This window comes from Sphingomonas floccifaciens, assembly GCF_042681125.1.
GTDB lineage: Bacteria > Pseudomonadota > Alphaproteobacteria > Sphingomonadales > Sphingomonadaceae > Sphingomonas > Sphingomonas floccifaciens.
Genome location: NZ_JBHUFC010000006.1, coordinates 335,574 through 447,584, shown reverse-complemented (window position 1 = coordinate 447,584; position 112,011 = coordinate 335,574). Strand labels below are relative to the sequence as shown.

Below are 112,011 nucleotides of genomic sequence, written 5' to 3'. Positions count from 1 at the left end.
GTACACGCGCGAAGCGGGCGTGCGCACGCTGGAGCGCGAGATCGCGCGTCTGGCGCGCAAGGCGCTGCGGCGGATCCTGGAGGGCAAGGCGACGAGCGTGACGATCACGCCCGAAAACCTCCACGAATTCGCCGGCGTCCAGAAGTTCCGCCACGGCCTGGGCGAGGAGGAGCATCAGATCGGTGCGGTCACCGGCCTCGCCTGGACCGAGGTCGGCGGCGAGCTGCTGACGATCGAAAGCGTGACCGTGCCGGGCAAGGGCGCGATCAAGCTGACCGGCAAGCTAGGCGATGTGATGAAGGAATCGGCGGAAACGGCGATGAGCTTCGTCAAGGCCCGCGCGCCGAGCTACGGCATCAAGCCCAGCCTGTTCGCGCGCAAGGACATCCATGTCCACCTGCCCGAAGGCGCTGTGCCGAAGGACGGGCCGTCGGCCGGTATCGGCCTCGTCACCTCGATCGTCTCGACGCTGACCGGTGTCTCGGTGCGGCGTGAGGTGGCGATGACCGGGGAAGTCACGCTGCGCGGCCGCGTCCTGCCGATCGGTGGGTTGAAGGAGAAGCTGCTTGCGGCTCTGCGTGGCGGCATTACCACGGTCCTCATCCCGCATGAGAATGAAAAGGACCTCGCGGAAATCCCGAAGAATATCCGCGAGGGGCTGGAGATCATTCCGGTGAAGCATGTCGATGAGGTGCTGCGTCTGGCGCTGACCGACGAGTTGCACGCGATCGACTGGACCGACGCCGACGAACTCGCCGCCATGCCGCCTCCCGGCGTCGCGGCGGCCGGCGACACCGTCCACCATTGATTAGTAAGGCATGATTCCGCCGCCTGTCGGCGGGATCATGCCGAAACCCTTTGACTCTGTAACGACCGCGCGGCTTACTGCTCGTCCTTCCGCGGCGGGGGTATCCCGCTGCGAATCCTATCTATGCGTCATTCGAAACGGGGGTTTTCACGCATGAACAAGCAGGAGCTGATCGGTCAGGTCGCCGACGTATCGGGGCTGGCCAAGGGCGACGCCGTCAAGGCTGTGGAGGCCGTGTTCGATACCATTTCCGCCGCGCTGAAGAAGGGCGACGAAGTGCGCCTCGTCGGCTTCGGCACTTTCTCGGTCAGCAAGCGCAAGGCCTCGACCGGCCGCAACCCCCGGACCGGCGAGCCGATGACGATCAAGGCGTCGTCGCAGCCGAAGTTCAAGGCGGGCAAGGTCCTGAAGGACTCGGTCAACTGAACGCGACATGCGGGCTGGACAGGGCCGAAAGAGCCCCGTAAAGGCCCGCTTCCGCATCGGAATGGGCGCGTAGCTCAGCGGTAGAGCACACCCTTCACACGGGTGGGGTCACAGGTTCAATCCCTGTCGCGCCCACCATTCCGGCTCAAAAGCCCGCAGGTCGTGAGACCGGCGGGCTTTTTGCGTATTGGCGTTCCGAGCAGTTTCAAACGGCCTGACGACATCATCCGGTCGAAGGGCGCCATCTCGTGCTCCGGCGAAGGTCGGAGCGTTGGAGGGCGTTAGGGGTTCGATCGCCAAGGCTCCGGCCTGCCCCGCAGCATCGGACGGGTCGGCTTAGCTGGATCACGCTCTAGTTGTACCGTCGCACCAACGCCCGCCTGAGGATAGCGTCCTCCAGCGAGTAATAGAGCCACGCACAATCCGGCTGTCCCTCGACCTCCACGCATGATGCGGCGAAGGCGATGTCGGTGGCGGTGCGGTCCTTGGCGGGGGGCGGTATCAACAGGGGTTCGACACCGCGGCCAGTAACGCGCGAATAGTCGGGTGCGAAGGAAATCCAGCCGATCCGCCAACGCGCATCGGGTGTCGCGCCGTTGTAGAACATCACCGGGTCGCGGTCCGGCTGGGTGAGGATGGGGCCGGTCGACAGGTGCCAATTGTCCCATCCGTCCTCGCGGATGCCGAAGGGGTCGGCGATCACCGTCCATGGTCCAGCCTCGCTCGGCGCGACCGCGACTCCGATGCGCGATGCCTGGTCGCGGGCGTATTCGTAGAATAGCCGCCAGATGCCGTCGCTGCCGCGCACGACGGTCGCTTCCTTGATATTGCCTTCGCCCGGCGGTGCCTTCAGCGCGACCTCGCGCTTGGTGAGGTCGGTCAGGTCGGGGCCTTCGGCAAGCATCAGGCACCCCTGTGCCCGCGCGCTGTCGACGCCGGTGTAAAAGACGCGGTAGCCGCCGTCCTTGCCGACAACGATGGTCGGGTCCTCGCACCCGCCGGCATCGTCGAAATCGGGGCCGGGCGTGATCGCCGGGCGCGGCCGGATCGCGAAGTGTCGACCATCGGTCGAATCGCCGACCCAGATGATGCCGGTCGGATCGTTCGGGCCGAGCGGGTGCGGCAGCACGCGGACCATCAGCCGATAGGCGTCACCCTCCCGCCAGACATAGGGACTCATCAGGTCATAGTCGGCGAGACGCCCGCCGGGGCCGGCGACGTCGAGCGTCACCTCCTCCAGCGCTTCCACGACATAGGCTGTCATCTCAGGCCCCCTGCGCCACGGTCAGCGACAGGGCGCCATCGATCGTCACGGTGGTGCCCGTGATATAGTCGGCCGCGTCGGACAACAGGAACTGGACGAGCGTCGCGACTTCGTCCGCAGTGCCCGCGCGGCCCCACGGGATGGCAGCTTCCTTGCGAGCGAGTTCGGCCGCGTCGTCGATTGCGCTCTGGTTCATCGGCGTCAGGATCATGCCCGGTGCCACCCCGTTGACCGCGATCCGTTGCGGCGCGAGTTCCAGCGCCAACGTGGCGGTCAGTTGCGCGAGTCCACCCTTCGCCGAATCGTAATCGACGCCGCCTGCGCGCGGCGCGCGTTCGTGGATCGACGAGATGTTGACGATCCGCCCGGTCCCGCTCGCGCCCAGTCCGCGCACGAACCGGCGGCAGGTGAGGAAGGGGCCGTAGAGGTCGGATCGGACGACGCGGTCGAACTGGTCGAGCGTCATGTCGCCGATCATCGTGCCGGACATGTTGAGGCCAGCCGAATTCACCAGCCGGGTGACAGTGCCGAACGCGGCTTCGGTCTGCGCGAACAAGGCTTCGACCGCGTCCTCGCGCCCGACATCGGCCTGTACGGCGATCGCCCGCCCGCCGGTCGCCGCGATTTCGCCAACGACCGTTTCCGCCGCCTTGGCATCGCGAAAATAGGTCAGGGCGATCGCTGTGCCGGATTTGCCGAGCGCGATCGCGCAAGCACGTCCGATCCCCGATTCGCCACCGGTGACGATCGCCACCGGGTTCGTCTGTGCTGTGTCCATCATTGGGCAGGGCAACGCATGTTAGGCGGTTCCGTGCCGAAATAAGCGCTGGATTTCCGCTTTGTCACACAAGCGTAATGGTGGAGTCACCGAACCGTCCGCGAACTTGCACGCTGGCGTCACATCCCGGGCTTAGCGCGCCTCGTGCAGCCGGCAGGGGGGTCCTGAGCCGGCGACCGGGGGGCGCCGCTTCCCGACCATTCGCAACTCACGCGAACCACGACACGGGAGACGTCATGCGCAAGTTCAACCGCCTCGGGCTCATGTTCCTTGGCTCCACCGCCGCCCTCGCGCTCGCCGGCTGCGATGGCGCGTCCAGCGTCGCGTCGCCGGGTGAAGGCACGGTCGTAATCCCGGCGCCGACGCCGGCTCCGTCATCGGGCGGCAGCACGCCCACGCCGACCGCGGGCACGCCCGCCGCGTCCTGCCCGTCGGGCTTCAACGACGGCGGTGTCGTCGGCAATTATCGCGCCTGCCGCATTCCGTCGCTCGTCACCGGCACGCTCAGCCTGGCGAAGGTCGCGGGCGTCGCTTACGAAATCAACGGCCGCGTCGACGTGGGCGTGGACGCGGGCGGCGCCGGCACCGGCACCCAGACCGGCCTGCTGAACATCGCTGCCGGCGTGCTGATCTTCGCGAACACCACGAACTCGGACAACGACTTCCTTATCGTCAACCGCGGCAGCCGCATCAATGCGGAAGGCACCGAGACGCAGCCGATCATCTTCACCGCGCAGCAGAACCTGACCGGCGGCGTGACCGACGAATCGCAGGGCCTGTGGGGCGGCGTGATCCTGGCCGGTCGTGCGCCGATCTCGAACTGCAACACGCAGGTCGCCGGCGGCAGCGTCAATTGCGAGAACGTCGTCGAGGGCACCGGCAACGCGCTGTACGGCGGCGCCACCGCCAACGACACCAGCGGCACCTTCCGCTACGTCCAGATCCGCTATTCGGGTACGATCATCAGCCCGAACAACGAGCTGCAGGGCCTGACGCTGGGCGGCGTCGGTTCGGGCACGACGATCGACCACGTCCAGGTCCATAACTCGTCGGACGACGGCATCGAAGTGTTCGGCGGCCGCGTGAACATGCGCTATCTGGTGCTGACCGGCGCCGACGACGACGGCCTGGATACCGATGTGGGCTGGCAGGGCCTGGTCCAGTTCGTGATCGCGGCGCAGAAGCCGAACAACACGCAGACCGACAATTATTCGACCGAGATCGATTCGAACGGCAACGAAGACGCGCTGCCGCGTCAGGATTACCGTCTGGCCAATTTCACCTTCATCGACACCTCGACCGCGACCAACGCTGCGATGCGTATCCGCGGTGGCGCGGACGTGACGATGGTGAACGGTATCGTCGTGTCGAACACGCCGTGCCTCAACATCGTCGCCGGCGAGACGTCGTCGACCGACAAGTCGACTGTCCGCGCCGCCAATTCGGCGCTGTCGGATCGCGGCCCGCCGGTGTTCAACTCGATCTTCTTCGCCTGCACTGGCAACCTGTCGACCACGACGACCGTCAACGGCATCACCGTGACGACCGCGGAGCAGGACGCGCTGGTCGCGGCGGGCTCGAACAACACCGCCAACGGCACCGCCGCGAACGCGCTGCAGAACGGCTTCTACCCGACCACGACGACGCTGGCCGTCCCGGCGTTCAACGCCGCCACGCTCAACCCGTCGGGCAGCGCGTTCATGGTCCAGACCAGCTACATCGGTGCCGTCTCCGGCCCGAACGACACCTGGTTCCGCGGTTGGACCTGCAACTCGAACCGCGCGAACTTCGGCACGAGCAGCGGCGCCTGCACCGGCCTGCCGAGCTGATGACGCGACCGGAGGGCACCCCCGCGGGTGCCCTCCGGCCCTCATCCTCCGCGACATTTGCCGAAAGCTGAAGACTCATGAAGATCATCGCCCTCTGCCTCGCGAGTTCCGCGCTGGTGGCGCCCGCCGCCCTGGCGCAGACCACGCCCCCGGCCGCTCCGCCGGCCTCGACCCCGCCAGCCGCACAGGATGAGACGCCTGCCGAGCAGACGGTCGAGACCTCGACGCCCGGTGCGGAGGCGATGGAGGACATCGTCGTCGTCGGCCGCCACATCCCCGACACCGTCCGCGCGACGCCGCAGGTCGTGTCGGTGCTGTCGGCACAGGACATCGCCCGCACCGGCGAGGGTGATATTGCCGGCGCGCTCCAGCGCGTGACCGGCCTGTCGCTGGTCGGCAACGGCTTCGTCTTCGTGCGCGGCCTGGGCGATCGCTATTCGAGCAGCCTGCTCAACGGCTCGCCGCTACCGTCGCCCGAGCCGCTGCGCCGCGTCGTGCCGCTCGATATCTTCCCGACCAACGTCATCGCCTCCAGCCTCGTGCAGAAGAGCTATTCGGCCAATTATGCAGGCGAATTCGGCGGCGGCGTCATCAACCTGACGACGCGCGCGGTGCCGGAAAAATCCTTCCTCCAGATCGGCGGATCGGTCAGCGCCGACACGGTCACGACCAGCGAACTGGGCGTCGTCTATGACGGTGGCCGTTACGACTGGACCGGTTTCGATTCGGGCGAGCGCAGGGTTCCGGGCTTCATCACGCAGGCCGGTGCGACTGGCGCGTCGGTGACGAACGCCGCCGACCTCATCACCCTGTCGAATGCGCCGACCACGCTGCTGCTCCAGAACCCGCAGTTGCCCGCCAACTTGTCGGGCGAAACGAGCTTCGGCGGGTCGGTCGACGTCGGCAGCGTGCGGCTCGGCCTGATCGGTGCGGCTGGCATCAACAACGGCTGGCGCACGCGCGAGGCGACGCAGCAGGTGGCGAACGCGCCGAGCGGCAGCTTGCAGAGCGACCTGCGCACGGTGTTGACCGACAATCGCGTGATCGTGAATGGCCTGCTCGGCCTGGGCGCGGAATTCGGCGACCAGAAGATCCGCTTCACCAACCTGTATATCCACGACACGCTGAAGCAGGGGCGTCTGGCCCGCGGCTTCTCGGGCAATCTCACCGGGCTGGTCGATGGTCGCGACCCGATCATCCAGCAGAACACCAACTGGTTCGAACGCCAGCTGATCGACAGCCAGCTGGTCGGCGAGTTCAAGTTCGGCGACGTCTCGGTCGACCTGCGCGGCAGCTATGCTAACACGAAGCGCAATTCGCCCTACGAACGCGCGCTGCAATATGAATACAGCACGATCGCGCGCGATTATATCAACAACCTGGCAGGCAATTCGGGTGCGTCGGTCAACTTCAGCGAGCTGAACGAAGATCTGTGGTCGGGTCAGGCCGATGTGTCGTATCGCCTGCCGGTCGATCGCCCGGTCACGCTGTCGGCGGGTTATTATTTCCAGGACACGGCCCGTGATTCGGCGCGCTATTCGTTCGAATATCGCACCGCCGGCAATAGCGCGCTGAACTTCGTCGCCGCTCAGCAGCGCCCGGACTTCCTGCTGTCCGATTCGACCATCCAGCGCTTCGGTATCGTCCTGCGCAACACCTCGGCCAACCAGGGCGTCGCCGCCTATGACGCGGGCCTGCGCATCAACGCCGGCTACGTTCAGGTCGAGGCGGAGCCGGTCGACCGGCTGCGCGCGACCGTGGGTGTCCGCTACGAAAAGGCGATCGAGACGGTGAATGCCGGGGCGAACGTCAACCGCCGTCTCGACAATGCCTATTGGCTGCCGGCTGCAACGGTGACGTGGAACTTCGTCGAGGACATGCAGCTTCGCCTGCACGGTTCCAAGACGATCGCCCGCCCGCAGTTCCGCGAACTCGCGCCCCAGTTGTATCAGGATTTCGAGAGCGACCGCCTGTTCTACGGCAACCCGTTCCTGACCGATTCGGTGCTGTGGAACGCCGAGGCGCGCTACGAATGGTTCTTCGCTCGCGACCAGCGCGTGACGCTCGCCGGCTTCTACAAGCGGATCGACGATCCGATCGAGGCGGTGGGGTCGTTCCCGACGCCCGAATCGCCGCTCCAGACCGGCTTCGCCAACGCGCCCCGCGCGCAGCTGTTCGGCGGCGAAGTCGAGGTGCAGAAGTTTGTACCGTTGCACGGCATGGGCGATTTCTTCTCGACCAAGCGCCTGCTGCTGATCGCCAACTACACCTACACCCATTCGAAGATCAGTGCGGGCAGCGAGCAGGTCGCCGATCCGATCTCGCGGGTGGAAAACGGCGTGTTCGTGCCGCGGCTGACGGCGGCGAACCTGCTGTTCCGCGACGGCGCGGCGCTGGTCGGACAGTCCGACCATCTGGTCAACCTGCAGCTGGGGATCGAGGACACCGCATCGCTCTCGCAGGCGACGCTGCTGTTCAACTATGCGTCCGATCGCGTGACGAATCGCGGTGCGATCTCGTCGGGCGTCCGCCTGCCCGACGTGCTGGAAAAGCCCGGCATCCGCCTCGACTTCGTCGTCCGTCAGGGCTTCGCGCTGCGTGGCGTCGATTTCGAGCTGAAGGCCGAAGCGCGCAACCTGACCGGCACGCGCTATCAGGAGTTCCAAGACTTCACGAACGGCCGGGTGTTCCTGAACCGCTACAACCTCGGCCGCGTCTTCTCGCTGGGGCTGAGCGCGAAGCTGTAATTAAATCCTCCCCGCTTGCGGGGAGGGGGAGCGCCGGCGACGCCGGTGGTGGAGGGGGCTCTCCTCACAGCCATAGCTTGCGGCCCGCCCCCTCCGTCAGCGCTTCGCGCCGCCACCTCCCCGTCTCGGGGAGGATCTGGTTACCGCGGCCAGCGGCGTTCGCGGAACCACTTGGTGATGACGTATTTCACCCCCGTCCGCACCTTCATCCCGTGGTGCAGCGTCGACGGGTTCACCCGCCCGTCGGGGCGCAGGTTGTTCCAGGCAAGCAATTTGCCGCGTTCGGGCTGGACGATCTTGTCGATCGCCTTGAACCGCGTCGCGCCGCCCGCCGCCACGTCGTTCAGATAGATCATGACGGTCCACGTGCGCTGGCCCGACACGGTGCAATATTTGGCGAAGTCGACGCCTGAGGGCTCGAAATAATCGGTGTGCGCCTTGAATTCCTGGCCGACCGCATAGCGTTGGCCCTGCATCGGTTCGCCGAACATGCCGTCCAGCCCGGTCAGCGCGAGGATGCGCCGGTCGATCTCGACGACGTCCGGGTCGTCATAGGCCAGGTCGCAGGTCTCGCTGGTCCGGAACAGGTAGTCGCCATTATAATCGGACACCGTCGAGGGGCGGCGTTGCGCGTCGATCTTGGCGATCACCGCGTCGCACAGGGCGGGCTCCAGGAAATCCTTGCGGATGAACATGGCGAGCTTCGCGCTCGGCACGCGTTGCACGCGCGGGTCGGCCTGCAACCGTTCGATGATCGGTTCGCTCGGGTGGCCCGATCCGATAGCGGGCTGGACATGGGGATCGACGGTGACCTTCAGCATGGCGGTTCTTTGCCAAAGCGCGTGGCCCGATGCCAGAGGGCGCTTGATCACGGCGCGATGTGCCGCTAAGCGCGGCCCGGCACGGCGGTTGTAGCTCAGTTGGTTAGAGCATCGGTTTGTGGTACCGAGGGTCGCGGGTTCAAGTCCCGTCATCCGCCCCATTTTTCCGACGGATCCGACGGCTTGCCCGAAAGGGCTGGCGTTGCGTGCGCGGAAAGATTATTGCGCGCGTCTGATATTTCCTAACCGACGCGGAGCCGCCTGATGAGCGCTGTCTGGGACCTGCCCGATTTCGACGAGCACGAAGGCGTGCATCTGATCCGCGAGCCGAAGAGCGGCCTGACCGCGGTCATCGCGGTGCATTCGACCGCGCTGGGGCCGGCGGCTGGTGGCGTCCGCTTCTGGCATTATGCCGACAACAACACCGCGATCACCGATGCGCTGCGCCTGTCGCGTGGCATGAGCTACAAGAACGCGATGGCCGATCTGCCGCTGGGCGGGGGCAAGGGCGTCGTGCTCGCACCGGCACCGGGCGCGACGATCACCGAGGCGCAGTTGCTCGCGTTCGGTGACGCGGTCGAATCGCTCGGCGGCAAGTACGTTACCGCCGAAGACGTCGGCATGTCGGAAGAGCGGATGAAGGTCATCGCGACCCGCACCCGCCACGTCTCCGGCCTGCCGGTCGCCGAGGGCGGGGCCGGGGGCGACCCGGGGCCGTTCACCGCGATGGGCGTCTATCTGGGCGTGAAGGCGGCGGCGAAGCGCGCGCTGGGTGTCGATTCGATGCAGGGTGTCCGCGTCGCGATCCAGGGGATTGGTAGCGTTGGCGGCGGTCTCGCCCGGCTGCTGGCGGCCGATGGCGCCGTGCTGACCATCGCCGACGTCAATACCGACCGCGCGCAGGCGATGGGCGCGGACCTGGGCACCACGGTCGTGTCGACCGACACGGTGCTGGCGACCGATTGCGACATCGTCAGCCCGAACGCGCTGGGCGCGATCCTGGACGAAACCTCGATCGCCGCGCTCAAGTGCAAGGCTGTCGCGGGCGGCGCCAACAACCAGCTCCGCCAGGCCGCCCACGGCAAGCTGCTGGCGGATCGCGGCATCCTCTATGCGCCCGATTACGTCATCAACGCCGGCGGCATCATCAACGTCGGGTTGGAATATCTCGGCCAGGGCGACCGCGCCGAGGTCGAGGCGCGCATCGCTCGCATTCCCGACCGCCTGGTCCAGGTGTGGGACGAAGCCGACCGCACCGGCCAGCCATCGAGCGACGTCGCCGATTCGATCGCGCGCCGCCTGATAGGACGGGTGTGATCCTTACGGTCGGCCGGACCGCCCTGCCGTCGCCACAATAAACGTCATGCCGGACTTGATCCGGCATCCAGAGCCACGAGCCGTTTCGCCTGTGACCCTGGATCCCGGATCAAGTCCGGGATGACGAAGAATTTGGCAGTCCTTCCCGGCGCGCTACAGCCCGCGCTTCCGCCGGCCGACCCACTTGGCCTTCGGCAACAGCGCGCTGATCGCCGGCGCCATGCAAGGGCGGATGTCGCTCTCCTTCGCGATTTTCGGCGCGCAGGCGAGCATCGCGTCGCAGATGCCCTTGTCGAGTGCTGGATCGCCGCTCTGACGCTTGATGACGCACTGCGTCACGCCGGTTTTCTTGTCCTTGCGCATGATCGCGCGAAAGCGTTTGAGCCGCTGAGCGACGACGGTGACCTCCTCCGGCGTCGGTTCGGCGACGGACGGGGGCGGCGCGGCGGTTTGCGCCAGCAGAAGGGCAGTAAGCAGCGCGATCATTTGCGACCCAGCGTGCGGATCAAGCGAACGCCCAGATTGTCGATCCCGTCGTTCGTGGGGCCGAACATCCTCCCATGGCTGAGATGTTCCCACGTGGCTTCGACTGCCCAAGCCCGGTCGATCCGGATCCCGACCGATAGGTTGGGGTTGAACACTATCCTGGAGCCGAAGTCGGTGCGACTCGAATAAAGGTCGTATCGCCGCATGAAATCGGCCGAGCCTGGCGTAAAGTCGAAGGGATCGGGGATCGCCGTATAGCCGTCGTGGATGGCAAGCCCGATGCCGATTTGACCGTAGACCCGGTTCTTAAGCACATGCTGCCGCCATTCGGCACCGACCGCGGCAAAGCTGGTGAGCCCGGACAGATTGACTTCGGCCTTCGCTGTCAGACGCGGCTTCAGGGCGAAGGGCAGGGGGCGGCTGCGGTAGATCAGCTGGATGTCGGTCGTGCCGCCTTCCAGCGTCCGGCCATAGAATTGTCCGGGAGGCGCCTTGGGCTTGATCGGCACCTGCGCCCCATGCGCCAGCACGCCGACACCGATTTCCGCGCCGCTGTCAGCGTAGAAGACCCCCGGCGGCGGTGCGTCGACGATCAGTTGATCACCGAGCGGGTGGAGGTTCGCGCCGTGGCGGTACACGCCCAGCCCGACATCCGCGCCGCCGCTATCCTGCGCCATTGCCGGAATGGAGGCGAGCGCCGCCGTGGCGCAAAGTGCGCGTTTGAATACGATCACTATGAAATCTCCCGACCCGATGGCTATTGCCCCCGATGCTTTTGATGTAAGTTGGCAATGAATTTCTGTCAAACAGAAAGAATATGATGCTGAACGCGTATTCTCTGCCGCCGAAAAAGGCCCGTATCTGCCGCATTGCCGCAACCCTGTTTCTGGCCTTGGCGGCGATCCTCTCGCTCTATTCGCTCAGCGTCGCGGCCTTCCCCGGCCCGCGTTATGATTGCGAGGGTGGTGAGTGCAGTTGGAAAAGCGATGTGTCGCGGTTGCTGGAGGAGGATCGCAGGCCGGTGGTGGTCGCCGCGCCCACGGCCAGGGCGGCGCTGGACGCCTATGCCGCGAGGCCCGTTGTCCGGGCGTGGCTGTTCGTCGGCGCGATGGTCCAGGGGCTTCCTTTCGCCTTTCTGTTGCTTGTGCTGGCCAGAGCATTGCGAAGGCTGGCCGCGGCGGATGGATATCCGCTGGCGGACGCGTTGCCGTGGCTGCGACGCGCGTCGCAGGTGGCGATCCTGGCCGCCATCGCTGATCCGATCGGCAACAGCATCATCGAGACGACGCTATCGATCGGCACGCCCGGCGGTCTGGAGGTACCGCTCGACCTGACGACCGCCTTTACCAACCTGATGCTCGCACTTGTCGCGCGCATCACCGCCTGGGCGCTGGAGGCAGGCGTGAAGGCGCAGCATGATCTGGCCGAGATCGTCTGATGCCTCCGACGATCATATCGATAGCGTTGCAGGGATCGCCGGTGGCAAGGGGATGAGGATGACGTCGGCCACTTATTCGCTACCGGCGCGGAAAGCGCGCATCTGTCGGATCGCCGGCGCGATCTTCCTCGTGCTCGCCACATGCAGCGCGCTGGAAGCGGTGGTGCTGAGCCTGTGGCCGGCGCCGGCCTTCAGTTGCCATGATGGGTGCCGGGCGAACACGCGTCCCGTCGAGATGCTCGATGACGACGAAAAGGCGAAGGTCGTCGCGACGCCGGGGGCGGAGCAGAAGCTCGACGCCTATGTCGGCAGGCCGATCGTCCGTGCCGGTATCTTCGGTGTGACATTGATCGATTCGGTGCCCTTCGCGACGCTGCTGCTCGGCGTCGGCATCGCGCTCCGGCGGCTGGGTGGGCGGGGCGAGAATCCGGTGGCACAAGCGCTGCCGTGGCTGCGCCGGGCGTCGCTGGCCGCGATCGTTTGGGCCCTTGCTCAGCCGGTGTCGAACAGCCTTATGGCCTCTCTGTTGTCGATCGGCACACCGTCCGGGCCGCATTGGTACATCACCATCAATTTGGTGCCGATCGGGACCGGCCTGATGCTTGCCATCGCTGCCTATGCGACGATCTGGGCACTGGAGAGCGGGTTGCAGGCGCAGCGTGACCTGGACGCCTTCGTCTGATGCCGGTCATCGTCAACCTGGACGTCGTGCTGGCGCAGCGCAAGGTGCGCTCGAAGGAGTTGGCCGAGGCGATCGGGATTACCGAATCGAACCTGTCCTTGCTGAAATCGGGCAAGGTGAAGGGGGTGCGGTTCGGTACGCTCGCCGCGATCTGCCGCTATCTCGACTGCAAGCCCGGTGACATTCTGGATTATGTCGCGTCGGATGACGACCTGACCGACGACGATTGACGCGTCTTCCTAGGTGACGACGGCGCGTTCTTCGCATAGAGGCTCAGGCAATCGTGCCCAGCCTTCACGCCCTCGCCAATCCCGCCCGCTTCCTGAAGATCGCGCGTCCTTGCACGCCGGCGGTGTTCTGGCTCGGCGTGCTGCTGATTGCGGTCGGGGCCTGGGCCGGACTGACACAGACGCCGCCCGATTATCTGCAGGGCGAGAGTGTCCGCATCCTCTATATTCATGTGCCCACTGCGTGGCTCGGTATGGGGGGGTGGAGCGGGGTCGCGCTGTCGAGCATCGTCTATCTCGTCTGGCGTCACCCGCTGGCCCATGTCGCGGCGCGGGCTATCGCGGTGCCCGGCGCGATGTTCGCGGCGCTGTGCCTGGCGACGGGGTCGATCTGGGGTCGGCCGACCTGGGGGACGTGGTGGCAATGGGACGGGCGGCTGACGTCAATGCTGCTGCTGTTCTTCGTCTACCTCGCTTATATCGCGCTTGCCCGCGCCGATAGCGATCGGGGCGGCGACGGGCGGATTCCCGCGCTGTTCGGGATCGCGGGGACCGTGCTGCTGCCGGTCATCCGCTATTCGGTGATCTGGTGGAATACGCTGCACCAGGGGCCGAGCATCACGCTGTCGGGATCGACCATTTCCGGCGAATTGCTCTGGCCACTGGCGCTGACGGTGCCGGGGTTCACCCTGTTCTTCGGCGCGATCGTGCTGATGCGGATGCGGGCGATGCTCGCCAGGGGGCGCGTCGAGGCGCGGATGCGCCGGATGGCGGCGGCATGAACGCCTGGCCCTTCATCATCACCGCCTGGACCCTGACCGGCGTCGCGAGCGCAGGCGTCGCCGCCTGGTCCTATCTCGCGATGCGTCGGGCCGAGGCCGAGGCCGAAAAGCTGACGCGGCGATGAAGGCGAAGCATCAGCGGCTCACCCTCGTCTTGCTGGCGGTGGCGGCGGTCATCGGCGCGGTCCTGCTCGCCATGTCGGCGCTGAAGGACCAGGCCGCCTTCTTCTACGCGCCGACCGACCTGCGCGCGGCCAATGTCGCGGCGGGGACGCCGATCCGGCTGGGCGGGATGGTCGCGAAGGGCAGCGTGAAGAAGCTGGCGGACGGCGTCACCACCGCCTTCGTCGTCACCGACAATCGCGACACCGTGCCGGTCACCTACCGCGGCATCCTGCCCGACCTGTTCCGCGAAGGCTCGGGCGTCGTCGCCGAGGGGCGGGTGGCTGCAGGCGGGGCGTTCGTCGCCGATACGATCCTCGCCAAGCATGATGAGCGCTACATGCCGCCGCAGGTGGCGGGCGCGATGCACAAGACCGAGACGCTGGAAAAGTGATGGGTTCGCACCCAACCTCTCCGTCGTCATTCCGGCGAAAGCCGGAATCCAGGGTTGCTCATCCCGGACGTTTGGACGGCTTGGCTCTGGATCCCCGCTTTCGCGGGGATGACGGTGGGGCGGCATGACCGCCGAAGCCGGCCTCGCCGCCCTGTGGCTCGCCGCGGCGCTGGCGCTTTTGCAACTCGCGATGGCCGCGATCGGCCTGCGTTCGGGGCGCGAGGACATTGCGGCCGCCGTTCGTCCGGTCGCGATTGTCGGTGGTGCGCTCAGCGCCATCGCCTTCGTCCTGCTGATCGCGCTGTTCGTGCAATCCGACATGAGCGTGAAGCTGGTCGCCGAGAACAGCCATTCGGCCAAGCCGCTCATTTACAAGATCGCTGGTGCGTGGGGAAACCACGAGGGGTCGATGCTGCTCTGGGTCACCGTGCTCGGCCTCGCCGGGGCGGCCATTGCGATATTCGAGCGGCGACTGCCCGCGAACACGCTGACGGCGACATTGGGCGGACAGGCGGCGATCGCGCTGGGTTTCTTCGCCTTTCTTCTCTTCGCATCTAACCCGTTCGCGCGGCTCGACGTCGCGCCGCCGGACGGGATGGGGCTCAACCCGCTGTTGCAGGATCCCGGCCTCGCCTTTCACCCGCCGACGCTCTACTTCGGCTATGTCGGACTGTCGGTCGCCTTCAGTTTTGCGATCGGCGCCCTCGTCACGCGCGACGTCGGCCCGGTGTTCGCCCGCGCGATGCGACCGTGGGTGCTGGGCGCCTGGGTGTTTCTGACCCTCGGTATCACCGCGGGGTCATATTGGGCCTATTATGAGCTGGGCTGGGGCGGCTGGTGGTTCTGGGACCCAGTCGAGAACGCGTCGCTGATGCCATGGCTGGCGGCGACCGCGTTGCTTCATTCGGTGACCGTGCTGGCGACGCGCGACGGCTTGCGCGCCTGGACGGTCATGCTGGCGGTCGTCGCGTTCAGCATGTCGATGATCGGCACCTTCCTGGTCCGCTCGGGCATTCTGACCAGTGTCCACGCCTTCGCCGTCGATCCGACGCGGGGCAGTTTCATCCTAGCGCTCCTGGCGATCTACATCGGCGGCGCGCTGGGGCTGTTCGCGCTCAGGATCGGCACCGTCCGCGCGGGCACGACATTCGAGCCGCTGAGTCGCGAAGGCGCGCTGGTCGCCAATAACCTGCTGCTGACCGTCATCCTGGGCGTGGTGCTGATCGGCACGCTCTATCCGATCGTCGCGGCGTCGATGGGTACGCAGCTGTCGGTCGGCCCGCCCTTCTTCAACGCCGCCGCCGGGCCGATCGCGCTGCTGCTGGTCGTCGTGCTGGCGGCCGGGCCGCTGCTGCGCTGGCGGCGGGACGGTTGGGGCGCGCTGGTCGAGCGGCTGACCTGGCCGATCGGCGCTACGGCGTTCGCGACCGCGATGTTCGCCTTCTTCGCGCCGTGGAAGGGCGTGCTGACCCTGCTCGGCTTGGGGCTCGCGATCGGTCTAGCCGTCGCCAGCGTTGCGCCGCTGTGGAAGCGCGATCTGCGCCGCACCCCGTTGTTCACCTGGGGTATGGTCGTGTCGCATCTGGGCGTCGCGGTCGCCCTGTTCGGCATGGCCGCCGACAGCGCCTTCACGCAGGAGGCGCTGGTCGCTGCACGGCCCAGCCAGATCACGCGCGTCGGCCCGTTCGAGCTCCGCTTCGTCGGGGTAAAGCCGGCGCTCGGCCCGAACTGGTCTGCGGTCGAGGCGCGGCTGGAGGTGACGCGGGGCGAGGGGGCGATGTTCGTCCTGCGTCCGCAACAGCGGTTCTTCGCCAATCCGGCGACGACCACTAACGAAGCCGCGATCTCGACCCGGCTCGACGGGCAGCTTTATACCGTGCTCGGCCAGCCGGACGGGGCCGGCCGCTGGCAGTTGCGGCTGTGGTGGAAGCCGTTCGTGACCTTCATCTGGGCGGGCGGCGCACTGATCGCGCTGGGCGGTGCGCTGTCGCTGATCGGTCGCGTGCGCCGCGAGCGTCGGACGGTCGAACGGGAGGTGTGGGCATGAAGCGGTGGCTGATCTGGGTGCCGTTTATCGTCTTCGCTGGCCTGCTGTGGCTGGTCGCAAGCGAAATGCTGTCGCCCGCCGAGCGGGTCGTGCGGTCGCAACTGGTCGACAAGCCGGTGCCGGCCTTCGCGCTCGACGGGATCGTGCCGGACAAGCCCGGCGTGGCGTCGGCCGATTTCGGCAAGGGCGAGCCGCGGCTGCTGAACGTCTTCGCCAGCTGGTGCGTACCGTGTATCGCCGAAGCGCCGCAGTTGATGGCCCTGAAGCGCGCCGGCGTTCGGATCGACGCCATCGCCATCCGTGATCGCCCGGATGCCGTGCGTCGCTTCCTGGCGCGCAACGGCGACCCCTATGCGACCATCGGCGACGACCGCACCAGCCGCGTCCAGCTCGCGCTCGGCTCGTCTGGGGTGCCGGAAACCTTCCTGATCGACGGTCGCGGGCGCATAGTGCGCCAGCATATCGGCGACATCCGCGCGGACGAGGTCGCCGACCTGATCGCGGCGGTGAAGGCCGCGCGATGAGGCGTGTGTTGCTCTTCGCCGCACCGTTCGTCGTGGCGGCAGCGCCTCTGCCCGCGGAGCAGTGGGCGAACACGCAACTACCCGACGCGCGGCAGGAGGCGCAGGCGAAGGCGTTGATGGAGACGCTGCGCTGTCTCGTCTGCCAGGGCCAGTCGATCGCCGACAGCGATGCCGACATGGCCGCCGATATGCGCGCGCTGGTCCGCGAACGCATCGCGCGCGGCGAGGCGCCCGGCCAGATCCGCGCATGGCTGGTCGAGCGTTACGGCGATTACGTGACCTATGACCCGCCCTTTTCGGCGGTGACTGCGCCGCTGTGGCTTGCGCCGGTGCTGCTCTTGCTTGTCGGTGTCGTCGTGGCGCGGCTGACGTTTCGGCGCAAGGCGCGGTGATGGGCTGGCTTGCGCTCTTTGCCCTGATGCTGCTGGCGTTCGCCGCGATGCTGCGGCTGGGCGTGCCGCGGACGCTGGCGTCGTTCTTAGGCGCAGCGCTGATGCTGGGGGCGGCGGGCTATGCGCTCCAGGGGCGGCCGGGGCTGGCCGGCGCGCCGGTGCGAACCGCGACGAAAGCGGTCGATATCGACCCTTCGCCCAACGAATTGCGGCTCGACATGTTCGGCCGCTACACGACCTCGGCGACCTATTATACCGCAGGGACGGCGTTCCAGCGGATGGGTGACCAGCGTACCGCGGTGAACCTGTATCTTGGTGCGATCAACGCGCAGCCGAACGACGCCGGGTTGTGGACGGCGCTCGGCGACGCCTATGTCCTCCACGATCGCAACACGGTGTCGCCGCCGGCCCGGCTGGCGTTCGACCAGGCGATCCGGCTAGCTCCGACGCACCCGGGGCCTCCGTTCTTCCTCGGTCTGGCCTATGTCCGTGCAGGGCAATTCCGCGAGGGTGCGCGCTGGTGGCGGCGCGCCTATGCGCTGTCGCCCGAGCAGGCCCCGTATCGCGCCTTCATCGGGCAGCGGTTGGCGCTAGTCGACATGCTGCTGGCGAGCCCGGCGGGGCGTGACGCGCCGTAGGGGGCGGGGCCGTCCGGTTTTGTTCGACCGTTCGTGCTGAGCCTGTCGAAGCACCGGCCTTAGTGCGGCGGGTTCAGCCGGGATGTATCGAAGTACGGCCCTTCGACAGGCTCAGGGCGAACGGAATAGGGGTAAGGGGCGGAGGCTCTACTGCCCGAACCCGGCCTCGCCCGCCCGCGCCACCGCTTCGCGTGCCGCGGCGATGAGCGCGCCGGCCTTCGCCTCGCACTCGCGCTGCTCATATTCGGGCACGCTGTCGGCGACGATGCCGGCGCCCGCCTGGACGTGCATCATTCCGTCCTTCACCACTGCGGTGCGCAGCACGATGCAGCTGTCCATCGACCCGTCCGGCGAGAAATAGCCGACACCACCGGCATAGGCTGCGCGCGCCTCGGGCTCCAGCTCGGCGATGATCTGGCAGGCGCGGACCTTCGGCGCGCCGCTGACGGTTCCGGCGGGGAAGCCGGCGAACAGCGCCTCCAGCGCATCGGCATCGTCGCGCACGCGGCCGACGACGTTGGACACGATGTGCATGACATGGCTGTAGAATTCGATGCCGTAGCTGTCGGTGACCTTGACGGTCCCTGCCTGCGCGACGCGGCCGACGTCGTTGCGGCCGAGGTCGAGCAGCATCAGATGCTCGGCGCGTTCCTTCGGGTCGGCGAGCAGCGAGACGCGGTTGGCTTCGTCCTCCGCCGTGGTCTTGCCGCGGGGGCGGGTGCCGGCGATCGGGCGGATGGTGACCTCGCCGTCGCGCACGCGGACCAGGATTTCCGGACTCGACCCCGTCAGCGCGAAGCCGGGCAGATCGAGGTGATAGAGGAAGGGCGACGGGTTCACGCGGCGCAGCGAGCGATAGAGTTCGATCGGCGGCAGCGTGAAGGGCGTCGAGAAGCGCTGCGCCAGCACGACCTGAAAGATGTCGCCCGCGACGATATAGTCCTTCGCCGCCGCGACCATTTCGCCGTAGCGGCCGGGCGCGAGCGCCGGCGTCGGTTCGATCGCGACATGTTCGGCGCGGACGGGCGGGGGCAGGGGGGCGCTGGCAAGACGCGCGGCGGTGGCGTCGAGCCGCTCGTCCGCCGCCTCGATCGATCCACCCGGCCAAATGGGCGCGACAAGGAACAAAGTGTCGGCCAGCCGGTCGAACACCAGCAGGACGGTCGGCCGGACGAAGATCATGTCCGGCAGGTCGAGCGGGCTGGGTGCGGCGCGCGGCAGGCGTTCGACCAGGCCGATCGTCTCATAGCCGAAGTAGCCGACCAGGCACGGCATCGCCCGCGGCAGGTCGTCGGGCACGTCCATCCGGCACGCGGCGACCAGATCGCGCAGGGCGTCGAGCGTCGGCTTGCCGCGGGGCGTGAAGGCGTCGCGATCGCTCAGCCAGCGGTCGTTGACCTCGGCGTCGTTGCCGCGCGCTCGGAAGATCAGGTCCGGGGCGAGGCCGATCAGGCTGTACCGCCCGCGCACCGATCCGCCCTCGACCGATTCGAGCAGGAAGTCGCCACGGCCGGGTTGGATCAGCTTGAGTGCAGCGGCGACCGGCGTCTCGGTATCCGCCACCTGCCGCCGCCACAGCAGCGCAGGGCGCCCGGCCGCCAGCGCGACGCGGGCGGCGTCCAGCCCCTGCGTCTCCATCAGTTCGCGGGCGACGGCGCGACGTTGCCGGCGAGGTCGCCGCGCAGGCGCGACAGCACCGCATCGTTACGCTTGACGTCGACGACCTTGCGCACGGCGGTCGCGAACTGCTCGCTCAACTCGCGCCCGCTGACGCTGCCGAGCCCCTGCCGGGTCGAGGCGATCAGCTGCGCATTGCCCGTGGCGTTGCCCGGCTGGATCGCGTCGAGATAGACGATGAAATAGCCGCCGCGGTTCGGCGCCTCCAGCATCTTCGCGCGCTTCGCCGCCATCGAGAACATCAGCGCGACCGGCGGCGGCAGCTGCCCACCCTGACGCGCCAGTTCGGCGCGAGTGGCGTTCAGCGTCTGCGACGGAGGCAGCTTGACGCCCGTTCCGGCCAGCGCGGCCGACAGCGGGGTGCCGCCGTTGATCTTCGCGACCGCGGCACTGGCGAGCGCACGGGCGGCGCGCAGGTTGCGGTCGATCACCAGATCGCGCGCAACCTGGTCGCGAATCTGCGCGAGCGGGGGCGGGGCGGCCGCCTGTACCGCGCCGATGCCGACGATGCCGAAGCTGCCGTCCGCGTCCGTCTGGACCAGCTGCGGCGAATCGCCGGGTTCGGCCGCGAAGGCTGCCTGCGCGAGGCGTGCCATCACCGGATCGGGCTGAGCCGCCGGGGCGGTCGGATCGATGCCGGCGGCGGTCAGGGGCCGCGTTGCCTGTGCGGTCAGCTTGCCATCGGCTACGACCTCGTCGAACGTCCCGTTGCCGGAAATCGCGTCGTCGAGCTTGTCATGGACGGCGGCCAGCGCCTCCTGACCCTTCACCTTGCTGAGTTCCGCGGTCAGTTCCGGCGTCGCCTCCGCGAGCGACTTGCCCGCGATCGGCTGCACGGAATCGACGCGGACGACGTGCCAGCCGAGCGGCGAGCGCAACGGGCCGACGACGGCGCCCTGGGACGCAGCGAACACCGCGTTGGCGATCGCGGCGCTGGTCTGGCCGGTGATCGCGGCCTTGTCGCCGGCGGCGACCGTGTTGGGCTCCAGCCCGGCCGCGCGGGCGGCGGCTGCGATCGACTGGTCGCCCTTCACCTTGGCGGCGAGCGCATTGGCCGCGGCCTGATCGGCGACGATGACCTGCGTCAGCGCGCGCTTCTCGCTGGCGGCGAAGCGGGCGCGGTTCTGGTTATAAGCCTGAGCGATCTCGGCCGGGGTCGGCTTCGCATTCGCCATCACGTCGGCGGCCTTGACGATCGCATAGCGGACCACGCGACGCTCGGGGATGGTGTAACGGGCGCGCTGGCGGGTGTAATAGGCCTGCAGCTCCGCATCGGTCGGCGCGGCACCGGCGCCGAGCGCGGCAACCGGGATATAGGCGACCGTGCCCTGGCGGCGCTCCAGCAGCAGCGAGGCATAGGGCAGGGCGAGCTGCGACGGGATCTGGCTGGCGCCCGCGGTCGGCGCGAGCATCTGACGCGACAGCATCGAGCTGGCGATGTCCTCGCGCAGCCCCTTGTCGGTCAGGCCCTGCTGCTTGAGCAGATTGTCGTAGGCGGTCTGGCTGAACTTGCCGTCGAAGCCCTGGAACGCAGGGATGCTGGCGATCTCGCCGTCCACCGCACGCTTGCTCGCGGCCATGCCGATGGTGTCGGCGAACTGCTGGAGGGCCAGGGCGTTGATCGTGCGATCGACGATCGTCTCGAACCCGCCCTGCGCGATGAAACTGGCCATGTCGAGCTGCGGGTTCTGCTGGCGGATGTTGTCATAGGCCGTGCGAATGCGCTGGCGCAGATCCTGCTCGCCCACCGCCACCTTGCCCACCGTGATCGCCGCGCCCGCATTGCCGCCGCTGTTCCGCACGTTGTTGATGTCGCCGGCCGCAAACGCGAGCGCGATCACCGCGAGGATGCCGAGCGTGATCGGAATCCCCAGCTTGGACTTGATGATGCGGCGAAAGAAACTGAGCATGTGGGGCCGTTCGAAAAGATGTGACGGGCCGCTTTAGGGACAGCGTGCGCAGCCATCAAGCTTGTGCCGCGAGGATGGGGCGCTATCGCAGGCGGCAACGATAATGAGGGGAATGACATGACGCGGCGCAAGCTGGTGGCAGGCAATTGGAAGATGAACGGCGATCGCGCGGCGCTGGCCGAACTGGACGCGATCGCGGCAGCGGCGGCGGCGAACCCGGCGGTCGATGTGGCGATGGCGGTGCCCTTCACGCTGATCGAGCGGGCGGCGGAGCGCGTGCCCGGCCTGATGATCGGTGCGCAGGACGTGCACGAGCATGACAAGGGTGCGCACACCGGCTGCGTTTCGGCCGCCCAGGTCAAGGAGGCCGGCGCCCGCTTCGTCATCGTCGGGCACAGCGAACGGCGCGGCGACCAGGGTGAGACCAGCCACGACGCTTGGGCTAAGGCGGCGGCGGCGCATCGTCAGGGACTGAACGTCATTCTGTGCTGCGGCGAAACCGAGGCCGAACGCGACGCCGGCCGCGCCGAGCGCGTGGTCCAGGCGCAGGTCGAGAAGTCGTTGCCGGACGATGCGGATGGGTCTTGGCTGACGCTCGCCTACGAACCGCGCTGGGCGATCGGGACGGGGCGCACGCCGACTCTGGACGAAATCGCCGCGATCCACGCAATCGCACGGGCAAAGATGCGGCACATGATCGGCGACAAGGCGGACGGCGTACGGATTTTGTACGGCGGGTCGGTGACGGGGGACAATGCCGCGTCGATCCTAGCAGTGGAGAATGTCGATGGGGCACTGGTCGGCGGCGCGAGCCTGACGGCGGCTAAATTCGTGCCGATTATCGAGGGCGCCGCGTAAGAAATCAGCGAAAGCTGATCGCGAATACCCGAGCGGTGCTTACGGCCGGCGGCGCTTAACGGCGACTGATGGCATAGCTTGTTTCTGGACAGGGCGATATTTCACCTGTCGTCCCCGCGAAGGCGGGGACCCATCTCCCGTGTTTTCTCCTGGGCAGAACAGGGGAGATGGACCCCCGCCTGCGCGGGGGCGACGAAATGTGGGGCGGCCGAGAGGCAAGGCATTGCGTGACGATAGGGGCTCTCAGCCCCGATACACGCATCGTCATGCCGAACTTGATCCGGCATCCAGGGCCGCGAGCGGCGTCCGTTTTGGCTCTGGATGCCGGATCAAGTCCGGCATGACAAAGGAGGCGGGCGAGTTTCGCTTCGCTAGCCGCTCGTCACGCCCCCCGCCCGGTCTCCGCCTGTAAGGCATCGATCCGCTTCGACGCATCCGCCTTCGTCAGCGTGTCGTCGAATTCGGCGCCGGCTTCTTCCGACAGTGTCTTCAGATAGCTGGCCTGCGCGCCGGTCATCGGCTCGTCGCCGGTGGTCCAGTCGTCGGGGTTCTTCTCGGCGTTGCCGGTGGGGTGGTCTTTCGGGTTGTCGGTCATGGCAGGAAATTCCTTTCGCCATGACCAACGTCGCCGTTCCTTATCCGTTCCCCTCGCGCGGACGCGCGATTATCCGTTCCACGCCTCATAGGCGAGGTCGAGGTCGTCGGCGACCGCCTTGTACGCGATCTTGCCCTTGTAGACGTTCAGGCCGGCGGCAAGGTGGGGATCGGCCTTCATCGCCGCTTCCGCGCCCAGGTTGGCAAGCTTGAGCGCGAACGGCAGCGTCGCGTTGTTCAGCGCGAAGGCCGAGGTGCGGGCGACGGCGCCAGGCATGTTGGCGACGCAATAGTGGATCACGCCATCGACCTCGTACACCGGGTCCTGGTGCGTCGTCGCATGGCTCGTCTCGAAACAGCCGCCCTGGTCGATCGCGATGTCGACCAGCACCGCACCGCGCTTCATCGTCTTGACCATGTCGGCGGTGACGAGCTTCGGCGCGGCGGCGCCGGGCACGAGGACTGCGCCGATGACGAGATGCGCGTTCTTCACCGCCGCGGCGATCGCCGCCTTCGATGCATAAGCGGTCTTGATCTGCGAGCTGAAGAACATGTCCAGCTCGGCCAGACGATCGTTGTTGATGTCGTAGATGGTGACATCGGCGCGCATGCCGACCGCCATCTGCGCGGCATTCACGCCGGAAACGCCACCGCCGAGGATCGCGACCTTGGCCGGGGCCACGCCCGGTACGCCGCCGAGCAGCACGCCGCGGCCGCCCTGTTCCTTTTCGAGATAATGCGCGCCGACCTGGACCGACATGCGGCCGGCGACTTCCGACATCGGCTTGAGCAGCGGCAGGCCGCCGCGCGGGGAGGTCACCGTCTCATAGGCGATGCAGGTCGCGCCCGACTTCATCAGCCCTTCGGCCTGCGGCTTGTCGGCGGCGAGGTGGAGATAGGTGAAGAGCAGGTGGCGTGGCTCCAGCAGCGCGATCTCGCTCGGCTGCGGCTCCTTCACCTTCACGATCATGTCGCTCTGCGCGAACACGGCCGCCGGCGTACCGACGATGCGCGCCCCGACGTCGACATAGTCCTGATCGGCGAAGTCGATCCCGGCGCCGGCATTCGTCTCGACGATCACCTCGTGACCCGCCGCGACCAGTTCGGCGACCGACGGCGGCGTCAGGCCGACGCGATATTCGTGATTCTTAATTTCCTTGGGCACGCCGACGCGCATCGTCACTCTCCTTCGTATCTCTTGCGACTATAGCAAAATGGCGACCGTGAATCCGTGCAAATTTGGCGCATAAGCGCGCCGATCTTGCATGGATTAACGTCTGGTTCGCCTTTATGTGGCGCATCCATGCAGATTGATCGCATTGATGCCTCCATCCTCCGCTTGCTCGCCGGGGACGCGCGCCTGTCGGTCAGCCAGATCGCCACGCGCGTCGGCCTATCGCAATCCGCCTGTACGCGGCGGATGCAGGCGTTGGAGGCGTCCGGACGTATTCAGGGATATGGCGCGCGACTCGGGCGGCGTGAGCTTGGTTTCAAGGTCCGCGCGCTGGTCGACATCACGCTGTCGACCCAGGTCGAAGAGGATCTCGCACGGTTCGAGGCGGAGGTCGGCGTCATCCCCGGCGTGGTCGCCTGTGCGCTGGTGTCGGGGAATCAGGATTATCGCCTGACGATCGTCTGCCGCGACCTCGATGACTATGAACGTCTTCACCGCGAGCATCTGGGACGGTTGCCGGGGGTGCTGACGATCAGTAGCAGCTTCGTCCTGCGCGAAGTTCCGACGCGCGGCGAGGCGGATGCGATTTTCGGGAGTTGAGCGAAGATGAACGTACGTTCAGACCCGTTGCGAGCCCGTCGCGGTGGTGCTAGGCGCCGCCAGCTATGCCAATGGAAGGCACCCTGGTCGTGATGATGACCGATTGCGCCGGAACCCCGGCAGGAAAGTCCGCACGGTGAGCGACTCGCTCCCGTCAGAAACCACACCCACCGACAGCGAAGCCGATGGCCACTCCCATGCCAAGCAGGGATTGGCCAAGCTCGCGTTGGGGGCGATCGGCGTCGTCTATGGCGACATCGGCACCAGTCCGCTGTACGCGATGAAGGAAGTGTTCGTCGGCCACCATCCGCTGACCGTCGACCAGCTTCACATCTTCGGCGTCGTCAGCCTGATGTTCTGGTCGCTGATGCTGATCGTGACGCTGAAATACGTCCTGCTGATCCTGCGCGCCGACAACAATGGCGAGGGCGGATCGCTGGCGCTGCTCGCGCTGATCCAGCGGCAGAGCGGCCACGGCAAGCGTTGGGGGCCGAGCCTCGTCATTCTGGGCGTGCTGGCGACCGCATTGTTCTTCGGCGACTGCATGATCACGCCCGCCATCTCGGTGCTGTCGGCGGTCGAGGGGCTGTCGACCGTCCAGGCGGGGTTCGACAGCTGGGTGCTGCCGATCTCGATCGGGATCATCGTCGCGCTGTTCTACCTGCAATCGATCGGCACCGCGCGCGTCGGCAAGGTCTTCGGGCCAATCATGCTGATCTACTTCATCACGCTGGCCGGGCTCGGCGTGCTGAATATCGTCAACCGCCCCGACGTGCTGATGGCGCTGAACCCGATCTGGGCGCTGCGCTTCGCGATGAACGACGGAACACTCGCCTTCCTCGCGCTCGGATCGGTCGTCTTGTGCGTGACGGGGGCGGAGGCGCTCTATGCCGACATGGGCCATTTCGGCCGCCGTCCGATCCAGTTCGCCTGGGCTGTCCCGGTGCTGCCGGCACTGATGCTCAATTATCTGGGACAGGGCGCGCTGCTGCTCGACAACCCGGCGGCGGCGGACAACCCGTTCTTCTTCATGGCGAGCGAAGACTTCCGCCTGCCGCTGGTCATCCTGTCGACGATGGCGACCGTCATCGCCAGCCAGGCGGTCATCACCGGCGCCTATTCGGTTGTTCAGCAGGCGGTGCAGCTGGGGCTGATGCCGCGCATCCGCATCGATCACACCAGCGCGTCGGAAGCCGGACAGATCTACATCCCGGTCATCAACTGGGCGCTGCTGGCGATGGTGCTGCTGCTGATCCTGGGCTTCAAGGAATCGTCGAACCTGGCCGCCGCCTATGGCATCGCGGTAACGGGCACGATGTTCATCACCACCTGCATGATGGGCGTGCTGTTCCGCCGGGTGTGGAACTGGCCCCTGTGGGTGGTCGCGGCGTTCATCGGCGTATTCCTGATGATCGACGGGCTCTATTTCGCATCGAACCTGACGAAGGTGCCCGATGGCGGCTGGTTCCCGCTGCTGGTCGGCATCCTGATCTTCATCCTGCTGACGACCTGGGCGCGCGGCCGCCAGCTGATGATCGAGCGGCTGGCCGAGGCGGCGATGCCGGTGAAGATCTTCATCCAATCGGCCGCCAGCTCGGCGACGCGCGTGCCGGGGACGGCGGTCTTCATGACGTCCGCCGCGGACGGCGTGCCGCACGCATTGCTTCACAATCTGAAGCACAACAAGGTCATCCACCAGCGCGTCATCCTGTTGACGGTCAAGATCGCCGACGTCCCGTTCGTGCCCGAGCACAAAAGGGTGATGCAGGACGATCTGGGCCAGGGCTTCCACCGCGTGGTGCTGAAATTCGGCTTCATGCAGGAACCCGACGTGCCGGTCGCGCTGAAGCTGGTGACCAAGACCTGCGGCGGCGAATTCAAGATGATGGACACCAGCTTCTTCCTCGCCCGCCAGACGCTGCTGCCCTCCGAAAAGCCCGGCATGGCGCTGTGGCGCGAGCATCTGTTCGCGTGGATGCTGCGCAATGCGGAAAGCGCGATGGAGTTCTTCCGGCTTCCGACGAACCGGGTGGTGGAGCTGGGGAGCCAGGTGGAGATTTGACACGGACCGTTCGCACTGAGCCTGTCGAAGTGCTGCCCTTCCTCGCGCCGCGGACGCCGTTCGTGAAAAAGAAGGGCAGGGCTTCGACAAGCTCAGCCCGAACGGAGTAGGTGGCGGGAATGGTCCAGCCCCTCAACATCCTTCACCTCCACGACAGCTTCTCGCTTGGCGGAAAGACGGCGCGTGCCGTCCGGATGATGAACGCGTTCGGCGACCGTGCCCGGCACACTATCGTCTCCGCAGCTCCCGACCGGCTCGGCGCCGACGAGGCGATCGCGACGGGCATAAGATATGAGATCGCGCAGAATCCGCCGCCGCTGACCGGCAGCCCGTCCGTCGCCCGGTTCGAGGCGATCGCGAAATACATGGCACGCTTCGACCTCGTGCTGACCTATAACTGGGGCGCGATCGACGGAGTGATGGCGCGGCGCGCGTTCGCCAAGGGCATGCCGCCGTTGATCCACCACGAGGACGGGTTCGACGCGGACGAGGCGCTGCGCCTCAACCGGATGCGCAACTATTATCGCCGCTTCGCGCTCGGCGCGGCCAGCGGGTTGGTCGTGCCGAGTGCGCAGCTCGATCATATCGCGCTCGACATCTGGAAACAGCCGCGCGCGAAGGTCCACCGTATCTCCAACGGCATCGCCACCGCGCGCTTTGCCGGCAAGCCCGATCCCAAGGCGATCCCCGGCTTGACGAAGCGGTCGGGCGATTTCGTCGTCGGCACGATCGCGGATCTGCGCGACGTGAAGGATTTGCCGGCCCTGGTCCGCGCCTTCGGTGGCTTGCCGGGTAAGGCCAGACTGGTGATCGTCGGCGAGGGACCGGAGCGTCAGGCGATCCAGGATGCGGCCGACGCGATGTTCCTGGGCGACCAACTCGTCATGCCCGGCAGCCTGCCAGACCCGCACCGCTACATAGGCCTGTTCGACGTCTTCGCGCTCTCCTCCCGATCGGAGCAGCAGCCGACCGGTGTGATGGAGGCGATGGCCGCCGGGCTGCCCGTCGTCGCGCCGCCGGTGGGCGACGTCGCGGAGATGGTGGCCCCGGAGAACCACCATTACCTCGCCCCCGACCGGCGCGAGGTCGTGCTGCGCGATCGTATCCAGATGCTGCAGGGCCGAGCGGACGAACGCGCCCGAGTCGGCCAGGCCAACCGCGCACGCGCCCGGGCGATGTTCGACGAAAGCGCGATGATCGCGGCCTATGCCAAACTCTATGCCGATACCGCCGGCCGACCCGGTGCGCTCGGTTGATTATTCTCGCCATTTTCGTGCTTAGAGCGTAGGGGCGGGCCGAAATTGACGTGGAGGCGATGTGTTCAAGGGCTTGACGCCGATTAACTATGGCGGTCGCGAAGTGTGGCCACTGGTCGAAGGCGGAAAGGGCGTCGCTGCGACGAACCATATGTCGGCCGGCGCCTGGGCGGCGGCGGGCGGCATCGGCACCGTGTCGGCGGTCAATGCCGACAGCTACGATCCCGACGGCAAGATCATCCCGCAGGTCTATCACGCGCTGACCCGGCGCGAGCGGCACGAGGAACTGGTCGAATACGCCATCGAAGGCGCCGTCCAGCAGGTGAAGCGCGCCTGGGACATCGCCGGCGGCAAGGGCGCGATCAACATCAACGTGCTGTGGGAAATGGGCGGCGCCCAGCGCATCCTGCACGGCGTGCTGGAGCGCACCCGCGGACTGGTCGCGGGCGTCACCTGTGGCGCGGGTATGCCGTACAAGCTGAGCGAGATCGCCGCATCCTACGGCGTCACCTATCTGCCGATCGTCAGCTCCGGCCGCGCCTTCCGCGCGCTGTGGAAGCGCGCCTATTCCAAGGCGTCGGACTGGTTGGCCGCGGTGGTCTATGAAGACCCATGGCTCGCCGGTGGTCACAACGGCCTGTCGAACGCCGAAGACCCGCTGAAGCCGCAGGACCCCTATCCGCGCGTCAAGGAATTGCGCGACGTGATGCGCGAGGGCGGCATCAGTGACAGCGTGCCGATCGTGATGGCGGGCGGCGTCTGGTACCTGCGCGACTGGAACGACTGGATCGACAATCCCGAGCTCGGCACGATCGCATTCCAGTTCGGCACGCGGCCGCTGCTGACGCAGGAAAGCCCGATCCCGCAGGAGTGGAAGACCAAGCTGATGGAGATCGAGCCGGGTGACGTCCTGCTCCATCGCTTCTCCCCGACCGGCTTCTATTCGTCTGCGGTGCGCAACCCGTTCCTGCGCCACCTCGAGGCGCGCTCCGAACGCCAGATCGCCTTTTCGCAGCAGGAAGCGGGCGATCACACCCACCAGCTAGATGTGGGCGTGAAGGGCAAGAATTTCTGGGTGACGCTGGGCGACCTGATGCGCGCGCGCGAGTGGTATGGCCTGGGCTACACCGACGCGCTGAAGACGCCGGACAACACGCTCGTCTTCGTGACGCCAGAGGAAAAGAGCGTCATCCGCAAGGATCAGGCGGACTGCATGGGCTGCCTCAGCCAGTGTTCCTTCTCGTCCTGGGCCGATACCGAGACCAATTCGACCGGTCGCCTGGCCGATCCGCGGTCGTTCTGCATCCAGAAGACGCTACAGGACATCGCGCATGGCGGCCCGACCGACCAGAACCTGATGTTCGCCGGGCACGGGGCCTATAATTTCAAGAAAGACCCGTTCTATTCGAACGGGTTCGTGCCGACGGTGAAGCAGCTGGTCGACCGTATCCTGACCGGCGACTGATCGACCGGCGACTGATCGACTTGTTAGCGCGGGCCGCCCAGGGCGGTCCGCACGGCCGCGAAGGGGCTTTGCAGGGCGTCGCTGACGATCATGGCGACGGCGCCTGCCGCGGAGACGATGGCGAGGCCGAAGACGACCGACATGAACCGCTGCGTGCCGCGGCGGACGGTTTCGGTGCTTTCATCGATGCGGGGACGGCGGCGGCGCTCGTCATTCGCGGCGGCGATGACCGATTCGGCCTTGGCAGCGTTGGGATTGACCAGTGCGGGGATGTCGACGACGTCCTGCGTACGCAGCCCGCAGTCGTTACCCTGTACCCACATGGTGCGGGCGACGATGACCTGGCTGGCACGCCGCACCTCGATATAGGCGCCGCGCTTGGGCGGCATCGCCAGCGAAATGCGCATGCCGTGCGCCGACACGTTGCGGATGGCCACGTCCTGCCAGCCATCGGCCGTCTTGATCCGCGCGGTGACGGAAATCGTCTGTCTTGGTTCGCGCGCCTTCACGTGTGACTGGTCCCCGCCGACAATCTGGTTCGCGGCTAGGCAGCTTACTTAGCGGATGTCGGGTTACCATAACCTTGACCCGACCGCGTAGTTTTACGGTAGCTTTACAACCATCCTTCGAGCACCTGATCCGGCGGGCGATGGCCGTCCGACCAGGCCTGGATGTTGGCGACGACCCGCTCGCCCATCGCCAGGCGCCCCTCGTACGTGGCGGAGCCCATGTGCGGCAGCATGACGACGCCGGGCAGCGCGAGCAGGCGCGGGTCGATGGCCGGTTCGTGCTTCCAGACGTCCAGCCCTGCGCCGGCCAGTCGCCCGCCCTCCAGCGCGTCGACCAGCGCATCCTCGTCCAGGATGCCGCCGCGGCTGGTGTTGATGAGGAAGGCACTGTCCTTCATCAGCGCGATGCGGCGGGCGTCGATCAGGTTTTCGCTGTCGGCGTTTCGCGGCGTGTGCAGGGTGACGATGTCGGCCAGCGCCAACATCTCGTCGAGGTTCGGATGCCATTGCGCCTGTAGCTCCGCCTCTACGACCTTCGGCAGGCGGTGGCGGTTGTGATAGTGGATCGACAGGCCGAAGGCGCGAGCGCGGCGGGCGACGGCTTGGCCGATACGGCCCATGCCGACGATCGCCAGCGCCTTGCCGCCGATCCGGTGGCCCAGCATCCCGCCGGGCGACCAGCCGCTCCACGCGCCGGAGCGGACCAGCTTTTCGCCCTCCGCCAGACGCCGCGGCACCGACAGGATCAGTGCCATCGTCATGTCGGCGGTATCTTCGGTCAGGACGCCGGGCGTATTGGTGACGATGATGCGACGGGCGCGGGCCGCCTTCAGGTCGATATGGTTCACGCCGGCGCCATAATTGGCGATCAGCTTCAGCCGCGGGCCGGCGGCTGCGATCAGGTCGGCGTCGATCGTGTCGGTGACGGCCGGCACCAGCACGTCGCAATCGGCCATTGCCGCGGCAAGTGTCGCGCGGTCCATCGGCGCGTCGGTCGGGTTAAGTTCGGCATCGAACAGCGCGGTCAGACGGTCGAGCACCGCGTGCGGCAGATCGCGGGTGACGATCACGCGGGGGCGGGCGGGACGCGGGTCGGCCATGCATCTTCGATTGGCCTCGCGAACGGCGTCAGTCAACGGTTGAACGCGTGTCCCCGCGCGCGGTACAGCCGCGGCTGGAGGTTGATGATGCGCATGATTTCGGGACTGGCGGCACTGGCGACGGTCGCACTGGCGGTGCCGCACGCGCCGGTCGAGGCGCAGAAGCGCAAGACGCCCTATTACGCCGCCATCTCGGCCGGGCAGGCGCGAATGCGGACCGGGCCGGGCCGCAACTATCCGGTCAGCTGGCTGTACCAGCGGTCCGGCCTGCCGGTGAAGGTCGTCGACATCTTCAAGGAATGGCGCAAGGTCGAGGACCCCGGCGGGACGCAAGGGTGGATTCAGGGCAATCTGCTGACCGATGCGCGCCACGCCATCGTCACCGATACCATCGTCATGCTGCGCGACCGACCGAGCGCGTCGGGCCGGATGCAGTATCGCGCCCAGCCGGGCGTCATCGGCAAGATCAGCAAATGCGGGGCGGGCTGGTGCTTCTTCGACGTGAAGGGGCGGGGCGGCTTCGTCGAGGCGATCCACCTGTGGGGGGTCGATCCCGGCGAAGAGGTGGAGTGAGGTTCGCACGCGCCGACCTCGACCATCCCGCGGTCGTCGCGCTGCTGGAACACCATGTCCGAGAAGCACACCGCAATTCGCCGCCGGGCAGCGTCTTCGCGCTCGACCTGTCAGGCCTGCGCGTGCCCGAAATCCGTGTGTGGAGTGCCTGGGACGGCGACATGCTGCTTGGGATAGGCGCATGGAAGGCGCTGGGCGGGGGTGATGCGGAGCTGAAATCGATGCGCACCGCGCCGGGCTGCGAACGCCGCGGCGTCGGCAAGGCAATGCTGGCGCATCTGATCGCGGAGGCGCGCGCGGCGGGGATGACGCGGCTGTTGCTGGAGACGGGGACTAACGACGCCTTCGCGCCGGCGCGGGTGATGTACGAGGCGGCGGGGTTTGTGCCGACCGGAGCGTTTGGCGATTATGTGCTGACCGACTTCAACCGGTGCTACGCGCTGAGTTTGTCACGCGACGTCTCGGCTCGTGCTCTCGGGTGAGGTCCAAAGTTTACGGTAACGCTGTCAATTCGTCAGCCTTTGTCACTTTTGTCGCCTATGTCACCTTTGACATCAAACCAGACCGGTGCATCCTCACCACAACCGCGCTCGCTTCCGCTCGACAGCGGACATTCCAACCCGCACGGGCTAGCATTACACCATGACAGCTCTAGCTTTTGTAGGAGCCGCTCTAGCGGAGATTGCCGGGTGCTTCGCCTTTTGGGCTTGGCTCAGGCTGGATCGGTCGCCGTGGTGGATAGCGCCAGGCGTGGCCTCGCTTTGTCTTTTCGCCTACCTGCTCACGCTTCCGCAGTCGGATTACGCAGGCCGTTCTTATGCGGCTTATGGCGGCGTCTACATTGCGTCGGCAGTTATCTGGCTATGGGCCATCGAAGGCACGAAGCCTGATCGTTGGGACGTTCTTGGGGCTACGCTTTGTCTAGCGGGCGCGATGATCATCTACTTCGGACCTCGCGCCGCCAACGTCGGATAAAAAGAAGGCTTTGGTATTTCGCCGCTTCACAGATGACAGACGATTTCTCGAAACATCGACTGGAGCGCTACGGGTGTGAGGCGATCAGGATCGCCAAGGTCAAAGAGCCACGAACGTCGCGTCGACCCTGACAAGCAAATCTATTCCATCATTGCAACGGCACAGGTGACGAGCAGCGGATACGGAGTGATGCCTGCGTGCCGAGCCGGTCGAAACGCTTTGGTCCGTGACGCGACAGCATCTCGAACCGGTGCTTCGACAAGCTCGGCACGAACGATGTTTCGACTCAGTCCATCAATTCCACCGCCATCGCCGTCGCCTCGCCGCCGCCGATGCACAGCGATGCCAGCCCGCGCTTCTGCCCCGTCGTCTCCAGCGCCGACAGCAAGGTCGCCAGCACCCGCGCGCCGCTGGCGCCGATCGGGTGGCCGAGTGCGCAGGCGCCGCCGTGGATATTGAGCACGTCGTGGGCGATGCCAAGATCGTGCATCGCGATCATCGCGACGACGGCGAAGGCTTCGTTGACTTCGAACAGGTCGACGTCGCCGATCTCCCAGCCCGCGCGTTCCAGCGCCTTGTTCATCGCGAAGACGGGGGCGGTGGTGAACAGCGCGGGCTTGTGTGCGTGGCCGGCGTGGCCGGCGACACGGGCGAGGGGGGTGAGGCCGAGCCGCTCGGCGACGCTGGCGCGCGTCATCACCAGCGCGGCGGCGCCGTCGCTGATCGACGAGGCGTTGGCGGCGGTGATCGTGCCGTCCTTCGAAAAGGCGGGCTTGAGCGTCGGGATCTTGGCGACGTCGCCCTTGGCCGGCTGTTCGTCGAGCATGATCGTCGTCGGCCCCTTGCGACCGGAAATCTCGACGGGCACGATCTCGCGGTCGAACGCGCCCGACGTCTGGGCCTTTTGCGCACGGTGGAGCGACGCGATTGCGAAGTCGTCCATCGCCTGCCGCGTGAACTGATAGTCGCGCGCCGTTTCCTCTGCGAAACTGCCCATCAGCCGGCCGGGCTCATACGCATCCTCGAGGCCGTCGAGGTACATATGATCCTTCATCACATCGTGACCGATGCGCGCGCCGCTGCGGTGGCGCATCGACAGATAGGGCGCGTTGGTCATGCTTTCCATGCCGCCGGCGACGATGATGTCGGCGGAGCCAGCGGCGAGCGCATCGGCGGCCATGATCGCGGCCTGCATCCCGCTGCCGCACATCTTGTTGACGGTCGTCGCTTCGATCTGGTCGGGCAGGCCCGCCTTCAGCGCAGCCTGGCGCGCCGGTGCCTGGCCGAGCCCGGCGGGCAGGACGCAACCCATGTAGATGCGCTCGATCGCGTCGCCCTTCAGGCCGGCCCGCTCGACCGCCGCGCCGACCGCGGTCGCGCCGAGTTCGGTGGCGGTGGCACCGGTCAGGCAGCCCTGGAAGCTGCCCATCGGCGTGCGGGCATAGCTGGCGATGACGACGGGGTCGGTGGTCATGGGCATCCTCTCGATATGTACGGGCGATGGGCTTCGCGCCCTAACGTCTTACCGTTCATGCTGAGCGTGTCGAAGCACCGTAGTTCGGGCTGCAAGGACTTCACTTGCGGATCGAAGAACGGCCCTTCGGCAAGCTCAGGGCGAACGGATTTATGGAGCCTATAGTCTGCCGCTCAATGCAGGTCGACAGGCGCCGCCTTTTCACCCGGCACCGGTTTCGGCGGCTTCTTCAGGAAGATGATCAGCGGCACCGACAGGGCGGTGACGATCGCCATCGCGTAGAAATCGTCGAGATAGGCGATCATCGCGGCCTGGCGGTTCACTTCGGCATCGATCATCGACAGCGCGGCGTCGGCGGCCATGCCGAAGCGTTGCAGGCTCGACAGGTCGACGCTCGCCATCGTGTCGCCGGTGACATGGGACGCGATGTCGGCGTGTGCGGTCTGTATATTGCGCGCGAGCAGGGCGGTCACCGCCGAGATGCCGACCGAGGCGCCGATGTTGCGCATCAGGTTCATCAGTGACGACCCTTCGGTCCGATAGTGCGGCGGCAGCGTCGCGAAGGCCATCTGGTTGAGCGGCATGAAGACCATGCCGAGGCCGAGACCCTGGACCAACCCTGAGACGACGAAGGCCTGCGACCCCATCTCGATCGTCCATGTCGTCATCTCGTAGAGCGAGCCCGCCGCGACCGCGAAGCCCACGCCGACCAGGATGCGCGGATCGAAGCCGCGCTGGGTCAGCTGGGCGGCGACGAACATGCTGAATACGATGCCGAACCCGCGTGGCATCAGCAGCAGGCCGGTGTCGATCACCGGATAGCCGTAGATGCGCTGGAGCATCGGCGGCAGCAGCGCCATCGTCGCCATCATCACGACGCCCACGACCAGCATGAAGGCGAGGCCGGTGACGAGATTGCGGTTCTTGAACAGGTCGCGGTCGAACATCGGGCGCTTGCCGGTCGCCAGGTGGACGACGAACATCCACAGCGCGATGAACGCGACCAGCGCCTCGATCACGACTTCGCCGGACGAGAACCAGTCCTCGGTCTGGCCGCGGTCGAGCATCAGCTGGAGCGACGCGATGCCGATCGCGAGCAGGCTGAAGCCGAGCGTGTCGAACGGTCGCACCTTGATCGGGCGCGACGGCAGCAGCCACCACAGCACCGCGAAACAGAACACGCCGAGCGGCAGGTTGACGTAGAAAACCCAGCGCCAGTTGTAGCTTTCGGTCAGCCAGCCGCCGATGACCGGCCCCAGGATCGGCCCGACCATGATGCCCATGCCCCACACCGCCATCGCCTTGCCCTGGCGTTCGGGGGGATTGATGTCGAGCATGACCGTCTGGCTGAGCGGGTTCATGAACGCCGCGCTGATGCCCTGGAGGATGCGGAAGGCGACCATTTCCTCCAGATTCTGCGCCATGCCGCAAAGCGCCGAGGAGATGACGAAGCCGACGACCGACCAGAGGAACAGGTTGCGGCTGCCGACGCGGTCGGACAGCCAGCCGGTGATCGGGATCGCGATGGCCGAGGCGACGATATAGCTGGTCAGCACCCAGGTGACGGTATCCGCGGTCGCGCCGAGTGCGGGCTGCATGTGCGGCAGCGCGACGTTGGCGATCGTCGAATCGAGGATCTGCATGATCGTCGCCAGCATGACGCCCAGCGTCAGCAGGCCGCGATTGCTGGTATGGAGGGCTGCCGTGCCGGGGGCGGGCGGGGCCGGGCGTGTGGGCGAGGTGGGGGCGGTGGTGGCCATGCGTCTATTCCGCCGTCATGCCGGACTTGATCCGGCATCCAGAGCCACGGGCGACAGTTCCCGCGACTCTGGATCCCGGCTTTCGCCGGGATGACGGAAGGGGCTCACTTCCGTACGTCCACGCGCACGTCGGCGCTCAGCCCCGCAATCAGCTGACGCGGGCTCTTCTCGTCGATCGCGATCCGCACCGGCACGCGCTGCGTCACCTTCACCCAGTTGCCGTTGGCGTTCTGCGCGGGCAGCACCGAGAATTCGCTGCCCGTGCCTGCGCCGATCGAGGCGACATGGCCGCGCAGCTTGACGCCCGGATAGGCGTCGAAGGTGACCTCCGCCGGCTGGCCGACGCGCATATGGGCGAGGTCGGTTTCCTTGAAGTTCGCGTCGACCCACGACCGGGCATCCGCGACGATCGTGACCGCGGGCAGGCCGGTCACCATCATCTGGCCGATCTGCAAGCGGTCGGCCTGGCTGACCTGTCCCGCGACCGGCGCGCGGACGGCGGTGCGCGACAGGTCGAGCAGCGCCTTTTCCCGCGCGACGCGGGCCGACGCGACCTGCGGGTTCTGACCCGGTACGGCGGCACCCGAGGCGAGCTTCGCGCGTGCTTCGTTCGCGTCGGCGACGGCCGACTGGTAGGATGCTCGCGCCTGTTCGAGCGCGTGCTGCGCCTGTTCGAACCGCGCCCGGGTGGTGAAGCCGCGCTGCATCAGCGAATCCTGTCGGGTATAATCCTCCTGCGCAGCGGCGATCCGGTCCTTCGCCGCCTGAATGTCGGCGCCGGTCCCGACATAGCTTGCCTGCAACGTCTGGACGTTGACCTGTGCGCCGGCGATCTGCGCATCCGCCTGCTCGACCGCGATGCGGTAGGGCTGAGGGTCGATGCGGAAGAGGAGGTCGCCCGCCTTCACATGCTGGTTCTCGCGCGCGTCGACCGACACGATGCGCCCGGCGACGTCCGAAGCGACCGAAACCTTGTCCTGGCCGACATAGGCGTTGTCGGTCGAGACGTAGCGGCCCGAAGTCGCGTAGAAATAGCCTGCGACCGCGATCACGATCAGCGGCACGCCGAACATCAGGATCGTGCGCAGCCACCGGCGCCTGGGCTTGTCGGGCGCGTCGACCGCGATGGCCGTGTCGGTCGGGATCTTGGGATCTGCGTCAGCCATGCGCGGCGTCCTTCGGCATATCGGTTAGGTTGGTGCGGACGCGCTCCAGCGCCGCGGTCAATCGGGTGCGATCGGTGTCGTCGAGGCCGTCGAAGGCCGCATCGAACATGTCGTCGGCGTGCGATCGCAACTGTTCGAGTACGGGTTTGGCGGCATCGGTCAGAAAGATCTGCCACGCCCGGCGGTCGGCCGGGTCACGTCGACGCTCGACCAGGCCGGACTCCTCCAGGCGGTCGACCATGCGGCACAGGGTGATCGGTTCGACCTCCAGCAGGTCGGCAAGGCCGCCCTGATTGATGCCTTCGTTGCGCGAGAGGGTGACGAGCGTTTTCCACTGTGCGCGGGTCGCACCGACGAGGCGCGCGCGCTCATCGAAGCGGCGGCGCATCAGGCGCGAGACATCGCTGATGAGGAAGCCTAAACTGTCGGACATAGCGCGCATATAATAAGCATGCTTATATAAAGCCAGTGATGATTGTGTGCGCCGGTCGCAATCGTGAGTGCGGGAGATGGACGATGGCGGAGCAGGTGACCGGCGGCTGTATGTGCGGCGCCAAACGCTATGTGGCGACGATCGCGGATGACGATGCGTATCTGTGTCACTGCCGCATGTGTCAGCGCTGGTCGGGCAACGTGTCGATCGCGCTCAAGGACATGGCAAAGGCGGACGTCGTGTGGGAGACGCCGCCCGACTATTTCGCGTCCTCGCCGATCGCGCGGCGCGGCTTTTGCGCGGCCTGCGGTACGGCGCTGACGTTCGAATTTCCCGACAGCGATCATCTCGACCTGACTGTTGGCAGCTTCGACGATCCGTCGCGGTTCCGCCCGGTGCGCAACTATGCCGTCGAAAGCTGGCACACGGCGTGGCTGGACGTTCGCGGACTGGAGGCTATGCGCAGTGACGAAAACTCGAACGTCGTCGACAGATGGATGAAGGCCTGTGGCAAGCTCCCCGACTGAAACCCGCTTTTTCGCCAGCTTCGATGGTGAGCGCATCGCGTATCACGAAATGGGAGAGGGGCGCGCGGTCGTTCTGATCCACGGCTATTTCAGCGATGCGCAGACCAACTGGATCAAGTTCGGCCATGCCGCAAAGATCGCCGCGCGCGGCTTTCGCGTCATCATGCCGGACCTGCGCGGTCACGGCGAAAGCGCGACACCGCACGATCTGTCGGCCTATCCGCACGATGCGTTGACGAAGGACGCGCATGCGCTCGTCGCGCATCTCGGGCTGACCGACTATGATCTCGGCGGCTATTCGCTCGGCGCGCGGACCACGGGGCGGATGCTGGCGACGGGCGCGACGCCGCGCCGCGTGATGTTCACGGGCATGGGGCTGGAGGGGCTGACCAACGCCGCCGGACGGTCCGATCATTTCCGCAACGTGCTGACCAACCTGGGCAAGCATCCGCGCGGTTCGCCGGCGTTCATGGCCGAGGCGTTCCTGAAGACGACCGGCGGCGATGCGCAGGCGTTGTTAGGGGTGCTGGAGACCTTTGCGGATACGCCGCGCGAGGTGCTGGAGGCGGTGACGCAGCCGGCGCTGGTGGTGATGGGGCGCGAGGACGACGAAGTCGGATCGGGCGCGGCGTTGGCGGATGTCCTGCCGAATGCGCGGTACGTTGAGGTCGCCGGCGGTCACATGGGGGCGGTCACCAAGCCCGAGCTTGGTCAGGCGATGGCGGATTTCCTGGCGGGTTGAATTAAATCACCGGTGCTCCCGCGTAGGCGGGAGCCCAGAGCCGCAAGCATTGTCCGATGTTACCCTGGGCTCCCGCCTGCGCGGGAGCACCGGAGGACGTTACGCGTCCGCCTTGTCCGCTCCATCCTTCTTCTTGGCCACCGGCTTGCCCTCGCGCACCGCGTAGAGGATGCCGCCGACCGTCGCTGCGACCGCCGCCGCACCGCCGATGATGGCCGCGAAAAAATTGCGGTTGCCCATCTTTTCGCGCGTGTCCTCGACGACCTTGACCGGCTTCGACTGCGCGACCGAGCGACGCGCGCTTGTCGCGGCGTCGGAGACGGTTTCGGCAGCTTTGCTCGCGCGATCGGACACCTTGGCAGCCGCCGACTTGGCGGCATTCGCGGCGCGGGTCGTGGTCGCGGGCTTGGCCGTGGCGGCAGTCGAGCGCCGCGACGTGCCGGTCGACGCGCGTTTCGCCGGCGCCTTGCGGGCAGGCTTGGGGGCCGCGGCCGCCGTCGTCGCTTCGCCGTCGTCCTTCGCGGCCGCCGGAGTCTTGGTCGCGCGCGGGGTCGTGGCGCGGGTCGTCTTGCGCGTACCCGTGGCGGCCTTGCGGCGCGGCGGCGGGGCGGGGGTGTTGGGCGTGTCGGCCATGGCAGTCGCTCCGATCGATATCGTTTCGCCGCCAACGCCTAACTCAGCCCGCGTATCCCCGCAACATCGTTACATTAACGGAACGGTGGTTCGCTGAATGCGCGCAGCTTGCGGCTGTGGAGCTTCGGACCCTCGCGGCGCAACTCTTCGCAGGTCTCGATCCCGATCCGCATATGCTCGTTGATCGCGCGTTCGTAGAAGCGGTTGGCCTGGCCCGGCAGCTTCAATTCACCGTGCAGCGGCTTGTCCGAGACGCAAAGCAACGTGCCGTAGGGGACGCGGAAGCGGTACCCCTGGGCGGCGATCGTCGCCGATTCCATGTCGATCCCGACCGCGCGGCTGAGCGAGAAGCGCAGTGCCGACTGCGAATAGCGGAGTTCCCAATTGCGGTCGTCGGTGGTGACGATGGTGCCGGTGCGCAGGCGGCGCTTCAGTTCCTCGCCCGACTGGCCGGACACCGTTGCCGCGGCGCGGGCGAGCGCCTGCTGCACCTCGGCGATGGCGGGGACCGGGATTTCGGGCGGCAGCACGTCGTCGAGGACATGGTCGTCGCGCAAATAGGCGTGCGCGAGCACGTAATCGCCGATCCGCTGCGATGGGCGCAGGCCGCCGCAGTGGCCGATCATCAGCCACGCCTCGGGCCGCATCACGGCCAGATGGTCGCAGATCGTCTTCGCGTTCGACGGCCCGACGCCGATGTTGACGAGAGTGATGCCCGTGCCGTCCGGCGCCATCAGGTGATAGGCCGGCATCTGGTGCCGTCGCCACGCACTGCTGTCGCCGGCGATCCGGTCGACTTCGTCCGGCGAGGTGATGACGATTCCGCCGGCGCCCGACAGGCCCGTGAAGCGCGAGCCTTCACCCAGTTGCGATGCGCCCCAGCGGACGAATTCGTCGACATAGCGGTGGTAGTTGGTGAACAGCACATAGCGCTGAACATGCTCGGGCGGCGTGCCGGTATAGTGGCGCAGCCGCGCGAGGCTGAAGTCGGTGCGCAGACCGTCGAACAGTGCGAGCGGGCGGACGCCATCGACCGATTCCCAGATGCCGTCGGCAATCTCGTCGCCGATATGGGCCAGTTCGGTCGCCGGGAAATGCCGGGCGAGTTCGAGCGCCGACACCTCGTCCAGCGCCAGCGCATGGCCCGGATCGAGCACATAGGGGAACGGAATTTCCTGACGCCCTTCGGCTGCCGACACTTCGACGTCGTAATCCTCGATCAGCAGGGTCAGCTGTTCGATCAGATAATCGGCGAAGATCGCGGGTTTGGTGACGCTGATCGCATATTCACCCGGCGTGACCAATCGTCCGAACGAGCGCAGCGGCGCCGGACGATCTGCGCCGGGGCGGAAGGTGAGGCGAATTTCGGGATAAGCGAAGGAGCCGTCCAGCCGCGCTTCGGGCGGGGGCGGCGTGCCATCGGTGAGGTAGCGGGTCAGCGCCGATTTCAGGCGCTCGACCGAGGCGGCATAGAGGCGGTCGAGGTCGGCGATAATATCGGATGCGTGAGTCATCGAGAAGCGTTACGCCGCACGCGTTACGCTGGCAAGACACGCGGAAACGGTTCGCGGCCCGCATCCGCCCATGCGGATACGGGCCGGTTTGACATCAGTTCTTGGCAGGCGTGCGCTTGGCCGGGGTCGACTTCTTCGGGGCCGCGGGCTTCGATGTCGACAGCTTGGTCGCACCATAGGCCGCGCCGGCAACCGCGGCGGTCGCGCCGGCGGCAATGGCCGCTGCCGTCTTCGGGTTCGCCTTTACCGCGTCGACAGCGGTCTGGACCGCTTCGGTCACCGCGTCCTTCGCGTTGGCGAACAGCGCCTGGCGGCCTTCGGCGGTAGTGACCGAGGTCTTTTCGGCCGGTTCGGTGGTGGTCGTAGCCATGAGATACTCCGTTTCGTTACGCGGAGGCATCAACCGACATGGCTTCGGGTCGGTTCCCGCCAATCACCACCGGGCAGCGACGTCGGACGGAGCGGGCTGCGCCACCCCGCCCGACGCGGCGAAACCGCCGATCGCTCGCGCAATCGGCGGGTGTTGGTCACATATTCTCGATCAGATGTTCGGCCGAGCTGACCTTGAACTCGCCCGGTGCTTCGACGTGCAGTTGCTCGACGACGCCGTCGTTGACGAGCATCGAGAAGCGCTGGCCGCGCGTACCCATGCCGAACTTCGACCCGTCCATCTCCAGACCGGTCGCCTTGACGAACTCGGCGTTGCCGTCGGCCAGCATCGTGACCGTGTCGGCGGCGTTGTTCGACCCGCTCCACGCGCCCAGCACGAACGCGTCGTTGACCGCGGTGCAGGCGATCTCATCGACGCCCTTGGCTTTCAGATCCTCCGCCTTGTCGATGAAGCCGGGCAGGTGCTTGGCCGAGCAGGTCGGCGTGAAGGCGCCGGGGACCGAGAACAGCGCGACCTTGCGGCCCTTGAAGAATTCGTCGGACGTCACGCTTTCGGGACCGTTCTCGGTCGCCTTGACGAAGCTGACGTTGGGAATGCGGTCGCCTACCTTGATCGTCATGGTCGTGATGCTCCTGTTGCCGCCCCCGCGGGTCGGGTGTCGCGGGTCCATCTGGACGAGACGGTGAAATTTTCAAGCGCTGGCGGCACCGGCGGCCACTATCTATGTTGTCGATGAGATGCAGACCGCTTCCTTCCTGACCGGCCAGTTCCTGCTTGCGATGCCCGGAATCGGCGATCCGCGGTTCGACCGCGCGGTGATCGCGATGTGCACGCATGACGAGGACGGTGCGCTGGGCATCGGCATCGGGACGGTTATCGACGGCCTCAGCTTCCACGACATGCTCACGCAGCTGGATATCGCGCCCGGCGATACGCCTGACGTGCCGGTCCATCTGGGCGGGCCGTGCGAGCCGCGGCGCGGGTTCGTGCTGCATTCGCTCGACTGGGGCGGAGCGGATACGATCGAGGTCGCCGGGCGCTGGGCGATGTCGGGCACGGTCGACGTGCTGCGGGCGATCGCATCGGGCAGCGGGCCGTCGCGCTGGCTGCCGGCGTTGGGATACGCCGGCTGGGGCGAGGGGCAACTGGACGGCGAGATGCGGCGGCACGGCTGGTTCAATGTCGAGGGGGACGATGCACTGCTGTTCTCGACGCCGGCGGACGAGCGGTGGGCGAAGGGGTTCGCCGGGGCGGGGATCGATCCGCGGATGCTGGCGGTGGGGGCTGGCACGGCTTGATCGGGGTTCGATCGTGAGCGGGCGGGCACGGGAGTGAATCCCGTGCCGTGACGTCGGTCGGCGCATGTGCGCCGCCGGCCGGCCGCCGCGGGGGCGCATCGCTTCGCTTGCGTCCTTGCGGCGGCATATAAAGAAACCTTTATATTTGATTCCGGTCGCCGTTCGGAGTAGGGGCGCGATCATACGACATTCTTCGGAGAATACCCAAGTGGCCACCGCCCCCGCGACCCGCGCGAACGACTACGTCATCGCCGATATCAGCCTTGCCGAATTCGGTCGTCGCGAGATCGAGATCGCCGAAACCGAAATGCCCGGCCTGATGGCGCTGCGCGAAGAGTTCGGCGCGTCGCAGCCGCTGAAGGGCGCGCGTATCACCGGTTCGCTGCACATGACGATTCAGACCGCGGTGCTGATCGAGACGCTGACCGCGCTCGGCGCGCAGGTCCGCTGGGCGACCTGCAACATCTATTCGACGCAGGACCACGCCGCCGCCGCCATCGCTGCGACGGGCGTGCCGGTGTTCGCGGTGAAGGGTGAGAGCCTGGCCGACTATTGGGATTATGTCGGCGACATCTTCAACTGGGGTGCGGACACCGATGGCACCACCGCCAACATCATCCTGGACGACGGCGGCGACGCGACGATGTTCGCGCTGTGGGGTGCCAAGCTCGAAGCCGGCCAGACGATGGGCGAGCCGGAGAACGACGAGGAAGTCGAATTCCAGCGCGCGCTGAAGGCGTTCATCGCCAAGTACCCGGGCTACCTGACCGAAACCGTCAAGAACCTGAAGGGCGTGTCGGAAGAAACGACCACCGGCGTGCACCGCCTGTACGAGATCGCGAAGAAGGGTGAGCTGCCGTTCCCGGCGATCAACGTCAACGACTCGGTCACCAAGTCGAAGTTCGACAATCTGTACGGCTGCAAGGAATCGCTGGTCGACGCGATCCGTCGCGCCACCGACGTGATGCTGGCCGGCAAGGTCGCCTGCGTCGCCGGCTTCGGTGACGTCGGCAAGGGTTCGGCCCAGTCGCTGCGCAACGGCGGCGCCCGCGTGCTCGTGACCGAAATCGACCCGATCTGCGCGCTGCAGGCGGCGATGGAGGGCTTCGAGGTCGTCACGATGGACGAAGCCGTCGAGCGCGCCGACATCTTCTGCACCGCGACCGGCAACGCCGACGTCATCACCGCCGAGCACATGGCGAAGATGAAGCCGATGTCGATCGTCTGCAACATCGGCCACTTTGACAGCGAGATCCAGATCGCCGCGCTGTCGAACTATCAGTGGACCGAAGTGAAGCCGGGCACCGACCTGGTGAAGTTCCCGGACGGCAAGCAGATCATCGTGCTCGCCAAGGGTCGCCTGGTGAACCTGGGCTGCGCGACCGGCCACCCGTCGTTCGTCATGTCCTCGTCGTTCACCAACCAGACGCTCGCCCAGATCGAGCTGTGGACGGCCGGCGAGAAGTACGAGAACAAGGTCTACGTCCTGCCGAAGCACCTCGACGAAAAGGTGGCGGCGCTGCACCTGGAAAAGCTGGGCGTGAAGCTCAGCAAGCTGACCCCGAAGCAGGCCGGCTACATCGGCGTGCCGGTCGAAGGCCCGTTCAAGCCGGATCATTATCGCTACTGAGTCAGCGATCCTGACCGAATGCGGCGGGGCGGGGAGGCGATGGCTTCCTCGCCCTGTTTGCGTTTGGAAGTTGCTACGAACCTACTCCCCGTTCGTGCTGCGCTTGTCGAAGCACCGTGCTTCGTGCCGCAAGCGACGCGCGGGCGTATCAGAGAACGGTGCTTCGACTTCGCTCAGCACGAACGGTGTAGGGTGCGTGCGACGGTCTAATCACACCGTTCGCCCTGAGTTTAACGAAGGGCTGCCCTTCTTCGTGCTTGGGACGATCCGGCACGAAGAAAAGGCAGTGCTTCGACAAGCTCGGCACGAACGGGCGGGTTTAGGGCACCGCCACCCGATGCGCCGCCCCATCGCTGACCACGATCGTCCGCACGACCTTGCCGCGGCGCACCTCGACCTGGTTGGTCTGGCGCGGATAGACGTCGCGCAGCACTGACGAGCGGACCGTCAGTATTTTCGTGCCCGGCCGGACCCTGCCCGAAAACGCGACCCGAACCTCCTGTGCATCGATGTCGACCTTGCCCGGCGTCAACACGACCGCGCCTTTCGCGTCGCTCAGCACGAACCGCCGCCCGAGATAGGCGACGAGCGCGCGAACGGCATCCGGATCGTCCAGGCTGGCCTGCGCGTCCGGGGCGATCGAGGACAGCGCCGGTTCGATATCGTGAGCCTCGAACCGGTGGGACACGGTGACGGTATTGCCGGCGCCCAGCGTCACCACGGTCAGCGCGTCATGACCGCGATGCGCACCCGCAGGGGCAGTGACCAACGCGAGCGCGAGCAGCCAGCGCTGCATGTCAGTTCCCCGCATTCGGCAGCGTGCGCAGCGACCCCGGCAGCACCTTCACGTCCGAATCCTTCATCCGGTTCGGGACGCTGCTCGGCGCGTCGATGCCCAGCGTCTTCGTCTCGATCCGCCCGTCGAAGATATTGTTCGAGCGGTCGGCATCGGCGGTCTCCCACAGCGGGTCGAGCTCAGCGCGCGCGATCGTCTTCGGCGTCACCAGCTGCCACGTCACGCGGCGGCTGTCGTGGCGCCAGATCTCGGCCGGGATGCGCTTCGTCTCGGTCGTCCCGTCCGAATAGTCGACCTTCAGGATGACCGGCATGACCAGTCCGCCGCGGTTGGAGAAGGTGAAGCGGTAGAAATTGTCCGTCGTCGCGCGCGCGGCGCGTTCCTCCGGGGTCAGGTCGGCATTGGCCTCGGCTGCCTTCCGACGCTGCTTGGCAGTGACCGTGAACTCGTCGGTTTCGTTGTAGAAGTCCCGCGTCGCCGGATCGCGTTCGACGACGGTCTTCTCCGTATTGCGCGACGCGGTCAGCGACTGGGGCTCGGTCTGGCGGATGCGGCGGCGCTCGGCGCTCTCGGCGACCGGGTCACCCCCGTCGATCCGCGCCCGCACCACCGAATCGAGCGAGATGTCGACGTGATCGGTCGTGTAGAACCACCCGCGCCAGAACCAGTCGAGATCGACGCCCGAACTTTCCTCCATCGTCCGGAAGAAGTCGAATGGCGTCGGGTGCTTGAATCGCCAGCGGTTGGCATATTCGCGGAAGGCGCGGTCGAACAGCTCGCGACCCAGGATCGTCTCGCGCAGGACGACCAGCGCGACCGCGGGCTTCCAATAGCCGTTGGCGCCGAATTGCAGCACCGAATCCGACTGGGTCATCAGCGGCACCTGGTTCTGCGACAGCATGTACTCGGCGATCGCGCGCGGTTCGCCGCGGCGCGACGGGAAGTCCTTGTCCCACAGCTTTTCGGCCTGGAACTGGAGGAAGCTGTTCAGCCCCTCGTCCATCCAAGTCCACTGCCGCTCGTCCGAATTGACGATCATCGGGAAGTAATTGTGCCCGACTTCGTGGATGACCACGCCGATCAGGCCGTATTTTGCCCGTTCGGTATAGGTCAGCGCGCCGGTCTTCTTGTCCTTCACCGGCCGGGGGCCGTTGAAGGAGATCATCGGATATTCCATGCCGCCGACAGGGCCGTTGACCGATTGCGCGACCGGATAGGGATAGGGGAAGGAGAAGCGCGAATAGACGTCGATCGTGTGGGCGATCGACTTGGTCGAATAGGCGTCCCACAGCGGGCGCGCTTCCTTCGGGAAGAAGGACATCGCCATGACCAGCGGCTGTTCGGCGCTGGTCTGTTTCACGCCCATCGCGTCCCAGGCGAACTTGCGGCTGGACGCCCAGCCGAAGTCGCGGACGTTCTGCGCGGCGAAGCGCCAGGTCTTCTCGCCCGCCGCCTTGCCACGCTCGGCCGCCTCGGCCTCCTCGGGCGTGACGACATAGACCGGCGCGGTCGCGGTCTTCGCCTGTTCGAGCCGCTGACGCTGCGCCGCGCTCAGGATCGTATCCGGGTTTTGCAGCACGCCGGTCGCCGAGACGACATGGTCGGCGGGCACGGTCAGGTCGACGCGATAGTCGCCGAATTCCAGGGTGAATTCGCCGCTGCCCAGGAACGCCTTGTTGTGCCAGCCCTCGTAATCCGAATAGACCGCAAGCCGCGGGAACCACTGCGCGCCTTCGAAGATGCAGTTGCCGTCCTCGCCCTTGGCGGTGAAGCATTCATAGCCCGACCGGCCGCCGACGACCTTATTCTCGACCATCGGGAACGACCATTCGATCGTGAAGGTCACTTCGCCGCCGTTCGCCGCGACCGCCTGCGGTAGCTCGATCCGCATCAGCGTGTCGGTGATCGAGAATTTGAGCGGATTGCCCGCCGCGTCGCGCACCGCGGCGATGGTAAAGCCGCCCTCCCATTCCTGCATCCGCTTCACGCGGCGGATCTCGCCGAGCGTGATCTCGTCGCCGCCGGTCGTCTCGGTCATCGTCGCGATCGAGGAGCGCTTATAGTCGTTCTGGTCGAGCAGCAGCCAAAGGTATGGCAGCGCGTCGGGCGAATTGTTGCGATACTTGACCGTCTGGCGCCCCGACACGGTGCGCTTGCCCTCGTCCAGGCGGGCGGCGATGTCGTAATCGACCTTCTGCTGCCAATAGCGATACCCCGGCGCGCCACTGGCGTTGCGGTAGTCGGTCGGGGTCGGCCAGTCCTCGCCCTCCAGCTGGCGGAACTTGTCCTCGAAATTGCCCTTGGTCTGGCGCAGCGCCTGCGCATTGGCCGTCCCGGACAGCAGGGTGGCGGCGGCGAGGGCGGTCAGCCCGGCGCCGTGAAATTTGCGGATCAAGAGCGATCTCCCTTTCGTCTTGCGTCGCAGCGTAAAGAGACATTGTACCATCCGCAATCGCGCGATTGGCGCGGCGGTCTTTCCTGCTAATAGCCAAGCAATGATCGCGATGACGACCACCACGGCGGTATTGGCGGGAGCTGTTCTCGCGCTGTTGATCGCAGGCGCGGTGTGCGCACTCTACATCGGCCTGCGCGCCCGTGCCGAGGCGCGGAACCTGACCGAAGAAAGCAGTCGCAGCGGCGCATTGCTGAGCACCGGTCCGGCGCAGGCAGCGATCGTCCGCGGCGACGGGCGGATCGAACTGCCCGACCGGATCGTCGACTGGCTGGGGCTGGCGGCTTCGCCGCGATACCTGACCGATCTCGGCACCGTGACCGAGGGATTGCCCCAGGATGATCTCGACGCCCTGTCCGCCGCCGTCCTGGCGGCGCAGCGCGCAGGCAAGCCGTTCCGGATGAGCGTCGTCGCGCGCGGGGCGTCGCGCCGCCTGTCGATCGTCGGTGTCCGTGCGCCCGAGGCCGCGCTGGCGCCGGGCGGTGTCGTTCTGTGGTTCTCCGACCAGACCGACAGCGAGGACGAGATCGTCCGGCTGACCGCCGAAGCGCAGGAGCTGACCGAGGCGTTCGAGGGGCTGGCGGGGCTTATCGAAGCCGCGCCGATGCCGATGTGGTACCGCGACCGCAACCTCGCGCTGGCGATGGTCAACACCGCCTATGTCGAGGCGGTCGAGGCGACGGATGCGCGCACCGCGATCGATCGCGGGCTGGAACTGGTCGAGGGGTCAGGCATGGGTGGCCCGCTCGCCAACGCGGCCATCGCGCGCGATACCGGGGAGCCGCAGATGGCGGCGGTGCCGGCCACCATCAACGGCGCGCGGCGGATGTTGCGCGTCCACGACATTCCGCTGGCGACCGGCGGGGTCGCGGGCTTTGCGGTCGACGTCGACGAACTGGAGCAGGCGCGCGGCGGCATGAAGCGCTTCGGCGAGGCGCAGCGGGCGATGCTCGACCGCCTGTCCGCGGGCGTCGCCCAATTCGGGGCCGACCGCAGCCTTGTCTTCTGCAACCAGCCGTTCCGGCGCATCTTCGGCCTGCGCGAGGAATGGCTGCGCGATCGCCCCGAATTCGACCGCGTTCTGGAGCGGATGCGCGAGGCCAAGCGCTTGCCGGAGGTCCGCGACTTCCCGAGCTGGAAGGCCGAGCGCCGCACGTGGTTCCTGACGCCGGAGGCGGGGCAGGAGGAGCATTGGCACCTGCCGAGCGGCACCCATTTGCGCGTCGTGCCGCAGCCATTGCCCGACGGCGGGCTGGTCGTGGTATTCGAGGATCGGACCGAGCAGGTTCAGCTGGCGAGTGCGCGCGACACGCTGCTGCGTGTGCGAACGGCGACGTTCGACAACCTGTACGAAGCGCTGGGCGTCTTTGCTGCGGACGGTCGGTTGCAGATCTGGAACCAGAAATTCCGCTCGCTGTGGGGGTTCGACGAGGAACTGCTCGCCAGCCATCCGCGCGTCGATGCGCTGGCGAAGGCGGCAGCGGCGAAGCTGGAGAATCCGCAGCGTGCGACGATGATCGGCGATCTCGTCCGCTCTGCGACGGTCGACCGGTTGAACCGAGGCGGCCGGGTCGTGTTCGCCGACGGGCGGCATTTCGAGTTCGCCGCGGTGCCGCTGCCCGACGGCAATGCGCTGTTCACGATGCTCGACGTGACCGCGGGTCGCCGGGTCGAGCGCGCGCTGCTCGACCGCAACGAGGCGTTGGAGGAGGCCGACCGCGTCAAGACGCAATTCGTCGCCAACATGAGCTATGAGCTGCGCACGCCGCTGACGTCGATCAAGGGCTTCGCCGAGATGCTGCACGGCGGATATGCCGGAGCGATCAGCGAGGCAGGGACCGGCTATGCCGAGGCGATCCTGCAATCGGTCGACCGGCTGTCGGCGCTGGTCGACGACGTGCTCGACCTGACGCAGGAGGATAGCGCGCGCGGGCGCGGACAAGTCGATCTGGAACTGCTGGCGCGCGAGGCGGTCGAGGCAATCGCGGGCGATGTGCAGGCGAAGGGATTGGCGTTGGCTGTCGACGTGCTGGGATCGGCGGGCCGGGTGAAGGGCGATCCGGAACGGTTGCGGCAGTCGGTCGAGCATCTTCTGCGCCACGCCGTCGCCGGCACGCCACGCGGCGGGCGCGTGCTGCTCCACATCGACGGCACGGACACGCAGGCGCGGATCGTCGTGTCGGACGACGGACCCGGCATGTCTGCCGCCGAAGTCGACAAGGCCTTCGACCGTTTCGCGAACCACGGCATCGCTCGCGACGGCGAGCGGGCGCTAGGCCTGGGGCTGCCGCTCGCCAAGCGGTTCGTCGAGGCACATGGCGGCACGATCGCGCTGGTCAGCGAGCCGGGGCAGGGGACGCTGGTGACGATCGAGTTGCCGCGGTGATGGCCTTCCCAAATCCTCCCCGGCACGGGGAGGGGGACCGCCGCGAAGCGGTGGTTGAGGGGGGCTTCCGCGAGCGCACCCCTTTCGGCCCGCCCCCTCCATCATGCTGCGCATGGTCCCCCTCCCCGTGCCGGGGAGGATTTTAGTGCGCCTTCCCGATGCCGCCGCCACCGATGCCTTCGGTCGCCGCCTCGCCGCGCTGGTCCACGTCGGCGATGTCGTCACCCTGTCCGGTCCACTTGGCGCGGGTAAGACCAGCATCGCGCGCGGGCTGCTGTCGGCGCTCGGCCTGCCCGGCGAGGCGCCATCGCCCAGCTTTGCGATCGTCCAGCCCTATGATCCGCCCGAAACGCGCATTCCGGTCCTGCACGTCGACCTCTACCGGATCGACGATCCGTCCGACCTCGATGAACTGGGCCTCGACGATGCGCGGTGGGACGCGGTGCTGCTGGTCGAATGGCCCGAACATGCCGGGGAGCGTGCGTGGCCGGACGCCCTGCAACTGACGCTGTCGGTCGCGGATGATGGGGGGCGTGTCTTGACAGCGGATGTGCCGCCGGGCTGGGAGGATCGATGGTCCCGGATATGAACCCGCCCGCGATGGCGGCCGAATTTTTGCAAGCCTTGGGCTGGGGGGATGCGGATGTCGTGCCGCTGGCCGGAGACGCCTCGTTCCGCCGCTACTTCCGTGCGGTCGGGCATGATCGCTCGGCGATCCTGATGGACGCGCCGCCGCCGCATGAGGACCCGCGGCCGTTCATCGCTATTGCTGAGTGGCTGGGCGAGCGCGGCTTCGGCGCGCCCGCGATCCTTGGCAGCGACCTGACCCACGGCTTGGTGCTGCTGGAGGATTTCGGCGACGCGCGCTTCCGCGAAACCGCCGATGCCGCACCCGAGAGTGAATTGCGGCTGTACGAGGAGGCGGTCGACGTGCTGATCCGCCTGCGCGATCACCCCGCCGCCGACATCGCACCCTACGACGCCGACACGCTGCACCGTGAAGCGGCGTTGCTGACGGAATGGTATTGCCCGGCGACCGGCGCGGATGTCGATGCGGAGGGCTATCGCGCGGCATGGGGCGCGGTGTTCGATCATGCGATCGCCGAAGCCCCGGTCACGGTGCTGCGCGACTATCATGCCGAAAATCTTATGCTGATCGAGCGCGGCATGGGGCTGCTCGATTTCCAAGACGCGCTGGCCGGGCATCCGGCCTATGACCTCGTGTCGCTGTTGCAGGATGCGCGGCGCGACGTGCATCCGTCGCTGGAGGCGGCGATGCTCGACCGCTATCTGCGCATCACCGGCGCGGGCGATACGTTCGCCACTGCCTATCATATCCTCGGCGCACAACGGAACGCGAAGATCGTCGGCATCTTCACCCGGCTGTGGCAGCGCGACGGCAAGCCGCGCTATCCCGGCCTGTGTCCGCGGGTGTGGGACTATCTCAACCGTGATCTGGAGCATCCCGCATTGGCACCGGTGAAGGCGTGGTTCGACGCCAATCTGCCGTCTGAGCTGCGCGGCGACCCGATGGTGATCGCCGGGGCATGACACGTACGCTGTCGATCCGCCCCGATCCGGGCGCGAAGGTGCCGCAGACCGCGATGGTGATGGCCGCGGGCCTGGGCAAGCGGATGCGTCCGCTGACCGCGACCCGGCCCAAGCCGCTGGTCGAGGTCGCGGGCAAGCCGCTGATCGACCATGTGTTCGACCGGCTGCGCTCCGCCGGCGTCGGGCGCGCGGTGGTCAATGTCCATTATATGGCCGACGCGCTGGAGGCGCATCTGCGCGCGCGGGTGAAGGACATCGAGGTCGTCGTGTCCGACGAGCGGCAGCAGTTGATGGAGACGGGCGGCGGGCTGATCCAGGCGCGCGACCTGATCGGCGACGCGCCGTTCCTGTGTATCAACAGCGACAATCTGTGGATTGACGGCCCGACTGATGCGATCCGCGCGATGGCGGCGGCGTGGGACGCAGCGCGGATGGACGCGCTGCTGCTGATGGTCCCGCTCGCCCGCGCGCACAGCCACCGCGGCAAGGGCGACTTCCACCTCGACCCCTTCGGCCGCATCGTCGGTCGGCGCGAAGCGGGAAAGCTGGCGCCGTTCGTCTATACCGGTGTCCAGATCCTGCACCCACGCGTGCTGGTCGATTCGCCGGAAGGGCCGTTTTCGACGATGCTCTTCTGGGAGCGCGCGATCGAGGCCGGGCGGGCGTGGGGACTGGTTCACCAGGGCCTGTGGTTCGATGTCGGTTCGCCCCCGGCGATCCCCGCGGCGGAGGCGATCCTGGCCGATGGCTGAGCGCCGCCGGCCCCGTCTCTTCACCATCCCGAGCCACCGGGCGTTCGCCGACGCGCTCGCTGCCGGGCTGATCGCGCGGCATCTCGATCCCGACATGGGGCTGGCGCGGGGCATCGTCATCGTGCCGAACAACCGGGCGCGGCGTGCGATCAACGACGCGTTCGTCCGCGCGAGCGGCGGCGCGCTGCTGCTGCCGCGGATCGTCGCGGTGGGCGACGTCGACCTGGAAGAATCGGTCGGCGCGCTGTTCGACCTCGATGCGGCGGAGCCGGTGCCGGCGGCGGTCGAGCCGCTCCAGCGCCGATTGATCCTCGCGCGGCTGGTGCAGGAGGCCGATCCGGCGCTCGACGCGGCGGAGGCGGTGCGACTGGCGGGTGATCTCGGGCGGACGCTGGACCAGTTGCTGGTCGAGGAAGTGCCGCCGTCGCGGCTGCGCGACATCGCGCTGGCGGAAGGGCTGTCGGAACATTGGGCGCGCGCCCTGTCGAGCTTCACCCTGGTGCTCGACCGCTGGCCCGGCGAACTGAAGAAGCTCGGGCGGATCGAATTGGCCGAGCGGCGCAGTCGGTTGCTCGACCGTACCGCCGCGGCATGGCGTGCGCAGCCGCCTGCCGGATTCGTCTGCGTGGCCGGTGTCACCTCGGCGGCCCCGGCGGTTGCGCGACTTCTGCGTGTCGTGTCCGAATTGCCCAAAGGCATGGTCGTGCTGCCGGGCGTCGACCTGGCGATGGGCGACGAGGAATGGGAGGCGCTGGGGCCGTTCGAGCGCGATCCCGTCACCGGCCGTCAGCCGCGCGGCGAAGAAACCCATCCGCAATATCACCTGAAGACGCTGCTGCGCCGGATGGGCGTCGCGCGCGGCGAGGTGCGGACGTGGCGCGCGGGGTCGGAGGTCGATGCCCCGCCGGCGCGCGGGCGGATGATCGCGACGGCGCTCTCGCCGGCAGAATTCACGCATGAATGGTCGGCACTCAAGCCCGGTCAGCGCAACCTGAGCGGCGTGTCGGCGCTGGAGGCCGCGACGCCGGCGGAGGAGGCGCAGGCGATCGCGCTGGCGCTGCGTGAAGTGCTGGAAACGCCGGGACGCACCGCTGCCCTCGTAACCCCCGATCGGGCGCTGGCGGGCCGTGTCGTCGCCCATCTGGCGCGGTGGAAGGTGCCGATCGACGATTCGGCCGGCCGCCCCTTGTCGCAAACGCCGCCGGGTGCGCTGTTGCTGGCGCTGGCGGAGGCCGCGACGGGCGACTTCGCGCCGTTGCCGCTGCTGGCGTTGCTCAAGCATCCGCTGGTCGCGGCCGGCGAGTCGCGCGCGGTGTGGCTGGAGGGGGTTCGCGCGCTCGACCTTGCCCTGCGCGGCCCGCGACCGCCGGCGGGGCTCGACGGGCTGACGACGCATTTCGCCGAGAAGGGCGGGCTGGCGGCGGAGCGCTGGCCGGACATCTGCGAGCGGCTCGCCCCGGTCGGGCGGGTGCTGGCGGACGGGCCGGCGCTGGGCGATGCACTGGCGTGCCTGCGCGAAGCGGCGACGCGGCTGTGCGGCGATGCGCTATGGGCACGAGTGGACGGTCGGGCGGCGGCGGAGTTGCTGGCCGAACTGGAGGAGCGTGCGCCGGCCGGACCGGCAAGGGTCGCGCCGGGAACGCTGCCGGCATTGCTGCGCACGCTGATGGACGAAGTCGCGGTCCGGCCGCCGCGCGGCCAGCATCCGCGCCTGGCCATCTACGGTCTGATCGAGGCGCAGTTGCAGTCGGCGGACCTGATGATCCTTGCCGGGCTGAACGAAGGGGTCTGGCCGGGCCTGCCCGCGCCCGATCCGTGGCTGGCGCCGCGCATTCGCGCCGAGCTCGGGCTGCCGGGCCTCGACTGGCGGATCGGGCTGTCGGCGCATGATCTGGCCGGCGGGCTGGGCGCGCGAGAAGTGCTGCTGACGCGGGCGCGGCGCGACGCGCGGTCGCCGACGATCGCCTCGCGCTTCTGGTTGCGGTTGCAGGCGCTGGCCGGAGAGGGCTGGGCGCGGGCCGACCATCTGCTCGGCTGGGCGCGCGGGCTCGACCATCCCGATGGTCATCGTCCCGCCGACCGACCGCAGCCACGCCCGCCGTTGGAGCGGCGGCCGAGCCGGATCGCGGTGACCGACGTCGACCGGCTGAAGGCGGACCCCTACGCTTTCTACGCGAAGCAGATATTGAAGCTGCGCCCCCTCGATGCGGTCGATGCCGATCCGAGTGCGGCATGGCGGGGGACCGAGGTTCACGCGATCCTGCGCCGCGCGTGGGAAGAGGATGGGCTGGACGCGACGCGACTCAGGACACGGGCCGAGACCTGGCTCGCCGACGCGCACCCGATGCTGCGCGCGCTGTGGCAGCCGCGGCTGATGGAGGCGATCGACTGGATCGGCGCGCAGATGACCGCGATGCGCGACGAAGGACGCGACGTTCTCGCGGTGGAGAAGCGCGGCGAGATTCCGCTGGCCGGCGTTACGCTCTACGGCATCTTCGACCGCGTGGATCGGTTGCCCGGCGGCGGGGTGGGAATCGTCGATTACAAGACCGGCAAACCGCCCTCGACTGCGGCGGTGCGGGCCGGGTTCAGCCTGCAACTCGGGCTGCTCGGCCTGATCGCCGAGCGCGGCGGGTTCGAGGGCGTTCGCGGGGCGGCGGCGGCGTTCGAATATTGGTCGCTGGGCAAGGGCAAGGACGGCTTCGGCTATGTCGCGTCGCCGGTCGATGCGAACGGTAAGTACGGGCGGATCGTGACAGGCGAGTTCGTGCCTCTGGCCGAAGCGAGCTTTGCCGAGGCGGCGGGGAAGTGGCTGACGGGGGACGAGCCGTTCACCGCCAAGCTGGTGCCGGAGTTTGCGTCCTATGCGGAATATGACCAGCTGATGCGGCGGGATGAGTGGTATGGTCGGGATTGATTGCGTGTCGTCCCCCCCATCGTCATTCCGGCGAAAGCCGGAATCCAGGGTTGCTGTGCCCGGGCCTTCGTACTCCTTGACCCTGGATCCCCGCTTTCGCGGGGATGACGTTAGGGGTGGCAGGCAATGAGCGGCCGCGCCTCCACCTTTCTCCCGCCGTTGAAGGACCAGCAGGGCGCAGCGAGCGATCCGGCGCGCAGTGTCTGGCTGTCGGCGTCGGCGGGGACCGGCAAGACCCAGGTGCTCGCCGCCCGTGTCTACCGCCTGCTGCTGCGCGGGGTCGAGCCCGGTTGCATCCTGTGCCTAACGTTCACCAAGGCGGGCGCGGCGGAGATGGCGGGGCGGATCAATTCGACGCTCGCGCGCTGGGTGCGAGCCGACGACGTCGCGCTGTCGGCGGATTTGCAGGCGCTGGGTGAGGCCTATGACCTGCCGCAACGGCGGCGGGCGCGGACCCTGTTCGCCAAGGTGCTGGATGCGCCGGGCGGTGGCCTACGCATCCAGACGATCCACAGCTTCTGCCAGAGCCTGCTCGCCGGTTTCCCGGTCGAGGCGGGGCTGGTGCCGGGTTTCCGCCCGCTCGATGCGCGCGAGGAAGCTGGGCTGGCGCGCGAGGCGTTGGCCGACCTGTTGGTCGAGGAGGAAGCGGCCGGTCGCCGGACATTGGTCGACGCGATCGGGGCGCTGAGCCTGCGACTGGGCGAGGGCGGGGCGGAGGCGTTCCTGATCGCCTGCGCGCGCGCGCCGGATGCGATGGAGGCGCTGCCGAGCGGGATCGCGCCGTGGCTGCGCCGTGCGCTCGACCTTCCCAGCAAGGACATCGCCAAGCATGTCGCCGAGCGCTGTTCGGACGGGCTGTTCGATTGCGCCGGGCTGCGCACGCTGATCGATGCGAACCGGCAGTGGGGGACGGCCACCGGCAACGATTATGCCGTGATCGGCGAGCGATGGCTGGCCGCGTCGCCGGACGATCGTGTGGCGCAACTGTCCGCGCTGGCCGGCATCTTCCTCACCGGCAAGGGCGAGCCGCGCAAGGCGTCGGCGAAGCTCGTTGCGCTGTTGCCCGACTATGCCGAGCGCGCGGCGGAGGTTGCAGCGGAATGCTCCGACCTGATCGGCTTGATCGCGCGCGCGGGCTATGCCGATCTGCTTGCCGCTGCCTTCGAGGCGGGGCGGGCCTATGCGCGCAGCTATCGGGCGGCCAAGCGGCGGCTGGGGGCGGTGGATTTCGACGATCTGATTCGCGCGACGGTCGATCTGCTGTCGCAGCCGGGGATGGGCGACTGGGTGCGCTACAAGCTCGACCAGGCGACCGACCATATCCTGATCGACGAGGCGCAGGACACCAACCCGCAGCAATGGGCGATCGTCCGGGCCATCGCCGACGAATTCTTCGCGGGCGAGGGCGCCCATGCGGATCGCGCGCGCACGCTGTTCACGGTCGGCGATTACAAGCAGGCGATCTTCGGCTTCCAGGGCACGAGCCCGCTCTATTTCGAGGCCGCGCACCAGCATTTCACGCGGCAGAGCGTCGCGGAGGACGCGTTCGGGGCGGTCGCCCCGCAGCTGGGGACGCTGGCGCTGACCGCGAGCTTCCGGTCGACCCGTCCAGTGCTGGAATTCGTCGACGCCGCGATCGACGCATTGCCGCCGCCTGCCTTGGGCACCGCGACCGAGCGGCATGAGAGCGAAGTCCCCGGACCCGGCACCGTAACGCTCTGGCCGCTCGTCACCGCCGGTGCGACCGAGGGCGAGGACGGCGGCGAAGAGGGCTGGGTCGACGACGCCACGCGCGCGCTTGCCGGGCGGATCGCGAAGGCGATCAAGGGGTGGATCGGGACGCTCAGGCTCGACAGCAAGGGGCGGACGCTGCGGCCGGAGGACGTCATGGTGCTGGTCAAGCGACGCGGTGAACTCGCGTCGCTGATCGTCGCGCGGCTCTACGCCGAGGGCGTGCCGGTGGCAGGGGTTGATCGGTTGCGCCTAAATGCGCCGCTGGCGGTGCAGGACCTGCTGGCGACGATCCGCTTCGTGCTGCAACCCGACGACGACCTGACGCTGGCGTCGTTGCTGGTGTCGCCGCTGATCGGGTGGAGCCAGGACGAGCTGATGGCGGCGGCGATGCGCGATGGGCGGCGGAGCCTGTGGCGGCATCTGCGCGAGACGCAGGACGAGGCGCGGCTGGAGCCGTTGCGTGCGTTGCTCGGACGGGCCGACTTCACCACCCCCTACCGCTTCCTCGAAGAGATCTTGTCCGGGACGCTCGACGGGCGCCGCAAGCTGATCGAGCGGCTGGGCGAGGAGGCGCGCGATCCGATCGAGGAATTGCTCGGCGCTGCGCTGAACTTCGAGGCGACGTCGACGCCGTCGCTGCAACGCTTCCTCGACTGGTTCGATCGCGGCGATGTCGAGATCGTGCGCGATCCGTCCGCGCCGCTCGACGCCGTGCGGGTGATGACCGCGCATGGCGCCAAGGGGTTGCAGGCGCCGCTTGTGATCCTGGCCGACGCGACCGCCGATCCGGTGAACGCGCGGCGCGATATCGTGAAATGGCCGATCGACGGGATCGAACTGCCCGTGTTCCGCCCGCGCGCGGTGGAGCGGGCCGGATCGCCGCTCGATCCGGTGCTCGCCGCGGCCGATGCGCGAGAACTGGAGGAGCATTGGCGTCTGTTCTACGTCGCGGCGACGCGGGCGGAGGAACGTCTGGTGGTGGCAGGTGCGCTGGGCAGCCGGCCGCTGTCGCCGAACAGCTGGTACGCGGCATCGGGCGCCGCGATGGATGCGCTGGGGGTCGCGCCGGCGAGCGAAGGCGAGGAGCGCAGCTTCGCCGGCAATGCGCCGGCCGCGCCCGTCGCGCCGAAGCCGGAGCGCAGGACCGAATACGAGACGGCGACGCTTCCCGACTGGACGCGCGAGCCGGCGCCGGAGGAAGCGCGACCGCCACGACCACTCGCGCCGTCGTCGATCGGTGAGGACGAGGTCGCCGATCCGCCGCCCACCGCCGCGATGCGCGCCGCGGCCGAGCGTGGGCGCCTGCTCCATGCGCTGTTCGAGCGGCTGCCGGCGCTCGACTCCGACCGCCGCCACGGCGCGGCACTCCGCTGGCTGGAGGTTTCGGGCGGGGTCGATGACGCACGTCTGCGCGAGGAGATCGCGCGGTCGGCTTGCGTGATCCTGAGCGATCCGGCCCATGCCGAAGTGTTCGGTCCGTCCGCTCTGGCCGAAGCACCGATCGCGGCCACCGTCGGAGGCGCGGTGATCGCCGGCACGGTCGACCGGCTGGTGGTGACGCCGGACCGGGTCCGCGTCGTCGACTTCAAGACCGGTCGCCGCGTGCCGGGCTCGCTCGACGATATTCCCGTCTATCACTTGCGTCAGATGGCCGCCTACGCAGCCGCCCTGCGCGTGGTCTTTCCGGGGCGCGCGGTCGAGGCGGCGCTGCTCTACACCGCCGGCCCGAGGCTGTTCGATCTGCCCGACGATCTGCTCGACGCGCACAAGCCGCGCTTGGCGGCTACGGAGCAAAGCTAGGCCTCGTGCGCTTGAGCCGGTGACGGCGCCATCCTAGATAGCGGCCAACACAAGGAGACAGGCGCATGGCCACCAAGCAGATCACCGACGCGAGCTTCCAGGACGACGTCATCAATGCCGACAAGCCGGTGCTCGTCGATTTCTGGGCGGAATGGTGCGGGCCGTGCAAGATGATCGGGCCGAGCCTGGAAGAGATAAGTGACGAGCTGGGCGAGCAGGTGACGATCGCCAAGCTGAACATCGACGACAATCCCGACGCGCCCGGCCGCTACGGCGTCCGCGGCATCCCGACGATGATCCTGTTCAAAGGGGGCGCGCCCGCGGCGACCAAGGTCGGCGCGGAGCCCAAGGGCCGGATCAAGGCTTGGCTGGAAGGCGAACTCGGCTGATCGAACGTCGTTAACGTCGATTTAGGATCAGGCGCGATAGGACGATCCCTTGGGGGGTCGTCTTGTCCGCTAACTATCAGTCGTTTCAGAGGATTGTCGGACTGGGGCAGGGTGACGACGCCCTGCCGAAGTCGCTGATCCAGGCGCAGTTGCGGGCGGCGCGGGCGGGCTATCCGGCAACCTTCGCCTCCACCGTCATTGCGGGCGGTGCGGTCTTCTGGTCGGCCCCTTTCCAGGTAACGACGAATTTCGCTGCGGCTTTGCTGTGCATCGTCGCGCTGCTGTCGCTTGTCCGCTGGCGCGCGGAGCGGCGCGTCGACTGGATGTTCGATGACGCCCGCGCCGCGATCCTGTCGTTCGCGCGGCTGTCCTTCATCACCGCGCTGTCATGGGGCGTACTGATGGCGTTGCTGACGGCGACGTCGCAGGGAGACGAACGGCTGTTCGCTGCCTGCTGTCTGATCGGCGTGATGTCGGTCGGGGCATTGAGCGCCGCTGCGGTACCGCTCGCCAGTCTGGCCTTTCTGTCGGGGTCGCTGATCGGCGCCGTCATGACGATCGTCCTGGCCGATATTCCGATGCGGATATTCGCGGCGCTGGCGGTCTTCATGATCCTGCTCGCGCGGTCGATCCTGCTCCAGGCGAAGCTGTTCGTCGATAATCACCACGCCGAAGTCCAACTCGCGAACGCGACGCGCGGTCGCGCCGATGCCGAACTGATGGCGCGCGCGGAGCAGGAACGCGCCGCATTGGCCGAAGCACGGGCACGACAGGTCGCGCAGGAGCGGCGGATCGACGACCGCCAGGCGGAGATGACGACACTTGCCGGGCGCTTCGAACAGAGCGTCGGTCAGGCGCTGGCCGCGCTGGGCGAGGCGGCGCAGGACGCGCGGGCCAGTGCCGATATGCTGGTCGGGATCGGCGATCGCCAGACCCAGGAGGCGGCGGCGATCGCGGAGTCGACGCGTCGGACCGACGAAGCGGCGGACACGATGCGATCGACCGCCGAGTCGCTCGCCCAGTCTCATGCGACGATCGCGCGCCGCATCGGCGACCATGCCGCGCAGACGAGCGCCGCGGTGGCGAATTCGCGCGAGAACGAGCGGGAGATCGGCGAACTGGTCGATACCGCGCAGGAGATCGGTACCATCGTCGCGGCGATCGCGCAGATCGCCGGGCAGACCAATTTGCTGGCGTTGAACGCGACGATCGAGGCCGCGCGCGCCGGCGATGCCGGGCGCGGCTTTGCCGTCGTCGCGACCGAAGTGAAGGCGCTCGCCAGCCAGACCCAGCGCGCGACCGCGGACATCGATCGTCAGATCACGGGCATGCAGGCCCGCGTCGCGCGGGTCGCGCAGGGGCTCGATTCGGTCCTAGCCCAATTGGGAACGATCTCGCGCCTCGCCGACGAGATCGCGACCGAAACCGCCGGCCAGACCCGTGTCACCGGAACGATCGTCGAGGACGCACGCCGAGCAGCGGCGGTCGCGGCCGACCTGCGCGACGGGATCGAACGCTCGATCAATTCTTCGGAGGTGACGCGACGGCTGACGGGGGGTGTCGCCACATCGAGCACCGACGTCGCCCGGCAGGTCCAGGCACTGGCCGATGCCGCGCAGTCGTTCCTTGCGGACCTTCGCGCGGCGTAATCAGCTGCGATAGTCGGCGTTGATGCTGATGTAGCCGTGCGTCAGGTCGCAGGTCCACACCGTCGCGCGACCCTCGCCTAGCCCCAGGTCGACGCCGATCTCGATCTCGCGGCCTTTCAGATGCTCGGCGACGGGCGTCTCGTCATAGCCGGTAACCGCCAGCCCGCCCTCGGCGACCTGCGTCGTGCCGAAGCGGATCGCGAGCCTGTCGCGCTCGGCCGGTTCGCCTGCCTTGCCGACCGCCATGACGACCCGGCCCCAGTTGGCGTCTTCGCCCGCGATCGCGGTCTTCACCAGCGGCGAATTGGCGATGCTCATCGCGATGCGGTGCGCGGATCGGTCGCTTTCGGCGCTCTCAACGGTCACCTCGATCAGCTTCTGCGCGCCTTCGCCGTCGCGCACGACCAAGTGGGCGAGTTGCATGCACAGGTCCGCGAGCGCCGCGACGAAGGCGTCGGCGCCGTCGCTGTCGTCGCTCTCGATCGGCGCGTTGCCGGCCTGGCCGGTCGCGAAGGCGAGGACCGTGTCGCTGGTCGAGGTGTCGCTGTCGACCGTGATGCACGAGAAGGTCTTCGCATTCGCCGCCGACAGCGCCGACTGGAGGAACTCGGGCGTGACCGCCGCGTCGGTGAACACGAAGCCGAGCATCGTCGCCATGTCCGGCGCGATCATGCCCGATCCCTTGACGATCCCGACCAGCTCGACCCGGCGGCCGTCGACGATTGCCGAGGTCGTCGCGACCTTGGCGAAGGTGTCGGTGGTCATGATCGTTTCGGCCGCGGCGACCCACGAGCACGGCTCGGCGACATAGGCGGCGTCTAGCCCGGCTTCCGCCTTGTCGATCGGCAGCGGCACCCCGATCACGCCGGTAGAGGCGACGAACACGTCCGACGGATCGCAGCCGAGATGCGCGGCCGTGCGGGCCGCAATCGCCTCCACCGCCTCACGACCGCGGTTGCCGGTGAAGGCGTTGGAGTTGCCCGCATTCACCACCAGCGCGCGAGCGCGACCCAGCACGAGAGCGCGCCGGCACCATTCGACCTCTGGCGACGGACATTTGCTCTGCGTCGTCACGCCGGCAACCGCCGTACCGGGCGCAAGCTCGACATAGGTCAGGTCGCAGCGATCCCATGCCTTGTACCGCGCGCGCGCCACGCGGCGGACGACGCCGGCGATTTCGGGCAGATCGGGAAGCGTAGCGGGGGCGAGGGGGGAGCGGGCGTCGGACATGGCTGGCGCTTAGATCGACCTTCGAGTCCGGCCAAGTCGAAACAGCGCGTCGCGTGGTTCTTGGCGATCGACAGGAGGCGCGTTAGACTCGAAGCGGGCAATGTGGGGGGCAGGCGTGAAGTCTTTCGCACTGATCATGATCGCGATGCTGCTCGGCGGGGGAACGCCCGTCGCCGAAGCGCAGAAAAGGGATGGCGCGAAGGCTGGCTTGAAGGGCAATCCGGGGCAGTTCTTTGGTCCGGATGCCTATCCGCAGGATGCCAGACGCGCGGGTGCCGAGGGGCGGGTCGTAGCCATCCTGAAGGTCGACGCGACCGGAACCGTCGTCGACTGCACCCTTCGCCAGAGCAGCGGGAATGCCTCGCTCGATACGCAGACCTGCGCCATCGCCCGGGAGAAGGTCAGGTTCACGCCCGCGACCGACCGCCGCGGCAGACCGATCCCGAGCGACTATCCGCTGGCGGTCAAATGGCAATTGGAAGGCTTGGAGCTGAGCGAGTGAATGCGCTTGGTAGAGGTCGATGTGTCCGCTGATGGCAACGCGGTCGCCTGTCGAGTGGCCGATCGGCCTGACGACCGTCGTTGCCCGCCCGATATCGCCGGACTGGTCGCCTCGCTGCCGAAGGGGGATCGCCCCCATATCCTCGACGTGCGGGGCAGCCTGCATTTCGGAGATGTGCCGGCGCCCGATCAACTGCCGCCGGCGGGCGCAGACGTGCAATTCCTGCGTGTCGCCAAAATCTTCGTGAACGAGGTCGGCAACGTCCTCGAATGTACGGGGATCGAGCGGCGCGGCGTCGACGACTATCCCGATTGTCCGACCTATAGCGGACCGATCGGTGCCCGGCGCAGCGAGGATGGATCAGCCCAGACGACCTGGGCCGTCATCGCGCTCTCCTTCACCAAACGACCCGAAGCCGCGCCCGTCGCCACGAAGTGAGAACGGTTGCGTTTCGCGCGATAAGCATGAAAGCATTGGACGCGTTATCGATCGATACCTATGTCGTCGCAGTTCTGATGGATTTCGTCGCTTGAACCTGTTCCTCCTCCTGACTGCCATGTTGTCGGCGCTGACCGGGGTCGGTCGTGCGGTCGATGCGCGTGCGCATGCCGGCGTGGAGGCGAGTCAGGTCGTGGCGGCGGTGCAGGCGGTCGCGCCGGCTGCTGTCCGTAGCATCGCGTCGCAGCCCGACGGCTATGTCGCGCCGGCGCCGCTGATCCTCGACCTTACCCGCGCCCTCTACGCGCTGCGGCCCGTCGCGCCGGAACGTCGGCGCGAATAAGCGCTTTGGGTGGCGAACTGCCGCCCCCCTGTCATCGCTATTTTCTAGGCGGCCCCGCGTGTGGCCGCGCATCTGTATTTCAAGGATAATCCTATGCTCGGCGGATTTGCCAAGTCCCTGTTCGGGTCGTCGAACGACCGTTACGTCAAGTCGCTGAAGTCGATCACCGACAAGATCGCCGCGCTCGAACCGCAGATGCAGGCGATGTCCGACGACGACCTGTCGCAGCAGACCGCGCGGTTCCGCGAGCGACTGGCCGCGGGCGAGAATCTCGACGCGCTGATCCCGGAGGCCTTCGCGACCGTGCGCGAGGCGTCGGTGCGGACGCTCGGCATGCGGCACTTCGACGTGCAGATGGTCGGCGGTATCGTGCTCCACCGCGGCGAGATCGCGGAGATGAAGACGGGCGAGGGCAAGACCCTCGTCGCGACGCTGGCGGTCTATCTCAACGCACTGCCGGGCGAGGGCGTGCACGTCGTCACGGTCAACGACTATCTCGCGCGTCGCGACGCCGAGCAGATGGGCAAGCTCTATGGCTTCCTGGGGCTAACGACCGGCGTCATCGTGCCGAACCTGGCCGATCATGAGCGTCGTGCGGCATATCACAGCGACATCACCTACGGCACGAACAACGAGTTCGGTTTCGACTATCTGCGCGACAACATGAAGTACGACCGCGCCTCGATGGTCCAGCGCCCGTTCGCCTATGCCATCGTCGACGAGGTCGACTCGATCCTGATCGATGAGGCGCGCACGCCGTTGATCATTTCTGGCCCGACCGACGACAAGTCCGACCTCTACATCCAGGTCGACGCGGTCGTGAAGCAGTTGGGCGAGGACGATTACGAGAAGGACGAGAAGCAGAAGTCGATCATCCTGACCGAGGACGGCACCGAGCGCGTCGAGCGCATGCTGGAGGCCGCCGGGCTGCTGGAGGGCGCCAACCTCTACGATTTCGAGAATACCCAGGTCGTCCACCACACGAACCAGGCGCTGCGTGCGAACAAGATGTTCAAGCGCGACACCGATTACATCGTGAAGGACGGCAAGGTCATCATCATCGACGAGTTCACCGGCCGCATGATGGATGGCCGGCGCTGGTCGGACGGCCTGCACCAGGCGGTGGAGGCCAAGGAGGGCGTCCAGATCGAGCCTGAGAACCAGACGCTCGCATCGATCACCTTCCAGAATTACTTCCGCATGTACCCGAAGCTGTCGGGCATGACCGGCACCGCCGCGACCGAAGCGCCCGAATTCTACGACATCTACAAGATGAACGTCGTGTCGATCCCGACCAACGTGCCAGTGCAGCGCGTCGACGAGGAAGACGAATTCTACAAGGATACGCAGGACAAGTTCCGCGCGATCGCCAAGCGGATCCGCGAACATGCCGAAAAGGGCCAGCCGGTGCTTGTCGGCACGGTGTCGATCGAGAAGTCCGAGCTGTTGAGCGAGTTCCTCAATCAGGAAGGCGTTCGCCACGAGGTGCTGAACGCACGCTTCCACGAGAGCGAGGCGCATATCGTCGCGCAGGCGGGCCGGCTGGGCGCCGTCACCGTCTCGACCAACATGGCCGGCCGCGGGACTGACATCAAGCTGGGCGGTAACGCCGAGTTCCGTATCGAGGACGAGCTGCGCGATATGCCGGAAGGCCCGGAGCGCGACGCCGCCATCGCGAAGATCGAGGCAGAGGTCGAGGCCGAGCGCCAGCAGGTGATAGCCGCCGGCGGCCTGTTCGTGCTGGGCACCGAACGCCACGAAAGCCGCCGCATCGACAACCAGCTGCGTGGCCGGTCGGGTCGTCAGGGCGATCCGGGCCTCAGCCGCTTCTACCTGAGTCTGGACGACGACCTGCTGCGCATCTTCGGGCCGGACACGCTGTTCGCCAAGATGATGCGCAACAACATCGGCGATGGCGAGGCGATCGGCAGCAAGTGGCTGACCAAGGCGATCGAGACCGCGCAGAAGAAGGTCGAGGCGCGCAACTACGACATCCGCAAGCAGGTCGTCGAGTACGACGACGTGATGAACGACCAGCGCAAGGTCATCTACGAACAGCGCGCGGACATCATGGATGCCGATACGGTCGGCGACGTCGTGGTCGACATGCGCGTGGCGACGGTCAATGCGGTCGTGGGCGGCGCCATTCCGCCCGATACCTATCCGGAACAGTGGAACATCGAGGGCCTGAAGGCGCAGGCGAGCGAACTGCTGAATGTCGATGTTCCGATCGAGGAATGGGTGAAGGAAGAGGGGATCGAGCCCGAGACGATCGAGGAGCGCGTTCTCGCCGCCGCTGAAGCGGTGGTCGAGGAGAAGGCCAAGGACCTCGACACCGAGACGTGGACCGGCATCGAGAAGTCGATCCTCCTCCAGAACCTCGACCATCACTGGAAAGAGCATCTCGCGATGCTCGACGCGCTGCGCCAGGTCGTCCACCTGCGCGCCTATGCGCAGAAGACGCCGATCAACGAGTATAAGCAGGAAGCGTTCGCGATGTTCGAGCGGATGCTGGGCAACATCCGCGAGGACGTGACCCGGACGCTCGCCTATGCCCAGTTCCGCATGGCGCCGCAGATGCCGGAGTTCGGCGACTATGGGCAGCTGCCCGAACTGCCGGACTTCATCACCAGCCACATTGATCCGTTTACTGGCGAGGATAATTCGGCGGATTGGGATGCGGGTACGCGCGGCCTGGTCAATACGACGCTGCCGCCGCTGTCGATCCCCAAGCCGACCGGCGCCGAAGTGGGTGAGGATCCGGAAAGCTGGAAGGGCGTGGTCAACCGCAACGCGCCGTGCCCGTGCGGGTCGGGGCTGAAGTACAAGCATTGCCACGGGGCGCTGGTCTGAGGGGTTGCGGCGACCGTTCATGCTGACCGGGTCGAAGCGGTGCCCGTCTTCTGGGACGCCCTTCGACAGGCTCAAGGCGACCGGATGACTTGAGAGCGCGTGCCGCCCACCCCCGTTCGCCCTGAGCCTGTCGAAGGGCCGTACTGCGATAAACCCGCGATATGCTCGCGGCTCGAAGAACGGTGCTTCGACAAGCTCAGCACGAACGGGGAGGGCGGAGCCCCTTGCACTGCTAAGAAAAGGGCCGCGCACCCGGCGGGGTACGCGGCCCTTTCTCATTTCGATCGCAGGGGTTACCGGCCCTGAGCGTCCGGTACCCGGATCGTCGGACCCAAGCGCTCGACTACGTCGCGGGCGTCGAACGCGCGGACATTGTTGCTCGGCTTCGGACCGCGGCCGACGATGATCTCGGCCATCGCCTCGTACCGGTCGACCGTGCGCACGTCGACGCCGCGGTCCCAGAAGGGATCGCCCCAGAACGGGTCCCACGAACGCCAGCCGAAGCCACGGCCGTAGTACCGCCACGCCGGACCCCAATAGCCGAAACCCGAGAAGCCGCCGTACGGCCCGAAGCCGCCGCCGAGGCCCGGCGTCGTATAGGTCCGCGTCTGCTTGTCGGTGTCGCGGTCGGCCATGATGAAATAGTCGTTGCCCGACTGCAGCGTCAGTTCGGCCGCGCGGAACAGCAGATAGCGCTCGACCGTGTCGCGCGAGGTATAGCTGTTGCCGGCGAACGAGACGCGGAAACGGTCGCGCTCGATCTGCTGATCGAAATAGCCCGTCCGGTTGAAGCCATAGCCGGTTGCCGGACGATAGGGCGTCGGGCCGGCGCAGGCGGCGAGGGTGGTGGCACCGGCCAAAACCGCCGCCATCAACGCGCGTCGCCGGGAGAAGAACGTCTTGGTACGCATTGGAACCTCCACCGGGCGGTTCCACGACGGACACACCCGCTTTGCAAATGGAACGTCCCGCCCGGACTTTGGCTCCGCGCGACACGCCTTGATGCACACGCTACGCCAGCTTCGCTTTCGCGCGGCTGAACGTGCCGCAATCGCGATCAGGCGATTCGCTCGGGCACCTCTGCCGCGTCGTTCAGTATCGCAGCCTTGGGAGCGACCGCTTCCCACGGGAATACGAACCAGTCCTTCGTCACCCTGCGATCGATCTGGCGCCACGCATAGTCGATGCGCTGGTCGGACACCGCGTTGTCGATCATGACCACGAAACGCACGTTGTCGCCGTCTGCGCCCTCTGCCGCCAGTTGCTGGCGGATGGCGGCGATGGTGCGGCCCGAGTCGTTGATGTCTTCGACGAACACCAGCCGCTCGCCGTCGCGGGTCCGCCGCGCGAGGGTGGCGATCAGTGCCGCGTTGAATTCCGGGATCGGCGTCGAGAAATCGATCGATACCATCGGCAGTCCGGTCGCGTGGCTGAGGAACACCGCGGGCACCAGTCCGCCGCGTCCGACACCGACAAGCAATTGCGCCTGCCAGTCGTCGGCACGCAGCATGTTGGCCAAGGCCTCGACCGACGCGAGGAAATCGTCATGCGTGATCGGCGTCAGCGTCGGGGTGGTCATGCGTGCGCCTCCACATAGGCGTCGATCTTCGCGAGGTGATCGGCGACCGCCGCGTCGTCGAGGAACGAGCCGAGAAAACTGTTGCGCGCCAGCGTCGCCAACTGGCGCTTGTCGAGGTTGCGCCCTGCGGCGGCGGCACGAAAATTCTCGCCGATATAGCCGCCGAAATAGGCCGGATCGTCCGAATTGACCGTCGCGCGCAGGCCCAGCTCCAGCATCCGGTCGATCGGATGGACGTCGATCGAGGGGACGTTGCACAGCTTGACGTTCGACAGCGGGCATACGGTCAGCGTCATGCCGGTCCGCGCGAGGCGGGCGGTCAGCGCGGGGTCTTCGAGGCTGCGATTGCCGTGGTCCAGCCGGTCGATGTGCAGCAGGTCGAGCGCTTCGCGAACATAGTCGGGCGGGCCTTCCTCGCCGGCATGGGCGACGAGTTTCAGTCCCTTGGCGCGGGCGGCGGCGAAGACGCGTTCGAACTTGGCGGGCGGGTGGCCGACCTCCGACGAATCGAGCCCGACGCCGGCGATACGGTCCAGCCATGGTTCGGCCGCGTCCAGCGTCGCAAAGGCCGCTTCTTCGCTCAGATGGCGGAGGAAGCAAAGGATGAGCTTGGACGTGATGCCGTGCTTCGCCTCCGCGTCCGCCATGCCGTCGCACAGCCCCTCGATCACATCGGCGAAGGGAATGCCGCGGTCCGTGTGGGTCTGCGGATCGAAGAAGATTTCGGAATGGACGACGCCGTCCGCCGCGACGCGGTCGAAATAGGCGGTCGCGAGGTCGCGGAAGTCGGCGCGCGTCCGCAGCACGTCGGCGCCGGCATAATAGATGTCGAGGAAGTCTTGCAGATTCGAGAAGTCGTAGGCCGCGCGCACCTCGTCGACCGAGGCATAGGGGATCGCCACACCGTTCCGCTTCGCGAGCGCGAACATCAGTTCGGGCTCCAGGCTGCCCTCGATATGTAGGTGGAGTTCGGCCTTGGGCAGACCGGTGATGAAGGCGTCGAGATCGGACATGACCGCTTCCATCGCAAGCGCGTGTGCCGCGCGCAAGGTCAGGCGGCGGTGAGCTGCCGGATTACGGTGTAGCGATCATGCTCCGCGACCAGTCCGATCGTTGGGGGAGCATAGCCGACCAGCCGCCCCGCCGCGATCGCATCCTCCAGCGCGCTGGCCGCCGAGGCGGGGTCGCGCAGGTCGAGGTCCGGCACGTCGAGCAGATTGCAGCGCCACCAGCCAAGCGCCTGGAACCGCTCGATCAGCGCGTCGTCGAACCGGTAGCGCAGGATGCGCGCCGGATTGCCGCCGACGATGGCATAGGGCGGCACGTCGCGCGTGACGACGCTATGCGCCGCAATGACCGCGCCGTCGCCGATCGTCACCCCGTCGCGGATATAGGCGTTGGTGCCGATCCAGACATCGTTGCCGATCGTCGTGTGCGGCCGTTGATCATAGTCCTGCAGGGGCAGGGCGCGTTCCCACGCGGGGTTCTCATCGACGAAATGCCGTTCGAACGCGAAGAAGTCGCTGACATAGCCGATCGGCGAGGTCGTCATCCAACCGGTCGGGTGCTGCGTCATGCCGATCTGGACGCCGGGTCCGACCGAGCAATAGCGGCCAATCGTCGCATTGGCGAAGCGGCAGCGCTGCGTGAAATAGGTGAAGGCGCCGATGCGGGCGGGGGCGTCCCAGATGTCGCAGCCGAACAGATTGACTGGCGTCTCGAACATCGTCGCGTCGTCGACCGAAAAGCGACCGGTGACACCCAGGTCGACGCCGAGCCGCATTAGATGCCGGGCGAAATCGGGTGTGATGTCGAGGAGGTGGAGCGCCATGCGGGCAGTATCGGCGCGGCATGGTTAAGCCGGCGTTACCGTCGCCGGGGACGAAGTGGCTCCCTGAGTAGGATTCGAACCTACGGCCGCTCGATTAACAGTCGAGAGCTCTACCGCTGAGCTATCAGGGAACGCTTCGGAGGCGCGCTGATAGCAGTCTGTCGGCGGCTTGCAACCCCCAAAACGATGAAATTCGTCACCATGCTTCAGGCGGCGAACTGCTCCATCGTGATGCGGTCGTCCAGCGCATGTTCGGGATCGAACAACAGGGTGAGGTCGCGGTGATGGTCGATGGCGATGGCGACGCTCGCAACGTCACGAACCTCGCGCTGATCGGCGACCGCGCTGACAGGGCGCTTGTCCGCCTCCAGCACCGTGATACCGATCCGCGCCTTGTCCGGCAGCACCGCCCCGCGCCAGCGGCGGGGACGGAAGGCACTGATCGGAGTCAGCGCGATCATCGCCGAGCCGAGCGGCAGGATCGGGCCGTTGGCCGACAGATTATAGGCGGTCGAACCGGCCGGGGTCGCTGCTAGGATACCGTCGCACACCAGTTCGGGCAGCACGACGCGGTCGTTGACCGTCACTTCCAGCTTCGCGGTTTGGCGCGTCTCCCGCAGCAGCGAGACTTCGTTGATGGCCGGCAGCACGCGGGTCTGGCCGTCGATCGTCGTCGCGGTCATCGTGAGCGGGGAGACCTTGAACGGCTTCGCTCGCTCCAGCCGCCGGTCCAACCCGTCGAGTCGCCACTCGTTCATCAGAAAGCCGACGGTGCCGAGGTTCATGCCGAACACGGGCACGCTGCGGCGCGATTCGAGCATCGCGTGGAGCGTCTGGAGCATGAACCCATCGCCACCCAGAGCGATGACCTGATCGGCGTCGTCGAGCGACACCCAGTCATAGCGATCGGTCAGCTCGGCAGCGGCAGCCTGTGCGGGGGCGGTGGGCGACGCGACCAGCGCGCGCCGGACGGGCTCGCTCATCCGCCGGTCACGCTCATATGACGCGCGACCGCGGGGGCGGCGGCGTCGATGCGGAAGTCGTGGCGCGCTGGCTTGGTCGCCAGCGCCTCGTCGATCGCGGCATCGACGGCGGAAAGGCCACCGGCGCGCAGGGCTGCCTTCAGATCGACCTGCCCCTCATGGCCGAGACACATATAGAGCTTGCCCTCGGTCGTCAGTCGCACGCGGTTGCATCCATCGCAGAAATTGGCGGTCAGCGGTGAGATCAGGCCGAGCCGCGTACCCCAGGGCGTGCGCCAATAGCGGGCCGGTCCGCCGGTGCGGTGGCCGTCGCGCGCGAGGGGATAGCGGGCGGCGAGCGACTCGAACACGCGGGTCAGCGGCACGAAACGGTCGGTCCGGTCCTCGTCGATCGCGCCGAGCGGCATCGTCTCGATCAGGCTGAGGTCGAAACCCTGTTCGCCGCACCATTCGAGCATCGCAGGGATTTCGGCCTCGTTCAGCCCGGCCAGCGCGACCATGTTGATCTTGACCGCCAGCCCCGCCGCCTTGGCCGCGGCGATGCCGTCCAGCACTTGCGCGACATCGCCGTGGCGGGTGACGAAGCGGAAGGTGTCGGGGTCGCGGCTGTCGAGGCTGACGTTGATCCGCCGGATGCCGGCGTCGAACAGACGCGGGGCGACACTGGCCAAGCGCGTCGCGTTGGTCGTCATCGTCAGTTCGTCGAGGCCGGAACCGACGTGGCGTCCGAGACGGTCGACCAGTTCGACCACGTCGCGGCGGACCAGGGGCTCACCCCCCGACAGGCGGATCTTGGTCACGCCGCGCGCGATGAAGCGTTCGGCGATGACCGCGATTTCCTCCAGCGCCAGCAGTGCGCGGCGGGGAAGGAAGGTCATCTGTTCGGCCATGCAATAGCGACAGCGCAGATCGCAGCGGTCGGTCACAGACACCCGCAGATAGCTGATGGCGCGACCGTGGCGGTCGATGAGGGGAGCGGGGGATGCCATCGTGCGGGAAACTAGGCCTTTGCGAGGGGAGCAACAAGGGGCGGGGTGGTTTTACGGACGTGCCGTAAAACACGTCCGGAGCGACGCGACGATTTCCCGGCCCGCCCCCTGTCTTTCTTCATGGTTTTCGCAGATGAAGACGGTCGACGTGTCGGATAGTTTCGCCAAGCCCCTTTTCATTCTGTCCTTTCGCCAGCGCGACGAGCTGGCGGCGATGGTGTCGCGTGCCGGATGGCGGCCGATCGCCGCGCGGCGGGACGAGGGGCTGGCCGGCCGGGTGGCGGCCAGCGGCACGCAAGTCGTCGTCGTCGATGCGCGCGGCGCGCCGGAGGACGGCCTAGCCGCGGTCCGTGCGATCGGCGATTCCGCCCGGTCGGCGGGGCAGGCGGTGCTGCTGCTCGTCTCGCGAAACGACGTCGCCATTCTGGACGAGGCATTGGCGGCGGGGGCGACGCAGTTTCTGGTTAGCCCGATACCGGAGGCGGAGTTCGCCCACGCGCTGCGCTATGCCGAACATTATGCGGCGCGCGTATCGGGTGGGGCCCCGGTGCGCGAGGCGCGCTGGGTGTCGCCGCTCGGGTGGCGATACGATCCGGGGCGCCGGTCGCTTCAGGTCACGACGGAGCTCGCGCAGCTGGCCGGGATAGCGGAAGAAGGCTCGGCTTGGGTAGCATGGCGGCGGCAATCGCGCGAGGTTCGCGCCCGGTTGCGCAATGCGCTGCGCCGGCTGGGTGAGGACGAGTCGACGGCCTTTGCCCATGACCTGCCCGGCGTCGGGCGCGTCGTCGCCCATCTGCAACGCGATACCCGCAACGGACGGCTGCACGGGCTGGTCGAGCCGATCGGCGATCCGCCGGACGCTGGCGCCGCGGTTCGCGATGTCTTCGCGCGCCGTTCGCGATCCGTCGTCGCACTGGCGCGTGAGCTGCCGGCCGCCCTGGTCGACGGCGATATCGACGTGGTGTTCCAGCCGCAGGTCGAGTTGGCGACCGGGCGGATCGTCGGCGTCGAGGCACTGGCGCGCTGGACCCATCCGCGGCTGGGCGAGGTCGGCGCGGAGACGTTGCTGGCGGCGGCGGCACGGGCGGGGCGATCGGGCGAGGTGTCCGCCTATCTGCAACTGCGCGCGCTGACACAGGCGGCGCTGTGGCCGGCGGCGCTCGACGGGCTGCGCGTCGCCGTGAACGTGGCGGCGGAGGATGTCGCTGCGGCGGGCTTCGTCGAGGACCTGCTGGAGCGCATCGATTCGAGCGGCCTCGCGCGCGAGCGGGTAACGGTCGAGGTCACCGAAAGCGGCCTGATCGAGCGTCTGGATATCGCGGCGGGGATGCTGGCGCAGGTACGGGCAGCCGGCTGTCGAACCGCGATCGACGATTTTGGTACGGGCTATTCGAGCCTCGCCTATCTGAACGCCTTGCCCATCGACTATCTGAAGCTCGACAAGTCGCTGACCGCGGGCATTGCCGGCAATCCGCGCGACCGGGTGGTGGTGCGCGGCGTCATAGACATGGCGGCGTCGCTGGGCCTCGACGTGATCGCCGAAGGGGTGGAGACGGTCGAACAGCGCGACCTTCTGGCCGAAGCAGGATGCCGCTTGTTCCAGGGCTATCTGTGTGCCCCGGGCGTCGACAGCGTCACGCTGGAGGGGCTGGTGCGGGCCACGGCTGACGAGTGAGCGTCAGGCGACCCGTCGACCGTCGCCATCGCCCTCGTCGCGATCGATGATCGCCGCCGTCGCGTCGGCGAGTCGGATCATTCGCTCGATCGTCAGCGGCTCGATCGGCTGGACGGCCTTCCAATAGGCACCCAGCGCCAGTTGCGGATCGTCGTGGCCGATGGGCACGACCGCCATGCTGCGGACGAAGGTGGCGAGATAGGCGTTGAGCGGCACCCGCTTGTCGAGCGCGATATCGGGGATGACGATCGTCGAGCGGGCCAGAAGTGCCTGTCCGGATAGGCAGATGCGGATCGGAAAACGCTGTCCTCTCCACAACGGGCTGATTGCGTCTTCGGTGAGATATTCGACGCTGTCGGCGTCACGCCGGACCAAAGTCACCCCGTCGCAGCCGATCGCCGCGCGCGCGGTCGATACGAGGGCGGCAAGGGCATCGTCCGCTGTCGCCGCCGCCGCGATCGCGTCCAGTGCAGTCGCCAATTGCGGGTTATCGTTCGGCGGTGACTTGCCCGCCTTCGACTTGGCGGGGCGGCGAAACGGATTCTTCACGACCGGCGTGCATCCTCAAAGCGAGTCCTTCTTATCGGATTAGCCGAAGACGCCGCCGGAATGTACGGAATCGTGCTGATCGGGATTACGGGATCAGCCACCCGCCGCTTTTGCCAGCCCCCGCGACAGTTGCAACGCCCCGTGCAAACGCGCTTTCGGGTCACCCCAGACGCGATTGATGACCAGCTTGTGGTCGGGGCGCAGCTTCGCCACCTCGCCCAGCTTGCCGACATAAGCGAGCAGGCCGTCGATGTTGGGGAAGTTGTTCTCATGGAAGGCGACGAGCGCGCCCTTCGGCCCGACGTCGAGCTTCGCCACGCAGGCGCGCTTGGCGTTGAGCTTGATCTCCATGATCCGCAGCAAATTCTCGGTCTCGTCGGGCAGCTTGCCGAAACGGTCGATCATCTCGGCGGCGAACGCTTCCAGCCCGGCGGGCGCGTCGATCTCGTTCAGGCGGCGGTAGAGGCCCATGCGCAGGTCGAGGTCGGGGACATAGGCTTCCGGGATCAGGATCGGCGCGTCGATGGTGATCTGCGGGCTGAAGTCCGTCGGTCGCGAGAGCTTGCCGCCGGCCTTGGCCTCCAGGATCGCCTCTTCCAGCATCGACTGGTAGAGTTCGAAGCCGACCTCCTTGATGTGCCCCGATTGCTCGTCGCCGAGCAGGTTGCCGGCGCCGCGCTGGTCGAGATCGTGGCTGGCGAGCTGGAAGCCGGCGCCCAGCGATTCGAGATCGCTCAGCACCTTCAGCCGCTTCTCGGCGGCCTCAGTCATCAGCCGTTCGGGCGGCGACACCATATAGGCATAGGCGCGCGTCTTCGACCGGCCGACACGGCCGCGCAGCTGATAGAGTTGCGCCAGGCCGAAGCGGTCGGCGCGGTTGACGATCATCGTGTTGGCGCTCGGGATGTCGATGCCGCTTTCGATGATGCTGGTCGAGACGAGCACTTCGAACTTCTTGTCGTAGAAGGCGGACATGCGCTCCTCGACCTCGCTCGGCGCCATCTGGCCATGGGCGATGACGTAGCGGACTTCGGGCACATGCTCGCGGAAGAATTCCTCGATGTCCGGCAGGTCGGCAATGCGGGGGGTGACGAAGAAGCTCTGCCCGCCGCGATAGTGCTCGCGCAGCAGCGCTTCGCGCAGCACGACCGGGTCCCACGGCATGACATAGGTGCGGACCGCCAGGCGATCGACCGGGGGTGTCTGGATGACGCTCAGTTCGCGCAGGCCCGACATCGCCATCTGCAGCGTGCGCGGGATCGGCGTCGCGGTCAGCGTCAGGACGTGGACGTCGGTCTTCAGCGCCTTCAGCCGCTCCTTGTGCGTGACGCCGAAGCGCTGTTCCTCGTCGACGATGACGAGCCCCAGGCGCTTGAAGTCGATGCCCTTCGCCAGGATCGCGTGGGTGCCGACGACGACGTCGAGCGTCCCGTCGGCGATGCCTTCCTTGGTCGCCTTCGATTCGGCGGCGGTGACGAGGCGGGACAGGCGGCCGACCTTGATCGGGAAGCCGTCGAAGCGCGCGGCGAAGTTGTTGTAATGCTGGCGAGCGAGCAACGTCGTAGGGCAGACGACCGCAACCTGCATTCCTGCCATTGCCGCGACGAAGGCGGCCCGCAGTGCCACCTCGGTCTTGCCGAAACCGACGTCGCCGACGACCAGCCGGTCCATCGGCGATCCCTTGCCAAGGTCCTCCAGCACGTCGTTGATCGCGCGGTCCTGATCGTCGGTTTCCTCATAGGGAAAGCGATCGACGAAGGTCGCGAAGCCCGATCCGTCGGGTTCGGCGACCTCGGCCGGGCGCAACGCACGCTCGGCCGCGGTGGCGATGAGTTCACCCGCGATCTCGCGGATGCGCTCCTTCATTCGGCTCTTGCGCCGCTGCCATGCCTCGCCGCCGAGCTTGTCGAGTGTCGCGCCCTCTTCGCCCGCGCCGTAGCGGCTGAGGACTTCGAGGTTTTCGACCGGCACGTACAGCTTGTCGCCGCCGGCATAGCTCAGCGCGACGCAGTCGTGCGGGCTTTTGCCGACCGGGATAGACGTCAGCCCCTCGTACCGCCCGATGCCGTGGTCGACATGGACGACGAGGTCGCCGGGCGACAGCGTCGCGAGCTCGGCGAGGAAGGCGTCGGCCGACTTGCGGCGCTTGGCCCGGCGGACGAGCCGGTCGCCGAGCATGTCCTGTTCGGTCAGCAGGGTGACGTCGGGCGCCGTGAACCCGTGGTCGAGCGGCAGGACGATCAGCGCGGTGGCGCTGTCGACGACGCCCAGCGCCTCCTGCCACGTATCGACCATCCGCCCGCCGGACAGGCCGTGATCCTCCAACAACCCCTTCAACCGCTCGCGCGACCCGGTGGAATAGCTGGCGAGGATGCGCTTGCCGCGGACCTTCTTCAGGTGCGCGACGACGGCTTCGTAGACATTGGTGCCGGCCGAGCGTTCGGGCGCGAAGTCGCGCGGGCCGTCGATGTTGAATTCGAGGATCGACGCGCTTTCGGGTTCGTGGAACGACGTCGTGACGTGCGCAGGAGTGTCGTGCAACGCCTGCGCCCATTCCTCGGGCAGCAGGTACAGCGATTTGGTCGGAAGCGGGCGATAGCTACCCGGTTCGGCTCCGGATGCCTTCAGACGATTGGCGTGATAGTCGGCGATCGCCTCGAACCGACCCTCCGCCGCGCCCGCGACGCCGCCGTCTCGGACGACGACCATGTCGCCGGGAAGGTGATCGAACAAAGTTTCCAGCCGCTCCTCGAACAGCGGCAGCCAATGTTCCATGCCGGCCAGGCGACGACCTTCGCTGACCGCCTGGTAAAGCGGGTCGCCGGTCGCGGTAGCGCCGAACGTCTCGCGGTAGCGGGTGCGGAAGCGCTTGACGCTGTCTTCGTCCAGCAAGGCTTCAGACGCGGGGAGCAGGGTGAAGCCCTTCACGCTGCCGGTCGTGCGCTGGTCGTGCGGATCGAAGGTGCGGACGGTTTCGATCTCGTCACCGAAGAAGTCGAGGCGCAGCGCGGCCTCGGCGCCCGACGGGAACAGGTCGACCAGGCTCCCGCGGACGGCAAACTCGCCCGCGTCGGCGACCGATTCGGTCCGGACGTAGCCGTTGGCTTGCAGCAGCGTCGACAGCTTCTCGCGGCTGATCCGCTCGCCGGGCGCGAGGTGCGCGACGAGGTTGCGGATCCGGAACGGCGTCAGCGTGCGCTGGGTCGCGGCGTTGGCGGTGGTGACGAGCAGGCGCGGGGCTTTGGTCTTCGCCTGTAACGCATGGAGGGTGGCGAGCCGCTCGGCCATGACCCGGAGCGTCGGCGAAGCGCGGTCGTAGGGCAGACAGTCCCAGGCCGGAAAGGCGAGCACCTCAAGCTCCGGCGCGAAGAAGGTTGCGGTCGACTGCACCGCGCGCATCGCCGCTTCGTCGGGCGCGATGAAGCACGCGCCGCCGGTCGCCGCTCGCGACAGGTCGGCGAGCAGCGCGGGGAGGAAGCCCGTCGCTACGCCGGCGAGCGTCAGCGGGCGGGGGGCGGAGAGGATCTTAGAGAGGTCGGGCATCGGGCTTCCACATAAGCCCTCTCCCCGCTGGGGAGAGGGTTTGGGAGAGGGGAAGGTGTCTCATCGAGAGTGGCGCCCGCGGATAGGCCCCTCTCCCAACCCTCTCCCCGAGGGGGAGAGGGCTATTGCTGAATCGGCACGTAAGTCAGCGTCTTCAGGTCATCCATCATCCGCCCCTGCAATCGTGCGGGCACAGCCGCCGCGCCCATCGCCCAGGCCATGATGTCGACGTCATGTTCCTCCAGAAACGCCTCGAACCAGGCGATATCCTCGTCCGACCATCGCGCCGCATGCGCCTCGAAAAATCCGCCGACCATCAAGTCCGCTTCCTTCGTCCCGCGGTGCCAGCTGCGGAAGCGCAGGCGTTTCAGTCTGATCTCGCGCTCCATCGCCGAGGCTCCAAGCGAAATTGGCCAACGGCGATAAGCGACGTCAGCGAAAAGAGGTGCACCCGACCCGTTCGCGCTGAGCTTGTCGAATCGCTGTCCTTTTTCAGTCGCCAGAAAAAGAAGGACAAGGCTTCGACAAGCTCAGCCCGAACGGGCTAGGGGACGACAGAGATAGTCATGCGTCCCGATATCCTCAACCCGCTGTTCGCCGAAGTCACCGCGCTGAAGGGCGTGGGGCCGGGGCTTGCCAAGCCGCTGGAAAAGCTGGGTCTGGCCCGAGTCGTCGACGTCGCCTTCCACCTGCCGACCGGATACATCGACCGCCTGCCGCGCGAGGAACTGGACGCCGCCGACGCCGGCCGGACGATCGCGATCACGCTGACGCCCGTCGAGCACCGCAGCGGCAGCAGCCCGCGCAGTCCGACGCGGGTCAGCGCGGTCGATGCGAAGGGCAATTATGTCAGCCTCGTCTATTTCGGCGGGTCGTCGGGCTGGGTGAAGAAGCTGTTGCCGCTGAACGAGCCGCGGCGGGTGTCGGGTAAGCTGGAGACGTACGGGCAGGACCTTCAGATGGTCCACCCCGACTATGCCGTCCCGCTGGATGAAGCGCCGACCGGCAACGGGCGTGAGGCGATCTATCCGCTGTCCGAAGGGCTGACCTCGCGCCGGGTGGCGGCGATGGCGGCGCAGGCGGTCGAGCGCGCGCCCGACCTGCCCGAATGGGTCGAGCCCAGCCTGATCGCCAAGCACGACTGGCCGGCCTGGCGTGAGGCGCTGGCGCGGTTGCATGCCGATCCTTCTGACGCCAAGGCGCGGACGCGACTCGCCTATGACGAGGTATTCGCCAACCAGCTCGCGCTGCTGCTGGTGCGCGGCGATGCGCGAGCGAAGCGGGGGCGGGCGCTGGCGGGTGACGGGCGGCTGCGGGCGAAGCTGGACCTGCCCTATGCCCCAACGGGCGCCCAGTCGCGGACGATCCGGGAGATCGAGGGTGACATGGCGCAGGTCCGCCCGATGCTGCGACTGCTTCAGGGCGACGTGGGGTCGGGCAAGACGCTGGTCGCGCTCAACGCCCTGCTAATCGCGGTCGAGGGCGGGGCGCAGGGGGCGCTGCTGGCGCCGACCGAAATCCTCGCGCGCCAGCATTTCGAGACGCTGTCGCGCCAGCTTGCCGGCATCGCGACCGTCGCGATCCTGACCGGGCGCGACAAGGGTCGTGCGCGCGAATCGACGCTGATGGGCCTTGCGTCGGGCGAGATCGACATCCTGATCGGCACCCATGCGATCTTTCAAGCGGGCGTGACCTATCGCGACCTGGGGCTGGTGGTCGTCGATGAACAGCACCGCTTCGGCGTCGCGCAACGGATGATGCTCCAGGCCAAGGCCGATCGCCCGCCGCACCTGCTGGTGATGACCGCGACGCCGATCCCGCGCACGCTGACGCTCGCCAACTATGGCGAGATGGACGTCAGCCGGCTGGACGAAATGCCGCCCGGCCGCGAGCCGATCGAGACGCGGGTCATCAGCGAAGACCGGCTCGACGACGTGGTCGACGGGCTCGCGCGGCATCTGTCGGGCGGGGGGCAGGCCTATTGGGTCTGTCCGTTGGTCGAGGAGAGCGAAAAGTCCGACCTCGCAGCCGCGGAGGCACGAGCGGAGGCGCTGCGTCAGCGGTTCGGGGAGCGCGTGGCGCTGGTCCATGGTCGGTTGAAAGGCCCGGAAAAGGATGCGCAGATGGCGCGATTCTCGTCCGGCCAGGCGGGCGTGCTGGTCGCGACGACGGTGATCGAGGTCGGGGTCGACGTGCCTAATGCGACGCTGATCGTGATCGAACATGCCGACCGCTTCGGCCTGGCCCAGCTGCACCAGCTGCGCGGGCGGGTCGGGCGCGGCGGGGGGCGGTCGGTGTGCCTGTTGTTGCGGGGCGCGCACCTGAGCGAGACGGCGCGGGCGCGGCTTGCCCTGATGCGCGAGACCAACGACGGCTTTCGTATCGCGGAGGAAGACTTACGGCTGCGCGGGGCGGGCGAACTGCTCGGCACGCGTCAGTCGGGCGAGCAGGGCTTTCGCATGGCGACGCCCGAAATGCTGGGCGAACTGCTGCCGATTGCCAACGGCGACGCGCGGCTGCTGATCGATCGCGACGGCGGCTTGCAGGGCGCGCGGGGGCAGGCGGCGCGGACCGCGTTGTACCTGTTCGAACGCGACGCCGCGGTCGGCCTGTTGCGGTCGGGGTAAGGATGATGAACGTGCTTCTTCCGATCATTCTGACTCTGCTGGCCGGCATCGGCGTCGCCGCGCAGGCGCCGACCAATGCGATGCTGGCAAAGGTGTCGGGATCGACCCTGCTCGCCTCGCTGGTATCGTTCAGCGTGGGCACCGCGGCGATTGCGATCGTCTGGGCCGCTTCCGACCGCGTGTCACCGACGACGCTGCGAGCGGCGCCGAGCTGGGCCTGGCTTGGGGGTATCTACGGCGCGATCTATGTCGCGACCGCCGCCTATGCCGCGCCGCGGCTGGGTGTCGCGACGATGCTGATGGTCGCGATCGGCGGCCAGCTGGTCGCGGCGGTGGTGATCGATCATTTCGGGCTGTTCGGCCTGCGCGCGGAGCCGGTGTCGGCCAGCCGCATCGCCGGCCTCGTGCTGGTCTTCGCCGGCGTGCTGCTGGTGCGGCGCTAGTGCAAGTGGCCAGCTGTCCCTATTTGCGTTCGCCCTGAGCGAAGTCGAAGGGCACTCGTCAACGAAGTGCTTCGACTCTGCTCAGCACGAACGGTGGGGCAAAGCTCCGCTTGGCGACTCCAATTCTAGCGTGTCAGCGTCGCGAGAAGCTGATGATAGTCGGCCAGCGGGATCGATCGTTCCAGCTGGCAACCGATGCGCCCGCCGAGCGCCCATCGCACCTGCGCCATCTGCATTCCGCGGCCCGGCAGCGCGATCCGCAGCCTGGACCCGTCCGCGATATCCGAGTCGCACCGCGCCATGAAGCCGCCCGGCGAGATGTTGACGACCAGCAGCTGAAGCGAGCGACCGTCCGCATCGATGGCCCGCGCGCGGTAATGGACCTCGTCGCGATTCTCTCGCCGGCCGTCCGCAATCGCCGCATTTCCGTACGCCATACATGGGCACCTCAAAGTCGCCCGTTTTGAGTAGCGGCCCAAACGTAAACTTTGTCTGTATTTCCGACTTAAGACATCACGCTTAGCGGATAATTTAGGATGCGCGGATGATGCCGTGGTGCTTCTTTCCCGCAGACAGGCGCACGTCGCCGTTGACCGTAATCACCGCCGCCTCGTCGCCGATCTTCTCGCCGTCCACACGCGCGCCGCCGCCGGCGATCAGCCGCCGCGCCTCGCCCTTCGACTTGGCGAAACCCAGTCCGATCAGCGCATCGACGATGGCGATGCTGCCACCCGGCGCGTCGATCGTCGGCAGCGCGGTGCCCGATGCGCCTTCCTCGAACGTGCGGCGCGCGGTCTCGGCGGCCTCGTCGGCGGCGGCGCGGCCGCGGCACATGGCGGTCGCTTCGGTCGCCAGCACCTTCTTCGCCTCGTTGATCTCGGCACCCTCCAGCGTTTCCAGCCGCGCGATCTCGTCCAGCGGCAGGTCGGTGAACAGGCGCAGGAAGCGACCGACGTCGCGGTCGTTGGTGTTGCGCCAGAACTGCCAGTAATCGAAATGCGACAGCTGGTCCTCGTGCAGCCAGACCGCGCCCGACACGGTCTTGCCCATCTTCACGCCGTCTGCGGTCGTCAGCAGCGGGGTGGTGACGCCGTAGACTTCCGCCCCGTCCATCCGGCGCGCCAGCTCGACGCCGTTGACGATATTCCCCCACTGATCGCTGCCGCCCATCTGCAATCGCACGCCTTGCCGCTTGGAGAGCTCGCGGAAATCATAGCCCTGGAGGATCATGTAGTTGAATTCGAGGAAGCTGAGCGACTGTTCGCGGTCGAGGCGCAGCTTCACCGAATCGAAGCTGAGCATGCGGTTGACGCTGAAATGCTGGCCGACCTCGCGCAGGAAGGGGATGTATTCCAGCTTGTCGAGCCAGTCGGCGTTGTTGACCATCACCGCGTCGCTCGGCCCGTCGCCGAACGTCAGGAAACGTTCGAAGATGCGCTGGATGCCGGCGATATTGGCGGCGATGACGTCGTCCGACGCCAGCTTGCGCGCCTCGTCCTTGAACGACGGATCGCCGATCTTCCCCGTGCCACCGCCCATCAACACGATCGGCTTGTGCCCCGCCTGTTGCAGCCGGCGCAGCAGCATGATTTGGACGAGGCTGCCGACGTGCAGCGACGGTGCGGTGGGATCGAAGCCGATATAGCCCGGCACGACCTGCTTTTCCGCCAGCGCGTCGAGCGCGGCGGCGTCGGTCACCTGGTGGATGTACCCGCGTTCCGAGAGGATGCGGAGCAGGTCGGAGCGATATTCGGTAGCCATAGCGGAGCGCCCTCTAACGGTTCGGGCTGAGCTTGTCGAAGCCCTGTCCTTCTTCTGTGGACGTTGGCAGAAGAAGGGCAGCACTTCGACAGGCTCAGTGCGAACGGGGTTGGGGATGATCTACGAACTGCAATGTCATCCTGCGACGCCGGCCAAGACTGTCCGAGCAGTCAGGGTCGAGTGTACGATGACAGACGAAGTCCTGCTTGGCTTCATCGTCGATGGTGTCAACGCGCTACGCCTTCCCGAGATGACCGCCCCGGCGCGCACCGACGAACTCTGGCGCACAACCTGTTTCGAGCTGTTCTGGAAACCCGACGTCGGCGAGGCGTACGTCGAAATCAACCTGTCCCCGTCGACCTGCTGGGCGGCATATGCCTTCGATGGCTACCGAACGGGCATGCGTGACCTGATCCTGCCCCATGACCCGGTCATCTGCCGCACGAAAGACGGGATTCGTGCCGCTCTGGATCTGTCCGGCCTTGAACGCCCCACCCACGTCGCCCTGACCGCCGTCATCGAGGAAGCCGACGGCACCAAATCCTATTGGTCGTTTGCGCACCCGTCTGGTGCACCTGATTTTCATCATCCCGATTGCTTTGCGCTGCGTATCCCGGCAGTCGCTTGATCCATGAAATTCGGCATCGATCGCCTCCTATCCGACCCCACGCTGCTCAAGGACCTGCACGGCCGTCGCGTTGCGTTGCTGGCGCATCCGGCGTCGGTAACTGCGGACCTGACGCATTCGCTCGACGCGCTGGTCGCTGCCGGCGTGAACGTCACCGCTGCCTTCGGGCCGCAGCATGGCCTGCGCGGGGACAAGCAGGACAATATGATGGAGTCGCCGGACTTCGACGATCCGGTCCATCACGTCCCCGTCTTCAGCCTGTACGGGGAGGTGCGCCGCCCGACCGGCCAGTCGATGCACACGTTCGATGTCCTGCTGGTCGACCTGCAGGACCTGGGTTGTCGCATCTACACCTTCATCACGACGCTGCTTTATGTGCTCGAAGCCGCGGCCGAGCATGGCAAGGCGGTCTGGGTGCTCGACCGGCCTAACCCCGCTGGACGCCCGGTCGAGGGGCTGACGTTGCTTCCGGGATGGGAGAGCTTCGTCGGGGCGGGGCCAATGCCGATGCGCCACGGGCTGACGCTGGGCGAACTGGGCCGCTGGTTCGTCGATCACTACAAGCTGGACGTCGACTATCGCGTCGTGACGATGGAGGGCTATGCGCCCGACGCCGCGCCGGGATTCGGCTGGCCGACCGAACGGGTCTGGATCAACCCCAGCCCGAACGCGCCGAACGTCAACATGGCGCGCGCCTATGCCGGCACCGTCATGCTGGAGGGGACGACCCTGAGCGAGGGGCGGGGGACGACCCGGCCGCTCGAACTGTTCGGTGCGCCCGATATCGACGCCCGCGCGGTGCTGGCTGAGATGCGGCGGACGGGGGCGGAATGGCTTCGCGGCTGCGCAATTCGCGAGGTGAGTTTCGAGCCGACCTTCCACAAGCACGTGCATCAGCTGTGCGCCGGGCTGCACATTCATGCCGAGGGGGCGGCCTATGATCACCACGGGTTCAAGCCGTGGCGGTTGCAGGCGCTGGCGTTCAAGGCGATCCGGACGCTGTATCCGGACTATCCGCTGTGGCGCGATTTCCCCTACGAATATGTGTTCGACAAACTGGCGATCGACGTCATCAACGGCGGGCCGGGCTTGCGAGAGTGGGTCGACGATGTCGGCGCACAGCCGGGCGATCTCGATGCGATGACGCAGCCGGACGAAACGGCGTGGGAGGACGTGCGGCGCGCGTATCTGTTGTACTGATGCGTTCGAGCCCCGTCACACATGCCGCCGTGCTCCCGCGCAGGCGGGAGCCCAGGGTTACTCTTACCCGTCGCATATTGCTGGTGGCTCTAGGCTCCCGCCTGCGCGGGAGCACGGCGGGGGCGGCTTCATGCTAGTCGGCCTCGTTTTTGCGACCGAGGATGCGGAGGATCGCCCCGATGCGTTGGCGGCGACGCTGCCGTTCGGTGGCGCGACGCTGATCGAATATCAGGCGCGGCTGCTGGCGGCGGTCGGCGTCGGGCATCTGCTGGTTGCGGTGTCGCGCGTCACGCCGGCGCTGCTCGGCGCGACGAGCCGCATCGCCTCGCGCGGGGTGACGGTCGACGTCGTACGATCGGCCGAGGAGGCGGCGGCCAAGGTGCATCCGCTGGCGCAGGTCATCGTCGTCGCCGATGCGCTGGTGACCACCGATGCGGTCATCGAATGGATTGCGTCCGAAACCCACGAGGCGTTGCTCGTCACGCGCGACGGGGACGGCAGCGTCGGGATCGAGCGGGTCGACAATGCCCATAGCTGGGCCGGTCTCGCCCGCGTGCCGGCGGCTCGGCTGGCCGATGTCGCGTCGCTGCCGGTGGACTATGATTTCCAGTCGACTTTGCTCCGCCAGGCGGTGGCCGCGCGGGCGGTGCAGCTGTTGTTGCCGCCGGCGACGGGGCGGACGCGGCATGGGGTCGAGCGCAATGCCGCAGCGCTGCTCCGGCGGTCGAAGTCGGTGCTGGCGGCGCTGGGTGACCGGCGTACCGCGTGGACTGACCGCTTTATCTTTACCCCCATCACTGGCTGGACGCTGCCGCACCTCGTCGCGCGCGGCGTGCCGGCCTGGGCGGCGACCGTGGCGGGAGGGGCGTTCGGTTTCGCCTCGATCATCCTGCTGGCGATGCTGATGCCCGCTGCGGGTCTGGCGACGTCGCTGGTCGGGATCGCGGCACTGTCGACCGGCTCGATGCTCAGCTGGCTGCGGGGCGAGGATCGGCTGGCGCGTGCGCAGGAGCGGGTGATCCAGGTGATCTCGGCGATCGCGGTCGTGCTGACCGGGGTAGTAGTGACGCGGATATCGGGCGGCGGCACGGGCCTGGTGCTCGCAATGGCGACGATCGCCTGCGCCGTGCTGCTGGAACGGACACCGGTCCCGCGTCGCCGGTGGTGGGCGACGCCGGCGGCGCATCCGCTGATCCTGCTGCCCGCAGCGATCGTCGGGCACCCAGTCGTCGGCCTTGGGCTTTCCGCCCTATACGCACTGGCATCGATCGGCGCAGCAATTGAGGCGATCCGTGAAAAGCCTTAGGGCGCCCTTAACGACGGCTCCGTTAGTTCGGGACTCTATGACGGACGCTTCCGCCACCACCCAGGCCGCGCTGAGCGCTGAGGCGCGGGCCTTGATGGCTCGTGCCGCTCGCGCCGATTCGCGTTCGCGCCGCGCGGAATCGGCGTCGATCGCCGATGCGTTTCGCGCGCCTGAAGCGCGACTCGACGACCGCACACGCGCAGCCTTTTCGGCGCTGGTTTCCGGTATCGTTGGCGTCGTAGAGGGCGAATTGAGCGAATATGCCGCCCGCCTGCTGACGGCGCGTGGCGCCACAGCCGCAGCCGAGGCGATCACCCGCACGACGGCACCGGTCGTCGACCGACTGGCTGCGGCCGGATTGCTCGGCGATCCCGATTTCGCCGGAGAATGCCTGGCGCGCGTCCGGCTGGAGCTGCTGACCGAAGGTCTGCCCGCGGATGCCGGCGCGGAGGGCGACGCGCCCAGCCTGCTGGCGCGTCTCACCCAAAGCTCCGACCGGGTCGTCGCGACGGCGGCATCGGCGGCGATGATCGGCGAGAGCCATCGCCGCAGTCTCGGCGAAGGCCGGGCCCTGTCCGGGACAGGCCTGCCGTCCGCACTCCATGCCCGCTTGGTCTGGTGGGTCGCGGCGGCGCTGCGTAACCGCGTCGGCGACCGGATTGCCGATCCCGCCGCGCTCGACCGCGCGCTCGGTGAAGCGGCCAAGCGCAGTATCGCCGCGCATGACGACGACGATCGGGTCGAAATGGCGGCGATGCGGCTGGCGGCGGCGGTCGACCCGCAGGCGGCCGAGCTCCTCGCGCTGATCGACGAAGTGTTGCGTGATCGCCGGTTGACCATTCTCGCCGCCTTCCTGGCCCATGCGCTGGGAACGGACTATGAGCTGGGCCGCGAACTGTTGATCGATCCTGCCGGTGACCGGTTGTGGCTTGTTCTTCGCGCGCTGGACGTGCCGCGCGAAGTGATTGCCCGCCTCGGCTTCCATTTGTGTGAGGCCGATGCGCGGCGCGATGCCGAAGCATTCGCCGATGCGCTTGACCTGGCGGCCAGTATCGATCCGGCAACCGCGCGTCTGGCAGTTGCTCCGCTGACATTGCATCGCGACTTCCGTGCGGCCCTGATGGCTCTCGATGCGGCGAGGGACGACGCGTGAACGCGGTCGATCCCCTGTTGCACCCGATCGTCGCGCGGTGCGACGCGGATGGACGCCTGGTCCATGCCGATCCGCGCTTTCTCGATCTCGTCGCCCAGGCGGGCGGGGCGGTCGGTGGCGACGTCGCACTTCCCGAAATCGCGGCGCTGGTCCGGCTCTCGCGGCGTCTTGGCATCGCTATCGCGCGCACGGTCGTGGTGGCGGACGGTGACGATGACCTCGACCTCAGCATTCGTGTCGAGCCCGATGCCAGCGGTGTGACGCTGACGGTCGGCGGCTGGCAGGCGCGACCGGCGTGGCGGCCGGCGAACGAACGCGCCTCCTTCCAGACGGTCGAGGCCGACTGGCAGTGGGAAAGCGACGCTACGCTCCGCCTCACGCACGTCACGCCCGATGCCGGTGCGCGCTACGGCTTCGACGCCGGTGCGATCCTCGGCCAGCCGCTCGTCCGGCTCTTCGCGCTGGCAGAGGATGACGACGGCAGCTTCCCGATCCTCGGCGCGGTCGCGGCGCAGATGCGCTTCGACGCGCAGGAGGCGGAATTGCGCGGTACCGGTCGGCGGGTGCTCCTGTCGGCGGAGCCGCAGATCGACGCGCGCGGGCGCTTCGCCGGGTTCACGGGCGGAGTCGCCATGCTCGGCGCGCCGGCGCCGGCCACGACCGAGGGCGCCGAGCCTGCGCCAATCATGGCAGCCGGCTTCGGCGAGCAGCTCGATCGATCGCTCCGGCGCCCTCTCGAACGGATTATATCGAGCGCCAGCGGCATGAGCGCCGGCGTCGACGGGCCGATCGCCGAACGATATTCGGGCTATGCCAACGACATCGCCAGCGCGGGACGTCACCTGCTCGGCCTGGTCGACGATCTGGTCGATCTGGAAGCCGTCGAACGCCACGACTTTACAGTCGCTGCTGAACCGCTCGACCTGGCCGATGCCGCGCGCCGGGCCGCGGGGCTGTTGTCGGTACGCGCGGCGGAGCGCTCGGTACGGATCGACCGGCCGGCGTTCGACGAATCCGCTCCGGCGACCGGGGATTTCCGGCGCGCGGTGCAGGTCCTGGTGAACCTGATCGGCAATGCGGTGCGCTATTCGCCGCGCGGCGGCAGCGTGTGGGTGCGGGTGACGCAGGACGACACCCACGCCTGTGTGATCGTCGCCGACCAGGGCAAGGGCATCGCCGACACCGACCAGGCGATGATTTTCGAGAAGTTCGGCCGCGTCGATACGAGCGAGGCTGGCGGCAGCGGCCTCGGCCTCTACATATCGCGGCGGCTGGCTCGCGCGATGGGCGGCGATATCACCGTCGACAGCGCACCGGGCGCAGGCGCGCGGTTCGTGTTCACCTTGCCTTTGGGGTGAGCCAGCGTCGCGCCACGATCAGTTCGGCGGCGCCGACGATCACGATCACAAGACCGCCGGCGATCCAGACGCTGTTCCCGATCATGAAGCTCGACGCCGGCCAGCGTACGACACCTGCGCCCTGAAGCAGGAACAGGCTGCCGAACGCGATCTTGAGGGCTCCGCCGATTGTCAGCATCAGGCCGAATATCACTCGACCCGATGCTGTCAGCCATCGCACTTAGCGCTGACCGATCGGAACGTAGGACCGCTCGGTCGGACCGGTATAAAGCTGGCGCGGACGGCCAATCTTCTGCTCGGGGTCCGAGATCATCTCGTTCCACTGCGCAACCCAGCCGACGGTGCGGGCGAGGGCAAAGAGCACGGTGAACATCGTCGTCGGGAAGCCGATCGCCGACAGGATCACGCCCGAATAGAAGTCGACGTTCGGGAACAGCTTCTTCTCGATGAAATATTCGTCGTTCAGCGCGATCTCTTCCAGACGCAGCGCGGTTTCGAACAGCGGGTCCGACACGTTCAGCGCTTCGAAGACTTCGCGCACCGTCTTCTGCATCACCGTCGCGCGCGGGTCGTAGTTCTTGTACACGCGGTGGCCAAAGCCCATCAGGCGGAACGGATCGCTCTTGTCCTTGGCGCGCGCGATATATTCCGGAATCTTGTCCGGCGTGCCGATCTCGCGCAGCATGTTGAGCGCGGCTTCGTTCGCGCCGCCATGTGCCGGACCCCACAGGCAGGCGATGCCCGCCGCGATGCAGGCGAACGGATTGGCGCCCGACGACCCGGCGAGACGCACGGTCGAGGTCGAGGCGTTCTGCTCGTGGTCGGCATGGAGGATGAAGATGCGGTCCATTGCCCGCTCGACCGCCGGATTGACCTCATATTCCTCGGCCGGAACGCCGAAGGTCATGCGCAGGAAGTTGCCGGCGTAGCTCAGGTCGTTCTTCGGATAGAGGAACGGCTGGCCGACGCTGTACTTGTACGCCATTGCCGCGATCGTCGGCATCTTGGCGATCAGGCGGTGCGACGCGATCATCCGCTGGTGCGGATCGGAGATGTCGGTCGAGTCGTGATAGAAGGCGCTGAGCGCACCGACCACGCCGCACATCACCGCCATCGGGTGCGCATCGCGACGGAAGCCACGGTAGAAGGTCGACAGCTGCTCATGCAGCATCGTGTGGCGGCTGATCGTATATTCGAACTTCGACAGCTCGTCCTGGCTCGGCAGCTCGCCGTTCAGCAGCAGATAGCTGACCTCCATGAACGACGAATGCTCAGCCAGTTCGCCGATCGGATAGCCGCGGTGAAGCAGCACGCCCTCATCGCCGTCGATATAGGTCAGCGCCGATTCGCACGATGCCGTGCTGGTGAAACCGGGGTCGTAGGTGAACATCCCCGACTTCGCATAGAGCTTGCGGATGTCGATCACGTCCGGACCGACGGTGCCCGACAGCACCGGATAGTCGCCGTCGCCGATCTTCAGGGTGGTGTCGGTCACTGCTCAGCTCCTCATTGTTCTTATGCGGCCCGCATCAGGCCATTTGGTCGGCAATCCGTCCCAAACTCTCGTCACGCCCGAGGAGTTCGAGCACGTCGAAAATTCCGGGCGAGGTCTTGCGACCGACGAGTGCGGCGCGCAGCGGCTGCGCGACGGCACCGAGCTTGACGCCCGCGGCCTCGGCGACCTCGCGGACCGCCGTTTCGAGCGCTTCCGTATCCCAGTCATCGACCGCGTCAAGCGCGGCGTGCAATCGGGCTAGCAACGCGGGAGCGTCCCCCTCCAGCAAAGCTGCCGCAGCAGCATCCATTTCCAGTGGGCGGGTGCGAAAGAGAAACGCCGCGCCATCGGCAAGTTCGAGGATGTTGGCGGCGCGCGGCTTCAGCGACGCCATGCTGCGTCGCAGCAGGTCACGCCGCTCTACCGTCGGTTCGAAACCGAGATGGGGCGCGACCAGATCGGCTAGCCGGCTATCGTCGGCCGAGCGGATGTAATGGCCGTTCAGGTTCTCCAGCTTCTTCGTATCGAACCGTGCTGGTGATTTTCCGACGCCATCGAGATCGAACCATTCGATCGCCTGTTCGCGGCTGATGATCTCGTCGTCGCCGTGGCCCCAGCCCAGACGCAGGAGATAGTTGAACAGCGCCTCGGGCAGGATGCCGAGTTGATCGCGATACTGGTCGACGCCCAGTGCGCCGTGCCGCTTCGACAATTTGCCGCCATCGCCACCGTGGATCAGCGGGATATGGGCATAGACCGGCTCCGCCCAGCCCATCGCGCGGATGATGCTGAGCTGGCGGAAGGCGTTGTTGAGATGATCGTCGCCGCGGATGACATGGGTGACCCCCATGTCGTGATCGTCGACGACGACCGCGAGCATATAGGTCGGCGTGCCGTCCGACCGAAGCAGGACCATGTCGTCGAGTTCGGCGTTGGCGACGGTGACGCGACCCTGCACCAGGTCTTCGATGACCGTCTCGCCCTCGCGCTCGGCCTTCACGCGGACGACAAAGGGCTGCCCCTCCGGCGCGGTAGCGGGATCGGCGTCGCGCCACGGCGAGTTCAGGCGGAAGGGGCGGCGCTCGGCCTCCGCCGCGGCACGCGCGGCGGCGAGTTCGTCCTGCGTCATGTAGCAGCGATAGGCGCCGCCGCGGGCAATCAATTCCTCGACAACTTCGGCATGACGGCCGGCGCGTGTCGACTGGAAAACGGGTTCCTCGTCCCAATCGAGGCCGAGCCAGTTCAGTCCGTCGAAGATGACGTCGATCGCTTCGCTGGTCGAGCGCGCCTTGTCCGTGTCCTCGATCCGCAACAGCGCCTTGCCGCCGTAATGCCGCGCGTAGAGCCAGGCGAACATGCCGGTGCGGGCGTTGCCGATATGCAGATAGCCGGTCGGTGACGGCGCGAAGCGGGTCACGACCGCAGGGTTCGTGGCGGGGGTGGGGGCGCGATTGGCCGCGCCGGTTTCGGTGGTTGCGCTCACGCGCCGCTGCTCCCAGGATCGAGGACTAATGGCCAGTCCAGCCGCGCCGCGCCCTAGCATGGCCCTCACCGGGCTTCAAATCCGCTTGCCCGACTGGCGGGCGGGCGTGCTTGAGCGCTGGCTGGAGGCGGAGCGGGATGCGCTGGTCCTGTGGTTGCCGGTCGCGCTCGGCGCCGGGATCGCGGCGTGGTTCGTGCTGCCGGACCGGGCGGACTGGATCGGATGGATGCTCGCGAGCGGCGGCGTCGCGGCGGCGGGGCTGGTCCTGGCGGGCGGGACACGCGCGGGGCGCGTGCTGCTGGTCGGCGGTCTGACGGCGGCGCTCGGATGCGCTCTGGTCTGGTGGCGGGCCGAGCGGGTCGCTGCTCCGGTCCTGGCGCGGCCGGCGGTTGTGGCCTTCAGCGGTGTGGTCGAGCGGATCGAGCCATTGCCGGCGCGGGATTTGACGCGACTGACGCTTGCTACCGAGGCGGCATCGGGTCTGCCCCCGCGGGTGCGGGTCAATCTGGCCGATGGCGATATGCCGGCGGGACTGACGCGTGGCGCCCGGATCGCGTTGCGCGCGCGGTTGATGCCGCCGGCCGGGGCGGCCGTACCGGGAGCGCATGACTTCGCACGTGTCGCGTGGTTCGCGCGGATCGGTGCGACCGGCCGCGGCTTTGCGCCGGTGACGATCGTCACGCCGGGCGAAGCGGCGGGGAGCGACCTTCGTCAGCGGCTGTCGCAGCACGTCCGTTCGAGATTGCCCGGTTCCGAGGGGGCGGTAGCGGCGTCGCTTGCGACGGGGGACCAGGGCGCGATCCCGGAAACCGATGCCGAGGCGATGAGACGATCAGGCTTGGCGCATCTGCTGTCGGTCAGTGGGTTGCACATTACGGCGGTCGTCGCGGCCACGATGGTGGTCGTGCTGCGGTTGCTGGCGCTCAGCCCGTGGCTTGCGCTGAACCTCCGCCTGCCGCTGGTCGCAGCCGGGGCCGGTGCGGTGGCGGCGATCGGCTATACCTGGCTGACCGGCGCGGAGGTACCGACGCTGCGCTCGTGCATCGCCGCGCTACTGGTGCTGGCCGCTGTAATGCTGGGGCGGGAGGCGATCACCCTGCGCCTCGTTGCGGTCGGCGCGCTCTTGGTGCTGCTGCTGTGGCCCGAGGCGCTGGTCGGTGCCAGTTTCCAGCTATCCTTCGCCGCCGTCACCGCGATCGTCGCACTGCACGAGCATCAGCGCGTGCGGGCCTTCTTCGCGTCGCGGGACGAAGATTGGGGACGACGCGCACTCCGCAGCCTTGCATCATTGCTGCTGACGGGGCTGGCGGTCGAGGCGGTGTTGATGCCGATCGCTCTGTTCCACTTCCACAAGGCGGGACTGTACGGCGCGCTCGCCAATATCGTTGCGATCCCGCTGACGACGTTCGTCATCATGCCACTCGAGGCGCTGGCGTTGAGCCTCGACGCGGTCGGTTTCGGCGCGCCTTTCTGGTGGCTGTGTGGCAAGGCTTTGGCGCTGCTGCTCTGGATCGCCCGCACCACAGCGGACGCGCCCGGCGCGGTCGCGGCGTTGCCGATGATGCCCCGCGGTGCCTTTGGTTTGATGGTCGGCGGCGGGATCTGGGTGTTGTTGTGGCGGACGCCGGTGCGCTGGGTCGGCGTGGCGCCCGTTTTGGCGGGGGCGGGGTGGGCTTTGGCAACCCCCGCGCCCGATCTGATCGTGACCGGCGACGGGCGGCATCTGGCGGTTCGGATGGATGACGCGCAGTTGGCGGTCTTGCGAGAACGGGCCGGAGATTATGTCCGCGATCTTCTGGCAGAAGGCGGCGGCGCGGATGGCGAACTTCCGGCGATCGACGACATGCGGCAGGCGCGGTGCAATGCCGATCTCTGCCTGGCACGGATCACGCGAGGTGGGCGAACGTGGCGGGTGCTGGCGACGCGCAGTAGTTATCACCTGGATATCGCAGACCTCACGGCGGCCTGCAGGCGGGCCGATGTCGTAGTCAGCGAACGACGCCTGCCGCGGACGTGCCGGCCGAGATGGCTCAAACTGGACGGTGTGACTTTGCGCACGTCAGGCGGCGTCGCGGTGAGCTTTGCGCCACTGCTGGTGCGTCGGGTGGCCGATGATCATGGATCGCATCCCTGGGTTCGTCCGCCCGCCGTAATGCCGCCGAGGGGGCGTGAAAACGACCAGCCTAGGCCCGGCCCGCACGGAAAAACGGTGCGCTGATCTCCAATCGGTCGGGTAGGCCCGTCGGACCTCCACCCGATCCGCTCGCCCTGAGCGAGGACGCCGCATGTCTTGGGCAAGGTCATAGGGGGCAGGAGACTCAGGTGCTTCGACTTCGCTCAGCACGAACGGAGAAGGATTGAGTCATTGGAATGTTTTCCAGCCAGATCGACCCATCCTGCCTTTCGGCGAAGACCGGCACCGCGGCAGCCCAAGCGCCGCCGCCCGCCGACGCTTCGGCCTCCGCCGGAGCCCGGTTGTGCTTCACCTTAGTTGATTGGCCTCAAACCATTCAAAACTCCAAGCGGCCGCCGGCCAAGTGGAGTCTTTGGCCACGCCTCCCACCAGCCCGGCAGCGGTTAGGGCCGGTCCTGTCCCGGTTACGGCGACGCTCCAAAGTGCTCGCCTCCTGCAATCAAGGCCGCCGATAGCCGTTGCCAGCTTTCGCGCGACCATCTCGCCCGACACACCGAAGCTCCCGATCCGTCCCATTTCGAGACGGGTCAGGGCCTATTCTCAATAGCGACGCAGTAACCCGGCCAGCTTGCCCTGCACGCGAACCTGTCGCGCGCTGTAGCGCTGCGGATCATAGGAGCGGTTGGCCGGGTCGAGTCGGACCATGCTGCCTTCGCGGTAGAAGGTCTTCAGCGTCGCCTCGTTCTCGTCGATCAGCGCGACGACGATGTCGCCGTCGCGCGCGGTCTCGGTGCGGCGGATCAGCGCATAGTCGCCGTCGAGAATGCCCTTCTCGACCATCGAGTCGCCCGACACTTCCAGCGCGTAGTGCTCGCCCGACCCGAGCAGCGCGGCGGGGACGGGCAGCATCGTCGCCCCTTCCATCGCCTCGATCGGAACGCCCGCGGCGATGCGGCCGTGGAGCGGGATTTCGATCACGTCGTTCGCCGGCGCGGGTGGCGTCTTGCCCGCGAATGTTGACGAAGTTGAGGGCTGCGGCGCGGGCTTGGCAGCCTTCGCATCGGCCCGCTCCGGCATCTTCAGCACTTCGAGTGCGCGGGCACGGTTCGGCAGGCGGCGCAGGAAGCCGCGTTCCTCCAGAGCCGAGATCAGGCGATGCACGCCCGACTTCGACTTGAGGTCGAGCGCCTCCTTCATCTCCTCGAACGAGGGCGACACGCCGCTCTCGTTCAGGGAATCGTTGATGAAGCAGATGAGTTCGTGCTGCTTCTTGGTGAGCATGAGGGCCTCCGTCCCGGAACAGACGACGAACGTATGCGGTTTGTTCCCGGGCCTGTCAAGCGATCATCAGGATTTCCGCCGAGTCGCCGAATCGGGCGGCGGTGGCGTGCGGCGGCCGGACGATCAGGCAGGTCGACCGCGCCAGCGTCCGGAGCATCGAGCTGTCCTGGATGGTCGAGGCGAATGCGGCGCCATCGCGAAGTTCGGCGCGCAGATAGTCGGTGCGCTCGCCGTTCGCCGGCAAATCCTCTCCCAGTTTTGCGGTGAGCGTTGGCGGGGAGGGATCGGCCGCGCCGGCGAGGTGTCGAACGAGCGGCTTCACGAACAGTTCGGCGGTGACGAAGGCCGAGACCGGATTGCCCGGCAGGCCCATGACGACCGCCCGTCCCAGCCGCCCGGCCATCATCGGCTTGCCGGGACGTAGCGCTATCCGCCAGAAATCGATCGTTGCGCCAGCGGCTTCGAGCGCAGGACGGACGAGGTCGTGATCGCCGACCGACGCGCCGCCCGTCGTCACCAGCACATCGGCATCGACGGCACGGAACGCCGCCTCAAGTGCGTCGGCGCGGTCGGGCAGGATGCCGAGATCGAGGATGTCGACGCCCAGCGGGGCGAGCATCGCGGCAAGCATGACGCCGTTTGATTCCGGCAGTTGCCCGGCATCGAGAGACTGGCCGGCAGGCACCAGCTCATCCCCCGTCGCGGCGATCGCGACCCGGACACGGGCGTGGACGGGCAGGGTCGCGTGCCCCCCGATCGCCGCGACGGCGAGCCTGGCGGGCGTGATCGCGGCACCCGCGGGGATCAGAACGTCACCGTCGGCGAAATCCAGACCGCGGCGGCGGACGTTCCGGCCGGGGTGGGCGGGTCCTTCGCCGGAAAGGTGAATGATGTCGCCCTCCGCGCGGGCTTCCTCCTGCACCAGCACGCAGTCGGCCCCCGCCGGCATCGTCGCGCCGGTGAAGATGCGTACGCTCTCGCCTGCGCCGACCGCGCCGGTAAAGGGGCGACCGGCCGCGCTTTCGCCGATCAGGCGTAGCGGGCGGCCGAGATCGGCATGGCGGATCGCATAGCCATCCATCGCCGACAGATCGCTCGCCGGTTGCGTGCGGCGCGCACGGATGTCGGCGGCGGCATAGCGATGCGCCGCTTCGGCCAGTGCGACATGCTCGATCGCGAGCGGCGTGCCGAGCGCGAGGACGCGGGCCTGGGCCTCGGCGACGGGAAGCAGGGGCATGGCGTCAGGCGTCCGCCGCGAACCAGTCGCCCGACTTGCCGCCGGTCTTTTCCAGCAGCCGGACGTGGTCGATGACCATCCCCTTATCGATCGCCTTCGCCATGTCGTAGAGCGTGAGCAGTGCGACGGTGGCGGCGGTCAGCGCCTCCATCTCGACCCCGGTCTGGCCGGCGGTGGCGCAGGTCGCGGTGACGGTGATGCCGGTGTCGTCGAGGTCGAGGTCGATCGACGCCTTCGTCAGCGGGAGCGGGTGGCAGAGCGGGATCAGGTCCGACGTGCGCTTCGCAGCCATGATGCCGGCGATGCGCGCGGTGGCGAGGACGTCGCCCTTCTTGTTGCTGCCGTCGCGGATGGCCGCGATCGCCTTCGCCGACATGATGATGCGACCGCGTGCGACGGCGCGGCGCTGGGTCGCGGGCTTCGCGCCGACGTCGACCATGTGCGCGGCGCCGGTAGAGTCGAGGTGGGTGAGGTCGTTCATTCCCTCTCCCCGTGGGAGAGGGAGGGAGCCGGCGCAGCCGGCGGAAGGGTGAGGGCGGGGGTAGGCGTCATCGCTACCCTCACCCTCCCACGCCTTCGGCGCGGGCTCCTCCCTCTCCCGCGGGGAGAGGGGAAAGCAGTGCGCGCGTCGCGGCTTCGACATCCGCCTGGCGCATAAGGGACTCGCCGACCAGGAAGCAGCGGATGTCGTGTTCGGCCATCGCGTCGAGCTCGGCGCGGGTGGTGAGGCCGCTTTCCGCGACAAAGGTGCAGCCCTCCGGCGCGCGGCCGACGAGTTCGTAGGTGCGCGCAAAATCGACCGTGAAGTCCTTGAGATTTCGGTTATTCACCCCGATCAATCGCGACTTCAGCGCCAGCGCCCGGTCGAGTTCGTCGGCGTCGTGGACCTCGACCAGCACGTCCATGCCCAGGCCGATCGCGGCATCTTCGATCTCTGCCATCGCGCCGTCGTCGAGTGCGGCGACGATGATCAGGATCGCGTCGGCGCCGATCGTCCGCGCCTCGATCACCTGCCAGGGGTCGACCATGAAGTCCTTGCGGATCACCGGCAGGCGGCAGGCGGCGCGGGCGGCGATCAGATAGTCTTCGTGGCCCAGGAAATAGGGCGCATCGGTCAGCACCGACAGACAGGCGGCGCCGCCCGCCTCATAGGCGCGGGCATGCGCCGGGGGATCGAAGTCCTCGCGGATCAGACCCTTGGACGGCGACGCCTTCTTGATCTCGGCGATCAGGCCATAGCCGGTCGCCGCCTTCGCATCGAGCGCGCGGCGGAAACCACGGGGCGGGGTCTGGGCCAGTGCGAGGGCCGACAGGTCGGCGAGCGATGTCGCGCGGCGGCGTGTCGCCACCTCGTCGCGCTTCGTCGCCAGGATGGTATCGAGCATCGTCGTCATGCGTAGGCGATCCAGGAATCGAGCAGCGCGTTCGCGCGGCCGGCGTCGAGCGCTTCGGCGGCGAGCGCGGCGCCTTCGGTGAGGTCGGGGGCGGCCTGCGCAATGACCAGCGCGGCGGCGGCGTTGAGCAGGACGGCGTCGCGGTAGGGGCCGTGCTCGCCGGTCAGCAGGCGGCGGAGGGCGAGCGCGTTATATGCGGGGTCGCCGCCCCGGATGGCGGAGAGCGGGCCGCGAGGGAGGCCGGCGTCCTCCGGCACGATCCGCTCGGGCAGGTCGCAATCGCCGACACGCAGGACCACCGTCGCCCCCGCGCTGGAGATTTCGTCGAGCCCCTCTTCGCCGGAAACGACCGCGGCACCCTCCGCGCCAAGGCTCTCCATCGCCTCGGCATAGATCGGCGCATAGTCGGGGCGGGCGATGCCGATCAGCTGACGGGTGACATGCGCCGGATTGGCGAGCGGCCCCATCAGGTTGAAGATCGTGCGCCGGCCGAGCCGCTGACGGATCGGCTGGATGCGCTTCATCGCGGGGTGGTGGTTGCCGGCGAAGAGGAAACAGATGCCGAGGTCGGCGAGCGTCGCCTCCGCCATCGCACCCGCACGCGCCATGTCGAGGCCGAGCGCTTCCAGCGTGTCAGCGGCGCCGGCCTTGGACGAGGCGGCCCGGTTGCCGTGCTTGGCGACGGGGACGCCGCAGGCCGCGACGACCAGGCTGACCGCGGTCGAGACGTTAAGGGTATGGTGCCCGTCGCCGCCTGTGCCGCAGACGTCGATGGTGCCGGCGGGCGCGTCGATCGGGATCAGGCGTTCGCGCAAGGCGCGCGCGGCCTCGGCGATCTCGATCGAGGTTTCGCCGCGCTCGGTCAGACCGATCAGGAAGGCGGCGATGGCGTCCTCCGACGTGCGGCCGTCGAGGATGTCGGCGAAGGCCTGGGCGGCGCTTTCGTGGCTGAGCGGCGAGGACGGATCGGGGAGGAGGCTGAGCGTGGTCATGCGGATAGCGCCTCCCCGCGAGCGGGGAGGATACCCGCAATCTCCAGGAAATTCGCCAGCATCGCATGGCCATGTTCGGTCGCGATGCTCTCGGGGTGGAACTGCACGCTGTGGATCGGCAGGTCGGTATGTCGGAACGCCATGACGCTACCATCCGGCGCGGTGGCATTGACCGCCAGGCAGGCCGGCACGTCCTCGACGATCAGGCTGTGATAGCGCGTCGCGGTGAAGGGCGAGGGGAGCCCCGCGAACAGCCCGGTGCCGTCATGGGTCAGCGCGCTGGTCTTGCCGTGCATCAGCCCGCCGCGCACCACCCGCCCGCCGAAATGCTGACCGATCGACTGATGGCCCAGGCACACGCCCAACAGCGGGGTCGCAGTGTCGGCACAGGCGGCGACCATGTCCAGGCTGATACCCGCCTCGTTTGGCGTGCAGGGGCCGGGGGATAGAAGGATCGCCTTGGCGCCGGTCGCCAGTGCCTCGCGCGCGGTCAGCGCGTCATTGCGCTCGACGCGGACCTCCGCGCCCAGCTCCATCAGATAATGGACCAGGTTCCAGGTGAAGCTGTCGTAATTGTCGATGACGAGGATCATTGCGCCATCGCCATAGCGCAGCCTTGAGCCGGCGCAACATTCGCCGCAATCGGTGCGTTGAAAGTGAAACTTGGCCGCTCCCCTTTCGGCCGTGTGGAGTTACGATGATGTCGATGCGTCTTGTCCTTGCCGTGGCGATCGCCGCCGTCCCCGCCGCCGCCTACGCCCAGGAGCAGGGCAGCCAGCCGCCGCAGCGCATCCGCAGCATCACGATCCAGCCGGGCGAGAAATGTCCGGAATCGACCGCCAGCGAAGTCGTCGTCTGCGCGCCGCCCGATCAGGACCAATATCGTATCCCCAAGGCGCTGCGGGACGAGCCCAAGACGGATGTGCAGAGCATCTCGCAATCGGTGCGGATGGAGCGGGTGATGGAAGACAATCGCCGCGTGCTGCCGGGCAGCTGTTCGCCGATCGGGATGAACGGGCAGAGCGGCTGCGGGCAAAAGGCGGCAGAGGCGTGGATCGCCGAGAAGCGCGCGATCAAGAACGGCCAGCCGGTCACGCCGAACGATTGAGCGAGCGCCATGGATGATGTGACGCGCGAGGGGCATGCGCTGGTCGCGGCGGTACGCGCGGCGGCGGGCGTGCATGCGGTCAGCTGGGAGGCTCTGGTGCCTGACAGCTTCACCGTGAACTTCGCGGCCGAAGCGGTCGAAGAGGCTGCGTTCGCGGATATGGCCGAGGCGAAGCGGCGGCTGCGCGATCATATCTGCGCGGTGTATGGCGTGTCGGTGCGTGAGCTGGGTGATCTGGCGGTCGTTTGACCTGAAAGCCCTCTCCCGCTTTCGCGGGAGAGGATTGGGCGAGGGTCTTGGGGTCTCGTAGAGGATCCGCTTTGTAGAGGAAGACCCTCACCCTCCCACCGCCTGACGGCGGCGGGCCCCTCCCTCTTCCGCGAAGGCGGGAGAGGGCTTAGGAAGGAAACCGGTCCTTCAGCACCTTCCACGCCGCCCGCAGCGCATAGGCCTCACCGCCCTTCGGCCGTCCGGCCTTCGCCGTCGGGCGCCACGCGAAGACGTCGAGATGCGCCCACGCCACGCCCTTCGGCACGAACCGGCGCAGGAACAATGCCGCCGTAACCGCACCCGCGAAGCCGCCATCGGGGGCGTTGACCATGTCGGCGATGTCGGACTTCAGCATGTCGTCATAGGCATCCCACAACGGCATCCGCCACATGGGATCATGCTCCGCCACGCCCGCCGCCAGCAGGTCCGATGCCAGCGTCTCGTCATCGGTGAACAGCGGCGGTAGGTCGGGCCCGAGCGCCACGCGGGCTGCACCGGTCAGTGTCGCGAAATCGAGGATCAGCACCGGATCAGCCTCGCCGGCCTTCGACAGCGCGTCGCCCAGGATCAGGCGCCCCTCGGCGTCGGTGTTGGTGTTTTCGACGCTCAGCCCCTTGCGGCTCTTGAGCACGTCGCCGGGGCGGAAAGCATTGCCCGAAATGGCATTCTCGACCGCGGGGATCAGCAGATGGAGACGCACGGGCAGCCGTTCGGCCATCACCAGCCCGGCCAGCGCCAGCGCATGCGCCGCGCCGCCCATGTCCTTCTTCATCAGCCGCATGCCCGCAGATGGCTTGATGTCGAGCCCGCCCGAATCGAACACCACGCCCTTGCCGACGATGGCGATGCGCGGGTGGGCGGGGTTGCCCCATTCGAGCTCGATCAGCCGCGGCTCGCGTCCGCGCGCGGCGGCCTGGCCGACGGCGTGGATCATCGGATAACCGGTTTCCAGCTCGCGCCCCTTGGTCACGGTCAGCGTCGCGCCATGCGCTTCGCCGAGAGCGGCGACCTCGTCCTCTAGTTCCTCCGGCCCCAGGTCCGACGCGCCGGTGTTCACCAAGTCGCGGACGCGGGCGATGGCGGCAGCCATGCGGACGGTCGGTTCGATCCGGCCGGGCTCGCCGGTCAGCAGGACGCGGGCGCCCTCGGCCTCGTCCTTGCGATACCGGTCGAAGCGGTGCTGCGCGAGACACCAGCCCAGCATCGCCGCACCGGGCTCGCCCTCGGCCAGCCGATAGGTGCCCGGCGGCAGCGCAGCGCCGCGGCTCGCGATGCGCCAGGGCGATGTCTCCGCCTCGTTGCAGACCAGCAGCGCGGCCCAGTCCTCGGCCGCCTCACCGGGCAGGACGGTCGCATTGCCCGGCTTGCCGGTCAGGCCCGCCGCCGCGATCGCGGTTCGGACGCGCGGCGGCTGCGTGGCGAGCCAGTCGGTCCAGCGATCGGGGTGGACGACATGCAGCGCGGTCGCCGGCTGGCCGCGATCGGGGGCGAGGAAGGCGGAGAAATCGGTCATTGGGTCGGGGCCACTAGAAATTGCTCGAACCGGCCATCGGCGCCGGGTTCGCTGAAGGTGCTGATCGACAGCGCGCGGTCGCCATATTCGACGCGGTAGCGACGCGCGACGAAGCCGCCACGGGCCTGCGACGTGCCGGTCTGGACGATCCGGACCGGCTTGCCGAGCGCCCCCAGGCTCGATTTGTAATCGGCAAGCGCGGTCGTGTCGAAGTAGTAATTGGCATTGTCGGTCAGCAGCTTGCGGTCGAGTGCGCCGCTCGCAAGCTGGTCGAACACCGTCTGCGCCTTCGTCAGATAGGCCGCATCTGCCGGATCGCCGGCCGGGGCGGGCAGGGCGGTGCGGGCGATGCCCTGCGCCATCTGGACGAACGCGTCGCTGAACCAGCTGTTGGTCAGCACCGTCACCGACGTCTTCTGGTCCGGGAAGACCATGTTTTCGGACAGGAACCCCACCGACTCGCCCGAATGCTCGATCATCGGCTTGCCGGCGAACTGGCGGACGGAGACGCCCAGGCCATAGCCGGTGTCCTTGCCGTCGGTCAGCTTCACCGGCGTCTCCTGCACCGCCCAATCGTCGGCGGGCAGCAGGCTGCGGTTCATCCGCGCGATGTTCCATTTGGCCAGATCGGTCGCCGACATCGAGAGCTCTCCCGCCGCATAGAGCCAGCCCGGCGCGGCGGGGGTGTCGGGGCGGACGGGGCCGAGGGCGAAGCGCTTGTAACCCTGCGGGTACGCCGGCCCAATCGCCTTGTCCTGATCAACGACGCTGGTCATGCCGAGCGGCGTGAAGATGCGGCTTTTGAGAAAATCGAACAGCGACCGCTTCGCGACCTTCTCGACGATCTGGCCGGCGACGACATAGCCGGTGTTCGAATATTGCCACTGGGTGCCCGGCGCGAAGTCGAGCGGCTTCTTGGCCCAGCGGTCGATGATGCCTTTTGGGCGCACCGGCTTCGACATGGCGACGAAGCTGTAGTCGTGCGGCCAGTAATCCTGCAGCCCGGAGGTGTGGCTGAGCAACTGGCGAATGGTGATCTGGTCGCCGCCCGAGATGCCGGGCAGGTATTTCGACACATGGTCGTCGAGGCTGAGCTTGCCCTCGTCCTCCAGCAGCAGGATTGCCGCGGCGGTGAACTGCTTCGAATTGGAGGCGACCTGATAGGGCAGAGCGGGCGTGGCGACCGGAATCGTTTCCGACGCCTTGCCATAGGCCTTGGCAAGCACGATCCGCCCGCCGCGCACGACCGCGATCGAGGCGGAGGGGACGCCCGACTTGGCGAGCGCTTCGGTGACGATAGTGTCGATCCGTTGGCTTTCGGCCGGGGTGAGATCCTGCGCGATGACAGCGGTGGGGACGGCGGCAAGCAGCGCCGCGAGGAACAGGCTTCGCATTGACGATGTGAAGCACTGTCGGGCGGCGGGCGCAACCGTCAGCGGAAGCGGATCGTCCTGTGCGGCGGGCGCTGATCGGGCCGCGCGCACAATGTCATGGCACGGTCGATCATCCACGTCAGCCGCTTGCTCGCCTCGGCAAGTGCGCCGGGTTCGGTGCCTGTCTCCAGCGTCTCGAAGTTCAGATAGTCGAGGTCGTGGAGCACCGCATAGTTGCTGAGCGACCCGTCCGAGTTGACCACGCGCTCCTGCACGACATTCCAGTCGTCGCCGACCATCGCGTCGCGGCAGAAGGCGGCGGATGGGGTCTGCGTCGCGCGATAGGTCGCGAAGGCCACGACGTCGTCGCTGTCGAACGGCCAGCGGCGGTGCTTCGATGCGGACGGTGTCAGGATCGCGTTGCAGAAGCGTATGGAGATGACGCCTTCGCCGCTCGCATCGCCTTCCAGCGGACAGCGCGACTTGGTGCCTTCATAGCCGGGCGAATTGGTGTGGAGCGCGATGATCGGCCATGCGCCTTCGTTCACGGTCGCCAGCACCTGGCTCGGATAGCGCGGCAGGCCGTCGTGGAAGTTGCGGTTCGGGTCGATCGAGCGGCCGAAAACGACGTTGCGATTGCGCCGCCCCCCACCGCCGTCGACCGCGATCATCGCGCCGCCATATTTGCGGAGCGCGGTGAGGGCGGCCTCGAAGCCGGCGTTCTCGTCGTCGTGCGGCACGAACCAGAGGGGGCCGCGCGGGCGCTTCGGGTCGGCGATACGATAAAGCCGCCAGCGGGCGCGTTCCTCGGCGAAGTCGAGTCTGTCGACGGTCAGGCCGCGCCATTCGGCGGGCGCGCGGTGGCGGGCGAAGTCGTTGGTCTGGATGGTCACCGGGTCGAGGCGGGTGCGGGTGATGGGGCCGGGATCGTAGGCGCCGAGGAGGAGGGGAAGCGTTCCAGCGACCAGCCAGTGTTTGCGCCCCGCCGTTCGAAACACAGCCCTTGACCCTCGGCCGTCATTCCCGCGGAGGCGGGAATTCATTCTGGCTGAACGCGGTGAGTCTCAGCCAGTTCAGCGACTATTGATCCCCGCCTTCGCGGGAATGACGGTGCAGGGGAACTGTCTCAACACATCCCGTTCGTGCTGAGCTTGTCGAAGCACCGCTCTTCTTTCTTTCTTATGACCTTGCGGCACGAAGAACGGCCCTTCGACAAGCTCAGGGCGAACGGTGTTAGGGCCGGTCGACATTCAGGTCAGACCGAGCCGAAAATGGTGGTTTTGCGTGACCCGGAGCGCAGCGTACTCAAGGTACGTGAGCACCGGAAGCACGCAAGACCGCCATTTGCAGGCCGGTATGGGCTGAATGTCGATTGGCCCTAGTTCACCCCGACCGGCACCCCGTACAGGTCATGCTCGTCGGCATCCTCGATCACCACCTTAGCGATGTTCCCCACCGCCAATGCCCCGGCATCGCGCAGGAACACCTCGCCGTCGATCTCCGGCGCATCGGCCTGAGACCGCGCCGTCGCGCCGCCGTCCTCGTCGACCGCATCGACGATGACCTCCAGCGTACGCCCGACCTTGGCTGCCAGCTTCGCAGCCGAGATCGCCGCGGTCTTCTCCATGATCCGGGCGTAGCGCTCTTCCTTCACTTCTTCCGGCACCGGGTTCGGCAACGCATTGGCGGTTGCGCCCTCGACGGGTTCGAAGCGGAAAGCGCCGACGCGGTCCAACTGCGCCTCATCCAGCCAGTCGAGGAGATACTGGAAATCCTCCTCCGTCTCGCCGGGGAAGCCGACGACGAAGGTCGATCGGATCGTGATGTCGGGGCAGACCTCGCGCCAGCCTTTGATCCGCGACAGCACCTTGGCGTCGTTCGCCGGCCGCTTCATTGCGCGCAGCACGTTCGGCGCGGCGTGCTGGAACGGGATGTCGAGATAGGGAAGAACCAGCCCCTCGGCCATCAGCGGGATGACCTGATCGACATGGGGATAGGGGTAGACATAGTGGAGCCGCACCCACGGTGCGATCTGGCCCAGTTCGCGGGCCAGGTCGGTCATGTGCGGGCGGACCTCGCGGCCCTTCCACGTGCGGTTTTCGCCGCGAATGTCGATGCCATAGGCCGACGTGTCCTGGCTGATGACCAGCAGCTCGCGCGTGCCCGCCGCGACCAGCTTCTCCGCTTCGCGCAGGATCGCGTCGGGGCGGCGGCTGACGAGATCGCCGCGAAGTTGCGGGATGATGCAGAAGGCGCAGCGGTGGTTGCACCCCTCCGAAATCTTCAGATAGCTGTAGTGGCGCGGGGTCAGCTTCAGCCCGGCGTCGGGGATCAGGTCGACGTACGGGCTGATGCCGGCGGGCGCGGCCTCATGGACGGCCTCGACCACCTGCTCATATTCATGCGCGCCGGTGATCGCGAGGACGTTCGGGAAGCGCGACCGGATGACATCGGCTTCCTTGCCCATGCACCCCGTCACGATGACGCGACCGTTCTCCTTGATCGCCTCGCCGATGGCTTCGAGGCTCTCTTCCTTGGCGGAGTCGAGAAAGCCGCAGGTGTTGACCAGCACGACGTCGGCCCCGGCATAGTCGGGCGACATCTGATAGCCGTCGGCGCGCAGCTGCGTCAGGATGCGTTCGCTGTCGACCAGGTTCTTGGGACAGCCAAGCGACACCATGCCGACACGCGGCGGGGAGGGGAGAACAGTAGCCATGGGATGCGCGTGCACATAGGCGAAAATGCGCGGCTTTTCTAGGGCGCCGCTTTCGCCAGTTACGCCCTGAACACGAAGAACGCCCCCACCGCGATGAAGGCGAAGCCGATCAGGTGGTTCACGGTGATCTTCTGCCCCAGATACAGGATCGAGAAACCGGCGAAGACCGCCAGGGTGATGACTTCCTGCATGCCCTTCAATTGGGCGGCGGAATAGACGTTGCTGCCCATCCGGTTGGCCGGGACGGCGAGGCAATATTCGAAGAAGGCGATGCCCCAGCTGACGAGGATCGCGGCCCATAGCGGCGCCGACTTGTGCTTGAGGTGACCGTACCAGGCGAAGGTCATGAAGACGTTCGACAGCAGCAGCATCATCGGCGGAGCGATGCGATCGATCATGGCGGGCTCTCGTGTCTAGGTCGCGACGATTTCGACGATAGTGTCGCCGGCGCGTAACGCGTTTGATTCCGGTTGGTGCCGGCCGAACGACGTGCCGTCGCGGTAGACGCGCAATCCCGTTCCGGTCGACAGGCCTGACAGCGGCCGACCGATCTCATCGGCGGTGACCGCGCGTTCGTTCAGCGCGACCTTGCCGTGGATCGAGGCGAGGTCGGCGAGATATTCGGTGACTCGCCCGCCTTTGCACGAGGTTGCGAGCAGCAGGCCGGCGAAGCTGACCGGGTTGATCACCGTCGTCGCACCGGCAGCACGGGCGGGCAGCTCGTTGTCTTCGTTGCGGACGATGGTGCTGATCGGCAGGTCGGGTGCGACGTGCCGCGCGCTGAGCGTAATGAGGATCGAGGTGTCGTCGCGTCCGGCGGTCACGATCATCGACCGCGCCCGCGTCAGCTTGACCTCGTCGAGCAACTGGTCGCGCGTCGCATCGCCCTGCATCACCAGGCAGCCGAGCGCCTTAGCTTCCTCGATCCGCTCCGCATCGGGGTCGACGACGACCATGTTGTCAGGCGCTTCGCCGCGCGCGATCAGCTCCGCAACCGCCTCCGCACCGGTTCGGCCATAGCCTGCGACGACGATATGTCCGGTCAGCGATCGTTGCAGCAAGGCCATGCGCCATTTGTCCCAGGTTCGCTTGAGCACGAAATTATAGGCGGTCCCGATGAACAGCAGAACCACGAACACGCGGATCGGCGTGACGATCAGCGCGTCGAACAATCGCGCGCGGTCGCTGACCGGCGCGATGTCGCCATAGCCCGTCGTGGTGATCGAGATCATCGTGAAGTAGACGACGTCGAGAAAGCTGACGCGCCCATCGTAATTGTCGCGCAGCCCTTCGCGGTCGAACCAGTGAACGGCGACGGCGAGGCCAACGAGCCCAAGCACCGCAGTGACGCGCCAGCCGATCGACAGCCAGATTGGCAGTTGCGACTTGCGCTTCAGAGTGGCGGGGAGGGTGGGTCGGGTCATGTCATTGAGCCGATGTCACACATCCCACGATGCACCCGCAACGGCAGGCGCAGGGTAGGCGACTCGTCCCTCACGACGACGGCAGATAGCTGGACGGGTTCACCGGCGTGCGACCGTTGCGGACCTCGAAATGGAGCTCCGGGCGGTCCGCAAAGCCCGTATTGCCGCTGAGCGCGATCCGCTGCCCCTTCTTCACGGCCTGCCCGCGCGTAACGAGCAACTGGCTGGCGTGGCCGTAGACCGTCGTCAACCCGGTGCCGTGCTTCAGGATGACGAGCCCGCCGAACGCCGCGACGTCGCTGCCGGCATAGGCGACGACGCCATCCGCCGCGGCGAGGACGGGGGTGCCGATGGGAACCGCGATCTTGATGCCGTTGTTGCGCTCGCCCGACCGGCCGGGGCCGAAGCGGCTGACGATAGCCCCGCGCACCGGCCAGACGAAGCGGCCCGGTGCACTCGTCGGCGGCACGACCTGCGCGACGGTCGGCACCGGGCGGCGCGGCGTGGTCGTCGGGCGGACCGGACGCTGGTTGCGGGCGAGGGCGGGTTCGCTGCCGGTGACGAGATCGTCGATGTCGAGCTTGAACGCGGCGGCGCGCTCTGCGGCGGTGACCGGGCGCTCGGCCGGACTGCCGCCGGGGATCAGCACCCGCTGCCCGACACGCAGGATATAGGGCTCGTCGAGCTGGTTGTCGGTGACGATCCGGCTCCAGTCGACGCCATAGGCGCGGGCGATGGCGATGCCCGTCTGTCCGGCGCGGACCAGGTGATAGCGGCCGCCGGGGATAATCAGGCGCTGGCCGGCGGCGATGACGAAGGGCGGGGCAAGGCCGTTGGCCCGCGCGATCGCCTCCGACCCCGCGCCGGTCCTTTCTGCGATGCGGCGCAGCGTGTCGCCCGGACGGACCTCATAGGTGGCGGACGGAACCGTCTGCGCGTCCGGCACGACCGGCTGCGCCTTCCAGGCCGGCGGGGGCGCGGCGGGCGCGACGACGCCGTCGTCGAGAGTCTGACGCGGATAGTCGCGCTCGCGCTCAGGAAGCCTCTGCGGCCGGGCAGCCGGCGGCGGGGGCAGCGGCTGATCGTAACGCGGGCCGCCCATGCTCGGGATGCACGCGGTCAGGGTGCAGCCGCCCAGCGTCGTCAGAATTAGCCCTGCCCGCATCACGCCCCCTTCACTCGCCGTAGGCGGCGGCGACCGTAGCAAGCGAATCGCGGTGCGTCATGTCGAGGTGAAGGGGGGTGACGGTCACATAGCCGGCCTCGATCGCTTCGAGGTCGGTGTTGATGACCGGCGAGAAGGGAACGCTGCCGAGGCCGAACCAGTAATAGTCAAACCCGCGCGGGTCCTTGCGCTTGTCGAGTTTCAGCCGGCCATAGTCGCGCAGCCCCTGTGCCACCGTCTTGATGCCGGCGACGTCGCTTGCGGGAACCGGCGGAAAGTTGACGTTGACCAATGTCCGCGGTGCCCAGTCCATCGCGACCAGCGGCCGCACGGCACGCTCGAACCAGTGTTCGGCGGCATCGAAGCTGACCCGCTCGCCGGGGGCGGGCGTCGCATAGCGCTGACTGAGCGCGATCGAGGGGATGCCGGCCAGAGCGCCTTCCATCGCGGCGGAGACGGTGCCGGAATAGCTGACATCCTCGCCCAGGTTCGCGCCGCGGTTGATGCCCGAGAGGATCAGGTCTGGACGCGCATCCTTCATGATCTCAGCGAGCGCCATCATGACCGCATCGGTCGGCGTACCGGTCACCGCCCAGCGCTTCTCGCCGAAGCTGCGCAGCCGGACGGGTTCGGTGAGCGTCAGTGAGCGGCCCTTGCCCGACTGTTCTTCGGCCGGCGCGACGACGGTGACGTCGTCGGACAGCGTACGGGCGAGGCGTTCGAGCAGCGCCAGGCCGCGGGCGTGAATGCCGTCGTCGTTAGTGAGTAGGATGCGCATCAGCTCAAATCCTCCCCGGTGCGGGGAGGGGGACCGCGACGCAGAGCGGCGTGGTGGAGGGGGCTATCTGCGAGCGGTGCATCTGCGGCACGCCCCCTCCACCAGCCTGCGGCTGGTCCCCCTCCCCGTGAACGGGGAGGATCACTTGGTCGGCTCCACCACCGTCAGCCCGCCCATATACGGGTGCAACGCCTCCGGCACGGCGACGCTTCCGTCCTCCTGCTGGTAATTCTCCATCACGGCGACCAACGTCCGTCCGACCGCAAGCCCCGACCCATTCAGCGTGTGGACGAACCGCGTGCCCTTTTCCCCGGCGGGGCGATAGCGTGCGTTCATGCGGCGGGCCTGGAAGTCGCCGGTCGTCGAGCAACTCGAAATCTCGCGATACGCGTTCTGACCCGGCAGCCAGACCTCGAGGTCGAAGGTGCGCCGCGCGCCGAAGCCCATGTCGCCGGTGCACAGCAGCAGGCGGCGATAGGGCAGGGCGAGCGCTTCGAGGATGCCCTCGGCGCAAGACGTCATGCGCTCATGCTCGGCATCGCTGTCCTCGGGGCGGCAGACGGTGACCAGCTCGACCTTCTCGAACTGATGCTGACGGATGAAGCCGCGGGTATCGCGTCCCGCCGCGCCGGCTTCGCTGCGGAAGCACAGCGTGTGCGCGGTCATCCGCATCGGCTCGGCGAGATCGCCCAGAATGCGATCGGCGACCGACGCGGTCAGGCTGACTTCCGAGGTCGGGATCAGCCAGCGGCCATCGGTGGTGCGGAACGAATCCTCGGCGAACTTGGGCAGCTTGTCGGTGCCGTACATCGCGCTGTCGCCGACCAGCACCGGCGGATTGCACTCGACATAGCCGTTCTGCGTCACATGCCGGTCGAGCATGAACTGCGCGAGCGCCCGGTGCAGCCGCGCGATCCCGCCGCGCAGGAAGGTGAAGCGCGCGCCCGAGAGGCGGGTGCCGGTCTCGAAATCCATGCCCAGCGCCGGCGCCATGTCGGCATGCTCCTTCGGCGCGAAGGCGAACTCCCGCAGCGTGCCCCAGCGCTTCTGCTCGACGTTGCCGGTTTCGTCCGCGCCGCGCGGCACGTCGGCGGCGGGCAGGTTGGGGATTGTCGCGAGCCGGGCGGTCAGCTCCTCGGCCACCGCTTTCTGCTCCGCCTCGATCTGCGGCAGACGTTCCTTCAGCGCGGCGACCTCGGCCATCAGGTCGGTCGGATCGTCGCGCCGTGCCTTGGCCGCGCCGATCGCCTTCGACGCCTCGTTCCGCTGCGCCAGCACCGACTGAACCTCGGTCGTGAGCGCACGGGCGCGCTCGTCGATCGCCAGCAGTTCGGACGACAGGGGGGCAAGGCCGCGCCGGGCCAGGCCGGCGTCGAAGGCTTGCGGGTTTTCGCGGATGGAACGGATGTCGTGCATGGCGCGGGCTATGACGTTCGCCGCGGACACGCGCAACCCGCGCGCTCCGGACACGTTGTCACGGCGTAACCAAAGGAGATCAGAATGCGGGTTCCGCACAACGCCGTGGTTGTCGTCGCCGATGGCCGCAAGATGCTGTTTCTGAGGAACGAGGGCGATGGGCTCGCCCCCAACCTTCAGGTCGAACATGCCGAGGAACAGTCCAATCCGAGCGACGGCGAGCAGAAGACCGACCAGGCCGGTCGCGCAGCCTCGACGCGCGGCGGCGCCTTCGCCGCGGGCGGTGGCACGATGGGCGAAGTCGACTTCCACCAGCAGGAGGAGGATCGCTTCGCCGCCGACACGGCCGCATTGCTGAAGAAGCGCGCGCTGGCGAATGATTTCGAGAAGCTGATCATTATCGCGCCGCCCCGGACGCTCGGCGAATTGCGCAAACATTATCACAAGGAGGTCAGCGACCGTCTGGCGGGCGAACTCGCCAAGGACCTGACGGGGCATCCGATCCCCGACATCGAAAAGGCGCTGATCGCAGCAGATTAGGACGCGATCACCCGGCACCGGGCGGGCAGTCGTCCGGCTCGGTGCAGGTCCTGGGCACGCGTGAAATGCAAGAAGGCCCGGTCTCCTCCCCCGGAGACCGGGCCTTCCTACTGCCCCGCACCTGCTATCGTCGTCGCTATGCGTCGACGTATCTCTTCTTCGCCCGCCGCCTAGTGGTGGCGTTCCGGACAGCGTTTCCGGCGATGCTCTCCCAAGTTACAAGCCATCATCTCAGATGCAATCGCGTTAACTTTGAATAAGTGCGAAAAAGCTGCTGCAATGGCGTGCATCTGTTGGCTATCATGGTTGACGTTCTATTTTGGCACATGTTCGAAGGATTTGTCGCGGCTGGCGATAGTGTCGGGCACTGTCCGCCCATAGGCGTGTTCAGCGGCGGGAAAGCCGGACTGTGCCAATCACAACACAACGGACGACCATTCGTATCGGTCGCTTGTAGTGGTGTCGGCGCTTCCGTATAGGCGGCCCGGGCACAATATGGCGGTCTTTCGAGAGACGCGATCTCCCGTCGAGACCGAGGTGGAGAGTGGGGATGGCTACGGTTCTCGATGCGTCGGACGGCATTCCGTTTCCGGCGAACGACACGGGTGACGGATATCGGCCCAGCGCCGACGAACCTTTCATGTGTCCGCGCCAGCAGGACTATTTCCGCGCGAAGTTGAACGCGTGGAAGGATGCGATCTACCGCGAAGCGGCCGGCACCCTGTCCCAGCTCCAGACCGACTCCCTGCGCGAATCCGATATCGCCGATCGTGCGACCAGCGAAACCGATTGGGGGATCGAACTGCGCACGCGTGACCGTCAGCGCAAGCTGATCGCGAAGATCGACGCCGCGCTGCGTCGCATCGACGACGGCGAATATGGCTATTGCGAAGTCACCGGCGAGCCGATCCCGCTCGGGCGACTGGAAGCCCGTCCGACCGCGACGATGACGGTCGAGGCGCAGGAGCGGCACGAACGCAACGAACGCGTCTCGCGCGAGGACTGATTAGGGGTGCCTGCGCGGGCTGTGTGCAGGCGGTACCTCGATCATCTACCACCTGCCCGGTTAACGCTTTGGCAGCCTTCGCATGCTGTAGTCAGCACGAGGCAATGGGCCTTTACGTATCCGGAACGGTGATGGACGATCTCTCTTACGGCGTGAGCGCGCAGACCACGGTCGACGATATCGGCATTCAGCGCCCCGGGCGAGACGCTCTCGTGATGTCGGCCCAGCTCAGGCTGTCGTCCTTGGCGACGCCGGTGACGGTGCGGATCCGCAACCTGTCCGCCGGTGGGCTGATGGCCGAATTTTCCGGCCGGGCCGGGGTGGGCGATGCGATCGAAGTCGATATCCGCGGAATCGGCTGGGTGTCCGGCCGGATCGCCTGGATCGCAGAAGGCCGCATGGGAATCGCGCTGGATAACGACATCGATCCCCGGCTTGCCCATGATGCGCGGTCCACGCTCCAACTGATCTGATTCGCCGGCGATCCGGTGCCCGAGACTCGGGCGATCCGTGCGCAGGTTTCGTCCCGGACATGCAAAAGCCCGGCGCTGCAGTCGCCGGGCTTCGTCATTTCTCCAGATCGTCGCGGCCGATCAACCGCCCGACATCTCTTCCTTCAATCTCAGCTTCCGCTTCTTCAACTCGGCGATGGCGGCCTGATCCGGCGCCGGGCGTCCCTGCTCGTCTGCGATGCGGGCGTCGAGCGAAGCGTGCTTGGCTTCGAGCGCCGTGTAATGCGCGGTCTGCATGGATGGATATCTCCTGCTGTTGGTTGCGGGATGCACAGTTAGATCATGGATCGGACGGCTTGTCGCGGGGGCAATAGGGTGCAATCGGTGACGCGTGCGGTTTTGCGTGACGAAGCGTTTGCGGGAAGGGGTAGGCGATGGACGAGGCCGATGTCCGGCAGAAGCTGGCCGCGTTGAAGGTGGAGCACCGCGACCTCGATGCCGCGACCGAAGCGCTGCTGTGCCAGACCGCGCCCGACCAGTTGCTCGTCGCCCGGCTGAAGAAGCGCAAGCTGATGCTGAAGGACGAGATGGCGCAGCTGGAGGATATGCTGGTCCCCGACATTATCGCCTGAACGGTGTGGACCGGGTCGTATCGGGACAGATCGTGCGCGCGTTAACCATAATTGCCGCTTTGGCCGCGAATCATAGCATGGCAGGTGTTACCGCGCAGGGTT

The 112,011-nt window shown here is 67.3% G+C and carries 106 protein-coding genes and 3 tRNA genes (1 of these 109 cut by a window edge); 56 read left to right on the top strand and 53 right to left on the bottom strand.

Annotation, left to right across the window (positions count from 1 at the left end; all coding sequences use genetic code 11):
* From lon to ACFSC3_RS15705, 3 genes are all read left to right on the top strand, one after another.
* Positions 1–808, top strand: the 3' end of a protein-coding gene (gene lon / locus ACFSC3_RS15715) for an endopeptidase La (protein ID WP_380941371.1). The gene continues 1,649 nt to the left of window position 1, outside the view; only the last 808 of its 2,457 coding nucleotides appear in the window; its start codon lies beyond the left edge, outside the window; the stop codon is at positions 806–808.
* 153 nt (positions 809–961) lie between these two features.
* A complete protein-coding gene (locus ACFSC3_RS15710) occupies positions 962–1,234 on the top strand; it encodes an HU family DNA-binding protein (RefSeq protein ID WP_380941370.1) in 273 nt (90 codons plus the stop codon).
* 63 nt (positions 1,235–1,297) lie between these two features.
* Positions 1,298–1,372, top strand: a tRNA-Val gene (locus ACFSC3_RS15705).
* A 214-nt stretch (positions 1,373–1,586) separates the two neighbouring features.
* Here ACFSC3_RS15705 and ACFSC3_RS15700 read toward each other — a convergent pair.
* Positions 1,587–2,498 (bottom strand): glycoside hydrolase family protein, encoded by a 912-nt coding sequence (locus ACFSC3_RS15700; RefSeq protein WP_380941369.1) that lies wholly within the window; start codon positions 2,496–2,498, stop codon positions 1,587–1,589.
* 1 nt (position 2,499) lies between these two features.
* Positions 2,500–3,279 (bottom strand): SDR family NAD(P)-dependent oxidoreductase, encoded by a 780-nt coding sequence (locus ACFSC3_RS15695; RefSeq protein WP_380941368.1) that lies wholly within the window; start codon positions 3,277–3,279, stop codon positions 2,500–2,502.
* Positions 3,280–3,512: 233 nt separating this feature from the next.
* Between ACFSC3_RS15695 and ACFSC3_RS15690 the strand changes: the two genes are divergently transcribed.
* Entirely contained in the window at positions 3,513–5,105 is a 1,593-nt protein-coding gene (locus ACFSC3_RS15690) for a hypothetical protein (protein ID WP_380941367.1), read from the top strand.
* 77 nt (positions 5,106–5,182) lie between these two features.
* Entirely contained in the window at positions 5,183–7,852 is a 2,670-nt protein-coding gene (locus ACFSC3_RS15685) for a TonB-dependent receptor domain-containing protein (RefSeq protein WP_380941366.1), read from the top strand.
* Positions 7,853–7,992: 140 nt separating this feature from the next.
* Here the strand turns inward: ACFSC3_RS15685 and ACFSC3_RS15680 are convergent, their stop codons facing one another.
* Entirely contained in the window at positions 7,993–8,673 is a 681-nt protein-coding gene (locus ACFSC3_RS15680; protein WP_380941365.1) for a prolyl hydroxylase family protein, read from the bottom strand.
* Positions 8,674–8,757: 84 nt separating this feature from the next.
* Here ACFSC3_RS15680 and ACFSC3_RS15675 point away from each other — a divergent pair.
* Positions 8,758–8,834: transfer RNA gene (locus ACFSC3_RS15675), tRNA-His, on the top strand.
* A 103-nt stretch (positions 8,835–8,937) separates the two neighbouring features.
* Positions 8,938–9,990 carry a Leu/Phe/Val dehydrogenase gene (locus ACFSC3_RS15670; protein WP_380941364.1) on the top strand — a complete coding sequence of 351 codons (1,053 nt, stop codon included), beginning with the start codon at positions 8,938–8,940 and terminating at the stop codon, positions 9,988–9,990.
* A 153-nt stretch (positions 9,991–10,143) separates the two neighbouring features.
* Here the strand turns inward: ACFSC3_RS15670 and ACFSC3_RS15665 are convergent, their stop codons facing one another.
* Both ACFSC3_RS15665 and ACFSC3_RS15660 read right to left on the bottom strand, forming a co-directional pair.
* Positions 10,144–10,476: a hypothetical protein gene (locus ACFSC3_RS15665; RefSeq protein WP_380941363.1), complete on the bottom strand. Its 333-nt coding sequence runs from the start codon at positions 10,474–10,476 to the stop codon at positions 10,144–10,146.
* Positions 10,473–11,210 (bottom strand): acyloxyacyl hydrolase, encoded by a 738-nt coding sequence (locus ACFSC3_RS15660; protein WP_380941362.1) that lies wholly within the window; start codon positions 11,208–11,210, stop codon positions 10,473–10,475. Before ACFSC3_RS15660 ends, ACFSC3_RS15665 begins: the two co-directional genes overlap by 4 nt.
* 83 nt (positions 11,211–11,293) lie before the next feature.
* Between ACFSC3_RS15660 and ACFSC3_RS15655 the strand changes: the two genes are divergently transcribed.
* The 10 genes from ACFSC3_RS15655 to ACFSC3_RS15610 all read left to right on the top strand — a co-directional run bounded on the left by ACFSC3_RS15655 (position 11,294) and on the right by ACFSC3_RS15610 (position 17,762).
* Positions 11,294–11,914, top strand: coding sequence for a hypothetical protein (locus tag ACFSC3_RS15655; RefSeq protein WP_380941361.1), 621 nt, complete (start codon positions 11,294–11,296; stop codon positions 11,912–11,914).
* Between the two features lie 58 nt (positions 11,915–11,972).
* Entirely contained in the window at positions 11,973–12,596 is a 624-nt protein-coding gene (locus tag ACFSC3_RS15650) for a hypothetical protein (RefSeq protein ID WP_380941360.1), read from the top strand.
* Complete coding sequence (locus tag ACFSC3_RS15645) at positions 12,596–12,826, top strand: helix-turn-helix domain-containing protein (protein ID WP_380941359.1); 231 nt, start codon at positions 12,596–12,598, stop codon at positions 12,824–12,826. The genes ACFSC3_RS15650 and ACFSC3_RS15645 overlap by 1 nt, the downstream gene beginning before the upstream one ends.
* 53 nt (positions 12,827–12,879) lie before the next feature.
* A complete protein-coding gene (gene ccmC, locus ACFSC3_RS15640) occupies positions 12,880–13,605 on the top strand; it encodes a heme ABC transporter permease CcmC (protein WP_380941358.1) in 726 nt (241 codons plus the stop codon).
* Entirely contained in the window at positions 13,602–13,730 is a 129-nt protein-coding gene (locus ACFSC3_RS15635; RefSeq protein ID WP_380941357.1) for a hypothetical protein, read from the top strand. The genes ccmC and ACFSC3_RS15635 overlap by 4 nt, the downstream gene beginning before the upstream one ends.
* A complete protein-coding gene (gene ccmE, locus ACFSC3_RS15630) occupies positions 13,727–14,161 on the top strand; it encodes a cytochrome c maturation protein CcmE (protein ID WP_380941356.1) in 435 nt (144 codons plus the stop codon). Before ACFSC3_RS15635 ends, ccmE begins: the two co-directional genes overlap by 4 nt.
* Before the next feature lie 124 nt (positions 14,162–14,285).
* The gene (locus ACFSC3_RS15625) at positions 14,286–16,208 is read left to right on the top strand and encodes a heme lyase CcmF/NrfE family subunit (protein ID WP_380941355.1); all 1,923 of its coding nucleotides are present in this window, start codon (positions 14,286–14,288) and stop codon (positions 16,206–16,208) included.
* Positions 16,205–16,732 (top strand): DsbE family thiol:disulfide interchange protein, encoded by a 528-nt coding sequence (locus tag ACFSC3_RS15620; protein ID WP_380941354.1) that lies wholly within the window; start codon positions 16,205–16,207, stop codon positions 16,730–16,732. The genes ACFSC3_RS15625 and ACFSC3_RS15620 overlap by 4 nt, the downstream gene beginning before the upstream one ends.
* Entirely contained in the window at positions 16,729–17,124 is a 396-nt protein-coding gene (locus ACFSC3_RS15615) for a cytochrome c-type biogenesis protein (RefSeq protein WP_380941353.1), read from the top strand. Before ACFSC3_RS15620 ends, ACFSC3_RS15615 begins: the two co-directional genes overlap by 4 nt.
* Positions 17,124–17,762, top strand: coding sequence for a tetratricopeptide repeat protein (locus tag ACFSC3_RS15610; protein WP_380941352.1), 639 nt, complete (start codon positions 17,124–17,126; stop codon positions 17,760–17,762). Before ACFSC3_RS15615 ends, ACFSC3_RS15610 begins: the two co-directional genes overlap by 1 nt.
* Before the next feature lie 147 nt (positions 17,763–17,909).
* On the opposite strand, the gene trpE is transcribed toward ACFSC3_RS15610, so the two are convergent.
* On the bottom strand, positions 17,910–19,400 hold the full coding sequence (trpE, locus tag ACFSC3_RS15605) for an anthranilate synthase component I (protein WP_380941351.1): 1,491 nt from the start codon (positions 19,398–19,400) through the stop codon (positions 17,910–17,912).
* The gene (locus ACFSC3_RS15600; RefSeq protein ID WP_380941350.1) at positions 19,400–21,349 is read right to left on the bottom strand and encodes a peptidylprolyl isomerase; all 1,950 of its coding nucleotides are present in this window, start codon (positions 21,347–21,349) and stop codon (positions 19,400–19,402) included. Before ACFSC3_RS15600 ends, trpE begins: the two co-directional genes overlap by 1 nt.
* A gap of 117 nt (positions 21,350–21,466) precedes the next feature.
* Between ACFSC3_RS15600 and tpiA the strand changes: the two genes are divergently transcribed.
* Positions 21,467–22,207, top strand: a complete 741-nt coding sequence (tpiA, locus tag ACFSC3_RS15595) for a triose-phosphate isomerase (protein ID WP_380941349.1) — start codon at positions 21,467–21,469, stop codon at positions 22,205–22,207.
* Between the two features lie 382 nt (positions 22,208–22,589).
* On the opposite strand, the gene ACFSC3_RS15590 is transcribed toward tpiA, so the two are convergent.
* Together ACFSC3_RS15590 and ald are read right to left on the bottom strand one after the other, a co-directional pair.
* Entirely contained in the window at positions 22,590–22,802 is a 213-nt protein-coding gene (locus tag ACFSC3_RS15590) for a DUF3072 domain-containing protein (protein WP_380941348.1), read from the bottom strand.
* A gap of 69 nt (positions 22,803–22,871) precedes the next feature.
* The gene (gene ald / locus ACFSC3_RS15585; protein ID WP_380941347.1) at positions 22,872–23,978 is read right to left on the bottom strand and encodes an alanine dehydrogenase; all 1,107 of its coding nucleotides are present in this window, start codon (positions 23,976–23,978) and stop codon (positions 22,872–22,874) included.
* A gap of 126 nt (positions 23,979–24,104) precedes the next feature.
* Here ald and ACFSC3_RS15580 point away from each other — a divergent pair, with 126 nt between their 5' ends.
* The 4 genes from ACFSC3_RS15580 (at position 24,105) to ACFSC3_RS15565 (ending at position 29,358) form a co-directional block, all read left to right on the top strand.
* On the top strand, positions 24,105–24,575 hold the full coding sequence (locus ACFSC3_RS15580; protein ID WP_380941346.1) for an Lrp/AsnC family transcriptional regulator: 471 nt from the start codon (positions 24,105–24,107) through the stop codon (positions 24,573–24,575).
* Positions 24,576–24,711: 136 nt separating this feature from the next.
* Positions 24,712–26,637, top strand: a complete 1,926-nt coding sequence (locus ACFSC3_RS15575) for a potassium transporter Kup (protein WP_380941345.1) — start codon at positions 24,712–24,714, stop codon at positions 26,635–26,637.
* Between the two features lie 119 nt (positions 26,638–26,756).
* Positions 26,757–27,893: a glycosyltransferase family 4 protein gene (locus ACFSC3_RS15570; RefSeq protein ID WP_380941344.1), complete on the top strand. Its 1,137-nt coding sequence runs from the start codon at positions 26,757–26,759 to the stop codon at positions 27,891–27,893.
* Between the two features lie 61 nt (positions 27,894–27,954).
* A complete protein-coding gene (locus tag ACFSC3_RS15565; RefSeq protein WP_380941343.1) occupies positions 27,955–29,358 on the top strand; it encodes an NAD(P)H-dependent flavin oxidoreductase in 1,404 nt (467 codons plus the stop codon).
* Positions 29,359–29,381: 23 nt separating this feature from the next.
* Here ACFSC3_RS15565 and ACFSC3_RS15560 read toward each other — a convergent pair whose 3' ends face one another.
* Together ACFSC3_RS15560 and ACFSC3_RS15555 are read right to left on the bottom strand one after the other, a co-directional pair.
* Positions 29,382–29,867: a PilZ domain-containing protein gene (locus ACFSC3_RS15560; RefSeq protein ID WP_380941342.1), complete on the bottom strand. Its 486-nt coding sequence runs from the start codon at positions 29,865–29,867 to the stop codon at positions 29,382–29,384.
* A gap of 104 nt (positions 29,868–29,971) precedes the next feature.
* Positions 29,972–30,967 (bottom strand): 2-hydroxyacid dehydrogenase, encoded by a 996-nt coding sequence (locus tag ACFSC3_RS15555; protein WP_380941341.1) that lies wholly within the window; start codon positions 30,965–30,967, stop codon positions 29,972–29,974.
* 84 nt (positions 30,968–31,051) lie between these two features.
* Between ACFSC3_RS15555 and ACFSC3_RS15550 the strand changes: the two genes are divergently transcribed.
* The 3 genes from ACFSC3_RS15550 to ACFSC3_RS15540 all read left to right on the top strand — a co-directional run bounded on the left by ACFSC3_RS15550 (position 31,052) and on the right by ACFSC3_RS15540 (position 32,515).
* Entirely contained in the window at positions 31,052–31,540 is a 489-nt protein-coding gene (locus tag ACFSC3_RS15550; protein ID WP_380941340.1) for an SH3 domain-containing protein, read from the top strand.
* The gene (locus ACFSC3_RS15545) at positions 31,537–32,022 is read left to right on the top strand and encodes a GNAT family N-acetyltransferase (RefSeq protein ID WP_380941339.1); all 486 of its coding nucleotides are present in this window, start codon (positions 31,537–31,539) and stop codon (positions 32,020–32,022) included. Before ACFSC3_RS15550 ends, ACFSC3_RS15545 begins: the two co-directional genes overlap by 4 nt.
* 160 nt (positions 32,023–32,182) lie before the next feature.
* Positions 32,183–32,515: a YnfA family protein gene (locus ACFSC3_RS15540; RefSeq protein ID WP_380941338.1), complete on the top strand. Its 333-nt coding sequence runs from the start codon at positions 32,183–32,185 to the stop codon at positions 32,513–32,515.
* A 286-nt stretch (positions 32,516–32,801) separates the two neighbouring features.
* On the opposite strand, the gene ACFSC3_RS15535 is transcribed toward ACFSC3_RS15540, so the two are convergent.
* The 4 genes from ACFSC3_RS15535 to ACFSC3_RS15520 all read right to left on the bottom strand — a co-directional run bounded on the left by ACFSC3_RS15535 (position 32,802) and on the right by ACFSC3_RS15520 (position 37,348).
* A complete protein-coding gene (locus ACFSC3_RS15535; protein WP_380941337.1) occupies positions 32,802–33,989 on the bottom strand; it encodes an acetyl-CoA C-acyltransferase in 1,188 nt (395 codons plus the stop codon).
* Positions 33,990–34,162: 173 nt separating this feature from the next.
* Positions 34,163–35,749 (bottom strand): DHA2 family efflux MFS transporter permease subunit, encoded by a 1,587-nt coding sequence (locus ACFSC3_RS15530; RefSeq protein WP_380941336.1) that lies wholly within the window; start codon positions 35,747–35,749, stop codon positions 34,163–34,165.
* A 104-nt stretch (positions 35,750–35,853) separates the two neighbouring features.
* Positions 35,854–36,915 carry an HlyD family secretion protein gene (locus tag ACFSC3_RS15525; RefSeq protein WP_380941335.1) on the bottom strand — a complete coding sequence of 354 codons (1,062 nt, stop codon included), beginning with the start codon at positions 36,913–36,915 and terminating at the stop codon, positions 35,854–35,856.
* Positions 36,908–37,348, bottom strand: a complete 441-nt coding sequence (locus ACFSC3_RS15520) for a MarR family winged helix-turn-helix transcriptional regulator (RefSeq protein WP_380941334.1) — start codon at positions 37,346–37,348, stop codon at positions 36,908–36,910. Before ACFSC3_RS15520 ends, ACFSC3_RS15525 begins: the two co-directional genes overlap by 8 nt.
* Positions 37,349–37,431: 83 nt before the next feature.
* Between ACFSC3_RS15520 and ACFSC3_RS15515 the strand changes: the two genes are divergently transcribed.
* Complete coding sequence (locus ACFSC3_RS15515; RefSeq protein ID WP_380941333.1) at positions 37,432–37,875, top strand: GFA family protein; 444 nt, start codon at positions 37,432–37,434, stop codon at positions 37,873–37,875.
* Entirely contained in the window at positions 37,856–38,617 is a 762-nt protein-coding gene (locus tag ACFSC3_RS15510; RefSeq protein ID WP_380941332.1) for an alpha/beta fold hydrolase, read from the top strand. The genes ACFSC3_RS15515 and ACFSC3_RS15510 overlap by 20 nt, the downstream gene beginning before the upstream one ends.
* A gap of 99 nt (positions 38,618–38,716) precedes the next feature.
* On the opposite strand, the gene ACFSC3_RS15505 is transcribed toward ACFSC3_RS15510, so the two are convergent.
* The 4 genes from ACFSC3_RS15505 to ACFSC3_RS15490 form a co-directional block, all read right to left on the bottom strand.
* Positions 38,717–39,250 (bottom strand): hypothetical protein, encoded by a 534-nt coding sequence (locus tag ACFSC3_RS15505; protein ID WP_380941331.1) that lies wholly within the window; start codon positions 39,248–39,250, stop codon positions 38,717–38,719.
* Positions 39,251–39,324: 74 nt separating this feature from the next.
* Positions 39,325–40,764 carry an AMP nucleosidase gene (locus ACFSC3_RS15500; protein WP_380941330.1) on the bottom strand — a complete coding sequence of 480 codons (1,440 nt, stop codon included), beginning with the start codon at positions 40,762–40,764 and terminating at the stop codon, positions 39,325–39,327.
* Between the two features lie 94 nt (positions 40,765–40,858).
* Positions 40,859–41,134, bottom strand: coding sequence for a hypothetical protein (locus tag ACFSC3_RS15495; protein WP_380941329.1), 276 nt, complete (start codon positions 41,132–41,134; stop codon positions 40,859–40,861).
* 157 nt (positions 41,135–41,291) lie between these two features.
* Complete coding sequence (locus ACFSC3_RS15490) at positions 41,292–41,774, bottom strand: peroxiredoxin (protein ID WP_380941328.1); 483 nt, start codon at positions 41,772–41,774, stop codon at positions 41,292–41,294.
* Positions 41,775–41,892: 118 nt separating this feature from the next.
* On the opposite strand from ACFSC3_RS15490, the gene ACFSC3_RS15485 reads away from it, so the two are divergent.
* Both ACFSC3_RS15485 and ahcY read left to right on the top strand, forming a co-directional pair.
* Entirely contained in the window at positions 41,893–42,453 is a 561-nt protein-coding gene (locus ACFSC3_RS15485) for a YqgE/AlgH family protein (RefSeq protein ID WP_380941327.1), read from the top strand.
* Positions 42,454–42,661: 208 nt separating this feature from the next.
* Entirely contained in the window at positions 42,662–44,083 is a 1,422-nt protein-coding gene (gene ahcY, locus ACFSC3_RS15480) for an adenosylhomocysteinase (RefSeq protein WP_380941326.1), read from the top strand.
* Between the two features lie 319 nt (positions 44,084–44,402).
* On the opposite strand, the gene ACFSC3_RS15475 is transcribed toward ahcY, so the two are convergent.
* Entirely contained in the window at positions 44,403–44,879 is a 477-nt protein-coding gene (locus tag ACFSC3_RS15475; protein ID WP_380941325.1) for a DUF6702 family protein, read from the bottom strand.
* A gap of 1 nt (position 44,880) precedes the next feature.
* Complete coding sequence (locus ACFSC3_RS15470; RefSeq protein WP_380941324.1) at positions 44,881–47,274, bottom strand: M1 family metallopeptidase; 2,394 nt, start codon at positions 47,272–47,274, stop codon at positions 44,881–44,883.
* Between the two features lie 100 nt (positions 47,275–47,374).
* Here ACFSC3_RS15470 and ACFSC3_RS15465 point away from each other — a divergent pair, with 100 nt between their 5' ends.
* The 8 genes from ACFSC3_RS15465 to ACFSC3_RS15430 all read left to right on the top strand — a co-directional run bounded on the left by ACFSC3_RS15465 (position 47,375) and on the right by ACFSC3_RS15430 (position 60,509).
* Positions 47,375–49,717, top strand: coding sequence for a sensor histidine kinase (locus ACFSC3_RS15465; RefSeq protein WP_380941323.1), 2,343 nt, complete (start codon positions 47,375–47,377; stop codon positions 49,715–49,717).
* A gap of 145 nt (positions 49,718–49,862) precedes the next feature.
* Positions 49,863–50,306 (top strand): tRNA (adenosine(37)-N6)-threonylcarbamoyltransferase complex ATPase subunit type 1 TsaE, encoded by a 444-nt coding sequence (tsaE, locus tag ACFSC3_RS15460; protein ID WP_380941322.1) that lies wholly within the window; start codon positions 49,863–49,865, stop codon positions 50,304–50,306.
* Positions 50,291–51,268 carry an aminoglycoside phosphotransferase family protein gene (locus ACFSC3_RS15455; RefSeq protein ID WP_380941321.1) on the top strand — a complete coding sequence of 326 codons (978 nt, stop codon included), beginning with the start codon at positions 50,291–50,293 and terminating at the stop codon, positions 51,266–51,268. The genes tsaE and ACFSC3_RS15455 overlap by 16 nt, the downstream gene beginning before the upstream one ends.
* The gene (locus tag ACFSC3_RS15450) at positions 51,265–52,020 is read left to right on the top strand and encodes a nucleotidyltransferase family protein (protein WP_380941320.1); all 756 of its coding nucleotides are present in this window, start codon (positions 51,265–51,267) and stop codon (positions 52,018–52,020) included. The genes ACFSC3_RS15455 and ACFSC3_RS15450 overlap by 4 nt, the downstream gene beginning before the upstream one ends.
* Positions 52,013–54,937, top strand: coding sequence for a PD-(D/E)XK nuclease family protein (locus ACFSC3_RS15445; protein WP_380941319.1), 2,925 nt, complete (start codon positions 52,013–52,015; stop codon positions 54,935–54,937). Before ACFSC3_RS15450 ends, ACFSC3_RS15445 begins: the two co-directional genes overlap by 8 nt.
* Before the next feature lie 126 nt (positions 54,938–55,063).
* Positions 55,064–58,471, top strand: coding sequence for a double-strand break repair helicase AddA (gene addA, locus ACFSC3_RS15440; protein ID WP_380941318.1), 3,408 nt, complete (start codon positions 55,064–55,066; stop codon positions 58,469–58,471).
* Between the two features lie 65 nt (positions 58,472–58,536).
* Entirely contained in the window at positions 58,537–58,860 is a 324-nt protein-coding gene (trxA, locus tag ACFSC3_RS15435) for a thioredoxin (protein WP_380941317.1), read from the top strand.
* Between the two features lie 62 nt (positions 58,861–58,922).
* Positions 58,923–60,509, top strand: a complete 1,587-nt coding sequence (locus ACFSC3_RS15430) for a methyl-accepting chemotaxis protein (RefSeq protein WP_380941316.1) — start codon at positions 58,923–58,925, stop codon at positions 60,507–60,509.
* Here the strand turns inward: ACFSC3_RS15430 and argJ are convergent, their stop codons facing one another.
* Positions 60,510–61,739: a bifunctional glutamate N-acetyltransferase/amino-acid acetyltransferase ArgJ gene (gene argJ / locus ACFSC3_RS15425; RefSeq protein WP_380941315.1), complete on the bottom strand. Its 1,230-nt coding sequence runs from the start codon at positions 61,737–61,739 to the stop codon at positions 60,510–60,512.
* A 115-nt stretch (positions 61,740–61,854) separates the two neighbouring features.
* On the opposite strand from argJ, the gene ACFSC3_RS15420 reads away from it, so the two are divergent.
* The 4 genes from ACFSC3_RS15420 (at position 61,855) to secA (ending at position 65,875) form a co-directional block, all read left to right on the top strand.
* Positions 61,855–62,241 carry an energy transducer TonB gene (locus tag ACFSC3_RS15420; protein ID WP_380941314.1) on the top strand — a complete coding sequence of 129 codons (387 nt, stop codon included), beginning with the start codon at positions 61,855–61,857 and terminating at the stop codon, positions 62,239–62,241.
* Between the two features lie 54 nt (positions 62,242–62,295).
* Positions 62,296–62,679, top strand: a complete 384-nt coding sequence (locus tag ACFSC3_RS15415) for a hypothetical protein (protein ID WP_380941313.1) — start codon at positions 62,296–62,298, stop codon at positions 62,677–62,679.
* A 91-nt stretch (positions 62,680–62,770) separates the two neighbouring features.
* Positions 62,771–63,022 (top strand): hypothetical protein, encoded by a 252-nt coding sequence (locus ACFSC3_RS15410; RefSeq protein ID WP_380941312.1) that lies wholly within the window; start codon positions 62,771–62,773, stop codon positions 63,020–63,022.
* 93 nt (positions 63,023–63,115) lie between these two features.
* Positions 63,116–65,875, top strand: a complete 2,760-nt coding sequence (secA, locus tag ACFSC3_RS15405) for a preprotein translocase subunit SecA (protein WP_380941311.1) — start codon at positions 63,116–63,118, stop codon at positions 65,873–65,875.
* A 293-nt stretch (positions 65,876–66,168) separates the two neighbouring features.
* On the opposite strand, the gene ACFSC3_RS15400 is transcribed toward secA, so the two are convergent.
* From ACFSC3_RS15400 to moaA, 7 genes are all read right to left on the bottom strand, one after another.
* On the bottom strand, positions 66,169–66,786 hold the full coding sequence (locus ACFSC3_RS15400; RefSeq protein WP_380941310.1) for a CC0125/CC1285 family lipoprotein: 618 nt from the start codon (positions 66,784–66,786) through the stop codon (positions 66,169–66,171).
* Between the two features lie 146 nt (positions 66,787–66,932).
* Positions 66,933–67,454 carry a phosphoribosyltransferase gene (locus tag ACFSC3_RS15395; protein ID WP_380941309.1) on the bottom strand — a complete coding sequence of 174 codons (522 nt, stop codon included), beginning with the start codon at positions 67,452–67,454 and terminating at the stop codon, positions 66,933–66,935.
* Positions 67,451–68,467, bottom strand: a complete 1,017-nt coding sequence (locus ACFSC3_RS15390; protein ID WP_380941308.1) for an adenosine deaminase — start codon at positions 68,465–68,467, stop codon at positions 67,451–67,453. The genes ACFSC3_RS15395 and ACFSC3_RS15390 overlap by 4 nt, the downstream gene beginning before the upstream one ends.
* A 38-nt stretch (positions 68,468–68,505) precedes the next feature.
* Positions 68,506–69,285 carry a CatB-related O-acetyltransferase gene (locus ACFSC3_RS15385; protein ID WP_380941307.1) on the bottom strand — a complete coding sequence of 260 codons (780 nt, stop codon included), beginning with the start codon at positions 69,283–69,285 and terminating at the stop codon, positions 68,506–68,508.
* Positions 69,286–69,341: 56 nt separating this feature from the next.
* Positions 69,342–69,416 (bottom strand) — tRNA-Asn (locus tag ACFSC3_RS15380).
* A 75-nt stretch (positions 69,417–69,491) separates the two neighbouring features.
* Complete coding sequence (locus ACFSC3_RS15375) at positions 69,492–70,268, bottom strand: NAD kinase (RefSeq protein WP_380941306.1); 777 nt, start codon at positions 70,266–70,268, stop codon at positions 69,492–69,494.
* Positions 70,265–71,257: a GTP 3',8-cyclase MoaA gene (gene moaA / locus ACFSC3_RS15370; protein ID WP_380941305.1), complete on the bottom strand. Its 993-nt coding sequence runs from the start codon at positions 71,255–71,257 to the stop codon at positions 70,265–70,267. The genes ACFSC3_RS15375 and moaA overlap by 4 nt, the downstream gene beginning before the upstream one ends.
* A 133-nt stretch (positions 71,258–71,390) precedes the next feature.
* Between moaA and ACFSC3_RS15365 the strand changes: the two genes are divergently transcribed.
* Positions 71,391–72,932, top strand: a complete 1,542-nt coding sequence (locus ACFSC3_RS15365) for an EAL domain-containing protein (RefSeq protein WP_380941304.1) — start codon at positions 71,391–71,393, stop codon at positions 72,930–72,932.
* Positions 72,933–72,935: 3 nt separating this feature from the next.
* Here ACFSC3_RS15365 and ACFSC3_RS15360 read toward each other — a convergent pair whose 3' ends face one another.
* The 3 genes from ACFSC3_RS15360 to ACFSC3_RS15350 form a co-directional block, all read right to left on the bottom strand.
* Positions 72,936–73,481 carry a GAF domain-containing protein gene (locus ACFSC3_RS15360; protein ID WP_380941303.1) on the bottom strand — a complete coding sequence of 182 codons (546 nt, stop codon included), beginning with the start codon at positions 73,479–73,481 and terminating at the stop codon, positions 72,936–72,938.
* 93 nt (positions 73,482–73,574) lie between these two features.
* Positions 73,575–77,024: a transcription-repair coupling factor gene (mfd, locus tag ACFSC3_RS15355; RefSeq protein ID WP_380941302.1), complete on the bottom strand. Its 3,450-nt coding sequence runs from the start codon at positions 77,022–77,024 to the stop codon at positions 73,575–73,577.
* A gap of 122 nt (positions 77,025–77,146) precedes the next feature.
* Entirely contained in the window at positions 77,147–77,413 is a 267-nt protein-coding gene (locus tag ACFSC3_RS15350; protein WP_380941301.1) for an FAD assembly factor SdhE, read from the bottom strand.
* 177 nt (positions 77,414–77,590) lie between these two features.
* Between ACFSC3_RS15350 and recG the strand changes: the two genes are divergently transcribed.
* Both recG and ACFSC3_RS15340 read left to right on the top strand, forming a co-directional pair.
* Positions 77,591–79,651, top strand: coding sequence for an ATP-dependent DNA helicase RecG (gene recG / locus ACFSC3_RS15345; protein WP_380941300.1), 2,061 nt, complete (start codon positions 77,591–77,593; stop codon positions 79,649–79,651).
* Positions 79,652–79,656: 5 nt separating this feature from the next.
* Complete coding sequence (locus ACFSC3_RS15340) at positions 79,657–80,094, top strand: DMT family transporter (RefSeq protein ID WP_380941482.1); 438 nt, start codon at positions 79,657–79,659, stop codon at positions 80,092–80,094.
* A 125-nt stretch (positions 80,095–80,219) separates the two neighbouring features.
* Here the strand turns inward: ACFSC3_RS15340 and ACFSC3_RS15335 are convergent, their stop codons facing one another.
* Together ACFSC3_RS15335 and tyrS are read right to left on the bottom strand one after the other, a co-directional pair.
* Positions 80,220–80,531 carry a PilZ domain-containing protein gene (locus ACFSC3_RS15335; RefSeq protein ID WP_380941299.1) on the bottom strand — a complete coding sequence of 104 codons (312 nt, stop codon included), beginning with the start codon at positions 80,529–80,531 and terminating at the stop codon, positions 80,220–80,222.
* Between the two features lie 94 nt (positions 80,532–80,625).
* A complete protein-coding gene (gene tyrS / locus ACFSC3_RS15330; protein ID WP_380941298.1) occupies positions 80,626–81,855 on the bottom strand; it encodes a tyrosine--tRNA ligase in 1,230 nt (409 codons plus the stop codon).
* A gap of 115 nt (positions 81,856–81,970) precedes the next feature.
* Here tyrS and ACFSC3_RS15325 point away from each other — a divergent pair, with 115 nt between their 5' ends.
* The 5 genes from ACFSC3_RS15325 to ACFSC3_RS15305 all read left to right on the top strand — a co-directional run bounded on the left by ACFSC3_RS15325 (position 81,971) and on the right by ACFSC3_RS15305 (position 87,500).
* Complete coding sequence (locus tag ACFSC3_RS15325) at positions 81,971–82,483, top strand: DOMON-like domain-containing protein (RefSeq protein WP_380941297.1); 513 nt, start codon at positions 81,971–81,973, stop codon at positions 82,481–82,483.
* Between the two features lie 3 nt (positions 82,484–82,486).
* Complete coding sequence (locus ACFSC3_RS15320) at positions 82,487–83,683, top strand: exo-beta-N-acetylmuramidase NamZ family protein (RefSeq protein ID WP_380941296.1); 1,197 nt, start codon at positions 82,487–82,489, stop codon at positions 83,681–83,683.
* 130 nt (positions 83,684–83,813) lie between these two features.
* Positions 83,814–84,989, top strand: a complete 1,176-nt coding sequence (locus tag ACFSC3_RS15315) for a hypothetical protein (RefSeq protein WP_380941295.1) — start codon at positions 83,814–83,816, stop codon at positions 84,987–84,989.
* 37 nt (positions 84,990–85,026) lie between these two features.
* Positions 85,027–86,142, top strand: a complete 1,116-nt coding sequence (locus ACFSC3_RS15310) for a hypothetical protein (protein ID WP_380941294.1) — start codon at positions 85,027–85,029, stop codon at positions 86,140–86,142.
* Positions 86,139–87,500, top strand: coding sequence for a sensor histidine kinase (locus tag ACFSC3_RS15305; protein WP_380941293.1), 1,362 nt, complete (start codon positions 86,139–86,141; stop codon positions 87,498–87,500). Before ACFSC3_RS15310 ends, ACFSC3_RS15305 begins: the two co-directional genes overlap by 4 nt.
* On the opposite strand, the gene ACFSC3_RS15300 is transcribed toward ACFSC3_RS15305, so the two are convergent.
* Genes ACFSC3_RS15300 through gltX form a run of 3 tightly spaced genes read right to left on the bottom strand, consistent with a single transcriptional unit; the run spans position 87,481 to position 90,478 of the window.
* On the bottom strand, positions 87,481–87,678 hold the full coding sequence (locus ACFSC3_RS15300) for a hypothetical protein (protein ID WP_380941292.1): 198 nt from the start codon (positions 87,676–87,678) through the stop codon (positions 87,481–87,483). The genes ACFSC3_RS15305 and ACFSC3_RS15300 overlap by 20 nt on opposite strands.
* A 42-nt stretch (positions 87,679–87,720) precedes the next feature.
* Positions 87,721–88,995, bottom strand: coding sequence for a citrate synthase (locus ACFSC3_RS15295; protein ID WP_380941291.1), 1,275 nt, complete (start codon positions 88,993–88,995; stop codon positions 87,721–87,723).
* Between the two features lie 34 nt (positions 88,996–89,029).
* Positions 89,030–90,478 (bottom strand): glutamate--tRNA ligase, encoded by a 1,449-nt coding sequence (gltX, locus tag ACFSC3_RS15290; RefSeq protein ID WP_380941290.1) that lies wholly within the window; start codon positions 90,476–90,478, stop codon positions 89,030–89,032.
* 58 nt (positions 90,479–90,536) lie between these two features.
* Here gltX and ACFSC3_RS15285 point away from each other — a divergent pair, with 58 nt between their 5' ends.
* A complete protein-coding gene (locus tag ACFSC3_RS15285) occupies positions 90,537–92,696 on the top strand; it encodes a ComEC/Rec2 family competence protein (protein WP_380941481.1) in 2,160 nt (719 codons plus the stop codon).
* Between the two features lie 516 nt (positions 92,697–93,212).
* On the opposite strand, the gene lexA is transcribed toward ACFSC3_RS15285, so the two are convergent.
* The 6 genes from lexA to ACFSC3_RS15255 all read right to left on the bottom strand — a co-directional run bounded on the left by lexA (position 93,213) and on the right by ACFSC3_RS15255 (position 98,109).
* The gene (gene lexA / locus ACFSC3_RS15280; RefSeq protein WP_380941289.1) at positions 93,213–93,893 is read right to left on the bottom strand and encodes a transcriptional repressor LexA; all 681 of its coding nucleotides are present in this window, start codon (positions 93,891–93,893) and stop codon (positions 93,213–93,215) included.
* Between the two features lie 55 nt (positions 93,894–93,948).
* Positions 93,949–95,130: a molybdopterin molybdotransferase MoeA gene (locus ACFSC3_RS15275; RefSeq protein WP_380941288.1), complete on the bottom strand. Its 1,182-nt coding sequence runs from the start codon at positions 95,128–95,130 to the stop codon at positions 93,949–93,951.
* 4 nt (positions 95,131–95,134) lie between these two features.
* Positions 95,135–95,611 carry a cyclic pyranopterin monophosphate synthase MoaC gene (moaC, locus tag ACFSC3_RS15270; protein WP_380941287.1) on the bottom strand — a complete coding sequence of 159 codons (477 nt, stop codon included), beginning with the start codon at positions 95,609–95,611 and terminating at the stop codon, positions 95,135–95,137.
* Positions 95,612–95,690: 79 nt separating this feature from the next.
* Positions 95,691–96,524 carry an indole-3-glycerol phosphate synthase TrpC gene (gene trpC, locus ACFSC3_RS15265; RefSeq protein WP_380941286.1) on the bottom strand — a complete coding sequence of 278 codons (834 nt, stop codon included), beginning with the start codon at positions 96,522–96,524 and terminating at the stop codon, positions 95,691–95,693.
* Positions 96,521–97,516: an anthranilate phosphoribosyltransferase gene (trpD, locus tag ACFSC3_RS15260; RefSeq protein ID WP_380941285.1), complete on the bottom strand. Its 996-nt coding sequence runs from the start codon at positions 97,514–97,516 to the stop codon at positions 96,521–96,523. Before trpD ends, trpC begins: the two co-directional genes overlap by 4 nt.
* Positions 97,513–98,109: an anthranilate synthase component II gene (locus ACFSC3_RS15255; protein WP_380941284.1), complete on the bottom strand. Its 597-nt coding sequence runs from the start codon at positions 98,107–98,109 to the stop codon at positions 97,513–97,515. Before ACFSC3_RS15255 ends, trpD begins: the two co-directional genes overlap by 4 nt.
* 104 nt (positions 98,110–98,213) lie before the next feature.
* Here ACFSC3_RS15255 and ACFSC3_RS15250 point away from each other — a divergent pair, with 104 nt between their 5' ends.
* Positions 98,214–98,624, top strand: a complete 411-nt coding sequence (locus ACFSC3_RS15250) for a hypothetical protein (RefSeq protein ID WP_380941283.1) — start codon at positions 98,214–98,216, stop codon at positions 98,622–98,624.
* 9 nt (positions 98,625–98,633) lie between these two features.
* The gene (locus ACFSC3_RS15245) at positions 98,634–98,873 is read left to right on the top strand and encodes a hypothetical protein (protein WP_380941282.1); all 240 of its coding nucleotides are present in this window, start codon (positions 98,634–98,636) and stop codon (positions 98,871–98,873) included.
* Positions 98,874–99,021: 148 nt separating this feature from the next.
* On the opposite strand, the gene ACFSC3_RS15240 is transcribed toward ACFSC3_RS15245, so the two are convergent.
* From ACFSC3_RS15240 to serS, 9 genes are all read right to left on the bottom strand, one after another.
* Complete coding sequence (locus ACFSC3_RS15240; protein ID WP_380941281.1) at positions 99,022–100,407, bottom strand: leucyl aminopeptidase family protein; 1,386 nt, start codon at positions 100,405–100,407, stop codon at positions 99,022–99,024.
* Complete coding sequence (locus tag ACFSC3_RS15235) at positions 100,404–101,801, bottom strand: serine hydrolase domain-containing protein (protein WP_380941280.1); 1,398 nt, start codon at positions 101,799–101,801, stop codon at positions 100,404–100,406. The genes ACFSC3_RS15240 and ACFSC3_RS15235 overlap by 4 nt, the downstream gene beginning before the upstream one ends.
* 38 nt (positions 101,802–101,839) lie before the next feature.
* A complete protein-coding gene (locus ACFSC3_RS15230) occupies positions 101,840–102,778 on the bottom strand; it encodes a hypothetical protein (RefSeq protein ID WP_380941279.1) in 939 nt (312 codons plus the stop codon).
* A gap of 380 nt (positions 102,779–103,158) precedes the next feature.
* On the bottom strand, positions 103,159–104,496 hold the full coding sequence (gene rimO, locus ACFSC3_RS15225) for a 30S ribosomal protein S12 methylthiotransferase RimO (RefSeq protein ID WP_380941278.1): 1,338 nt from the start codon (positions 104,494–104,496) through the stop codon (positions 103,159–103,161).
* A 59-nt stretch (positions 104,497–104,555) separates the two neighbouring features.
* On the bottom strand, positions 104,556–104,894 hold the full coding sequence (locus tag ACFSC3_RS15220; protein ID WP_380941277.1) for a DMT family protein: 339 nt from the start codon (positions 104,892–104,894) through the stop codon (positions 104,556–104,558).
* A gap of 15 nt (positions 104,895–104,909) precedes the next feature.
* Positions 104,910–105,920, bottom strand: coding sequence for a potassium channel family protein (locus ACFSC3_RS15215; protein ID WP_380941276.1), 1,011 nt, complete (start codon positions 105,918–105,920; stop codon positions 104,910–104,912).
* Positions 105,921–105,990: 70 nt separating this feature from the next.
* Complete coding sequence (locus ACFSC3_RS15210; RefSeq protein WP_380941275.1) at positions 105,991–107,085, bottom strand: peptidoglycan DD-metalloendopeptidase family protein; 1,095 nt, start codon at positions 107,083–107,085, stop codon at positions 105,991–105,993.
* 10 nt (positions 107,086–107,095) lie between these two features.
* Positions 107,096–107,863, bottom strand: coding sequence for a 5'/3'-nucleotidase SurE (surE, locus tag ACFSC3_RS15205; RefSeq protein ID WP_380941274.1), 768 nt, complete (start codon positions 107,861–107,863; stop codon positions 107,096–107,098).
* Between the two features lie 141 nt (positions 107,864–108,004).
* On the bottom strand, positions 108,005–109,279 hold the full coding sequence (gene serS, locus ACFSC3_RS15200) for a serine--tRNA ligase (protein WP_380941273.1): 1,275 nt from the start codon (positions 109,277–109,279) through the stop codon (positions 108,005–108,007).
* Between the two features lie 84 nt (positions 109,280–109,363).
* Here serS and ACFSC3_RS15195 point away from each other — a divergent pair, with 84 nt between their 5' ends.
* The 3 genes from ACFSC3_RS15195 (at position 109,364) to ACFSC3_RS15185 (ending at position 111,298) form a co-directional block, all read left to right on the top strand.
* Complete coding sequence (locus ACFSC3_RS15195) at positions 109,364–109,819, top strand: host attachment family protein (RefSeq protein ID WP_380941272.1); 456 nt, start codon at positions 109,364–109,366, stop codon at positions 109,817–109,819.
* A gap of 550 nt (positions 109,820–110,369) precedes the next feature.
* A complete protein-coding gene (dksA, locus tag ACFSC3_RS15190; RefSeq protein ID WP_380941271.1) occupies positions 110,370–110,825 on the top strand; it encodes an RNA polymerase-binding protein DksA in 456 nt (151 codons plus the stop codon).
* 131 nt (positions 110,826–110,956) lie between these two features.
* Positions 110,957–111,298 (top strand): PilZ domain-containing protein, encoded by a 342-nt coding sequence (locus ACFSC3_RS15185; protein WP_380941270.1) that lies wholly within the window; start codon positions 110,957–110,959, stop codon positions 111,296–111,298.
* Positions 111,299–111,418: 120 nt separating this feature from the next.
* On the opposite strand, the gene ACFSC3_RS15180 is transcribed toward ACFSC3_RS15185, so the two are convergent.
* Positions 111,419–111,574: a YdcH family protein gene (locus ACFSC3_RS15180; RefSeq protein WP_380941269.1), complete on the bottom strand. Its 156-nt coding sequence runs from the start codon at positions 111,572–111,574 to the stop codon at positions 111,419–111,421.
* A 137-nt stretch (positions 111,575–111,711) separates the two neighbouring features.
* Between ACFSC3_RS15180 and ACFSC3_RS15175 the strand changes: the two genes are divergently transcribed.
* Positions 111,712–111,909 carry a YdcH family protein gene (locus ACFSC3_RS15175; protein ID WP_380941268.1) on the top strand — a complete coding sequence of 66 codons (198 nt, stop codon included), beginning with the start codon at positions 111,712–111,714 and terminating at the stop codon, positions 111,907–111,909.
* The last annotated feature ends 102 nt before the right edge of the window (positions 111,910–112,011 follow it).

What these genes read in the sequence shown, in the direction of transcription:
- ACFSC3_RS15610 (WP_380941352.1), top strand. Translation starts at nt 17,124, where the DNA reads ATGGGCTGGCTTGCGCTCTTTGCCCTGATGCTGCTGGCGTTCGCCGCG.
- ACFSC3_RS15475 (WP_380941325.1), bottom strand. Translation starts at nt 44,879, where the DNA reads ATGCAGCGCTGGCTGCTCGCGCTCGCGTTGGTCACTGCCCCTGCGGGT.
- ACFSC3_RS15215 (WP_380941276.1), bottom strand. Translation starts at nt 105,920, where the DNA reads ATGACCCGACCCACCCTCCCCGCCACTCTGAAGCGCAAGTCGCAACTG.
- ACFSC3_RS15450 (WP_380941320.1), top strand. Translation starts at nt 51,265, where the DNA reads ATGACACGTACGCTGTCGATCCGCCCCGATCCGGGCGCGAAGGTGCCG.
- ACFSC3_RS15695 (WP_380941368.1), bottom strand. Translation starts at nt 3,279, where the DNA reads ATGATGGACACAGCACAGACGAACCCGGTGGCGATCGTCACCGGTGGC.
- ACFSC3_RS15655 (WP_380941361.1), top strand. Translation starts at nt 11,294, where the DNA reads ATGATGCTGAACGCGTATTCTCTGCCGCCGAAAAAGGCCCGTATCTGC.
- ACFSC3_RS15500 (WP_380941330.1), bottom strand. Translation starts at nt 40,764, where the DNA reads ATGACTCACGCATCCGATATTATCGCCGACCTCGACCGCCTCTATGCC.
- ACFSC3_RS15240 (WP_380941281.1), bottom strand. Translation starts at nt 100,407, where the DNA reads ATGACCGATTTCTCCGCCTTCCTCGCCCCCGATCGCGGCCAGCCGGCG.
- ACFSC3_RS15615 (WP_380941353.1), top strand. Translation starts at nt 16,729, where the DNA reads ATGAGGCGTGTGTTGCTCTTCGCCGCACCGTTCGTCGTGGCGGCAGCG.
- ACFSC3_RS15390 (WP_380941308.1), bottom strand. Translation starts at nt 68,467, where the DNA reads ATGTCCGATCTCGACGCCTTCATCACCGGTCTGCCCAAGGCCGAACTC.
- ACFSC3_RS15635 (WP_380941357.1), top strand. Translation starts at nt 13,602, where the DNA reads ATGAACGCCTGGCCCTTCATCATCACCGCCTGGACCCTGACCGGCGTC.
- ACFSC3_RS15665 (WP_380941363.1), bottom strand. Translation starts at nt 10,476, where the DNA reads ATGATCGCGCTGCTTACTGCCCTTCTGCTGGCGCAAACCGCCGCGCCG.
- trxA (WP_380941317.1), top strand. Translation starts at nt 58,537, where the DNA reads ATGGCCACCAAGCAGATCACCGACGCGAGCTTCCAGGACGACGTCATC.
- ACFSC3_RS15710 (WP_380941370.1), top strand. Translation starts at nt 962, where the DNA reads ATGAACAAGCAGGAGCTGATCGGTCAGGTCGCCGACGTATCGGGGCTG.
- ACFSC3_RS15395 (WP_380941309.1), bottom strand. Translation starts at nt 67,454, where the DNA reads ATGACCACCCCGACGCTGACGCCGATCACGCATGACGATTTCCTCGCG.
- lexA (WP_380941289.1), bottom strand. Translation starts at nt 93,893, where the DNA reads ATGCTCACCAAGAAGCAGCACGAACTCATCTGCTTCATCAACGATTCC.
- ACFSC3_RS15175 (WP_380941268.1), top strand. Translation starts at nt 111,712, where the DNA reads ATGGACGAGGCCGATGTCCGGCAGAAGCTGGCCGCGTTGAAGGTGGAG.
- rimO (WP_380941278.1), bottom strand. Translation starts at nt 104,496, where the DNA reads ATGGCTACTGTTCTCCCCTCCCCGCCGCGTGTCGGCATGGTGTCGCTT.
- ald (WP_380941347.1), bottom strand. Translation starts at nt 23,978, where the DNA reads ATGCGCGTCGGCGTGCCCAAGGAAATTAAGAATCACGAATATCGCGTC.
- ACFSC3_RS15570 (WP_380941344.1), top strand. Translation starts at nt 26,757, where the DNA reads ATGGTCCAGCCCCTCAACATCCTTCACCTCCACGACAGCTTCTCGCTT.
- ACFSC3_RS15555 (WP_380941341.1), bottom strand. Translation starts at nt 30,967, where the DNA reads ATGGCCGACCCGCGTCCCGCCCGCCCCCGCGTGATCGTCACCCGCGAT.
- ACFSC3_RS15535 (WP_380941337.1), bottom strand. Translation starts at nt 33,989, where the DNA reads ATGACCACCGACCCCGTCGTCATCGCCAGCTATGCCCGCACGCCGATG.
- ACFSC3_RS15385 (WP_380941307.1), bottom strand. Translation starts at nt 69,285, where the DNA reads ATGGCGCTCCACCTCCTCGACATCACACCCGATTTCGCCCGGCATCTA.
- ACFSC3_RS15580 (WP_380941346.1), top strand. Translation starts at nt 24,105, where the DNA reads ATGCAGATTGATCGCATTGATGCCTCCATCCTCCGCTTGCTCGCCGGG.
- moaA (WP_380941305.1), bottom strand. Translation starts at nt 71,257, where the DNA reads ATGGCATCCCCCGCTCCCCTCATCGACCGCCACGGTCGCGCCATCAGC.
- ACFSC3_RS15185 (WP_380941270.1), top strand. Translation starts at nt 110,957, where the DNA reads ATGGACGATCTCTCTTACGGCGTGAGCGCGCAGACCACGGTCGACGAT.
- ACFSC3_RS15315 (WP_380941295.1), top strand. Translation starts at nt 83,814, where the DNA reads ATGCTAGTCGGCCTCGTTTTTGCGACCGAGGATGCGGAGGATCGCCCC.
- ACFSC3_RS15540 (WP_380941338.1), top strand. Translation starts at nt 32,183, where the DNA reads ATGACAGCTCTAGCTTTTGTAGGAGCCGCTCTAGCGGAGATTGCCGGG.
- ACFSC3_RS15455 (WP_380941321.1), top strand. Translation starts at nt 50,291, where the DNA reads ATGGTCCCGGATATGAACCCGCCCGCGATGGCGGCCGAATTTTTGCAA.
- ACFSC3_RS15645 (WP_380941359.1), top strand. Translation starts at nt 12,596, where the DNA reads ATGCCGGTCATCGTCAACCTGGACGTCGTGCTGGCGCAGCGCAAGGTG.
- ACFSC3_RS15180 (WP_380941269.1), bottom strand. Translation starts at nt 111,574, where the DNA reads ATGCAGACCGCGCATTACACGGCGCTCGAAGCCAAGCACGCTTCGCTC.
- ACFSC3_RS15520 (WP_380941334.1), bottom strand. Translation starts at nt 37,348, where the DNA reads ATGTCCGACAGTTTAGGCTTCCTCATCAGCGATGTCTCGCGCCTGATG.
- serS (WP_380941273.1), bottom strand. Translation starts at nt 109,279, where the DNA reads ATGCACGACATCCGTTCCATCCGCGAAAACCCGCAAGCCTTCGACGCC.
- ACFSC3_RS15490 (WP_380941328.1), bottom strand. Translation starts at nt 41,774, where the DNA reads ATGACGATCAAGGTAGGCGACCGCATTCCCAACGTCAGCTTCGTCAAG.
- ACFSC3_RS15505 (WP_380941331.1), bottom strand. Translation starts at nt 39,250, where the DNA reads ATGGCCGACACGCCCAACACCCCCGCCCCGCCGCCGCGCCGCAAGGCC.
- tyrS (WP_380941298.1), bottom strand. Translation starts at nt 81,855, where the DNA reads ATGGCTACCGAATATCGCTCCGACCTGCTCCGCATCCTCTCGGAACGC.
- trpE (WP_380941351.1), bottom strand. Translation starts at nt 19,400, where the DNA reads ATGGAGACGCAGGGGCTGGACGCCGCCCGCGTCGCGCTGGCGGCCGGG.
- ACFSC3_RS15335 (WP_380941299.1), bottom strand. Translation starts at nt 80,531, where the DNA reads ATGGCGTACGGAAATGCGGCGATTGCGGACGGCCGGCGAGAGAATCGC.
- addA (WP_380941318.1), top strand. Translation starts at nt 55,064, where the DNA reads ATGAGCGGCCGCGCCTCCACCTTTCTCCCGCCGTTGAAGGACCAGCAG.
- ACFSC3_RS15285 (WP_380941481.1), top strand. Translation starts at nt 90,537, where the DNA reads ATGGCCCTCACCGGGCTTCAAATCCGCTTGCCCGACTGGCGGGCGGGC.
- ACFSC3_RS15650 (WP_380941360.1), top strand. Translation starts at nt 11,973, where the DNA reads ATGACGTCGGCCACTTATTCGCTACCGGCGCGGAAAGCGCGCATCTGT.
- ACFSC3_RS15445 (WP_380941319.1), top strand. Translation starts at nt 52,013, where the DNA reads ATGGCTGAGCGCCGCCGGCCCCGTCTCTTCACCATCCCGAGCCACCGG.
- ACFSC3_RS15515 (WP_380941333.1), top strand. Translation starts at nt 37,432, where the DNA reads ATGGCGGAGCAGGTGACCGGCGGCTGTATGTGCGGCGCCAAACGCTAT.
- ACFSC3_RS15235 (WP_380941280.1), bottom strand. Translation starts at nt 101,801, where the DNA reads ATGCGAAGCCTGTTCCTCGCGGCGCTGCTTGCCGCCGTCCCCACCGCT.
- ACFSC3_RS15300 (WP_380941292.1), bottom strand. Translation starts at nt 87,678, where the DNA reads ATGCTGACAATCGGCGGAGCCCTCAAGATCGCGTTCGGCAGCCTGTTC.
- ACFSC3_RS15465 (WP_380941323.1), top strand. Translation starts at nt 47,375, where the DNA reads ATGATCGCGATGACGACCACCACGGCGGTATTGGCGGGAGCTGTTCTC.
- mfd (WP_380941302.1), bottom strand. Translation starts at nt 77,024, where the DNA reads ATGCCCGACCTCTCTAAGATCCTCTCCGCCCCCCGCCCGCTGACGCTC.
- ACFSC3_RS15255 (WP_380941284.1), bottom strand. Translation starts at nt 98,109, where the DNA reads ATGATCCTCGTCATCGACAATTACGACAGCTTCACCTGGAACCTGGTC.
- ACFSC3_RS15485 (WP_380941327.1), top strand. Translation starts at nt 41,893, where the DNA reads ATGCAGACCGCTTCCTTCCTGACCGGCCAGTTCCTGCTTGCGATGCCC.
- ACFSC3_RS15310 (WP_380941294.1), top strand. Translation starts at nt 85,027, where the DNA reads ATGACGGACGCTTCCGCCACCACCCAGGCCGCGCTGAGCGCTGAGGCG.
- ACFSC3_RS15525 (WP_380941335.1), bottom strand. Translation starts at nt 36,915, where the DNA reads ATGGCTGACGCAGATCCCAAGATCCCGACCGACACGGCCATCGCGGTC.
- ACFSC3_RS15245 (WP_380941282.1), top strand. Translation starts at nt 98,634, where the DNA reads ATGGATGATGTGACGCGCGAGGGGCATGCGCTGGTCGCGGCGGTACGC.
- ACFSC3_RS15340 (WP_380941482.1), top strand. Translation starts at nt 79,657, where the DNA reads ATGAACGTGCTTCTTCCGATCATTCTGACTCTGCTGGCCGGCATCGGC.
- ACFSC3_RS15195 (WP_380941272.1), top strand. Translation starts at nt 109,364, where the DNA reads ATGCGGGTTCCGCACAACGCCGTGGTTGTCGTCGCCGATGGCCGCAAG.
- ACFSC3_RS15400 (WP_380941310.1), bottom strand. Translation starts at nt 66,786, where the DNA reads ATGCGTACCAAGACGTTCTTCTCCCGGCGACGCGCGTTGATGGCGGCG.
- ACFSC3_RS15620 (WP_380941354.1), top strand. Translation starts at nt 16,205, where the DNA reads ATGAAGCGGTGGCTGATCTGGGTGCCGTTTATCGTCTTCGCTGGCCTG.
- ACFSC3_RS15680 (WP_380941365.1), bottom strand. Translation starts at nt 8,673, where the DNA reads ATGCTGAAGGTCACCGTCGATCCCCATGTCCAGCCCGCTATCGGATCG.
- trpD (WP_380941285.1), bottom strand. Translation starts at nt 97,516, where the DNA reads ATGACCACGCTCAGCCTCCTCCCCGATCCGTCCTCGCCGCTCAGCCAC.
- ACFSC3_RS15210 (WP_380941275.1), bottom strand. Translation starts at nt 107,085, where the DNA reads ATGCGGGCAGGGCTAATTCTGACGACGCTGGGCGGCTGCACCCTGACC.
- ACFSC3_RS15220 (WP_380941277.1), bottom strand. Translation starts at nt 104,894, where the DNA reads ATGATCGATCGCATCGCTCCGCCGATGATGCTGCTGCTGTCGAACGTC.
- ACFSC3_RS15690 (WP_380941367.1), top strand. Translation starts at nt 3,513, where the DNA reads ATGCGCAAGTTCAACCGCCTCGGGCTCATGTTCCTTGGCTCCACCGCC.
- ACFSC3_RS15590 (WP_380941348.1), bottom strand. Translation starts at nt 22,802, where the DNA reads ATGACCGACAACCCGAAAGACCACCCCACCGGCAACGCCGAGAAGAAC.
- ACFSC3_RS15550 (WP_380941340.1), top strand. Translation starts at nt 31,052, where the DNA reads ATGATGCGCATGATTTCGGGACTGGCGGCACTGGCGACGGTCGCACTG.
- dksA (WP_380941271.1), top strand. Translation starts at nt 110,370, where the DNA reads ATGGCTACGGTTCTCGATGCGTCGGACGGCATTCCGTTTCCGGCGAAC.
- ACFSC3_RS15250 (WP_380941283.1), top strand. Translation starts at nt 98,214, where the DNA reads ATGATGTCGATGCGTCTTGTCCTTGCCGTGGCGATCGCCGCCGTCCCC.
- recG (WP_380941300.1), top strand. Translation starts at nt 77,591, where the DNA reads ATGCGTCCCGATATCCTCAACCCGCTGTTCGCCGAAGTCACCGCGCTG.
- trpC (WP_380941286.1), bottom strand. Translation starts at nt 96,524, where the DNA reads ATGACGACGATGCTCGATACCATCCTGGCGACGAAGCGCGACGAGGTG.
- ccmE (WP_380941356.1), top strand. Translation starts at nt 13,727, where the DNA reads ATGAAGGCGAAGCATCAGCGGCTCACCCTCGTCTTGCTGGCGGTGGCG.
- ACFSC3_RS15325 (WP_380941297.1), top strand. Translation starts at nt 81,971, where the DNA reads ATGATCTACGAACTGCAATGTCATCCTGCGACGCCGGCCAAGACTGTC.
- tpiA (WP_380941349.1), top strand. Translation starts at nt 21,467, where the DNA reads ATGACGCGGCGCAAGCTGGTGGCAGGCAATTGGAAGATGAACGGCGAT.
- ACFSC3_RS15275 (WP_380941288.1), bottom strand. Translation starts at nt 95,130, where the DNA reads ATGCCCCTGCTTCCCGTCGCCGAGGCCCAGGCCCGCGTCCTCGCGCTC.
- ACFSC3_RS15495 (WP_380941329.1), bottom strand. Translation starts at nt 41,134, where the DNA reads ATGGCTACGACCACCACCGAACCGGCCGAAAAGACCTCGGTCACTACC.
- ACFSC3_RS15685 (WP_380941366.1), top strand. Translation starts at nt 5,183, where the DNA reads ATGAAGATCATCGCCCTCTGCCTCGCGAGTTCCGCGCTGGTGGCGCCC.
- ACFSC3_RS15700 (WP_380941369.1), bottom strand. Translation starts at nt 2,498, where the DNA reads ATGACAGCCTATGTCGTGGAAGCGCTGGAGGAGGTGACGCTCGACGTC.
- ACFSC3_RS15320 (WP_380941296.1), top strand. Translation starts at nt 82,487, where the DNA reads ATGAAATTCGGCATCGATCGCCTCCTATCCGACCCCACGCTGCTCAAG.
- ACFSC3_RS15350 (WP_380941301.1), bottom strand. Translation starts at nt 77,413, where the DNA reads ATGGAGCGCGAGATCAGACTGAAACGCCTGCGCTTCCGCAGCTGGCAC.
- ACFSC3_RS15625 (WP_380941355.1), top strand. Translation starts at nt 14,286, where the DNA reads ATGACCGCCGAAGCCGGCCTCGCCGCCCTGTGGCTCGCCGCGGCGCTG.
- surE (WP_380941274.1), bottom strand. Translation starts at nt 107,863, where the DNA reads ATGCGCATCCTACTCACTAACGACGACGGCATTCACGCCCGCGGCCTG.
- moaC (WP_380941287.1), bottom strand. Translation starts at nt 95,611, where the DNA reads ATGAACGACCTCACCCACCTCGACTCTACCGGCGCCGCGCACATGGTC.
- ACFSC3_RS15670 (WP_380941364.1), top strand. Translation starts at nt 8,938, where the DNA reads ATGAGCGCTGTCTGGGACCTGCCCGATTTCGACGAGCACGAAGGCGTG.
- ACFSC3_RS15600 (WP_380941350.1), bottom strand. Translation starts at nt 21,349, where the DNA reads ATGCTCAGTTTCTTTCGCCGCATCATCAAGTCCAAGCTGGGGATTCCG.
- ACFSC3_RS15530 (WP_380941336.1), bottom strand. Translation starts at nt 35,749, where the DNA reads ATGGCCACCACCGCCCCCACCTCGCCCACACGCCCGGCCCCGCCCGCC.
- secA (WP_380941311.1), top strand. Translation starts at nt 63,116, where the DNA reads ATGCTCGGCGGATTTGCCAAGTCCCTGTTCGGGTCGTCGAACGACCGT.
- argJ (WP_380941315.1), bottom strand. Translation starts at nt 61,739, where the DNA reads ATGTCCGACGCCCGCTCCCCCCTCGCCCCCGCTACGCTTCCCGATCTG.
- ACFSC3_RS15375 (WP_380941306.1), bottom strand. Translation starts at nt 70,268, where the DNA reads ATGAGCGAGCCCGTCCGGCGCGCGCTGGTCGCGTCGCCCACCGCCCCC.
- ACFSC3_RS15365 (WP_380941304.1), top strand. Translation starts at nt 71,391, where the DNA reads ATGAAGACGGTCGACGTGTCGGATAGTTTCGCCAAGCCCCTTTTCATT.